The organism is Rhodobacteraceae bacterium M385, from assembly GCA_025141835.1.
Lineage (GTDB): Bacteria > Pseudomonadota > Alphaproteobacteria > Rhodobacterales > Rhodobacteraceae > Gymnodinialimonas.
This window is the reverse complement of record CP081102.1, coordinates 1764421-1876375: the sequence shown is the minus strand read 5'-3', so window position 1 is coordinate 1876375 and position 111955 is coordinate 1764421. Positions and strand designations below refer to the sequence as shown.

Genomic DNA, 111955 nt, shown 5'->3' with positions numbered 1-111955 from the left:
AGGGCGGTTTCCAGCGCATTGGAAAACGCGGATCGGTCCGCTTTGGAAAACGGTTTCTGCCCGCCGATGGCCTGCCCCTCTAGTCCCGCACGCAAATCGGCCATGATCGCACGGGTCGCGACCTGCGCCCCGATGGAGTTGGCGGTAAACGCCTCTCCCTTATGGTTAAGTACCACGGCCCCTTCGCTCAGGCAGCGTTCGGCCAGAAGGATATCAGCCGTTATCACCAGACTGCCCTGCCCCGCGCCTTCGGCGATCACGTCATCGGCGGCGTCAAAGGCATCGCCCGCCATCACCATGGTAATCAGCGGATGCTCGGGGTGGCGCAGGTAGCCGCCCGCCACCAGTTTTACGGGGATATTGTGGCGGTAGGCGCATTTATACACCTCTTCCTTTACCGGGCAGGCATCGCCATCAATCCAGATCATGCGGTCAGTCAAAGTGATCCTCCGGGAACGGAATAGCGAGGGAACTGCCCCCGGCTTCGGTCAATTGCAAATGGCCGCCTTCCAGCGTGACCTTTGTCAGTTCGGACCAGCCGGGAGGGCGCGGCAGAGACACCATGGCGTGGCGGATCACATGGCGCGGCCCCAGGCTCAGGCAGGTGGGAACGCCCATGGCCGTCAGGCGGTTGTCGGTGCAGGCGGCTGCCAGCCCCTCTCCACCCATGGCGCAACCATCCTCGATACCCAGAACACCCGTATGGCGGCTGTTCCAAGGCGGGAAGTCGCGCGCGCCGTTGGAGATCCATAGCATCGTGATCGGTAAGACCTGTGCGTCTTTCAGAACGATCACCATGTCGTCTTCCGCATTGCGCATCACGCAGGTCCAGCCGAGCGTTGCGCCGCGGGCCTCGACCAATGTGCAGAAATCCTCCACCACGTGGCCGGCGGGATAGGTGCCGGGGTTCCACTGGCTGCCATCCTCGGCGTCCAAATCCAGATCGCCACGCAACTGGTTCAGCGCCCAGAGGTTCGCGCCTTCGTGCTGCGCTGTGGGGTCGGTCAGGGCGGCGCGTTTGGGGCTGAAGGACAGCCGCCCGCCCTCCGTCATGCGGGTCATGGGATGATGGGCAAAGGTCACGTCACCGCTGCCGCCGTCCACCACATGGGTGGTCAGCAACGACGCACCGACAAGGCGCACCTCTTTGGTGACATGGGCCCCCAGAACCCCGGTGCTGAGTGCAAACCGGGCCGTTGCCGCATCGTGAGCGACCAATTCCCAAGGGTCGTTGGCGGTGGGGCCGTGGATTGGCCCGCCATGGACGTCGTCACGCCCGAACGGCATACACAGGAAATCGCCCGCCAGTCGTTTATCGACCAGCGCCACGTTGGTGTCGTCTTGGACCTCAGGCTCATCGCGCCAAGGGGCCACATGCAACGGCACCCGGCCCGACACTTGCCAATGGGGGATGTTGCCGACGCGCGGGTCAATCAGCGCCTCGGCATCACCGTGCGCGATGCGGATCATGTCTTGCGCCGTGTTCATTGGGCGGCCAAACCCGCAAGGCCCGTTTGCAACACGCCCGCATCGCCGCCGCAGCCAAGGAAGGTCACGCCCGCTTTGATCACGCGGGCCTCCATCTCGGCACCGCTGACGATGATGCCCGCCGCCTTTCCGCCGCCCCGAATAGTGGCGATGGCGCCCTCGATGGTTTCCCATAGCTCGGGATTGGCCAAATCATCGCGAAAGCCCAGGTCGGCCCCCAAATCGGCAGGGCCGATGAACACGCCGTCAACGCCCTCTACCGCGGTGATCGCCTCTAGATTATCCAGCGCGGCGCGGCTTTCGGCTTGGACGATGATGCAAATCTGGTCATTGGCCGTGGCGGGGTAGCCTGACGTTGCGCCAAAGCGCCCGGCACGGGCCACCATCGCCCCCATGCCGCGCGTCCCCTCGGGCGGGTAGCGGCAGGCGCGGACGACGGCTTGCGCCTCTTCCACTGAGTTCACCATGGGCACCACCAAGGTCTGTACCCCCAGATCAAGTGCCTGTTTGATAATCCATTCCTCAGCCACCGGCACCCTGACAACGGCAGGGGTTGGCGTGGCGGCAAGGGCAATAAGCTGCGCGCGGATGGCCGCAGGGTCCCAGGGGCCGTGCTCTCCATCGATCAGGCACCAGTCAAAGCCTGCGTTCCCTGCCATCTCCGCTGTTACCATGCCGGGCAGGTTCAACCACAGGCCCCGCTGCATTTTGCCTTCAGAAAGGGCAGCTTTGATCGGGTTTGGATCGGCGGGCATAGGCAGAGTTCCTTTCGGGCGAGCGGGCGTGTCGAGCCCCCCAAGGGGGCATTGCGCGCAGTCGATCAAATCCGTCCCCCCGGCGCAAGACCACATGACGAATGCCGATACCTCAACCTGCCCCAAATCACCCGCAGAGCGTTCTAAACCCTAGCGAAACTGGTCCCGATATGGACCCCCGATTACCCCCTTTCCCTTTTAAACAACCGCGGCTAGAGTTCCCGCCATCAAGGGCAAAAATGCCCAGATCAGGGAGTAAAGTAATGAAAAAGTTTTTGCTGGCATCCGCCGCATCCATGGCGCTGACAGGCGTTGCAATTGCTGACGGCCACCAAGGCGACGTGACCCTTGGCGTGATCCTCGGCTTCACCGGTCCGATTGAATCGATCACACCTGCAATGGGCGACGGCGCGGAACTGGCGATGGCCGAAGTCACCGCCTCTGGCGCATTGTTCGGCGGCGCGTCCGTCACGTCTGTACGTGCAGACAGCACCTGCGTTGACAGCTCTGCCGCGCAAGCCGCTGCCGAGCGTCTGATCACATCCGATGGCGTGCACGGCATCGTCGGCGCCGATTGCTCAGGCGTGACCGGCTCCATCCTTGCCAACGTCGCCCTGCCAAACGGCATGGTCATGGTCTCGCCTTCCGCGACATCCCCCGGCCTTTCCACGGCTGAAGACAACGGCTTGTTCTTCCGCACCGCGCCGTCCGACGCCCGCCAAGGTGTTGTGATGGCTGAAATCATCATGGAGCGTGGCATCGACACCGTTGCCCTGACCTACACCAACAACGACTACGGCCAAGGTCTGGCCGACGCGTTCTCGGCCGCGTTTGAAGAAGCGGGCGGCACCGTGACGCTTTCCGCCGCCCACGAAGATGGCCGCGCGGATTACTCCGCTGAAGTTGGCGCTTTGGCGTCCGCCGGCGGCGACGCACTTGTTGTTGCAGGCTATGTGGACCAAGGCGGCTCTGGCGTGATTCAGGCGGCACTGGACACCGGCGCGTTTGATACCTTCGTCTTCCCAGACGGCATGGTTTCGCAAGCACTGGTCGACAACTTCGGCTCTGACATCGACGGCTCTTTCGGTCAGAACCCCGGCACCGACTCTGAAGGCGCTGGCATCTACCAAGCGATGGCTGAAGAAGCGGGCTTTGACGGGTCTTCGCCCTTCTCCGCGGAATCCTATGACGCCGCCGCTTTGATCATGCTCGCCATGGCTGCCGCTGACTCCCGCAACGCCGCCGACTACATGGGCGAGATCATGAACGTCGCCAACGCACCGGGCACCGAGATCCTGCCCGGCCAGCTTGGCATGGCGCTTGAGATGATCGCCAACGGTGAAGACGTGGACTACGTCGGTGCCTCGGCCGTGGACCTCATCGGTGGCGGCGAATCCGCTGGCAACTACCGTGAGATCGAGATCGTTGATGGTGAGCTGACGGTCGCTGGCTACCGTTAATTGATCTACCATTGATATAGGGGCGGCCCGGTTTACACGACCGGGCTGCTCTTTTTCTGATTTAAGGGCTGTCTTGGCTGGCAGCTCGGAAGGACGCCCATGATCGAAGTCCACGACCTTCACAAACATTTCGGCGGTTTCCATGCCGTGGATGGCGCAAGCCTGCGGATCGAAACCGGCTCTATCACCGGACTTATCGGCCCCAACGGCGCGGGTAAGACGACGCTGTTCAACGTCATCGCGGGTGTTCTACCGCCGACCTCGGGGCGCGTCGTGATGGATGGCGAAGACATCACCGGCCTGCCGCCCCATCAGTTGTTTAGCAAAGGGCTGTTGCGCACGTTCCAAATTGCCCACGAATTCTCGACCATGACTTGCCGCGAAAATCTGATGATGGTCCCCGAGGGCCAATCGGGCGAGACGCTTTGGAACACATGGTTTGGCCGCAAACGCATTGCCGATGAAGAACGCGCCCTGCGCGCCAAAGCCGATGAAGTGTTGGAATTTCTGACGGTTGAGCATTTGGCCGAGCAACCAGCGGGCCAGATTTCGGGCGGGCAAAAGAAGCTGCTGGAACTGGGCCGCACCATGATGGTGGACGCCAAGATCGTGTTTCTGGACGAGGTCGGCGCAGGCGTAAACCGCACGCTGCTAAACACCATTGGCGACGCGATCATCCGCCTCAACCAAGAACGCAACTACACCTTCTGCGTGATTGAACACGACATGGATTTCATCGGCCGCCTCTGCGATCCGGTGATCTGTATGGCTGAAGGCAAAGTGCTGGCCGAAGGGACGCTGGACGAGATCAAAGCCAATGACGCCGTGATCGAGGCCTATCTGGGCACCGGCCTGAAGAACAAAGACCAGCTCGAAGGGGCGGACGCATGAGCGCTGATCCATACCAGAACGATCGCGGCAACAAAGACCGCTCCATCACCAAAGCCGCGCCGCCCTCCATGGGCGATCCGATCCGCAAAAGCGGCAAGCCTGTTGCTGTGGACGGGGAACATCCCTTCCTGATTGGTGAAGCAATGACAGGGGGTTACGGCCAAGGGCCCGACATTTTGCACGATTGCACCATCGCCGTGAACCCCGGCGAGATTGCGGTAATCGTGGGGCCAAACGGGGCCGGTAAATCCACCGGAATGAAAGCCGTTTTCGGCATGTTGAACCTGCGCCAAGGCCGCGTTTTGCTGGACGGGCAGGACATCAGCACCCTTAGCCCGCAAGCGCGCGTTGCGGCGGGGATGGGCTTTGTGCCGCAAACCTCGAACATCTTCACCTCGATGACGGTGGAAGAAAACCTTGAGATGGGCGCGTTCATCCGCCGCGACGATTTCCGCCAGACAATGGAGCAGGTCTACGACCTTTTCCCGATCCTGCGTGAAAAGCGCAACCAAGCCGCAGGAGAGCTTTCGGGCGGCCAACGTCAGCAGGTGGCCGTGGGCCGCGCGTTGATGACAAAGCCCAAGGTTCTGATGCTGGATGAGCCGACCGCTGGCGTTTCCCCCATTGTGATGGACGAGTTGTTTGACCGCATTATCGAGGTCTCACGCACCGGCATTCCGATATTGATGGTGGAACAGAACGCCCGCCAAGCCCTTGAGATTGCTGACAAAGGGTATGTTCTTGTGCAGGGCCGCAATGCGTTCACCGGAACGGGTAAGGAACTGCTTGCCGATCCGGAGGTGCGCAAAAGCTTCCTTGGGGGCTAGGGGCATGGGGGCTGGCTTGACCACGGCCATGGCGGCGGCGTTGTGCTGTGCGGCGCCCGCCTTGGCTGCGCTTGAGGATCTGACGCCCGAGGTCTATCGCGGCATCTGTGTCATGACCGAGACTTGCTCCGACACCGGCGCCTGTGGCGCGACGCCCGCTTTGGGGGAATTGCTGGTGGTCATCGACGGGACCGAAACCCACATGGGACGGAACGAGGGCGATCTCCGCCAGATCGACCGTTTCGCGGCACTTCAAGACGCGCTGCCCCTGCCCCAATTGAGCGATTTCCGGCGAGAGTTTCTGGTCGATCTCGCGCCAGACGGTCGCCACCGCCGCTTCGCGGTTCACGTCCAAACTACCAATCCTCAATCCGATGCGCCCGCGCTGCGTCCGCAATATTTCGTTCTGTCGTGTGAGGCCCAATGAGAGCCGCCGCGCTTCTTCTTTTCCTGCTGCCCACCTCGGCCACGGCCAACGGGTTGGATTGCACCTTCACCACCATTTGCAGCCCGCAAACCGATTGCCAAACCCACCCCGGCGTGCCTTTCAGCTTCGAGAACGCCTCGGGAATCTTGAGTTTTTCCGTTCAGGATCAACAGGTAACCGGAACGCCCCTGTCGCACCTAACCGCCCCTGCCATGGGCGCGCTGTTCCAGACCTCGGACACAAGCACCGTTTTGCTGACCATCGCCCCCAACCGCGCGGCGGTGATGACGCAGCAAGACCTCTCTGCCACCGGGGGCGTTCAATCGGTCACTTATTTCGGTACATGTGAGCCCGCCACATGACCCTTCCGCCCCCTGCCTTTCCTCTCAAAAGGAGCCGCCCAATGCGCGTTGCCACCCTCGCCCTTTTCTGCGCCCTGCCCTTCAGCGCTCAGGCACAAGAGGCGCCGGTCAATTGGACCTGCGTGTTAGATATCCTGTGCCCTGACACGGGTGCGTGCCGCGATTGGGACCAACAGATTACGATTGTTGAGGGCGAGGAAAATTGGCAGGTGAACTGGAACGCCGACCTGCCCTCGGATTATGAATTGATCGGGGATTACCTACCCGCTGAGGATGCCGTGGAACAGGTCCGCGTGCGCACACTGTTGTTCCGCAATGACCGTGCCCAATCGACCCAGATCGTAACTTTCGACAGCACCGGCCATGTGGTGGTGACGGGCCATCAGCCGCAAGCGGGCACGCGGGTTGTGACCGGCCTTGGCACCTGTGAGCAGAGCGAGTGAAACAACACCGCCCCTGCCTTTGGCCGCTGGCCTGTGCCCTCGCCCTATTTCCCTTGGGTGCAGCGGCAGAGCCTTGGGCCTGTCAGATGACCGTCCAGTGCGAAAACCTAGATTGTTTCAGCATCAACGACACCTATGAAGTCATCGCCGCCGATCACGCCGGAGAGCTGTTCTTATCCTCGCTCGCCGGGGACCGTCCGGTCGTCCGCCTTGATCCGGGCAATACCACCTCGGCCGACTATGCCAGCGCCGGAGAACACGCTATCGGAGAGCTGCTGACCATCACCCAAGACGGCCTTGCGACCGTTTCCATCCACGGGTCCGAGGGCCCGGCCCGAACCATCACCATTTTTGGCACCTGCGAGGCGCTTTAGCCTCGCTTTTTCTGGCCAACTGCGCCCATGCGCGTTACCAAATACCGATGCAAGCACCACCATAAGGTGCGGCAAACCAAGGGGAGACATTGCGTGGACTATCTCAACGCGCTCGTGGCACTGACGAACTTCGTTATCGTGCCCGCAACCGCCTATGGCGCTCAACTGGCATTGGGGGCGCTTGGCGTTACCTTGATCTATGGCATCTTGCGGTTTTCGAACTTCGCCCATGGCGACACGATGGCCTTCGGCACCATGGTGACCATCTTCGGCACATGGGGTTTGCAGGCGGCGGGGGTGTCCTTTGGGCCGCTTCCCACGGCGCTGTTGGCCCTCCCCCTTGGCATCGCAGTCACCGCCGCGATGATGATCGGCACGGACCGGGTCGTCTATCGCTTCTACCGCGAACAAAAGGCCAAACCGGTCATCTTGGTGATCGCCTCCCTTGGGGTGATGTTCATCATGAACGGCATCGTGCGCTTCTTGATCGGCGTGGACGATCAGCGGTTTTCCGACGGTGAGCGGTTCATCATCCGCGCCCGTGATTTCCGTGACATGACGGGGCTGGACGAGGGCCTTGCCTTCCGAACCACCCAGGGCATTACCATCGTTGTGGCGATCGTCGCGGTTGCGGCGCTGTTCTGGTTCCTAAACCGCACCCGCACCGGTAAATCGATGCGCGCCTTCTCGGATAACGAGGATTTGGCGCTGCTGTCTGGCATCAACCCCGATCGCGTGGTGCTGGTGACTTGGATCATCGTGGCGGCACTGGCGACCACGGCGGGCGTGCTCTATGGGTTGGATAAATCCTTCAAACCTTTCACCTATTTCCAGCTTCTTCTGCCGATCTTCGCCTCGGCCATCGTCGGTGGTTTGGGCAATCCCCTCGGCGCGATCTTGGGCGGCTTCCTGATCGCTTTCTCGGAAGTTGGCGTCACATATGCTTTCCGCAAGGTCGTGGGCTACCTCGGGCCAGAGGGTTGGCAGCCAGAGGGGCTGCTGCAACTGCTCTCCACCGATTATAAATTCGCGGTCTCCTTCGGGATCTTGCTGATCGTGCTGCTGTTCAAGCCTACGGGCATCATGAAGGGGAAATCGGTATGAGCGACGCAACCGCACCCGCCACATCCGCCGCCACTTCGGGCGTGAATACCAAAAACATCCTTCTGTTCGCTTTGGTCGCGGTCCTGTTCCTTGGCACGGGCTTCCTGCAATCCTGGAACACCGCCCTGACAATCTTCAACATGGGCCTGATCAGCTGCATCATGGCCTTGGGCGTGAACATGCAATGGGGCTACGCGGGCCTCTTTAACGTGGGCGTCATGGGTTTCGTGGCCCTGGGCGGCCTTGCCACGGTTCTGATCTCGGTCGATCCGGTGCCCGAGGCCTGGGCCGCAGGCGGCTTGCAAACAATCCTTGGGTTGTTGCTTGGGGCAGGCACGATTGTCGGCGCGATCCTGCTTTGGAGTGCGCTGCCCAAGGGCCGGCTCCGAGGTCTCGTGATCCTTGCCTTCCTGATCATCGGCTACGCGATCTTTCGCCGTGTCTTTGACGCCGGCACCGAAGCGGTAGAGGCGATCAACCCTGCCTCCACCGGCTTCCTCGGTGGCTTGGGCCTGCCTGTGCTTCTGGCATGGCCCGTGGGCGGCCTTCTGGCCGCAGGCGTGGCTTGGATCATCGGCAAAACCGCTCTTGGTCTGCGGTCTGACTACCTTGCTATCGCCACGCTTGGCATCGCCGAAATCATCATCGCCGTGCTCAAGAACGAAGACTGGCTGGCGCGTGGCGTGAAAAACGTCATCGGGATCGAACGCCCTGTCCCCTATGAGGTAGACCTGCAAGCAAGCAACGGCTTCCTTGACTTCGCAGCCAACATTGGCGCCGATCCGGTCACAGCCTCGACCCTGACTGTGAAACTCCTCTACGCGGCCCTGTTCCTTGCGGTCCTCGGCCTGCTGATCTGGCTGTCCGAGAAGGCTTGGAACTCCCCCTGGGGCCGAATGATGCGGGCAATCCGCGATAACGAGGTCTCCGCCTCGGCCATGGGCAAGGACGTGAAGCAACGCCACCTGCAAATCTTCATCCTCGGTTCCGCCGTCTGCGGCATCGCGGGCGCCATGATGACAACGCTCGATAGCCAATTGGTCCCCGGAACCTACCAACCCCTGCGCTTCACCTTCCTGATCTGGGTCATGGTGATCGTCGGCGGATCGGGCAACAACTGGGGCGCGGTCCTCGGCGGTTTTCTGATCTGGTGGCTTTGGGTTCAAGTCGAACCCCTTGGCCTGATGCTGATGCAGGGCATCACCTATGGCATGGAAGACGGCTATTGGCTGCGTGAACACCTGCTCGACAGCGCGGCCCATATGCGCCTTCTGACTATGGGTCTCGTGCTCCTCCTGGTCCTGCGCTTCAGCCCCCGTGGCCTGATCCCCGAGAAATAGGCCCAAACAACACGCAGGGGCCCGATCATGTGCCCCTGCTTCCTCGTTCTTCAAATATCCCGGGGTATGCGCATCTTGATGCGCAAAGGGGCAGCGCCCCTTCCGCCGCCCTAGGGCGGCCAAATATATCGTCGCCTCTGGCGGCAATTCAAAAAAGCGCCGGCGGATCTCTCCGTCGGCGCTTTACTATTTGCGAAGAAGCTTGTGCTTCACCGCCCCTCAAATACCGCCGGGCGCTTCTGCAAGAACGCCATCACGCCTTCTTTGAAATCTCGGGACTTTCCGCATTCGCCCTGCAATTGCCCCTCCAGCAATAGCTGCTCGTCCAGCGAATTCCCGATGCTGGCCCGCATAACCTGCTTGATCCGCTTGAACGCTTCACTCGGGCCCGTTGCCAGATGCATCGCCCGCGCGGTCCACAGGGCCTCAAACTCTGCGTCACTGGCCATTTCCCAGATCATGCCCCACTCAGCCGCCTGTGCCGCGCTGATCTTTTCCGCGAACAAGGCCGCCCCCATGGCCCGTTGCAGGCCGATGGTCCGGGGCAAGGCCCATGTGCCACCTGCATCGGGGATCAGGCCAATGCGCGAGAACGCTTGAATGAACGAGGCCGATTCCGTGGCGATGACCACGTCGCACACCAGCGCAAGGTTCGCCCCGGCCCCCGCGGCGGTGCCGTTCACAGCGGCGATGACCGGAACCGGGCAATCGACGATGGCATTGAGCATGGGGATGTACTCATCGCGCAGGGTGCGCTCCAGGTTCAAGTTGCCCATATTGGCCCGATCGCCCAGATCCTGGCCGGAACAAAACGCAGCGCCGGTGCCGGTCAACACAACCACGCGGGCATCTTGCGCCGCGGCATTGACCGCATGGGTCAGTTCGGCCCGCATCTGCGTGTTCAGGGCATTCATCACCTCTGGACGGTTCATGGTGATAACGGCCATGCCGTCACGGGTTTTTGCGGTGATTGTCTCGTAATTCATCGGCGAGGCCTCCCTAAGGTTGCCCGGACCTTAGCAAAGCAGCGGGGGCAGAAAAGCCTAAACGCCGCGTCAGTTCTGCTTTGGCTCATCCGACAATATAGCCTCCAGCCGCGCCTGCTCCTCCGGGCTCAGCCCGTCCTCGCCGCTTGTCTGAGCACGGGCGCGTCCTCGCACGTAAGTCAGCGACAGGCCCAAGCCCGCCAGAAGCAGCAATGGCCCGGCCAACCACAACGCAATGGTCGAGCCGTCGAATGTCGGGCGCAGCAGCACATATTCGCCGTAGCGGGCCACGATATAGGCCACGGTTTCCGCGTCCGTGTCGCCCGCCACAAGCCGTTCTCGCACCAGCAGGCGCAGGTCTCGGGCCAGATCGGCGTTGCTTTCGTCGATGCTTTCGTTACGGCACACAAGGCACCGGAGCCCTGCGGATATATCGCGGGCGCGTTCCTCTAGCACCGGATCATCGAGCACCTCATCAGGTTGCACCGCGAAAGCGGGGCCTGCCAAAGTGACAACTGCGAGGAGCGTAGCGAGGAGGAGCTGTTTCATTCCGCAGGCATTCCCTTGGCCGCAGGCCGTTGCCGGGCAGCGCCCGCAGCCATGCGATAGCGGCGGTCGCTGAGGCTCAACAAACCGCCCAAAGCCATGACGATCGCCCCGCACCAGATCCAATTGGCAAAGGGTTTGATCCAGACCCGCAGCGCCCACCCGCCGCCCTCTTGGGGATCGCCGAGAGTGATATAGACGTCCCGTGCCACGCCGCCGTCAATACCGGCCTCGGTCGTGGGCATCCCGGCCACCGGATAGATGCGCCGCTCTGGCGACAGCACTGCAATCTCGGCGCCCGTAGAAGGATCGCGAACGATCACCGTGGCGACGGTGCTGAAGTAGTTGGGACCGGGGACGTTATCTTCCACACCCACCAACTCCACCTCATAGGCGCCGACGACGTAGGCCTCTCCCTCATGGGCGACGCGGATATCTTCGATCTGGTAACCGGTCAGCGTGACAACTCCAAAAAGCGTCACGCCCACGCCCGCATGGGCAATGGACTTGCCCCAATCGGCCCTCGGCAAACGCCATAGCCGTTGCATACGGCCGCCAAAAGCACCGCGCCCGGTACGCGACCAAAGGTCCGTTGCCGCGCCCGCCACCAACCAAACAGACAGACCAACCCCCAAAGGCGCAATCGCCGTGCGGCCCGAATACATCGCCCAAGCCAGCAAACCGACCGCAATTGCCAAAACGGCAGCGGGCACAAGCGCCCGCAGGGGCTTGCCGAGCTTTGCGCGTTTCCAAGGCAGCATCGCCGCGACGGGAAGCACAACGGCTAGGCCGAAAACGAAAGGCGTGAAAGCCGCGTCAAAGAACGGCGGGCCAACAGACAGGGTTCTGTCAAAGAACAACTCAGCAATCAGGGGCCAGATCGTGCCGATAAAGACCACGAAGCAAGAGACCGCTAACAGCAGGTTGTTGATCACCAGCCCACTTTCGCGGCTGACGGTGGAGAAGACACCCTTGGCCTCCATCGCGCCGGCACGCAGGGCGAACAACAGCAACGCGCCGCCCATGAAGATTGCCAGAATGATGAGAATAAAGACCCCGCGTTCCGGGTCATTGGCGAAGGCATGGACCGAGGTCAGCACGCCTGAGCGCACGATGAATGTCCCGATCAGCGAGAAGCCGAAGGCGAGGATGGCCAGAAGGATGGTCCAGCTTTTGAGGCTTTCGCGTTTTTCCACCACGATGGCCGAATGCAAAAGCGCCGCCGAGATCAGCCAAGGCATGAAAGAGGCGTTCTCGACCGGGTCCCAGAACCAGAAACCGCCCCAACCAAGTTCATAATACGCCCACCATGAGCCCAAGCCGATGCCAATGGTCAGGAAAATCCAAGCCGCCAAGGTCCAGGGCCGCACCCACCGGCCCCAAGCCGCGTCCACACGGCCCTCGATCAGGGCGGCAACGGCGAAAGAGAAGGCCATCGAGAGGCCCACATAGCCGAGATAGAGAAAGGGTGGGTGAAACGCGAGCCCCGGGTCTTGCAGCAGGGGGTTGAGGTCTTGGCCGTCGAAGGGAGGGGCCGCGAGGCGCAGGAAGGGGTTCGAGGTGAAGAGAATGAAGGCAAAGAATGCCGTGGCAATGGCCGATTGCACCGCAAGCACTCGGGCGCGGAGCGTCGGCGGCAGGCCTTTGCCGAACCAGGCCGCACAAGCGCCAAAGAGGGTCAGGATCAGAACCCAGAGCAGGAGAGAGCCTTCATGATTGCCCCAAACGCCCGAGATTTTATAGAGCAGCGGCTTGGCCGTATGGGAGTTGGCGGCAACGAGGCTGAGGGAGAAATCCGAGGTCACGAAGGCATAGGTCAGCGCCGCGAAAGCAAAGCCCGTGAGCAGGAATTGCGCACTGGCAGCGGGTTCCGCCGTGGCCATCCAAGACTGGTTCCCCCGCGCAGCGCCGAGCATTGGAACGATCGATTGGAAGATCGCCACCGCGAAGGCGAGGATCAGGGCGAAGTGTCCGAGTTCAACTATCATGGGGGTGTTGTAGGCCGCGGGCGGTGGTGACGCCAGAGAGCACCGGGGGGGATGCGACGCTTTGGCGGGGCTTTGGCGGGGCTTTGGCCGGGGGATAACGGGGATGTGAGGGGGCGTGGGTGCGATGGCTTAGGGATATGGCGCGAAGCGACCCTCCGGGGGGAGGTGTATTTGCCAAGGTGAAATGGGGAGGGTTGGCGTGTGACCGCGAGGGCGCGCGCCCGGACCGGGGGGGCGCGCGCCGTTTTGGGGCTGGGTGCTAGCGGCCGCGGAAGAGGCCACCGAGGATGCCCCGGACCACGGCACGGCCCGACTGGGTGCCCATTTGGCGGGCAAAGCTTTTGGCAAAGGCGGTGCCGACGCTATCGGAGCGGCTGGAGCGGCGGCGCGGTTTGGAGGTGGAGCGGCTGACGCCGCCGCCGGTATAGCGGCGACCGGCGCGGTATTCCCGCTCGGCTGGGGGGGCCTCTTCTTCCTTGGCTTCCGCTTGCTCGGCTTCACGGGCCGCGGCGGCCGCGCGTTCCTGGAGGATTTCATAGGCGCTGGTCCGATCTTGGACGGCCTCGTATTTACCTGCAACGGGGGATTGATCCATGACCTGGGAACGGGTCGCGGTGGATATCGGGCCCAATTGCGACGACGGGGGCCGGATCAGCGTGCGCTGCGCGATGCCGGGGATGCCTTTACGTTCCAGAAGCGAGGTCACCGCCTCGCCCACGCCCACTTCACGGATCGCGTCTTCGATATCGAAGGCGGGGTTGTCGCGGTAGTTTTCCGCGGCCTGTTGCAAAGCGCGACGATCTTTGGCGGTGAAGGCGCGCAGGGCGTGTTGGACACGATTGCCAAGTTGGCCGAGGATATCTTCGGGCACGTCCGCGGGGTTTTGGGTGATGAAGTAGACGCCCACGCCCTTGGAACGGATCAGGCGGGCGACTTGCTCTACCTTATCGACCAGCGCCTTTGGGGCATCCTCAAACAGCAAATGCGCCTCATCGAAGAAGAACACCAGTTTGGGTTTATCGGGGTCGCCCACCTCGGGAAGGGTCTCGAACAATTCCGACAGCAGCCAGAGAAGGAAGGTCGCATAGAGGCGCGGCGATTGCATCAGCTTGTCGGCGGCGAGGATGTTGATCCGCCCTGCCCCGGCCTCGTCCGTGAGAAACAGATCATCGAGGTCCAGCGCCGGTTCGCCAAAGAAGCCTGTGCCGCCCTCATTATCGAGCACCAGAAGCCGCCGTTGGATCGCGCCGACAGAGGCGGTCGAGACATTGCCGTAGCGCAGAGACAGCGTTTTGCGGTTTTCACCGACCCACACCAGGAGGGCTTGCAGGTCTTTGAGGTCGAGGATCGGCCATTCCTCTTCATCGGCGACGCGGAAGGCGATGTTCAGCACACCTTCCTGCGCATCGGACAGGTCCAGAAGACGGGCCAGCAGGAGCGGGCCCATTTCGGCGACGGTCGTGCGGATCGGGTGGCCTTGTTCGCCGAAGAGATCCCAGAAGGTGACCGGGAAAGCACGGTAGGCGTAATCGGCGAAATTGATGGTTTGCGCCCGCTCGGTGAACGCACCGTGGAGTTTGAAACCTTCGGACCCTGCTTGAGCCAGACCAGAGAGATCGCCCTTCACATCCGACAGGATCACCGGCACGCCCATGGCCGAGAAGCTTTCGGCGAGGATTTGCAACGTCACCGTTTTGCCGGTTCCCGTGGCGCCAGCAATCAGGCCGTGGCGGTTTGCGTAATCGGGGCGCAGCAATTGCGCCAAGCCATAATCCGGCCCGCCGCCGCCCACGAAAATACCGTTGTTCACCTGCTCTGGCATTGCGATTTGTCCCTGATCTCAGTTTTTCTCCGCTGAACAATACATTTTTAACCTTTCTACGCCAGAGTGAGTTCATCACCACGCCTTTGGCGCGGTGTTGACTTCCTCCCTGTCAACTGGCCGCGCCGCTCTGGCGCGGTTCTTTTATGGGCAAGCGCTTGTATTTAAATAGGAAATGATACTCATCACATTCCTTGAAATGGGCTGTTGACGGGTCGCGACCTGTCCCTTAGGTTGCTGTACACAAGTCGGCCAGTCCGACAGGGAGAGACAAAAGAAAAGGGTCCGTACTACGGACCCTTTCGCCTTTTCAGGGCCGCGCATCAGTGCCGCCTATCTCGACTTTCGCCATATTCCCCACCCGACTGATCCAATCCGCAATCCTTTGCCGATGCCCCCCACCGATCCGCATTTTGCGCCTGACAGACCAGCCCCCTACATGATAGCCACCTTTCTTAACGGCCATTTGTTAACGGGCCGAGTAGACTGACGTTTATAAGGAAGCGCATCGTATGACGTTTTTTAAGCCGATCGTTTTGGGCTTTGTAGCCGCCCTGACCCTGCCGAGCCTTGCCTTGGCACAGGCTGCTGAGCCGCTGGTATTGCCAGACCGCAGCGAAGTGGAGGCCGGAGAGCCTTACGTCGCGGAGATTTTCCGCGACTGGCAGGTGCGGTGTATCCGTTCGGAAGGCGAAGACATCCCAGACCGTTGCGAGATGTTCCAACTGTTGGAAGAGGAAAACGGCAACCCCGTGGCTGAATTCCGCATCGCGGCCGCCTTGATCGACGATGGCGAAACTGTTGCCAACGCAACGATCCTCACACCGCTCGATACACTGCTGAGCCCGGGCCTTCAGATTCGCGTTGATGACGCCGAGCCCGCCGTTGTGCCCTATGCGTTCTGCCGCCCCATTGGGTGCTTTGTGCAACTGTCTCTGACGGCGGAAAACGTGGCCCAGTTTGAGAACGGCGCCGACACGCAGGTGGTTTTGTTTGCCCTCTTGCGCGATGAACTTGGTCAAATGGGCGGCGCGCCTGTCCCCACGACCGCCTCTTTGCGCGGGTTCACCGCCGCGTTCGACTCCCTGCAAGAACGCATTACCGAGGTGCGTGCCTTTATTGCAGCTCAGGAAGAAGCCGCAGCCGCCGAAGGGGATGCGGAACCGACGGAAGAAGCGACGGAGTAAGCTCCCGGAAGTTACGCCCGACACATGCCTCGGCATATGCGGGGCGGCAAGATTGGCCCGCTGGAGCGATCCGGCGGGCTTTTCTTTGGCTCGTTCTCTGAGGTTTCTTAGGGCGCGGCGCGGAGCGCCAGAACTGCGTTCAAGCCCCCGAAGGCGAAGGCGTTCGATAGGCAGGCATCAACTTTGGCATCTCGCGCCTCGTTGGGGACAACGTCCAGAGCGCATTCGGGGTCAGGTTCCTGATAGCCAATGGTCGGCGCAATCACCCCGTCTTTCAGGGCCATGATGCAGGCCAAAAGCTCCACCGCGCCGGTGCCGCCGATCAGGTGGCCATGCATGGATTTGGTAGATGAGATCATCAGATCATCGGCATGGGGGCCGAAGACATGGGCCACGGCGGCGCATTCCACCTTGTCGTTGGCCGCCGTCCCGGTGCCATGGGCGTTGATGTAGCCCACGTCCTCGGGGTTCAGCCCGCCGTCTTGCAGCGCCGCGCCGATGGCCCGCGCCGCGCCCTGTTGCGAAGGCATCACGATATCCGCCGCGTCCGAGGTCATGGCGAAGCCCACGACCTCAGCAAGGACTTCGGCCCCACGGGCACGGGCATGGTTCAACTCCTCGAACACGAAAACCGCCGCACCTTCGCCTTGCACCATGCCGTTGCGGTTTGCCGAGAACGGGCGGCAGGCGTCCTTGGACATGACGCGCAAACCCTCCCACGCTTTGACGCCCCCAAACGACAGCATCGCCTCGGACCCGCCAGTGACCATCACATCGGCCCCGCCGTAACGGATCAGGTTGAAGGCTTGCCCCATCGCGTGGTTGGACGAGGCGCAAGCCGTCGCGACCGAGAAACTCGGCCCCTTCAGGTTCCATTCCATCGACACATGGGACGCGGCCGCGTTGTTCATCAATTTGGGCACCACGAAAGGATGAACGCGGTTCTTCCCTTCCTCGTAGACCGAGCGGTAGTTTTCATCCCAGGTGTTCACCCCGCCCCCGGCAGTGCCCAGAACCACACCGGCGCGCGCCGCTGCCTCACCGGAAAAGCTCATACCATCAAGGGCTTGGCGGGCCGCGATCAGGGTGAATTGGGTGAAGCGGTCATATAGGGCGATCTGCTGGCGGTTGAACAGGCTTTCAGGGTCATAGCCCTTTACTTGACCGCCGATCTTGACGCTGAGCCGGTCCACGTCACGCAATTCCAGCTGAGAAATCCCGCAGCGCCCTTTGCGAAATGCCTCTAGGGTCGAGGGCACATCGGCCCCCAGCGCATTGATCGTGCCCTGCCCGGTAATCACAACGCGGCGCATGGGTTAACCCTTTTGCTCGGCCAGAAGGCCTTCCACCGCCCGTACAATCGCCGCCACCGAGGAGATGTCGAATTCCGACGCCTCAGGCTCATTGGCGTTGAAGGGCACCTGGATGTCGAAAGCTTCTTCAATTGCGAAGATGGATTCGACCAGTCCAAGGCTGTCGATCCCCAGATCGTCCAGCGTCGATGTCTCTGCAACATCGCCCGGTTCAAGCACGGCTTGCTCGGCGATGATCGCGATAATCTTATCTTTGACGGTCGTGGCCATGGCTCTCTTCCCGCTGGTTGGCGCTGGTCTAAGACGTCTTGTCTGGCTTGGAAACGGCTTTTTGCAGATCCGAGACGATGCGGGCCGTACGCGGCAGGCGGCGCAGGGCCTTATACATCTCGACATGGGTGTCCATCTTCACCGCCGGATGCCCCATGACCATGCGGCCCGCAGGCACGTTGGTGAACAGCTTCGAAGATCCCGCCGCCACAACGTCATTGCCAATAGTGATATTGTCGCTGACGCCGCATTTGCCGCCCAGAACCACGCGGTCCCCCATCTGGACCGAACCTGCAAAGCCGGTTTGGCCGCAGATCAGGCAATCTTTGCCGATCACGCAGTTATGGCCGATGTGCACGAGGTTATCGATCTTGGTGCCGTCGCCGATTTCCGAGTTCGCAATCGTGCCGCGGTCAATCGCCGTATTAGCGCCCACTTCGACATCATCGCCAATGATAAGGGAACCGAGGGAATGGATGCGCACCCAAGATTGCTCTGTCGCGGTTTCCGTCGCTGTGCCCAGACTTTCGCGGGCACGTTCGACCTGCGACTTCTGTGGGGTCACGAAGCTGAAGCCATCGCCGCCCAAAACCGCACCGGGTTGGGCAATGAAACGGTGCCCGATCTGGACGTGGTGGCACACACGCACCCCTTCATGAAGCAGCACATCATCGCCGATCTGCGCCCCATCCTGGATGGAGCAATGGGACGCGATCCGCGCCCGGGCGCCAATACGAACCCCCGCGCCGATCACCACAAATGGACCAATCGCGGCCCCTTCCCCGATCTCGGCACTCGGGTCGATCACGGCCATGGGGTGTAGACCGGGCTTAAGCCCGGGACCCGCGTCCATCGCCGCCGTCACACCGGCCATGGCATAACGCGGTCGCGGCGCAATAATCGCGGCTTCCAGCCCCAACGCCTGCCAATCCATATCCGCGCCGATCACCGCAACCCGAGCTCGGCCCGCCCGTAAGCCTTCCGCATATTCGGGTCGCATCGCCAGCGCCAAATGCTCTGGCCCTGCCTGCGCCGGCTCGGCCACGCCCGTCACCAAAAGATCAGCGGCGCCCAAGACCTCTGCCCCAAGCGCCGCTGCAATATCTTTTACGCTGAATTCAGCCATGTCATTCCCCGAAGCTTTCGGGGACAGGATTAGCTGTTCACGCCTCTGATCTCCACCCCAAGGTTCTGGATCGCCTGACGCAATTGCGCGTTCCGCCCGTAGATGTCGTTGCGGAAGTTCAGGCGGCCCTCGGTATCAACCCAAGAGGTCCAGTAAACGATGTGAACCGGAATTGGTGTTTCAAGGTTCACCTGAGTCTCGCGGCCCGAATGCAGGATCGTGTCGAAGAAGGTACGGCTGTCTTCTTCCTGCGCAGCAAGAAGATGGTAGGCCAGCTCATAGGGGTCATCCAAACGGACACAGCCCGCGGAATAGGCCCGAACCTCGTGGGTCATCAGGTGCTGATCGGGGCTGTCGTGCAGATAGATGTTCCACTGGTTCGGGAACATGAACTTCACCAAGCCAAGGGCATTGCGCGGACCGGGGGGCTGGCGCAGGTCGAAGGGGAAGTTCCCCGCCGAAACCCGGCTCCAATCCACGTTGGCACGGCTTACCGGGCGGCCGTTGGACATCAGCTCCAGATGGTTCGCCCCCCCCGCGATGATCGAAGGGATGTACCCCCGCGCAATTGACCGTGGCACGTACCAGCTGGGGTTAATCACCAGATGCTCCATCGTGTCCGAGAACTCGGGCGTACGACGGTCGCTATCGCGCGAGCCGATGACAGAGCGGGTGATAAAGGTCACTTCCCCATCATCAATCACGCGGGTGTGGAAATCCGGCAGGTTGACGAAGACGTGGCGCGGGCCGCGTTCGAAATTCAGCCACCGCTGACGTTCCATCGCAAGGATAACCTCGGACAGATGCTCAGTCGCGGACCGGTTTACGGCGCGGATCGTGTCGCTCCCGGCGATCCCGTCGGCGGTAATCCCGTTATCAACCTGAAACTCCAACACGGCCTGTTGCAGGCGCACGTCGTATGTCGCCGTGGCCGAGCGGTCCAGGTAGCCCATCGCCATCAGACGGTTGCGCAATTGCACAACCGAGCTGCCAGTTGCCCCCGGCGCGAGGGAGCCCGCTTGGACCGTGGGACCATAGCCGCCCTCGTCGATCAGGCCTTCCAGGCGAAGCTTTGCACGCTGCAACCGCGTGTATTCCGGGTGCTGAGGCGGTAGCGACGCGATGTATTCATAGGGGTTTGACGCGGCGAACTCGGTGAAAAGCTCTAGCGGATCACGGCGCGGCAAGGTGTGAACGATGTCCCCCACGATGTCGCCCGGCTCCAGGAAGCCCGAATGAATGTCGCGGGCATACTGCAAGAACAAAAGCGAGGCCTGAACGTCGGCGCGGCCCATCTCGTAGGGATTCGTCGCGCTTTCAAATGCGGCCACCAGATCAGTCGTGTCGTAGCGCTGCGTCGGCAAACCGTGGTTATGGGCGTCTGCCAGCGCGCTAAACAGCGCGTTGCGGCGGTCGGCGGCGTCCGCGGTCGTCCAAATCGGCTGGAAGTCACGCTCGCGGTAGAAAGCGGCAAGCTGCTCTTCCGTGGAAGATGCCTCGGCGATGGCTTGGCGCAAAGCTGAGAACGCCTGCGCTTCGGCTTGGCTTGGGGTCAACATGACCGACACCATCGGCGTCCCGGCCAAGGCCAACGACAAAAGCGAAAGCTTTGCGAATTTCAACATCTTACATATCCCCGCAGCGGTAAACTTTGAGCAGTCATTCAATGGAAATCACCCTCGCGTGATGACGCGTCAGTGTCTATTCACGTTTTTGTAAGATTTTACCGGTAGTTTCAATCCTGCAACGGTGGAAACCCACCCTTGTGACAGTGATTGGCCCCCGAACTGCACCCGGGCGTGATCGTGCTTCTGGCCCATCTTTGCCGGTGTGATTCCGCTAAACCGGCAGAAAATTGCCTAGATTCGGGGGTATGCGTATTCGGGAGCGCAATAAGACTTCCGAAAAAGTTTCGATTGTGTCATTCAGTCCACACTAAGCCTGTGGGGACAGTGCACAATTCTGGTGAGGGTCGTTTTGGACAAACGGCCTGACTGTGCTGACACGGAACGGGCAGTAAAAAGGGGCAATATCCCATGACGACACAATTTTCTCGACGCTCGCTGATGCGCGCGTTCGCGGCCACTACTGTTGCCGCAGCGCCGGTGATGGCGAATGCGACCGGCCTTCTGCGGGGCGCTGGCGATATTCGCCGCCTCAACATGTATAACGGCCGCGCGGGTGAAAGCCTGAACATGATCTACTGGATCGAGGGTGAATATATCGCCCCGGCTCTGGAAGAGGTTAACTACTTCATGCGCGACTGGCGCACCGATGGTGTGATCGACATCAACATTGGCACGGTCGACATTATGGCCGCTGCGCACAACCTGATGGAAACGTCCGAGCCTTACACGCTTCTGTCTGGTTACCGCTCCCCCGAAACGAACGCGATGCTGCGCCGCCGGTCTTCCGGTGTTGCGCGAAACTCGCGCCACATGGTGGGCGAAGCCGCTGATTTGCAACTGCAATCGCGCTCCGTTAACCAAATCTTCAACGCGGCGCGCGCCTGCAATGCAGGCGGTGTTGGGCGCTACTCCAGCTCCAACTTCGTGCACATGGACTGTGGCCCCGTCCGCAGCTGGGGCGGCTAAGATCGGGTTCGGGCTGGTGCGACGCTTCATGCCTGACTAACACCCGACGTCGGCAAAAGTTCCCTGCCCCGTCCAAAAAATTCATTAACGCCCCAGCCGCTGCGCATGGGGCGTTTTTTGTTGCCCATGCCAGACGCGTTATCGTGACCGCAAACCCCGTTGGACAATCGCCCCGCCGCCCCCATATTCTGCCTGACAACAAGCGGAGGCCCCATGACCACCTACACCAAGAACCCCGATGTGATCGCCACTCTGACGCCCGAACAATTCCGCGTCACTCAACAGGACGCGACAGAGCGCCCCGGAACCGGAGAGTTGCTCTATAACAAGGAGCCGGGCATTTACGTTGATATCGTATCGGGCGAGCCGCTGTTCGCCTCTTCCGACAAATACGAATCCGGCTGTGGCTGGCCGAGCTTCACCAAGCCGATTGAACCCGCTCACGTGAACGAACTGCGCGATATGTCCCTTGGCATGGTCCGCACCGAAGTCCGCTCTAGCCACGGCGACAGCCATTTGGGTCACGTGTTCCCCGATGGCCCCCCAGATCGCGGCGGTTTGCGATACTGCATCAACTCCGCCTCCTTGCGTTTCGTGCACCGTGACGACATGGAAGCGGAAGGTTATGGCGCATACATTAACCAAGTGGAGGACGTAGCATGACCGAACGCGCAGTTTTAGCAGGCGGTTGTTTCTGGGGCATGCAGGATTTGATCCGCAAGATGCCGGGCGTCGAAGAGACGCGCGTTGGCTACACCGGCGGAGACGTCGAAAACGCCACCTATCGCAACCACGGAACCCACGCCGAAGGGATCGAGATCCTCTATGATCCGGCAAAGATCAGCTATCGCCAATTGCTGGAGTTTTTCTTCCAGATCCACGATCCCACCACGGAGAACCGCCAAGGCAACGATCGCGGCATGAGCTACCGTAGCGCCATCTACTACGTGGATGACACTCAGAAATCCGTGGCCGAAGACACGATCGCCGATGTGAACGCGTCGGGACTTTGGCCCGGAAAGGTCGTGACCGAGGTGGAACCCGTTGGCCCGTTCTGGGAAGCCGAGCCAGAGCATCAGGATTATCTGGAGCGTATTCCCAACGGCTACACCTGCCATTTCGTGCGCCCCGATTGGGTGCTTCCCAAACGATCCACCGCAGCGGAGTAACGCCATGGCTATCAGACTATTAGCAAGGGCGATCCTGATGGGCGCGGCCTATTTCGCAGGAAAGGCTGCCGCACGGCGCGAGGAAGCAGGCCCGGAAGAGGGTTAACCCTTCGCCAGCCCACAAACCAAAGTCCACAGGGCATCGGGCACATCAACCGGGTCCAAATGCTTGCGCGACGCACCGGGTATACGCCCGGTGCCGCCGTCGCTTGCCACCACATCGGCCACCCGCGCGAGGCGCTCGGCCATGACATCCGCCCCGGCATGCCCCTGCGGATCAATCAGCAGATAAACCTGGCCCAGATCGTGGGGCTTGCCATCTGCCACCTTCAAGCCTTTGACATCTAATGAGTTAACCGACCCCGTCAGCCCGGCTGCCATCACCTCTACCAACAGGCCAAACGCCCACCCTTTCGGCCCCGCCGCGCTGACCAAGGCGCCCTTTATTGCCGCTTCCGGGTCCGTGGTCGGCTGTCCCTCAGCATCTACAGCCCATCCAAGCGGGATCGCCTCGCCCGCCGCTTTGGCCATGGTGATCTTGCCCAAGGCCACCGCCGAGGTAGAGAAATCCGCGTGCATCAGCGGCGCATCGGGGCCCGGCACCGTCATGGCGATGGGGTTGGTCCCAAGGACCGGCGTCTTGCCCCCCGGCGCCGCCACAATGGCAGAGGCATTGGTAAACCCGATGGCGATCAGCCCGTGCGCCGCGATCTGTTCGGTGAAGTAGCCAAGGGACGTGCAGGTATGGGCGTGGGCGACCGTCAAGGTCGCAACGCCCACCTCCTGCGCCGCGGCCACCGCCTGAGGAAGCGCGCGCGTGAACGCCGGTTGTGCAAAGCCGAACCGCGCGTCAACTCGGGTAACGCCTTTTTTGGGTTGCGAAACATCCGGCTCCACTGTGCCGTTCACTCGCCCCGAAGCAAGCTGCGTGCAATAGCTTTCAAGGTAATAGAGCCCGCAGATAATGTTTCCCGTCTCCTCGGCCCGAGCAACGGCTTTGGCCACTTCGGCAGCCTGAAAAGCGCCCGCCCCATGGGCCAGCAACGCCGCTTCAGCCGTGGCGCGGATATCAGCGATGGAGATGTGCATGGGCAGCCCTTCTGTGCAAAACTGTCCCGTTGAGGGAACAGGATAGCAGGTCACGGCGCAAGAGCGGTGGGGTGCCACGGCCCGTTCCGTAGTGCCTGAAAAGCGCCGTTTGCCAAAGGCTTCCATAGATGGAGCAGGTAAAAATGGCGGACCCTAGAGGATTCGAACCTCTGGCCTCTGCCTTCGGAGGGCAGCGCTCTATCCAGCTGAGCTAAGGGTCCGCTGAGGCGCGGTATATCTGCCCCTTTGCGCCCCCGCAATCTCAAATCCGCTTAAGCTGCGCGGGTGGTGACTTCTTCCAGGGCGCGTTCGATCAACTCGGGCCCTGCGCCTTCCAGATGCGCGCCCTCGGACAGAACCCGTTTCCACCCACGGGCGCCGGGGCGGCCTGCAAAAAGGCCAAGGATATGGCGGGTGATTTGGTTCAAACGGCCGCCGCCCGACAGATGCGCCTCGATATAGGGGAGCATTCGGTGGGCCACATCTACGGCACTGCGCGGCGGGTGATCCGCGCCGTATATCAGCTGATCGGCCTGCAAAAGAACCTCGGCCGGGGTGTGATAAGCGGCCCGGCCGATCATCACGCCGTCCAGGCCCGCGTCCAGATGCTTGCGCGCCTCAGCGAGCGTGGCGATGCCACCGTTGATCGAAATATGCAGCTGCGGATAGGCACGTTTCATGGCGTGGACCAGATCGTAGTCCAACGGTGGCACGTCCCGGTTCTGTTTCGGGCTCAACCCCTGCAACCACGCCATGCGCGCGTGGATCGTGACGCGCCGCACCCCTGCCCCGACTATGGCGTCGAGGAAGTGCGGCAAGGCCTTTGCCGGGTCTTGCTCATCCACGCCGATGCGGCACTTCACGGTGACCTCAACTTCGCTGGCGTCCTGCATCGCGGCGACACATTCGGCGACCAAGTCCGGTTGCTTCATCAAGACCGCCCCGAAACAGCCCGATTGGACCCGGTCCGAGGGGCAGCCGACGTTCAGGTTCACCTCATCATAGCCCCAGTCATTGGCGATCCGCGTAGCCTGCGCCAGCTCTGACGGGATCGAGCCGCCCAGTTGCAGCGCGACGGGGTGCTCGGCCCCGTTGAAGTCCAACAACCGCGCCCGATCCCCGTTAATGACCGCGGGGGCTGTCACCATTTCGGTATAGAGCAACGCCTGCTGCGACATCAGCCGATGGAAGAAGCGACAGTGGCGATCGGTCCAATCCATCATCGGGGCGACGGACAAACGCGCGCTGCGATCTAGGTTAATTCGTTTATTGTCAGTCACTTAATCAATCCACGGGCAAGCGGTTGGGCGGTCTTCTAGTTAGGGCAAAACCGGGCCAACAACAATAGGCAGGGGTATTCGTAACAGGGTTCAAAACCCGGCCCGACGGCTTTCCATGCATATTTGCATATGAAATCCGCAAATCCATTCAATTCCATAGAGCTCGGATCGGCGTATGACAAAGGGAGATGTCACACCCACCGCAAAAGGAGCCCTCCCATGCGTGTCTTCGATGATCCCTCCTCTCGGGCCTATGCCCGTGTCACCGGCCTGCTATACCTCGTCATCGCCTTTGCCGGGGGCTTTGCCATTCTTTTCGTGCCGAGCACCCTGAACGTGCCCGGCGATCCGGCGGGAACTTTCGCAAATATCGCGGTGCAACGCGGGCTCTTCCATGCCGGTCTGGTCGGTGATGTCGTGATGATGACGGCCGAGGTTCTGGTCTGCGTCATGCTGTATTTCATCTTCAAACCGGTCAACGCCACCCTATCGCTGGCGGCGGCTTTCGCACGGTTGATGATGGTCGCCGTGATGGCGGCGATGTTGTTCTTTCATGCAGGCGCCATAGCGCTCGCCGATGGCACGGTGCCATTGGGCAGCTTTTCCGAGCTTCAGCGCATCGAGTTGGCCGGGTTGATGCGCCATATCCACGATGCGGGCGTCTGGATCTGGCAGCTGTTTTTCTGCCTGCACCTGCTGCTGCTTGGCAGTTTGGTGATCCGCTCTGACCTGTTTCCCCGGTTGTTAGGGCTGGGGTTGATGGTGGGAGGCGTGGGTTATCTGGTGGATAGCGTGCAGATGTTCGCCCTGCCCCACGCCACCACGTTAGAAGCGGTGAAGCTTGCCTTGCTGGGAATTGTAACCCTGTCCGAGATCGGCTTTGCCCTGTGGCTTCTCATCCGCGGACCAAGGACGACCGTGGCTTAAACCTGCGGGGCTGAGCGCGGGCGGTTTGCCAAAAAGGCATGGCCCGCGATCAGCACCACGGCTGCGATCAAACTGATCCACATCACCATCGCGGTTTTCCAAAGGACCAATACCGCCACAAGAAGGCGTATGGCCACCTCGCCCCGGCTCAACCGCGCTTTGTCGAACCCCGACAGCGCCGAGGCGACCAGATAGAGGGCCAAGACGATCCGCGCTGCCAAGGCGGCCAAGGGGCCAAATTCGATCTGGCCGCTATAGCCCTCAATCAAGGCGCGGCTGCCGCTGTCGTCGGTGATGGTTACGGCCTCTTCGATCAACAGCAATTCAGGATACCACGCGAAGACGAAGGGGATCGTGAACATGACGATCCCCACGCGCACGGCAGCAATTCCAGTACGCATCGGCTCGGTCCTTGTGATGGACGCGGCGGCGAAGGCGGCAATTGCCACAGGTGGTGTGATGGCCGAGGCGACGGCGAAGTAGAACACGAACATGTGTGCTGTGAAGAAGCTGACCCCAAGGTTCGCCAATAGCGGCCCCAGCAAAAGCGCCACGTTCACATAGGCAGGCACTGTGGGCATTCCCATGCCCAAGATGATGGCGCAAAGCATCGCGCAGGTCAGCGCCAACATCAGGTAGACGCCGCCCACGATGGGGATCTGGAAGCCGAAAATCGATAGCATTTGCGCCCTCTCCAACCACGAGGTGACGGCGCGGGTCAGCTCTCCGGTCAAGCCGCTTTCGTTGAGGAACGCAGCGATAATCGACACCGCGAAAAGCAACAGGAACAGCCGGGAGATCAGCACACCCCCTTCGGCCAAGGACACCAACACCTTGGATGGCATCGCCCGCGTCGCCGGATCTAGGAACAGCAAGGGCAGCAACACGATCACCGCCCACCAGCCTGCCGACACGGCGTCGCCCGTCGCATTCACAAGAGTTTGCAACATGAACTCAGGCAAGATGAACGATAGCCATCCCGCGCCCACTTCGTCCTTGTTGCCCAGAAGCAGGAACAAGATGGTCAGGATCGGCACCGCAATGATGATAAGGTTCAGCCAATCCTGCCGCGCCATCACCAGATCTTCAGGGATCTCGCGCATCGCCTCAATCTTGTCGCGGCGGGCTTGGAACATCACCGCAAGGAAGATGGAGAAGAAGAAGAACATCGCGGGCAGGAATGCCGCCTTGATGACGCTGGTGTAGGGCACCGATGTCAGCGCCACGAGGACAAAGGCCGCGACCCCCATCACCGGCGGCATGATCTGCCCGCCAGAGGATGCGGCGGCCTCGACCCCGCCGGCGAACTGCGGAGAGAACCCGTTGCGCTGCATCATCGGGATTGTCAGGCGCCCGGTGGATAGCACGTTGGTCACAGGCCCCCCAGTGATCGTGCCAAACATGGCCGACGAGACAATGGCCGCATGGGCCGGACCGCCGCGAAGGTTGCGCGTCAAGCGCACCGCCAGTTTGATAAGCGAGGTGCCCCCCGCTGATGTCCCAAACAGCGCGCCAAGCACGATATAGGGGAAGACTTGGTTCACGATAATATCCATGAACCGGCCCATGAAGCCATCGGGCGTGATGAAGACGTTGGTAACTTTCTGGATCGCGGCCGCCAGCGGGTCACCGCCGTCGGCCCCCAACTTGGTCAGCAGAAAGTTGTTATCGCTCAGGTCAAAAACCCAGATCAGCGCCGTGCCAACGGTATAGAGGACCACGACGCTGGCCACTGCCACCAAGGGCCAGCCCCAGACACGCACGTTATAAAGGAAAAACAGCGTGATAATCGTGAACAGCAGGGGAATGATCCAGACCCCAAATCGCGCCTGACACGCAGGAACTTCCGCCTCGAACGACATCCCCGGGATCACCCCGGCCGAGCGTTCGGCGGCGTCTTGGATCAGGCGCGCGCGCTCTCCGCTGAGTTGGTCGAAAAGGCAGATCGAGTCGATTTCCACAAGAAACCCAACGGCTGCAAGCACCGCCGCGATGACTAGCCCAAGGTCCAGAAGCAGCCCCAACCACGCGAAATGCGGTTTCTCCTTGCGCCACGCCCGGAAAACGCTGGCATCCAAGGCGACGATAATCATCATCACAACGAACACCGGCGGATAGAAATATTCAGGCGGGAAGCCGGAAATCCGCAGGTAGCGCTGCCCCGTTACCGTACGAACGAAGTCTTGCAGGCCTGAAATCTCGGGCATCGTGTTCAGCATTCCGACGATCACGAGGATCAGGGAAAGCACAAGCGCGATGCGCTGTCCGGTGGCGCGGGCAGTGTCAGGGGCGGTCATCGCATACTCTTAATCTGAGTGGATTAAAGCGACGGGCCACCACAGCGGCCCGTCCGTTGATCCGACTTAGGGCCGAACGCAATCAGCAACCGTGTGGCCCGCATCTTCATAGGCGCGGATAGCACCGGGGTGCATCAGGATCGTAACAGCCCCGCAATTGCCTTGGCTCACCCCATCAACATCGCCGAACGACATGTTGAGGAATGGTCCACGGGGGGAGCTGGTCAGAAAACGCTCTTCCCCCGCCAGCATCGCTGCGGTGATCTGATAGGCCAACTCTTCATCCATCGAAGAAGGCACGATCTGCGCGAAAGCGGTGGCGAAGGTATCAAACGTATCATCGTCGGTGACGATGGTAATGTCGTTACCCGCATAGGCTTCGCGGTAGGCATCTACCGGAATGGAGTACGGCGCGTGGCCCGGGGCCGCAACGATCTGCTGGCCCAACTCGCTTGCCAGAAGGTCCGAGGGAACATCGTAAAGGGTAATTCCCCCTGCCGCCGCGATAGCGATCTGACGGCCGGAAGGCAGACCTTCAGGGATCGTCCACGCATCGACACTACCGCCGGTGATGGCGCCAACGGTATCAGGCCAAGCGTCCTGCACGCCTTCATAGCCCTCACCTTCGCTCAGGCCCGCCAAAAGTTGGATCATCGCCCGGCCCGAGGTCAAAGCCGCTCCGCGCGGGGGACCGTTCCAAATGCGCCGGCCTTCCAGGTTCCGAATGTCATCGATATCGGTGTTGTTGTAGTGGCCGAACACCTGCCCCGAGGCCGCGTTGAAGAACAGGGCGCGCACGTTGCTTGCCAACTCTGCCCCATCTTCCGGCGCGATACCGCTGTAAGGGCCAATGCCACGCGACAAAAGGAACGGCAGGATCATTGGCGCTGGCGCCATGTCCAAGCGGCCCTCAGCGACGGCCTGAACCGAGTTGGTCAGCGTCGCCCCTTCGGTGATCTGCATCGTCGCCACACCGGCGCTGTCCAGGACAGCGGCAAGGGTTGTGTCGATATAATGGGGCGTGGAGCCCGGCGCGGTGGTTTCCGCGGTCAGGGTCACTTGCGCCTGTGCAGCAAAGGGTGCTGCAAGCAGAGCGGCCCCAAATAGGGTCTGTTTAATCATGTCATTCCTCCCAATGATCTTACGCCTTCCTCCAAAGGCGAGTGCCCCACGGATGGGAGCTCTTTAAAGAACGTTACAGATATTATGTGACTTGTCACGTATTATTTTTTGATGCTTTATTGCGGGAAGGGAGAACACCATGACCGACGTGCAAATCACCGACGAGGCCAAAATCGGCGCGCGTAAAATGCGCGAGCACACGAATATATTTGCGCGTCTGTCTCCGCTCTACGCCGCATCGCGCCAGCAGGGACAGCGCCTGTTGCAGATGGGCGGCGGCCTGTCCATTGTCGAATGGCGCACCCTATGGGATCTGGCCGAAGTGGGGCCCATGACGATCCGCGATCTGGCCGAGGTGCAGCGAGCCGACCATTCCCTTCTTAGCCGCGCCCTGCCCGAGATGCGGCGCAAAGGTTACGTTACCATGACCCGTGACTCCCGCGACGGGCGGCAAACCATTGTGACCCTCACCGCCGAGGGCCGTGCCGCCTACGACCGAGCCGCCCCAATCATGGCCAGCCGCCGCGCCGCCCTGCGCGAAGAATTCACCGAAGCCGAGATCCAGACCTTCGTAGACTTTCTGGGCCGGTTCGAAGAATTTTTGCGTAGGCCGATAGAAACGATCATTGAAGATAAGGAAGCCGCGACATGAGCAAGCCCCCCAACGTCCTGTGGATCATGGCTGACCAACTTCGGTTCGATTACCTCAGCTGCTACGGCCACCCGCATCTACATACGCCCCACATTGATGCGCTGGCCGCCCGTGGCGTGCGCTTCACCAACACTTATGTGCAATCCCCCGTTTGCGGCCCATCGCGGATGTCGGCCTATACCGGGCGCTACGTCCGCAGCCACGGCTCTACCTGGAACGGGATGCCCCTGCGTGTGGGAGAGCCGACCTTGGGCGACCACCTGCGCGATGGCGGCGCAAGGGCCGTGCTGGTGGGCAAAACCCATATGGTTGCTGATGCCGAAGGGATGGCTTGGCTTGGCATTCCCGCCGATAGCGAAATCGGCGTGCGCGCCGCCGAATGCGGCTTTGAAGCGTTCGAGCGTGACGACGGCCTGCACCCCGACAGCCCGCGCCAGCACTGGTCGGCTTATGATGATTACCTAGAGGCCCATGGCTACAAATCCGACAATCCTTGGGAGGACTTCGCCAATTCCGGTGTCGATGCCGATGGAGAGCTTCTTTCGGCTTGGCTTCTGGAAAACTCTCGCCTTGCTGCCAACGTCCCGGAAGAACACTCCGAAACGGCCTATATGACTGACCGAGCCATTGCGTTCATGGAAGAGGCCGCCAGCGATGACCGCCCCTGGGTCTGCCACCTGTCCTACATCAAGCCGCACTGGCCCTACATCGTGCCCGCGCCCTACCACGACATGTATGACGAGACCCATATCGTTGACCCTATCCGCTCGGACGCGGAGCACGACACCGATCATCCCTTGGTCAAAGCCTACCAAGACGCCCGCGTATGCCGCAGTTTCTCTCGCGATCATGTGCGCACCCATGTCATCCCCGCCTATATGGGGCTTATCAAGCAGTTAGACGACAACCTTGGCCGGCTGTTCGCTTGGATGGATGCCCAGGGCCTGAGTGAGAACACGATCATCGCTTTCACCTCGGACCACGGGGATTACATGGGCGATCACTGGATGGGCGATAAGGATTTCTACCACGAAATGGCGGTTAAAGTGCCGCTGATTATCGCCGACCCCCGCCCCGAGGCCGAAGCCACGCGCGGCCTTGTGTCGGACGAATTGGTCGAGATGATTGATCTTGCCCCAACCTTCATGAACGCCACCGGATGCGGCGCGAAACCCCATGTGGTGGAGGGGCGCGACTTGACCCCGATCTTGCACGGCAAGGAAGGATTTTCGCGCCGCTATGCGATCAGTGAGCATGATTATCATTGGTCCGAGATGGCCAAGAGCCTTGGGCAAAAGCAACAAGACGCCCACACCAAGATGATCTTTGACGGTCGCTGGAAATTCATTCGCTGCGAAGGGTTCCGCCCGGTGCTGTTCGATCTGGAAACCGACCCCCACGAACTGACCGATCTGGGGGCGTCGGAGGCGCCTGAACATGTCGCCGTCCGCGCGCGGATGGAAGCCGCGCTTCTGGATTGGGCCACCCGTCACCACACCCGTATTACCGCCACGCCCGAGGTGTTGGCCCGCCAAAGCAAGGCGGCGGAATCAGGTATTCTGATCGGTTTCTGGGACGCTGATGAGTATGAGGCCGCCGTTGGGAAACCGTTTTCTTCCCTCACTCCCCAAGGCCGCCCCGCGAGCTAGAAGCTGCCGTAAGGCGGGGCGTCACCTGCCCCGCCCTAAGTCTGAACAATCAGCCGGTTTCGCCCAACAAGCGGAGGGCGTTTTCCTTGAGGATCAATGGGCGCACCTCGTCCTTGAACGGGGCTTTCTCGAAATCAGCCAACCAACGGTCCGGCGTGATGGCAGGCCAATCCGAGCCGAATAGCATCTTCTTTTTCAGGATCGAATTGGCGTAGCGGATGAAGGTTTCGGGGAAATACTTCGGGCTCCAGCCGCTCATGTCGTAGTAGACGTTGGGCTTGTGCTGACAGACCGCCAGCCCCTCTTCCGTCCAGGGGAACGAGGGGTGCGCCAGAATGATTGGCATATCAGGGAAATCCACGGCCACGTCATCCAGATGCATCGGATTGGAATACTTTAACCGCATCCCCATGCCGCCGCGCATCCCCGATCCCACGCCCGTTTGGCCGGTGTGAAACAGGGTTATCACGCCTTCTTCCGCGCAGGCCTCTAGCACCGTGTAGCAGGCGTCGCGGTCATTAGGGAAAAAGCCCTGCATTGTCGGATGGAACTTGAACCCGCGCACGCCGAAATCGCGGACCAACCGGCGGACCTCGCGGGCGCCTGCCTTGCCCTTATGGGGGTCAATGGAGGCGAAGGGGATCAGGATGTCGTCATTCTCGGCGCAAATGCCTGCCACTTCCTCGTTGGAATAGCGGCGAAACCCGGTCTCACGCTCGGCATCGACGGGAAAGATCACGGCGGCAATGTTGCGTTCGCGGTAATAGGCGGCGGTGTCTTGCACCGTGGGCAACATCCCTTCGGCGCCTGCGGGGTTTTTGAAGTAGGCCGCCATCCCGGCCTGAAATTCATTGTACCCATCGTCGCGGCCATGATTGCACGGCTCCTCGGCGTGGGTGTGGAAATCAATCGCTCGGACCTTGCTGAAATCGACCATGACGCTCCTCCTGTTGAAATCGATATACAGAAGAACTGTTATGCCGTAAAACTATTTTGACCAATTTCGAGGAGGGTAGGACAAATGGCTGAGCAAGCAGCACAAATCAAGGTGACGCGGATCGAGATCGAGGGCGATATTGCCACGATCATCTTTAACCGCCCCGAAAAACGCAACGCCATGAACGATCAGCTTATTGCCGAGCTGGACGCCTTCTTCTCGGCCCCGCCCGAGGGCATAAACGCAGTAATCATGCGCGGTGAAGGGGGCCATTTCTGTTCAGGTCTTGATCTGGCTGAACATGAACATCGTGAACCGATTGAGGGTGTTTTCCATTCGCGCAACTGGCACCGCGTGTCGGAATTGATCGAGTTTAGCGGCCTGCCCGTCGTCTCGGTTCTGACCGGCGCAGTAATCGGCGGCGGGCTCGAGATCGCCGCCTCAACCCATGTACGGATCGCCGAACCTGACGTGCGCTTTCAGCTTCCCGAAGGGCGGCGCGGCATCTTTGTGGGCGGCGGTGCCACGGTGCGTGTGGGCCGCCTTCTGGGCGCGGACCGGATGCGCGAGATGATGTTGACCGGCCGCAGCTATGGGGCCGAAGAAGGCTTGGCCCTTGGTCTGGCCCATTACTCGGTTGAGGCGGGCGCAGGCATGGATCTGGCCAAGAAACTGGCCCGCAAGATCGCCGATAACGCCCCCTTCTCGAACTACCTGATGATGCAGGCGCTATCGCGCATCCAAGACATGCCACGTTCGGAGGGGTTGTTCACCGAAAGCCTTGCCGCCGCCATGTCGCAAACATCAGACGGCGCCAAGGAAGGCCTGCGTGCCTTCCTTGAAAAGCGCCCCGCGAAGTTTCGCTAAGGCGGTTTTCGGGGTGGGTTTCGGGGCGCAACGGCCCCGAAACCCCTCCTTGGGCGTTACTTCAGTGCAAGCGCGACAGTATCGGCCATGGGCGTTGTGGGACGCCCGATCAGATCGGACAGCTCGGACCCATCGTGGAACAACGCGCCGGTACTCACTTGGAAATCAATCTCAGCAAACATGGGGGCAATCGCCTCGGGGAAGCCCACCGAGGCTAGAATTTTCGCATATTCCGATGGCGGCAAGTTGTTGAACGGGATGTCTTTTCCGGTCTGACGGCTGACTTCTGCGGCAAGATCCGACAGCGTGAAAGAAGCATCGCCAGCCAGCTCCAGCGTCTTGTTTTCAAATCCTGTGCCCTTCAGCACCGCCACTGCCGCCGCCGCGTAATCGGCCCGCGTAGCCGACGAAATGCGCCCGTCGCCCGCAGACCCTACGACCGCGCCTGCCTGAACCGCGCCCGGAAGGGCGCCTGCATAGTTCTCGGTATACCAACCATTGCGTAGGAACGTATATGCAATGCCCGACGCCTTGATGAGAGCCTCTGTCTCGCGGTGTTCGTCGGCAAGGCTCAGCGGAGATGTGTCGGCCCGCAGCAGGCTGGTGTAGACGATATGTTTCACTGCGTTGTCCTGCGCAGCCTCAACCACAGCACGGTGCTGCGCGGTACGCTGGCCGATCTCGCTGCTCGAGATCAGCAGAACCGTATCCACGCCAGCAAGGGCCTTGGTCAGCGTTTCGGGCTGGCTGTAGTCCGCGATACGCACGGCAACGCCCAGGTCGGCGGCCTTCTCGGGTGAGCGGGCCAAAGCCACGATATTCTCTGCCCCGACGGCAGGAGCGAGGTCTTTGATGACGAGGCGGCCAAGCTGGCCCGTTGCACCGGTAACTGCGATTGTCATGGGAACATCCCTTCAATTTGTTGTTGCAATAGGGAAGGTAGATGAAGCACTAACGAAAAGTTAGTACGCACAAATTTGTAAGTGTCAAAAATGACGATCACCAAGCCAATTGATACCGCCATGAGCCTTAGCGAGCACTTGATGCAAGGCGATCTAATGGCCCATGACTGCCCATCCCGCGAGGTGCTGAAGCACGTTACCAGCAAATGGGGCGTGCTGGTTCTGATGGCCCTTCAGATCGAGACTCAACGCTTCAGCGCCCTGCGCCGCAAGATCGGGGGGGTCAGCGAAAGGATGCTGGCGCAAACATTGCAGAACCTAGAGGAAGACGGCTTCGTGAACCGCGTCTCCTTCGATGTGGTGCCACCCCACGTGGAATATAGCCTGACGCCCCTGGGCGTCGAAGTCGCCGAAAAGGTCGGCGGGCTGGCGGACTGGATCGAACAAAGCATGCCGCGCATCGCCCAGGTCTGGACCGAGCGGAAGCAGCCCTAGGACAAGCCTCTAGCCGTTACCGGGCTGACTGCGGCGTACCTTCTTGAGAAGCTGCAACAGGGTTTGTTTTTCGGCCTCTGACATACCGCTGAACAAGCGATCTTCGTGATCGCGCACGGTTTGCAGCGCAGCCCCGTAAGCGCGGCGTCCAGCATCGGTTGGTACCAGGGCCTGAACCCGCCGATCCCCCGGCACGGGCGCCCGTTGCACGAAGCCGCGGGCTTCGAGATCATCGACAATGGCCACAAGCCCCGAGCGCTCAATCCCCATAACCCGCGCCAGCGCGCTCTGGGTGATCTTGGGCGTTTGCACAACCAATGACAGGGCGGTGAACACACGCGTCGACAAGGCATCAGCCCCGAGAGAGGCCGTGAAATGCGTGCGAACCACAACGTCCGCACGCCGCAAATTGTAGCCAATCAGACCTTCCAGATCCGTAGCTTCCTCTGCGCCATCCGGCACCAATCTGGCGGGTCGTTCGGCCATTGCGATGCTCCTTTTTGACGGGTGCATCCTACGCAGATTTCGTTACACTGGTAAACAATTACTCCAGTGAAAGACCTATTCATGCAGCTCCCCTTGCCGACGCTTGACCCTGTTTGCACGTTAACCGTAGCTCTCGACCCGATCCGAGAAATGGGCAGCGGTCGGGCCGGGCAGCGGCGCATTGTGCCGATCATCGGCGGCACGGTCGAAGGCCGCGAGCTTTCGGGGCGGCTCCTTAATTTAGGGGCGGATTGGCAGACGGTCTTTGCCTCCGGCGTGGCAGAGTTGGACACGCGCTATGCCATGGAAACCCACGACGGTGCGACGATCGAGATCATTAACTACGGCCTGCGCCATGGCCCGCCAGAAACGCTCGACGCCATCGCGCGGGGCGCGGAGGTTGATCCGGCTTCGTACTACATGCGCACCCATGCGCGGCTGGAAACCGGCGATCCTCGATATGAGTGGGTGAACCGCACGTTGTTTGTGGGTGTGGGCGCGCGAATGCAGCAATCCGTCAAGATCGACCTCTACGCGCTGCGCTAGACGGGGCCGGACATGAAAACGCCCCGCCGCAGAAACACGGCGAGGCGTTCGCAAGACGTCGTGCCCTCTGCCCTTTTCCAAACAAGGCAGACGCGGCGGTCCTTATTGAGAACGCTCAATCTCCAACCGCTCCACGGCGCCAGCCCGAAGGCTTTCGATCTGCGTCAAAAGACCATTGGGATCTACCATCACGTTAGGCTCGCCCTCGGCCCGGTCAGCCATGGCCTGGCGATCTTCGTCAAGGTTGTTGGAAAATCCATGGGTCGTCAGATGTACCTCGACACCCATCTCTTGCTCCTGCACCAGCGCGCGCATCCGGTCGAGGCTTTCGATAAAGGCCTCGACTTGGGGTGGCCCCTCAATGGCGTTCAGGCCAAGGCCGCCAATGGTGATTGCACGAAACGTGTCATCGCCATCCACCACGTCATAAAGGTATGACGCTGTTCCCCAAGTATGTCCCGGCGTCTCGATCACCGTGAAGGTATTCCCGCCAAGTTCAATCGACTCGCCGTCCGCCAGCACCATATCCTCAGCGATCATATCCCATGCTCGCGGCCCACCCTGGGACGCTTCAGCCGATTCAATCGCTTCATCCCAACCGCCCTGCGTCATCGCGAAAGTGGCATTCGGCAACAAAGGGGCCAGACCCGCCGCGCCGCCGACGTGGTCAAAATGGCCGTGGGTCATCAGGACATAGCGAATGTCCGCCAAATCCGTGCCCGTGGCGGCAATATTGTCCAATAACGTCTGTTGAAAGGGACCATAGAGCGTATCAATTAGAACCGTGCCTTCATCCGTATGCACCAACCAAGCCGAGACCCAGCAGACCCCAACGTAATCGACGTTGTCGAAGGGCGACCACGGCTCCACGTACTGTGCATCGGGCGTGCTCAACCAACGGCCCAAATCAGGCGGCATCTGACCGGTGCGGCCAAACTCCACAAAGCGCGCCATGATCTCGGCAGACGGGCAGCCATCGAACAGGGCCTGCGCAGAGGCCTCTTCGCCAATACTTGTGCAAGCAATCGCGCCCGCGATAACGCCGCCCAGAAAACCGCCTTTTGCTATGGTCATACTTTCACTCCCTGAATTGTGTTTTTCTGTGACAGACCAAATGCCCCCGCTTCCCGACAGCGTGACTTTCCGTCTATCGGAGTGATCTGTCCATAAATCTATATATCTAGCACTTAGGATTGCCGCAACGGAAACATACGCGTCGCAACAGGGTGCATACGGCCCCATGCCCCAAGTTTGCGGGCGCACGTGCTAACTTGCCGCATCCACAAAAAGCACTTAAGCTATAAACGTAGCTTATTGAATTGCACGAGGCGCAGCAAACGCCTCTTCCGCCCTTGCAGTCCGGGCGAACGTCTATTTTCGCGGAGGTCATTGAGACATGGGAAATAACACGCCGAAGGGTATCTTTGATCCCTTGCCCACAGGTATTCAGCCGAGCGTGCCGGTTGAAGGGTATACCAATACTTGGACCCATACCCCCTCTCAAACGCTGTTCAAACGCCCTGTTACAAGGACCGAGGCCACAGGTCCGGCTGATCTTTGGCGCAAGCTCGAATGCGGAGACCGCAACTTGGCGCAAACCAAGGAAGGCAAGTTTGCTCAGGGCGCATTGATGGAAGTCTCGGGCCGCGTGTTGGACGAAGACGGGCGCCCCGTTGCCAATGCGGTGGTGGAACTGTGGCAGGCCAATGCTGCCGGGCGCTACACCCACGCACTCGACGACCGCGAAGCGCCGCTGGACCCAAATTTTCTAGGCCATGGCCGCGTGCGCTCCGATGAAGATGGGGGCTACTCATTCCTGACGATCAAACCCGGTGCCTATCCGGTACCGGTTAAGGACACGTGGTGGCGTCCGCCCCATATCCACTTCTCGGTTTTGGGGCCAAGCACGCTGTCGCGGCTGGTCACGCAGATGTATTTCCCCGGCGATCCGCTCAACGACTGGGACCGAATTCTGCATTCCGTGGGCGATCCTGCCGCACGCGAACGACTGATTGCCAAGCAGTTGCACCCGGCGGATGTGGGCGTCGATTACCTTGGGTTCCACCATGACATCGTCCTGCGCGGGCGCAACGCAACACCGGAGGCATAATGCAACAGCTTCAAACATCGCGCCGCTTCCCGCTGTCGCAACACACAATCGGGCCGTTCTTTCCGGCAGATTTCTTCCAACCCACTGACAACGACCTGACCCGCATCACCCCTGATGCCGCGCCCTGCACCAACGGCGTGCCATTCACCTTAACCGGTAGCGTCCGGAAAGAGGGTCATGAGCCCGTCGCCAATGCGATCCTAGAGCTGTGGCAAGCCGATCCTGCGGGCCGCTTTCAACATCCCGAAGACCCGGAAGCTGCCCAAGCGGACCCTGATTTCCTGGGTTGGGGCCGTGCGTGGTCCACCGATCAGGGCGTTTATTCGTTCCGCTCCCTTCATCCGGGCAGCTATACTGAAGGCGGCATCGAAAGAGCACCTCACCTGAATATCGTGGTGATGGGCATCGGCCTCATGCGCAACGTGGAAACCACGTTGTTCTTCCCCGACTACCCAGAAGCGAACGCCAAAGACCCCGTTCTGACGCTTCTTCCCGAAGACATGCGTCACCGGCTGGTAATGCGTGACAATGGCATGGTGGATGGCGTGCGGTCTTACGAGTTTGACATTCTTCTGCGCGGCTCAAAAGACGAGGAAACCCCCTTCTTCGAGACGTGAAAGAGAGGGTGGCAGTCGCGGGGTGCCTACCGTGACTGCGCCGCCCTTCCCTTTGCCTTTGCCAGCCCTTAACGCATCAGGGCGGCCCTATGACCGCCCTTTGAAAAGGCAGATCCTATGGACATCGACACCCGCCGTTTGACCCGCGAGGGCACCGAAATTGTTTATCGCACCGCAGGCCAAGGCGCTAGCGTCGTGCTGATCCCTTCCCTTGGCCGCGGGAGCGAGGATTTCGACGGGCTGCTGCCCGATCTGGTGGCTGCGGGCCTGCGCCTGATCCTGCCAGAACCACGCGGGATCGAAGGCTCTGCGCCTCTGCAAGAGGCCGACACCCTGCACGACATGGCCGCCGACGTAGCTGCGATTATCGAGGCTGAGGGCGCAGCCCCTGCCGTCATCGTCGGCCATGCAGCAGGCAATTGGGTCGCGCGAGTACTGGCCTTTGACCGGCCCGACCTGACCCGCGCCGTGGCCCTTGTGGCAGCGATTGTGACTAACACGGTGCCCAAACATGTCAGCGCGTCCATCTCGGCAAGCTTTGACATGTCGCTTTCCGACGCAGAGCGTTTGGGATACCTCAAGGACGTTTACTTCGCTCCCGGCGCCGATGCCTCGGTTTGGCTTGGCGGCTGGTGGCCCGAGGTATCGGCTGCGCAACGCCGGGCGGCCAAACAGACGACGGACAAGGAGTGGGTGCGCGTCGCCGATACACACCCGACACTTTATGTCGGAGCCTCCGATGACGTGATTTCTCCGCCGCCCACCCTTTCGGATCTGCGTGAAAAGATCGGGCCCAAAGCCAATTGCGTCGTCGTGCAAAATGCCGGCCACGCCCTGCTGCCCGAACAACCCGCGGCAACGGCGAAAGCGCTGCAAAGCTGGATTGCTACACTGGACTAGGGGCGTATGGAACTAAAGGGATGTGAGCGCGGGCTATAACTTAATCCCGCGCCGCAACACCCCCGATTCAAAACTCAGGCTTGGCCCGACTTCGTGCGTTCAATCTCCTGCCGCTCGGCCCGCAGGGGTGCCAGCATTTCAGCCACATCGCCGCGAGCAAACACCTTGCCCGCCGCCTTTGCCACGGCGTTTTCCATGGCCTCTACCCGGTCCGCCGACAGGCCCGATGCCCACCAAAGCGGCCCGCCTGTCCAACGGGGAAAGCCATAGCCATGCACCAGTGTCACGTCGATATCTCCGGGCCGCTGCGCGACACCTTCCGAGAGGACCAAGGCGGCCTCGTTCAAGATCGCGCCGAGCAATCGGTCTTGAATATCACGCTCTGAAAGGGACATTGCCGGCGTCCCCTTGGCGGATCGCGCCTGTGTAATGATGGCATCCACCGTGGCCGATGGCAGTGGCTTCGCGCCGTCGTAATCATACCAGCCGCCTTGCGTCTTACGCCCAAAGCGCCCCGCCTCGCACAGCCTGTCAGGGATATCCACGTAACGTGCCGCCGGATCGCGGGTGGCCGCCTGTCGTTTGCGCATGTTCCACGCGATATCGAGGCCAGACATATCGCCAACAGCAAACGGCCCCATAGCAAACCCAAAGGCCTTAGCCGCGCGGTCCACGTCCTGCGGGCTGGCCCCGTCCTCTACCAAAAACTCTGCATGGCGACGGTAAGCGGCGTAAATCCTGTTGCCAATAAAACCCTCGGCCACGCGGGCCACAACGGGCTGTTTGCCAAGCTTTCTGGCGAATGCCAGTGCCGAGGCCATGGTGCGATCCGCGGTATCCTTGGCCTGCACCACTTCCAGCAGTTTCATGATGTCGGCAGGGCTGAAGAAATGCAGCCCAACGACGTCGGCTGCACGCGCTGTCACCGCGGCCATTTCGTCAATGTCGAGGTATGACGTATTGGTTGCAAGGATCGCGCCGGGCTTCAGCAGGGCGTCCAAGGTGGAGAGCAGCTCTTTCTTGACGGCCATATCCTCAAACACCGCCTCGATCACCAGATCACACGGGGCAAGCTCGCCCATCTGGTCGCTCACGGTCAGAAGGTCCTTGCGCATCTGCGCGGCCGCCGCGCTAAGGCGACCTTTGGCGACGCTCGCATCCAATGCTGACGCAATGGCGGCGGCGGCCTTGTTGGCAGCATCCATGTCCCTCTCGATCAGGATTACCGGCAAACCGGCGGCCAGCACCGCGCGGCAAATCCCCTGCCCCATGGTCCCCCCGCCTACAAGGCCCACCTGTGCGATGGGGGCCGGCGCGGTGTCTGCCCCCTCCAGCTTCGTCGCGGTGCGTTCGGCGAAGAACAGATGGCGCAGTGCAAAGGCCTCTTCCTGCAAACGATAGGTTTGGAACGCCGCGCGTTCCGTTTGCAGCGCAGCCTCTGCGGGGGTATCGGCCGCCAGTTTCACAAGCCTGATCGCCTCGGCCACATTCGGGCGACCACGCCCACGCCTAAGCGCCGTGGCCTCGGCCGCTGCAATTTCTTCTTGCGTATTCTCAGGCACCGGAAGATCGCGCAGGCGGCGCTTGGTTGGGGCCGCTTGGATGGCCTGCGAGGCGGCCATAAACAAAGCCTCTGGCGTGGCGGCATCGGCTATCGCGTCGATCATTCCAAGCGTGAGGGCGGCGGGCGCTTTCACCCGTTTGCCCGAGCACACCAGCGCAATGGCTTCGGCCACGCCAGTCAAACGCGGCAACCGTTGCGTGCCGCCCGCACCCGGCACCATACCAAGCGTCACTTCCGGCAAGCCGAGCACCGCCTCGGGTGCTGCAATGCGCAGATCGCACCCCAAGGCCAGCTCGAACCCGCCCCCCAAAGACGCGCCGTGGATCGCGGCGCAGACCACATGGGGGCTGTCTTCAATAGCGGCGATAACCAGCGGCAACTCTGGCGCTGCCAAGGGCGCGCCAAATTCTCGGATGTCGGAACCGGCGATGAAACTGCGCCCTGCCCCCATAATGACGATACCGCGCAGGTCCATCTCTGCGGCCTCTTGCAAGCGGGCCAATACCCCCGCCCGCACCGCGGTAGAGCCCGCATTCACCGGCGGGTTGTGGATGCTGATGACGCCAAAGCCGTCTTGGATTTCAAACCGGACCACGTCCCCGGTCCCCTTGTGCTGAACCATCGTGTTTCTCTTCTTTATTTTGGGAGGTTAAGGCTGGCGCGGGCCAGTACATTGCGCATCACTTCGGTTGAGCCGCCGAAAATCGTCGTGGGACGGGCGGCCAAATATGTGCCCGCCGCGTCAAAGCGACTGTCGCCGCCTTCGGCAAGTTTCACCCCCGCAAGGCTGCCAGCGACCTGCATCAACTCTTCCGAAATGCGTTGATAGAGCTCGCTCTGGAAGATTTTCAGCACCCCGACATCGGCCCCGATGGGCGCACCGGTTCGCAACCGTTGGACGTAGGTTTCAAACAGATCATTGAGATCCGCCAAGTCCATCGCAAGGCGGGCGAAGCGATCCTGAAACGCCGGATCATCCCACAACCCATTGGCGCGCGCCGAGGCTTCCAGCCGCCCCAATGCGTTGGCCGACAGGCGCGGCGCGCCGATGAACACCCGCTCGTGACCCAACAGCGCCTTGGCCATGGTCCAACCTTGGTTCACTTCGCCCACGATGTTGCCCGCAGGGATGCGCACACCATCAAAGAAAATCTCGCAGAACTCGGCATGCCCTTCGAGGTTCTCGATCGGCCGCACCGTAACGCCGGGCGCGTCCATCGGCACCAGCAGAAAGCTGATCCCGGCCTGCTTCTTTACGGTCTTATCCGTACGCGCCAGCACGAAGGCCATATTGGCATCAGCGCCAAGTGTGATCCACGTCTTCTGCCCGTCAATAACCCATTCATCCCCGTCGCGTACTGCCGTTGTGCGCAGGGCGGCAAGGTCCGATCCCGCGCCCGGTTCGCTGTAGCCTTGGGCCCAAATATCCTCCCCGCGCAGAATACGTGGCAGATAGTAGTCCTGCTGCGCTTGGGTGCCGTATTGCATCAACAAAGGCCCCAACATGACGGTACCGATATCGTGGACACGGGCCGCCCCGTAGCGTTCAAATTCCTCTATCAAGATAAGGTGCTTACCTGCCCCAAGCCCCATACCGCCAAGGGTCTGCGGCCAGGTTGGGGCGATCCAGCCCGCGCGGGCCAATGCCGCGTACCATGGCCTTACCTCTGGCCAGCGCAAGCGATGCTGCGCAAAGCGGGGAATATCGGGGTAATTACTTTCCACAAAGTCCCGCGCCAGCGCCCGGAACTCAGCGTCGCTCAGGGCGTTGAAGTCGGGATGGGGGGCGTGATCGGCGATGAAGGGGGGCTGGGTCATGCCGCGTCCTCCCGATGGGTCATAAACCTTTCGCGCAGTCGGAATTCCGGGGCAAACTGCCCGGCCTCGACCACAAGTTTGCGAGCAAATAGCCCGATGTCGGCCTCGTCCGTGTAGCCGATTGCTCCGTGCATCTGAATCGCTTCCCTTGCCACGAGGCGCGCCAGTTCTCCGGCTCGGCTGCGTGCGCGCAAAGCTGCCATGTGGCCCGCATGATCTAGCTGCCCGACGTCCATTGAAGCCGCCGCCGCATCAATCGAGGCGCGGGCCAGTTCCAGTTGCACCTTCATTTCTGTCGCCCGGTGCTGGAGCGCTTGAAAGCTGCCGATCGCGACATCGAACTGTTGTCTCGTTCGCAGGTATTCCAACGTGATATCAAAAGCCTGCTCTGCAGCGCCGTGCAGGTATGCCGCGTGTAGCACCATGGCACGGGCCAGACAGGCCACGGGGTCGGTGCTGGGGTGCACTTCAACCGCCACCTCATCAAACGTCAGGGTCTCGCGGTACGTGCCATCGTGCATGGCAATTGCTTGGACCGTCAGCCCGCCCGCATCCCGTGGGATCAGCGCCAGTCCTTCGGCCGTCGTCACTGCATAAAGATCAGCCCCCGCGATCACGGCGCATTTTGTGCCGCTCAGTCGGCCATTTCGCACCGACACCCCTGCGGCGGGGTCCAGCCCATCCGCCGTGGCCTGCCAAGCGGGTAGAATGATGTCCTGCCCGGTAAGCGCGGAATCTAATGCGGTATGCGGGCCTGCGTCCTCTAGCAAATCAATCGCCAACGTAGCGGCGACATAGGGCTCTGGCACCAGGCCGCTGCCCAACACGCGCACCAGGGCGACCGCCTCTGGCAGACCAAGCGCCATGCCCCCTGCATCCTCGCTGGCCCGCAGTCCAAGCCACCCCATCTCGGCCACGGTTTCCCATCCGTCCCGCGAGAACCCGGGCGCTTGGAACCGAGCAGCACGCACCCGATCAAGCGAGCCATCCGCAGGCACCAACGCGCTGGCGCTGTCGCAGAGCATTCGGATGTTCTCGGTAGTCTCTTCGTCCATAACATGCATCGTTGAGCCCTTCCGCCACTGCCATTAAGGCGTAAACCTAGCTTAAAGCAGAAGTCAACTCAGGCCGCCCCTAGTGGCCGATCAGCAAGATCGCATCAGCGGCAATCGCCACCCGGCCCGCTTCGCCGATCTCGATGGTGGAGGTTAATGAAACCCGAGTGCCAAGCCGATGGGGCGCAGCCGCCGTCACGGTTTGACTAAGCCGGATATTTTCATCCACCGGAACCGGCGCGACAAAGCGCACGCGGTCATAGCCGTAGCTTAGCCCCGCGCCCCGCTCTTCAATCTTGAACAGCTGCCGTTGCCACTTTGGGATCAGCGACAACACAAAGAGCCCATGGGCAATCGTCCGTCCGCCCGGCGCCTCTTCGGCGGCGCGCGCCACGTCCACGTGAATCCAGTGATCGTCCCCCGTGATTTCCGCGAAAGCATTGATTTCAGGTTGAGAAACCTGCCGCCACCCCGTCGGCCCCAGGGTTTCCCCCACATGGTCAAGGAACCCGGCTGGCGTTTGCAGAACAAGCATTCAATATCCCTTTTCGGTGAAATCCCAATTGCATAACCGCAAAAAGGCTATATACCTAGCTTTTAACACGGTCAACGAAGCTGGAGTCATACAGAACCGATGGTAGCGCATAATCCCTCGTCCGAAATGGCGCCCTCAAAGGCGCTTGTGGTGGCCCGCGACGGCTATCACTTGCACGCACAGGTCACGCCGCCCGCTATGGCTGATGCGCCTTGGATCGTGTTTGGCAATTCGCTGGTGACAGACCTGTCTATCTGGGACGCGCAAGCCGATGCGCTTTCGGGTACTTACGGCATATTGCGCTACGATCAGGCCGGTCATGGACGCTCAGGCCAGCCTAACGGTCCAGTCGACTTTGACGCTTTGGGGGCTGATCTTTTGGCCGTCATGGACGCCGCAGGGGTAGAGAGCGGCGTTTATGTTGGCCTTTCCATGGGCGTACCCACGGGTCTTGCGGCCCACATCCAAGCGGCAGATCGATTTTCGGCACTGGTTTTCTCGGACGGACAAGCCAAGACCGCGCCCGGCGGGGCCGCCGGTTGGGCCGAGCGGATTGAGGGCGCGCGCGCCTCTGGCATGGCCGCCTTTGCCGAGGCGACAACGGGGCGTTGGTTGACCGAGGGCACAGGCGACGCCCCGCGCGCACGTCTGACCCAAATGATCGCGGCCACGCCCTTCGAAGGGTTTGAGCTTTGCGCCACGGCATTGAAAGACTACGACTACGCCGATGAACTGGCCCGCATTACCTGCCCGACGCTCTTGATTGCTGGGGCGCAAGACGGCGCGATGCCGGCTGGCATGGCAACCAAGCTGCAACCGGCAATTGCCAACGCGCAGATGCATGTCATCGATGCGGCAGGCCATGTGCCGTGCTTTGAGCAACCTGAAGCCTTCACGGCCCTGCTTTCCGGCTTTCTTGCCACCAACTTCGGAGGATCACGCCCATGAAACTACATTGGTCCCCCCGCTCGCCCTTCGTGCGCAAAGTAAACATCGTGCTCGAGGAACTAGGCCTGACCGATCAGGTTGAACGGGTTCGCTCGGTCGCTGTGTTTGCCGCAGCGCCGAACCCGGACATTCTGGCCGATAACCCCTTGGGAAAGATCCCTGTTCTGATCACGGACGATGGCCAAAACCTGTTCGATTCCCGTGTGATTTGCGAATATCTGATCACGCAAGCGGGACGCGATGATTTACTGCCCTCGAACCCGAAAGCGCGGGTCAAGCAGTTGCGTTGGCAGGCTTTGGGCGACGGGTTAACTGACATCTTGCTTCTGTGGCGCACGGAACGCGCGCGCGGGGAGATGGCCGATCCGGTCATCCTTGGCGCGTTCGAGACCAAAACCCGCGCGGCCCTTGCTGTTCTGGAGGCCGAAAGTGGCGATCTCGCCCGAACAGAGTTCGGGCTTGGTCATATCTCGATCATCTGCACCCTTGGACAGTTGGATTTCCGCTACGCCGATTGCGGTTGGAAAGCCGCCCTGCCCGGACTTGCGGCTTGGTACGCGGACATGAGCACCCGAGCCTCCGTTATAGCCACGGCCATCGTTGACGACGGCGATGGACCTGCGGGCGCTCTCGATACAACACCTTCTTTCACCTACGGGGCGACATCATGACTGGACCATTAAAACACATTCGGGTGCTCGACCTTTCTCGGATCATGGCGGGGCCTTGGGCGGGTCAAATTCTTGCCGACCTTGGCGCTGAGGTGATCAAGGTTGAACGTGCCGGCGTGGGCGATGACACCCGCAAATGGGGCCCTCCGTACTTGAAAGATAGCGACGGCAAGGACACCGCCGAGTCCGGTTACTATCTGTCGGTCAACCGGGGCAAAAAATCGGTGGAAGTCGATATCGCCTCGGCGGAAGGGCAAGCCGCGATCAAAGCACTGGCCGCGACCTCTGACATCGTGCTGGAGAACTTCAAAGTTGGCACGCTGGACCGCTATGGTCTTGGCCCCGACGATCTGAAAGCGGTGAAGCCGGATCTGATATTCTGCTCCATCACCGGGTTTGGCCAAGACGGCCCCCGCGCCAAGGATGTGGCCTATGACTTCATGATCCAAGCTATGGGCGGCTTGATGAGCGTGACCGGCGCCCCCGATGATGAACCCGGCGGCGGCCCGCAGAAAGTGGGTGTGCCGATCGTCGACATCATGACCGGCATGTATGCCACGATCGCGGTGCTCGCCGCGATTGCTGAACGGGACCAAAGCGGCAAGGGCGACACCATCGACATCGCCATGCTAGATGTGGCAACGGCGATGCTGGCGAACCAGGCGATGAACCATCTGGTCTCTGGCGCAACCCCCACAAGGCGCGGCAACAAGCACCCGAATATCCAGCCGCAGGACGTGTTCCCCGTACGCGACGGGCACATCGTTCTGGCTGTCGGCAATGATGAGCAATTCCAACGCTTTGCCACTGCCATTGGCCGCCCTGATCTATCGGACGATGACCGCTATTCCACCAACCGGGAGCGGGTGAAGAACCTGGGCACACTGCATCCGTTGATCTGTCAGCAATTGGCAGAAAAAGACCTGTCCGATTGGATCGCGATCTTTGGCGAGCAGAAGGTGCCTTGCGGTCCGATCAACACCGTCCCGATGGTGTTCGACGAAGCGCAGATCAAACACCGCGAGATGCTGCGCGACCTGCCCCACCCATTATCGGGCAAAGTCCCCTCGGTCGTCAGTCCAATGCGCTTTGATCGCGCCGCCCTGAGCTTTGACAATCCGCCCCCCCTATTGGGGCAGCACACCGATGAAATCCTTGCCCAACTTGGCCTGAACACTGAGGGAGATCACTAATGACACCCCGCATCCCCCTTCCCGGCCCCGAGGATATGAACCCACCCCAGAAGGCCGTCTACGAGAAGATCGTCAGCGGCCCCCGCGGCACCCTTGTCGGCCCGCTCCGCGCCGCCTTGCACAACCCATCTTTGGCGGATCGCTGGCAAGCCTTGGGCCAAGTGCTTCGGTACGAGACATGCTTGCCGCGTGATCTGAACGAGCTGGCCATCCTTGTTTCGGCCCGCCATTGGAATAGCGAGTTGGAATGGACAATCCACGCCCGCGCGGCCCGCGATGCGGGTTTGGCGGAAACCACGGTAGAGGCAATTCGCCTGTGCACAACACCTCAATTCGACCGTGAGGAACAGCGCGAGGTCTATGAATTCAGCCGTGAGTTGGTGGAAAACGGTAAGGTGTCCGATGCTACCTACGCGGCCTTGCTGGAGCGTTGGGGCGCCCTTGGCGCGGTCGAACTAACAGCGCTGGTGGGTTATTATTCAATGGTGGCCATGACCCTGAACGCCCACGGCATCCCCCTGCCCGATCACATCCCGGCCGAGCTCAACAGTGATGCGGCAACCCGCACGACACTGCCCGCCAGCCCGCGTCCCGCCGCCGCAGAATAATCGAGCCCGCGCATGTTCTATGACCCTCGGAGCCAAGACCATGGCCTGGCCCATACCCCTTGGACGGCCCTTGTCGTGCCGCGTCCTATCGGGTGGATTTCCAGCCAATCCTCGGACGGCATCGCCAACTTGGCGCCCTATAGCTTTTTCAACGCGGTGTCCGGCGCACCGCCCTTTGTGATGTTCTCCTCGGCCGGGCGCAAAGACAGCCAGACCAATATCGAGGAGACAGGCGAGTTCGTGGTGAATATGGCAGTGGCCGACCTGAAAGAGGCCTTGAACCAATCCTCCGCATCCTACGCGCCGGGAATTGATGAGTTTGAGCGTGCAGGTCTGGAAAAAGCGCCCTGCCAAAACGTCAACGTGCCACGTGTGGCGGCCTCACCGGTGGCGCTGGAATGCATCTTGAACCGTGTGGTCCCCCTGACCGCCAGCGACGGCACCAAAGTTCGATCCGACGTGATCTTCGGAGAGGTCGTAGGCATCCACATCGCCGACGACGTGATCGTGGACGGCGTTTTGGACATCAAGCGCATACGTCCGCTGGCTCGGTTGGGCTACATGGATTACGCGATCACCGAAGATGTCTTTGCGATGGCCCGCCCGGTCTTGGACGACTAGGCCACCGCCAAAGGGACGTTAGCGTATTATCCCTTTGGCCCGCAGCCCCGCGACCTGTTCAGCCGTCATGGCAAGGTCTTTCATCAACACCGCATCGGTATGTGCGCCCAGTTCCGGTGGCGCCAGATCATAGACGTTTGGCGTTTTCGAGAAAACGATCGGATTGGCGATCACGTCCATCTCGCCCACTTCCGCATGGGTCACACGTCGCTTGAGGTTACGGGCTTTGAACTGCGGATCGTCAAGAACATCATCGAAACCATTGATCGGCCCGGCTGCGATTCCCACGGCCTCGAGCGCGTCTTGCAGAGCGGTCGCCTGCCATTTGGCGATGCGGGTTTGCAGAAGCGGCACCAGGGTATCCTTGTGGTTCACGCGCTCCAGGTTGGTTGCAAAGCGGGGGTCATCGGGCAGATCCGGGCATTCCAAAAGCGCGCAGAGGCGCTGGAACTGAGGGTCGTTCCCGACGGCAATCATGATCGGCTTGTCGGCCGCATCGAAGGCCTGCCATGGGCAGGTGATTTGCGATGCCGTGCCGTTGCGGAATGGCACATCGCCGCTGGAGATGTAGTTCATCGCCACATGGGACGCGGCATGGACCTGCGCATCATACAAAGCGATATCAAGGTGTTGGCCGCTGCCGCCCGCTGCGTCGCGGTGGTTTAGCGCCGCTAGGATGCCGATCACGGCATAGTAGCCCGCGTTGATATCCGAGATGGAGTAGCCCACCAGATTTGGCCCCGCGCCGGGTTCTCCTTCAGGGACGCCGGTAATGCTCATCACGCCGCTCATGGCCTGAAAAATCGGGTCATAGCCCGGCAAATGGCTGCGCGGGCCGGTTTGCCCGAACCCGGTGATAGAGCAATAGACGAGCCGAGAGTTAACCTTCGACAAGGTCTCATAATCAAGGTTGAAGCGGGCCATGTTGCCGACCTTGAAATTCTCGATCAACACGTCCGCTTCTGCGGCCAGTTGGGTGATGATCTCCTGCCCTTCGGGTTTGGACATATCCACCGACAAAGAGCGTTTGCCCCGGTTCATCGCCAGAAAAGAAGAGGTCTGTTTGGTCGCGTTACCCTGTGCATCCACATGAGGGACACCCATGCGCCGCACATCATCGCCACCCTTCACATGCTCGACCTTCAGCACATCGGCCCCAAAATCCGCCAGCATTTGTCCCGCCCACGGCCCCGCAAAAACTCGACTGAGATCAAGCACCTTGAGATGAGACATTGCACCGGCCATGGCGACCTCCTCTGTATTAATGAAGTAGTATATACTACGTAAAACTAGCTGATAGCATTTAACCTGACATAGCTTGCGCATTCAACGCAAAACGCAATAAGCTAGCACAACTGGACGATTAGTCCGTACGTCGGCGCTGCCCGGCCCCTTTTTAAGACGGAGAGTCCGATGCCCGAGACAGGCAAACCATCGCAAGCCGCCACCGCGATCCGCAAAAGCGCCGTCGCCCGCTATCTGCAATTAGCCGCCCTGTTTCGCCGCCGGATCGAGACCAGCGAATGGCCCGTGGATTCGCGCATTCCCACGGTAGAGGAGCTGGCTAAGGAATGTGGCGTCGCCAATATGACGATCCGCCAAGCCCTGAGCCTGCTGGAGCAAGAAGGCCTGATTGAACGCTTCCGCGCCAAGGGCACCTTTGTCCGCAAAAGCAATCGCCGCGACCTCTGGTGTGAGGTGCAGACCGATTGGAACGGTTTGTTGATGTCGCGCGACAATGCGGAATTGGAAGTGCTCAGCGCCCAAACCGGCACCAAGCCTACCGACTATCCGGCCGACGTCGGTAAACTTGCCGATTCCTATCTGCACCTGCGCCGCCGCCACAGCCGCGACGGAGAAAACTTTTTGTTGGCTGATGTGTTCATCGACGAACGGGTCAGCGAAAAGATCGATCCCGCTGATTTCACAGCAAAAACCTCGATGCGGCTCATTGCCGATATCCCCGGCCTCAAGATCGTCGATGCGCGGCAAATCCTGACCATCGGCTCGGCTGATCCAGAAGTCAGCGAACTATTGGGCGTGTCTTTAGGCGACCCGATTGCCTATGTGCAACGGATTGCCGTGGCCGAAGATGGGACCGTCGCACTGATCGCCAACGGCATCTATCGGGGCGATATGGTGCGGGTCGAAATCAAGCTAACCTGAGGTCGACCCGCTGGTTCCCTAGGCTTCACCAGGTGGCACGCCCTGGTCGCGGCGCGCCCGCATTGCACCGCGCACACCGCCGAAGATCGCCCATAGCAGCATCAGCGCAGACATTGCCAAAATCGTGCCCGTCAACGGATCTGACACGACGCGCATGACGTCACCTCTTGCCAGCAACATGGCACGGCGTAGGTTCTCTTCCAGCATGGGCCCCAGAACAAACCCCAGAATAAGCGGCGCGGCGGAATACCCAGTGCGTTGCAACAGGTAGCCGAGGCCCCCGAAGATCACCACAAGCCCCACGTCAAACACGCTGGTCCGCATCGAGAACACGCCAATACAGATCAGGGCGATCACCACCGGGTAGATATACTTGTAGGGGAACTGAAGCACCTTCACCCAAAGCCCGATCAACGGAATGTTGAGCACCAGCAGAAAAAGGTTACCGATCCAGAAGCTGGCAATCAGGCCCCAGAAAATCGTGGGATGGTCTGACACCAATAGCGGCCCCGGCGTAATCCCGTGGATCATCAAAGCCCCCAACATGATCGACATCGTGGCGCTGCCGGGAATGCCGATGGTCAGGGTCGGAATGAAGGCAGTTTGGGCGGCGGCGTTATTGGCGGATTCAGGGGCTGCTACCCCCTCAATCGCGCCTTTGCCAAAGCGGGTTTTATCTTTGGCTAAACGGATTTCCGTCGCATAGGCCAAGAACGCCGCGATGACCGTCCCCGCCCCGGGCAAAGCGCCTAAGAAGCCGCCGATGCTACTGCCGCGCGCCATGGGCCCCACGGTGCGGCGCATGTCGTCGCGGGTAGGCATCATGCTTTTCATTGTCACGGGTTCGGTGATCTTGCGGGTGCCTGCCTCTCGGACCGAACTGACAACTTCCGCGATCCCAAATAACCCCATGGCAATCGCCACAAGGCTGACACCGTCGCGCAGCTCCAGAAAGCCAAAGGTATAGCGGAAATCACCCGAGGTAACATCGGTGCCGACGGTGCCTAGCAACAGGCCAAGCACCACCATAATCAGGCCCTTCACGATTGACCCGCCGCCCACAGTCACAGCTGCAACAAGCCCCAAAAGCATCAAGGCAAAGTAATCGGCCGGACCAAAACTCAGCCCCACTTCTGCAATCGTCGGGCCAAAGCCCATCAGCGCAATCACGCCAACAGAACCGCCGGTGAACGAGGCGATTGCCGTCACAAAAAGCGCCACGCCCGCGCGGCCTTGTTTCGCCATCGGGTTGCCATCAAGGCAAGTGACCGCCGCCGAAGGCGTCCCGGGCAGGTTCAGCAGGATCGAGGCAATAGAGCCACCGTATTCGCCGCCATAGTAGATGCCCGCCAAAAGGATTAGCGCCGTTGTCGGCTCTAGATAGAAGGACATCGGCAGCAGCATGGAAATCGCGGCAAGCGACCCGAGACCGGGCAGGACGCCGATAAAGGTACCCAAAAACACCCCGATGAAGCAGTACATCAGGTTCTCGATCGTCATCGCCGTGGCGAAACCCAGAAGAATATTGTCCCACATAGCGGTTATGGCCAATCAAACAGCGGCATTGTCATGCCAAGGAAGCGGGAAAACAGGAGCCACGCCCCCGTCGAGGTGACTACGGCCAGGATCAGTGCTGCGCCCCAACCAAAGCGTTTCTCAGATAGTGTCGTGATCCCGATCACCACGAAAAAGGCGGGGATCATGCCGAAAAGATACATCGTCACGGCAAAGCCCGCGACGGCGGCAAGAATGGCCAGAAACGGGCGCCAATCCACCGAGATCGGCGGGGATGGCTTCAACGCGGCGGTAATCATTTCGCTGATCGCCAGAAGGGTCAGAAACCCCGACAGAACGACCGGAAAATACCCCGGCCCCATACGGCGGGCCGATCCGAAGTCATAGCCTAGCGCAATGATGAAAGCCGCCGCTCCAAGCACTGCAAGGATGCCGGCGACGATGAAACGCAGCGATAAGATGTTCATGGTCTCTACCTGCCAAAGGTTTCGGATCAACGCCCCTGAAAGGGCAGCGACCCATGGCGAAAGGATTGGGGGCCACCCGCTAAGATGGCCCCGCAACCTAGATTATTCGGCAATGCCCAGTTGCTCAATCACGCCAGACCATTGTTCACGGTTGGCTTGATGGAAGGACGTCGCTTCCTCCGGTGTTGTCTGAGACGGCGACAGGCCTGCTGCGGCGTAGTTTTCCAACACTTCAGGATCACGCATCGCAGCGTTCAGAGCGTCAGAAAGTGTCGCTTGAACATCGGCGGGCGTGCCTTCGGGCGTGACCAGAAGGTTCCACAAAGTTGCGGAATAGCCTTCAAACCCAGATTCGGAAACTGTAGGCACTTCTTCCATCAACGGCGAGCGGTCAGGCGAGGATACGGCGTAGGCCACGATGCCCCCTGCCCGCACTTGTTCCGCCGCGCCCGGCGTTGTCAGAAGCGCCACATCGACGTGGCCGCCAAGGGCGTCGTTCATCAACGGCGTATTGCCCTGATAAGGGATGTGCAGCATCTCGACACCGGCGATATCTAGCAGATATTCCATCGCCAAGTGGCCCGGCGTCCCAACACCCGACGTGCCATAGGCCAGCGCCTCTGGATCAGCGGCAGCTGTCGCGATGAGATCCGAGAGGTTCTCGGCCTCCAGCCCATTGCGGCCTGCGATGACAAGACCAAGGGTGCCCATCACGCCGATCACATCGAGTTCACTGTCGAAATCATAGCCCGGCTCACGGCCCATGGCATCGATCAGGATCGACGCGCCAACACCGCTGACGCCAAGGGTGTAGCCATCAGGCTCGGAGGCGGCGACATGGCCGATGCCCACGGTGCCACCGGCGCCGGGGCGGTTTTCGACAACAACGGGCTGACCCAATGTTTCGGTCATATGCTCGGCCAGAATACGCGCCACAACGTCGGTGGAGCCGCCGGGTGGGAAGCCCACGACCAGCGTTACGGGCTGGTTTGGGAATTCTTGTGCGGCCACGGCGCCCGCGCTGAGGATAGCAAGCCCCCCCACTGCAAGCGCCGCCGCCGTGCGGCCGAGGGTGATTTTGATCTGATTAGACATCTGGTATTCCTCCCGTTTAAGTGGCTTTAGTGCGCATTACCCCGCGCACTCGCCAAAAAGCTATTCATATAGCTTTTACAAGAATGCCGCCCGATGCAAGGAAAAACTTAACGACCTGTCGCTGAGTCAAAGCGATCGACGCACTTTGCCGATTGCCCTATGCGTTACAAGGCGTCTCTTGCGGCCCGCATCTCATCCAAAATAGCCTCTCGCTTCGACAAAGCGGCGTTTGTCGTCTGGTCGTAGATGCTGTTTCCATGGGCATCGATTCCCACGGTCAGAGGCCCCAATCGCTCTACCTCGATACGGGCGATCCGGTAGTGAGAGATCATTTCCGGCCAGCCGATTCCCGTGACCTTCTTGATCCCGGCGGTAATAATCTCGGCCCCTCCTCCCAAGAACGCGAGGTAGACACAGCCCGCTTCCTTCATTGCCGCCGCGCATTCGGCGTTCAGGCCGCCCTTCCCACCAGTGGCCCGCAGGCCAAGGCCGGGGATCAAACGGGGCATATGAGGGTTAAACCGCGTGCTGGTGGTGGGGTTCATATAGACGATCCGTAGCGATCCATCGTCGGCCTCTTCATTCAGGCTACCCAAATGGAACATCGCCGCGCCGTTCAAATCAAACGGCAAAGGCTCCACCCCATCAAGACAGCCCAACAAGCGGTCATGGGTGGGCATGCCTGCGGTCGTGTAAATCTCTCCGGTCAGATAAACGAGATCGCCGACATTGAGGGCACGCACCGCGTCTTCGCTTAGCGGAAGGGTTAGTTCATGCTCAACCATGCTCATTCGCCATACTCCATCCGGCCATCGCCCCAAAGCTTCACACTGGTGCGGCGGTTGATCCAACAATTGAAGGCCACTGCCACGGGGGTAAAGCCGTGACCGCTGGCAAAATCAGCGTGCACACCCAACACGGTGGTATCTCCGCCGGTGCCCATGGGGCCGAAACCCAAGGCGTTGACCGCCTTGAAAATGCGTTCCTCCATCGCCGCGAGGGTCGGGTCTGGGTTGACCTGCCCCAAAGGGCGCAACGTCTGCTTTTTAGCCATGCCAGCGCAGTAGTCAAAAGTGCCACCGATACCGATCCCCATCACCACCGGCGGGCAATGCTGTGCGCCCGCCTTGATTGCGACGTCCAGGATATAGGTTTCGATCTCCTCCAACGTAGGGAAGGTAAACAACTCCATCGCGGCCCACCGCCCGGAGCCGAGCGCCTTGGGTGAGCAGATGATTTCCACGTAGTCCTGACCGCTTTCGAAGTCATAGCTGACAATGGGCATATCCTTGCCGTGATAGCCGCGCTCTAACGTCAGCGGGTTGGTCACATGCTTCAGCAGCGGCGGTTCGATGGTTTCAACGAGGTCTTCGTAGCCTGCCCTGATCGAGGCTTTGAAATCGCAGTCCAAATCCGCTTTCGCGCCCACCTTCACGAAATACACCGGCACCCCGCTGTCAGAGCAGACGAAACGATCTTTCTTTTCGGCCAACTCAGCGCTGCGCAGTTGCAGCTCTAGCGTATGGCGTGCCGTCTCGTGGGTTTCAGTCTTCATCGCCGCAGCCAACGCTGCCTTGGCGTCTTCCGGCACCTTGCGCAGCGCCCGAGAGTAGAGCTCTTTCGTGGCCTGGTGGATCATCTCATCTGTGATTGCCATTTCCGGCTCCTCCCTTTGCTAAATCAAGCACGCATCTGGCTGGCTACAGGCTTTGCGTCAGCAATCGTTTGATTTCTGCTATTAAATCTCGGCGGTTCTCGTGCGTGAACACGGCAGCATGAGGCGACAGAATACAGATGGGCAGGTCCAGAAACCGAGCATCTGGTGTTGGCTCATTCTCGAACACATCCAAAGCCGCCCCTGCAATTTGGCTGCTATCAAGCGCCGCGATCAGCGCAGGCTCCTGCACCACAGATCCACGAGAGACGTTCACAAGATACCCCTGCGGCCCGAGCGCTCCAAGGACATCGGCGTCAATAATCCCGCGTGTCGCGTCTCCTCCGGCACAGGTCAGCACAAGCACATCTACTGATGCCGCCAAAGCGTGAAGGTCGGCCTCGAACGCCCAAGGCACGTCTTTCTTGCTGCGCCCGGTGTAGGAGATCTGGCACCCAAAAGCGGCGAGTTTATCGGCGACCCGCCCGCCGATGCGACCAAGCCCGACGATCCCAATGCGACGCTCTGCCAATCGCCGCCCAAGGGCAGGACGCGCAGCCGCCCACTGACCACTGCGCACAAAACGATCGTTGCTAACGACGTTGCGCAAGAGCGCGAAGGTTAACGCCACAGCGCAATCGGCGGTGTCTTCCGTCATCACATCGGGCGTCGGGTGCAAAGTGATCCCCCGCGCCTTCAGGTCGTCAAAATCAAAAGTGTCAATGCCTGCGCCGACGCTGGCAATCATCCGCAGCCCGGGCAACTGCACCAGCAAGTCGGCCCGCGCCCCTCCCATGGCCGAGGTCAGCCCGATGGCGATCCCAGCACGTTCTGCGTCAGACAGCGCCGCCAATGCCTCTGCGTCCAGCAATGTCACATCAGCCGCCACCCCGGCGCGAAGGTCCGGAGGAACAGAACCCAGCAATGCGACCAAAGGCTTGCGCGTCATACCCGTCCCCCTCAAGGTTTGAACACGGGCGCACGTTTTTCTTGGAAGGCGGCCATGGCCTCGGCGCTATCGGCAGAGGTGGACAACGCCTTGGTCTGACCCTGCTCAAACCGATAGCCCTCATAGACCGATTGGCCTTCGGTCACTTGGAACGAGGCCTTTGCCGCTCGCACCGCAGAGGGGCTGGCCTTGGCAATATCGCGCGCAATGCCCATGGCCGTATCCAGCAACGCCTCAGGCGCAGTACAGGCCGAGGCGACACCCATCCGCAGGAGGTCCGGCCCATACATACGCCGCGCCGACAACAACATGAGGCGCGCATCAGATTCGCCCAAATGGCGCCGCACATGCGCCACCCCGCCCGCAAGACCGACGTTCACTTCGGTCATTTGAAGGTAGCCCTTCTCGGAAAACACAAGGATATCGCAACACAGCGCCGTCACACAGCCCGCGCCAATCGCGGGGCCGTTCACAGCGGCGATCACCGGCTTCGGGCATTCCATAATGCAGTCAAAGCTCGCGCGAACGCGGCGGTTATGGGCGGTGTAATTTCCCGGTTCCTGCGTGGGTCTCTCGGACAGATCAGCCCCTGCGGAGAAGGCTTTCCCCTCGCCGGTCAACACGATGGCACGCACGTCCGCCCGATCCCCAAGACTATCCATAACAAGCTGCATTTCTTCCCGAAGCTTGTTGTTTTGGGCGTTCACTGGGGGGCGATTGATGGTCACGGTTGCGATATACTCATCAACGGTAACCGAGAGCGTTTCTAAGGTCATGGGCGATCTTTCCAGACGGCAAAGGATGGCTGAATACCCCGCTGTTTTCGCACAGAGCTAATATCAGCACAAGCGCAACATCTAATAATATAGCTTTTAGAGTAACTTCACCCGCCATCGCTCGGTCCAACTCCGAAAATTCGTAAAAAATGCTTTGCATGAACCAAAAGGCTATGTTTATAACTTATTGAACATTGGGAGGACGATCATGAACATCATTAAATCACTACTCATCGGCACCGCGATGACCAGCGCCATGGCCACAGCAGCTGTCGCGAACACCTGTCCCGAGGGTTACCCCGGCGGCAATGTGAACTTTCTTGTGGGCTATGGCGCAGGGGGTGGCACCGACACCGTGGCGCGCCGCGTGGCCAGCGATATCGCGACGGCGACCGGTTGGACAATCGTGGTCGATAACCGCCCCGGCGCCAGTGGCGGCGTAATGGCGCGGAGCCTTCTTGACGGCGAAGCCGACGGATTGACCATTGGTGTCGTCAGCAACACTACTGTCGCCATTAACCCCCACGTGAACGCCGATATCGGCTACACCCATGATGATTTCGCCTATCTCGGCACTGGTATGGTGTTGAACTACGGCTTGGTCACCTTGGCCGATAACCCCTACAGCACCCTTGAGGAATTTGTTGAATTTGCTCGGGAAAATGGCCGAGCGACGATTTCCGTTGGGGCGTCTAGCCACACGATCGCAGTCACGACTCTGGCCGAGCACTTCGATATTGATCTGGTTGCCGTCCCTGGCCAAGGCTCTGCCGCAGCGCTGCAAGAGGCCCTGGGCGGCCACGTCAATGCCACCATCCAAGGTGCCGCGCACGTGCCCCAGATTGAGGCAGGCGCCATGACGCAGCTTTCCACCCTTACTGAGAACCGCGCCAGCTACGCCCCAGACACCATGACAGCGATGGAAAGCGGCGTGGATCTGTCCATTGAAGGTCACATCATCTTCATCATGAACAGCGAAACACCGGCCGAGGTCCAATCTTGCCTTGCCGACGCGCTGGCCGAGGTCACCTCGTCCGACGCCTATGTCGAGTTCCTTGCCGGGCGCTCTGCCGTACCGGGCAACATGGGGGCCGAAGGCACTGCTGAATGGGTCGCAGAAGCCTCGGCTTTCTACGGCGCACATTTCGCCCAATGATCTCTAACGATCGCATCCAGGGCATCGTTGTCTTCGGGTTTGGCCTACTGCTGCTGTTGTGGCTTGTGCCAAGCTACGTGACCGCGATGCCCGGTAACCCGCTGGACCCATCGTTGTTCCCGCGGGCCGCGGCCTGGATCATCACCGGGTTAGGGCTTGCACAGATTGTGCTGGCCCGCCCCGGCGGCTCTGCCCCCGATGGGCGAGAGGTCTTTGGCTTTGTCTGTTTCATCGGCGCCCTCGTGGTGGCGGCCCTCCTGCTGCCCATGGTTGGCTTTATTCCGGTGGCCTGTGGGCTGATGATGGCGAGCCTTGTGCTGTTACGGGAACGTCGCCCGCTTTGGGCGGCAACAACGCTGATCGGCGTGCCGGTCTTTGTGTGGTTCCTGTTCACCGTTCTGCTGTCTCGGTCCCTGTCTTAACATTCGCCCTGAGGAGCCTCCATCATGGTCGATTTTTCACTATTGCTTGCCGGGTTCGCGGATGTCTTCACGCCGACCAACATGCTGTTCATTCTGGGCGGCGTGGCCCTTGGCCAAATCGTGGGCGCCATCCCCGGCCTGAGCATCATCATGGCGTTGGCCATCGCGGTGCCGTTGACCTACGGGCTCGATACGCTTGCGGCGATCTCTTTCCTGATTTCGGTTAACAAAGGGGGCACGATTGGCGGCGCGGTTCCGGCGATTTTGCTTAACGTGCCGGGGTCGGCGGAATCTGCGGCCACCACGATGGACGGCCACCCGATGGCCAAAAACGGCAAGCCCATGAAGGCGATGAAATACGCGCTGTACCATTCCGTTTCCGGCGACTTGGCCAGCGATATCATCTTGATCCTTTTGGCCGCCCCCTTGGCCATCGTTGCCCTGAACATGGGCCCGGTCGAGATTACGGCACTTATGATCCTGGCCTTCACCGTCATCAGCGGCCTGGTCGGAGATTCCATGATCAAGGGGCTGATTTCGGCAGCCTTGGGCATCCTTGTGGCCACTGTGGGCCTTGATCCGGGCATGGCCACACCGCGCTTTACCTTCGGTATTCTAGAGCTCTACGACGGCGTCCCTCTGACGGCGGTCAGCATCGGCGCACTCGCCATGAGCGGGGTTCTGGTGGGTTTGTTAGGCATGCGGAGCTCGGACAAGACGCAAACATCTGCCATCTCGATCAAAGGGCGCGCACGCGAAGATAACGTCGTGACCTTCGGGGAGTTCTGGGCCAACCGTTTCGTCGCCATGCGCGCCTTCTTCATTGGCACGGTTATTGGGGCTATTCCGGGCCTCGGCTCTACCACGGCAGGTTTCCTGAGCTATTCGGTGAACAAGCAAGCCGCCAAAGACCCCGAGTCTTTCGGCAAAGGGGACCCACGCGGTATTGCCGCGTCGGAAACAGCCAACAGCGCCGTGGTCGGGGCAAACCTGATCCCGCTACTCACCCTTGGCATCCCCGGCAACATCGCTGCCGCTTTGCTGGTCTCCGCCTTCATCATTCACGGCATTCAACCCGGACCCCTTCTGTTCCAACAGCAGGCGCAATTGGTCTACGGGATGTTTGGAGCCATGCTTGTGGCGAACTTCTGCAACCTTGGCATCGGTCAATTCGGGATGCGGTTCTGGGCCCTGATCGTGTCGGCCCCCGGCACCGTGATTTACCCCGCCGCGATGTTGCTTTGCTTTGCCGGGTCGTTTGTTATCACCGGCGCGACCTTCGGCGTGTTCGTGATGATCACAGCAGCCTTCTTCGGCTACCTGATGCGGTCCTTCGGATATTCCATCGTGGCGTTCATTGTGGCGTTTCTTCTGACGCCGCAACTGGAAAGCGCCGTAGTCCGTGCACGGTTGATTACCAACGACGACCTGACCGAGCTGTTCAGCCACCCCATCGCACTGGTTTTGCTCGCCATGTCGATTGGCTCCATCATCTACTTGGGGCCCCGAAAAAAGAAACCGGAAACGGCGGATATTCCGCCGCCCACCGGTCACTGATACCTCCCTGGAAAAACGCGCCTCGATTGATTTCCTGGCGCGTTTTTCTTGGTATCAGCAAGAGCAACCTAATTGTTTAGGACACCGTCAAAGAACTGGGCGAGTGCGTCGAAACCATCCAACGGCAAAACCTGTGCCACGAAATGATCCGGGCGAATGACGACCAACGCGCCTGCACCGCGATCAATACCGCGCATGTCAAAGATGTCTTGGGCGGGGTCCCCCGTGACCGTAAATATCTTTTCGTAATCCAGTAGCTGAAATCGCCCCTTTCGCGGCAAAAGCAGCGGCGGCATGATTGAGAGGTCAAGCCTCCGGTGAGTTTGCTGAAACACCGCGCGGGTATCAATCACGGCGTCCGCATCCTCGCCCGCAGCCCGGTGCCGCCCGATGGGTGAGCATGGGTCATCTGAGAGGAACTCACACAGCCTCGCCACACCGCCGCCTGCCGCGCCATCATCATCGGCACTTGCAAAAGCAATCAGCCGCCAACGGCCATCGGCCTCCAGACATTCTGCCAATTGCAGGGGCTTGGCATCGGCCAGCCGGATTACCGGCGCCGAGTGGAAGCGCTTGCCGATGCGTTGCCCGCGGGCCAAATGCTGATGCGTCGCCTCCCCCACAATCTGCGACGGCGCATAGGTTGTTTCCACCCCCGCCGTGTAGCGGCCATGGGTCTGGAAATAGCGCTGAAACTGGGCTTCTTCTTCGGGCGTTTTGGGCTTTTCGCTGAACAAACGCGCCATGTCGCGGTCAAAGTCGATTAACTCTTGCGCCTTGGCCTGCCGCTCGGACGAATAGGTGGACAACAACCCGGACCGCGCCTGCCCCTTGAGGACCGAGGCCAGTTTCCACCCAAGGTTAAACGTGTCCGCCATCGACACATTCATCCCCTGCCCCGCTTTTGGGCTATGGGTGTGGCAGGCATCACCGGCAATAAAGATCCGCGGCGGCTGGTCATTACCATCCGGGCCCGTCGCGTCATCAAAACGGTCGCAGACCCGTTGCCCGATCTCGTAAGCGGACCACCACGCCACCTCCTTCACATCGAAGCTGTAAGGGGCCAGAATGGCTTGGGCCTTTTGCGCCAACATCTGCGCCGTGACGTTACGATCGGCGGCGCGCTCATCGCCGTGCAGCGCATCCAACTCGATGTAGAGGCGCACCATATAGCCGCCCTCGCGTGGGATCAGAAGGATGCTGCCCGCCGCCGCCGATTGGATGGCGCATTTCAGGCGAATGTCGGGGAAATCGGTGACAGCCAGAACGTCCATCACTCCCCAAAGTTGCCGCGCCGCTTCGCCCTTCAAGGCATAGCCCAACGAACGGCGCACCGCGCTTCGTGCGCCATCACAGCCAACCACGTATTTCGCTTGGACCGTTTCCGTCTGGCCCGGCGCATCGAGGCAATCAAACACCGCCGTCACCGGGTATTCCGCCCCCTCTTCCCGCGTTAGTGAGGTCAGATCCCGATTGTAATCTGGGGTCAGCCGCGCCGGTGCGGTTTGCATCACTTCAAGGTAGAAATCGTGGATACGCGCTTGGTTCAAGATCACATGGGGTTGGTGGGAAAGGTCATCTTCCACGTCCTGAATACGGTCCGCCCGCCGCAAACCGTCAGCCCCCGCCTTGGGACGCCAAAAGGTTGTTTCATTGACCCAATAGGCTTCGCGCCGCACACGGTCCACAAAGCCGAAGGCCTCAAACATCTCCATCGAGCGGCACGCAATGCCATCGGCTTGGCCAACTTCCAGCGGCCCGGATTTGCGGTCAAAAATCCGCACGGACAACCCGCCAATCACCGCCAATTGTGCCGCCAGCGTCAGGCCCGCAGGGCCACAACCGATGATTGCGACATCGACCTGAGCGGTCTTCGCGTTGGCGGTTGCGTCAGCCTTTGCGACGCTGGGGTCACCGGGGCGAAACCCTTCCAAATGATACTGCATCGCGCGGCACTCCCCCCGTGTTTAGCCAAATATAATACGTATACTTATTAAATTAAACCGTCAAGAGAACCTCCCCTCGGCGGTATTGACACAGATCAAAGCAAGCCCCCGCAGATGCGGCCACAATGAACGCAATCAAACCAACACACAGAGATTTCTTATGTTCTTCAAGAAGATCGACGAAAGCTGCACCCTGATGACGGGCATGGCAGAGCGTTTGGGAACCAATATTCCGGGGACAGAGGCCGTGACCTCCACCGCGAACGCAAACGCCCTGCGATCTGCGGTTTTGCGCTGCGCAGCTTGTAAACAGCACGAAGCTTGCCAATCGCTTCAGGATGAAAACCCACAGCTAGAAGCCGCGCCGGATTACTGCCGAAACTGGTAGCTTGTCCCCTTTAGGCGCGGGGCCGGAAGGGGTGCATCTCGTTGTCTTTGCCAAGGGCGAAACGGCGCAGATAAGGCGAGTTTATCAAGTCATGGGGGAAGCCGAGGCGCGGGGCCGTGGCTTCGGTCAAGCGATCCGCAAGGGCTTGATCCATGGGGCCGTCTGCCGCCTGCAAACTCTCAGACAGTTGTGCCTCATTCCGGGCCCCGATCAGGGGGATCACCGGGGCCGATTGACCGGAACGCAGAAGCCAACGCAGGGCCACCTCGCGCAGGGATAGCCCCGCCTCATCAGCAATCTGGCTGACGGCTTCTACGGTCTTGCGGATGTGGCTTGGCACTTTGTCCGCCGGACGTCGCTGCGGATTGCTGCCACCGCTCAACGCGCCTGCGGCAAGCGCGCCCCAGCCGACAACACCAAGATCGAGGGCGGCGGCCATCGGCAAAAACTCTCGCTCCGCCTCGCGGGCCGCAAGGGAATATTCCACCTGCACCGCCGCCGGGCGGGCCCACCCGCGAAACTCTGACATCGTCAGCGCCCGGCTGACCAACCAGGCTGGCACGTCCGAGAAACCAATGTAGCGAATTTTGCCCGAAGATATCAGCGCGTCAAAGCCCTTCAGGATTTCTTCCAGCGGCGTCGTTCCATCCCAAAAATGCAGCCAAAACAGATCGATATGATCCGTCTTTAGCCTTTTCAGACTACCTTCGACCGAAGCCACCATTGTACGTGCGCTATTGCCCCCCGCCAGCACATGAGGGCTGCTTGAGGCGGTATATTTGGTGGAAACCACGACCTCATCGCGCCGCGGGGCGATGAACTCTCCAATGATCTCTTCGGCGGCCCCCTTGGCATAATTTGGGGCGCTGTCGATCAGGGTTCCGCCCGCCTCGGCAAAGCGCGACAGGACGGCAAGGGATGCCTCCCTGTCCGCGCCCCAGGCCTTGGCCTCGCCGAAATTCAGCGAGCCCAATGCAAGTTCCGAGACCCGCAGGCCGGAATGCCCCAGCAGCCGATGCTTCATGGCGCAGGCGTCGCATCAGCAAGCGCCGTGCCCTCCTTGGCGCATTGCAGCAGAAGCGGCGACACCTTCCAAACAAGCGGGTCTTCCTTGGCATATTCTTCAAGCTGCGCCACAATCGCCTTGGCCCCGAGCGTATCAGCGAAATGCATCAAGCCCCCGCGCCAACGGGGGAAGCCGTAGCCAAAGACCGTGACCACGTCGATATCACGGGCCGATTGGGCGATGCCTTCGTGCAGGATGTCTGCGGCTTCGTTAATCATCGCGTGCAGCAAGCGGTCGCGGATTTCATCCTCGGAATATTCAACGCGGGTGATCCCGGCGAAATGCGCTTCCTCAAGGGCCAGATCGGCCACGATGGGGTCTTCCACCTTGCCGCCCCCACCGGGGTAGCGATACCACCCTGCCCCGGTTTTGCGGCCCAGTTTGCCCAGTTCAACCATCCGGTCCGCAATGGGAATGTAGCGTCGGTTCGGGTCGCGCGTGGCATCCTGACGACGGCGATTGGCGTGGGAAATATCAAGGCCGGACAGGTCTTGGGTTTCATAAAGGCCCATGGCGTAGCCGAAGGCGACCATGGCTTCATCAATCTCCCACGGGGTGGAGCCGTCCATCAACACCGTGTCTGCCGCCTCGCGGTAGCGGGCCAGAATGCGGTTGCCGATGAAGCCATCGCAGACCCCCGCCAATACCGGCACCTTGCGCAGTTTCCTGGCCAGCGCAAAGCCCGTGGCCAGCGCCACATCGCTGGTGGCATCGGCGTTCACGATCTCTAGCAGTTTCATGATATGGGCAGGCGCGAAGAAGTGCAGCCCCACCACACGGGAAGGGTCCGAGACGCAGCCCGCGATTTCATTCACATCAAGGTAGGAGGTGTTGGAGGCAAGGATCGCATCCGCCCCCATGACCGCTTCCAGCTTGGCAAAGACGTCGCGCTTGACCTCCATGGATTCAAACGCGGCCTCGATGGCGAGGGTCGCGCTGGCCGCATCCGCATAATCATGGCTCAGCGTCAGGCGAGCGCGGTGATCGTCGGCGCGCGCCGCGTCAATCATGCCGCGCTTCAGGCTTGCCTCGATGATTTTTTCGACGTTGGCCCTGGCGCGTTCTACCCCATCGGCGTCCGTTTCCAGCAGTGTCACACGCAGGCCCGCGTTCAGCAAAGCGTAGGCGATGCCCGCGCCCATGGTGCCGCCGCCGACAACGGCGATGTGATCGAGCGCGACCGGCGCCGCGTCCAGATCAGCGGGCGCCTTGGCACCGCGTTCGGCAAAGAAGATGTGGCGCAACGCTTTGGCCTGATCGCCGCCTTTCAACTCGATGAAGGCGGCGCGTTCAATGGGCAGCGCCTCGTGGAACGGCAGCGATAGGCCAGCCTCGATCACATCAATGGCGCGCTGCGGGGCGATCTGGCCCGACATCTTCTTGGCCACGCGATCACGGGCCGCCGACAGGACATCGGCATCCGCTTCGGGCGGGTTGAATTCCCACGTCGGCACGATGCAGCCCAATTCTTCCGTGTTTACCATAAAGGCGGCATCAACCGGGTTCTCATCGATCATATGGACCAAGCCCGCGTCCAGCGCCGCTTGCGCACGCATCGGCTTGCCGCTGGTAATCAGGTCGAGCGCCTTTTCCAGCCCCACAAGACGCGGCAAGCGTGCCGTGCCACCGGCACCGGGGATCACACCCAAGGTCACTTCCGGCAGGCCAATCTGTGCGCCCGGCGCCATGATCCGCATCCGGCAGGCCATGGCGATTTCCGCTCCACCCCCAAGGGCCACTCCGTTGATCGCTGCTACCCAAGGGACGAAGCTTTCGTCGATGGCATTCATCACATCGGGCAAATGAGGTTCCACCGGCGCTTTGTCGAACTCCTTGGCGTCGGCCCCGGCAGCAAAGGCGCGGCCCGCGCCGGTCACGATCACGCGGTCCAACATCTCTTTCTCGGCCCACCGCACGGCATCCAGCAAGCCTTGGCGCACCGCTTGGTTAATGGCGTTAACCGGGGCGTTGTTGATCTCGACATAGCCGACGTTTTCTTCGCGGCGGGTGGTCACGCTCATGGGCGCTCTCCTCATGTGTGCTAGGATATTGGGCGCGATCAGCGGCGATCGGGGCCCAGAATTTGATAGGTTTGGATCAGGTCAGACAGCTCCGCTTGGCTTACGTCCACGGACTTTCCACTGGTATCTAACAGGTGGTCTGCTTGGGAGTAATAGACTTCGCGAGTCTTCAATATCTGGCGTAATTGGATCATCGCCTGCGGGTTGCCTTCCATCGGACGCATATCCCCTTGAGCGCGGACCCGTTCCATGTGCTCGTTGGGCGACGTGCGCAGCCAAACCGTGTGGAATCGTGACAGCAACTGCTGAAACGTCGTTTCCTCGGACACGATCCCGCCCGCCACAGCCACGATGGCGCGTTCATGGGCTTTCACAATGCCATCCAGCGTATCGGCCTCTAGCTGGCGGTAGCCCTCCTGACCGTATAGCGCGATGATCTCGGCCACGGGGATGCCTGCGTTGCGCTCGATCTCGTTATTCAGCTCGATAAAGGGCGCGTCAAACGTCACCGCGAGTTTCGCCCCGAGGGTCGATTTCCCGGCGCCGCGCAGACCCACCAAACACAGCCGTTCTGCCTTTTGGGCACGGGTCCGCTCGGGGTCCAGCACCTGCAACACGCGGGCACGGGTCCCGGCATCGGCGCGGCGGTACATTTGCGTCAGGTGCCGGATCTCGGCGCTTTGGTGATCTTCCCGCACCAAAAGCTGCTCAACCGGTGTTTCCAATGCCAAGGCCACCCGCTTGAGCAACCCGATTGAAATGTTGCCATCGCCCGCTTCCAGCTTTGCCAAATACCGTGGCGATACGCCCGAGGTTTCCGACAATTCCCGTCGCGACATTCGCCGCGCCTTGCGAAAGGACAACACCGTGCGGCCGACATGGGCGATCAGGTCGGCAACGTCTTCTTCAAAAGGCATATGTCGGATGTCGTCAGGCATCGTCACCCTTGGGTTGCGCGGCAATCAGCGGCTCAATAATCGCGCGCACCTCTTCTGGCGCGCGTTGCTTCTTGAACTGGTCGGCCACGATGAAAACGCTCACCGTGCGGGTGGAGAAGCACAGCTTTCCGTCCTGCTCACCGTCCACCCGGAACGTGATCGAGCTTTCGCCCAACTTCTCGGGCCAGACGTGGCAAATCAGATCATGGCGCGGCGTGACCGGTGTGCGGAAATCCATTTCCAGCCGCACAAAAGGCGTGCCGAAATTGCGGTCTGTCTCCATCTGGAACCAACCGTCACCGTCCAAATGGGCCTCCCACCAGCTGTTGATAGCATCGAGCGCGAACCACGGAAGACGCCCGGTGTAGACGATCTTTGCAGGGTCGCAATCGCCCCACGTCACGTTGATCTTGTGCTGCAATGCCGTGGCGGGACGGCCCGTGTCGGACAGGGACGTCACTTAGTAGGTCTCCACATGGTAGCGGCCATCTTCGCGCATGGCATCGCGCAGGTTTAGCCATTGCTCGCCCATGGATTCCGCGATGTTGGTAAAGGCTTTCTCCACCCCTTCCTCCATCCCTTTGAGACCACAGATATAAATGTGGGTCTTGGGGTCTTTCAGGTATTCGGCCACCGCGTCTTCTTCCGCGCGCATCCGGTCTTGCACGTATTCCTTTTCCGCGCCGGGCATCCGGCTGAACACGAGGTGCTTGTGCAGCAATTCATCGGGCATTTTCTTGAGCGGCCCGAAGTACGGCAGGCTGTCCGGCGTCCGGGCGCCGAAGAACATCATCATGCCGCCGGGCTTGGTCCCCACGGTGCGTTGCCGCGCCATGGTGAACGCCCGCATCGGAGCCGATCCGGTGCCAGTGCAGATCATCAAGAGCCGCGCATCGGGGTCCGAGGGCAACAGGAACGTCGCGCCGAAGGGCCCGGTGATGTTCACCTTTGCGCCAACCTCCAGATCGCACACGTAGTTGGAGCAAAGCCCCCCCTCTTCCCGCTTCACGGTGAGAGAGACATTGTGATACCCCGGCCGTTCGCCGTCACGCGGGCTGGATACGGAATAAAGGCGCGGCAGATGGGCGTTGCCATCGGCGTCCTTGCCCGGCGCGATAATGCCAAGGGATTGGCCTTCGAGCACCGGGAAAGGCTTGCCTTGGAAATCCAGGATGATGTGGCGCACGTCCGCGTCAGAGTCCTCTGCGGTCAGACGGTAGTTGCCCTGCACCACGGCCTCTACCGGATGGCCCAGATTATGCAGGTTGATGGCGGGCTTGGAGGCCGTGGCCGGGGCCTTTGCCTTGCCGCCCGCGCCCTTATGGGCTTCGGCCAGAAGCGCCGCAACGGGGTCCACTTCGGCGTCGCCCGCCTCAGCACCACTCGCGTCGGGTTGTTCGACCTCGCCCTGTTCGGGCAGCTCGTCAAACTCGTATTGTTCTTCCAGCGTATAGGGCGTGTTCACCACCCGCCATTCGTCGATGGAGCCCGTCGGGCAAACTGGAATGCAATCCATGCAGAAGTTGCAGGCATCGGCATTTACCACGACGTTGTTGTCGTCATGCTCGATCGCGCCCACTGGGCAAGTCATCTCGCACGTATAGCAGCGGATGCAGATTTCGGGGTCGATCAGATGTTGTTTCAAAGGTTGGTTCACAACTTGCCCTCCCGGCGGCGGCGAAGAATTTCAGGCAGCAAGGCCATCTGCATCATCTCCATGCAAGTGCCTTGGCAATCAGCGCAGCCAAGGCAGGCGTCGCGCTGTATCGCTGTGGCTCCCGCGGCCTCGGGCGCATTCGCTAAGCGTTTGATAACCATGTCTGTCCTCCCTGTCGCCGGATGGGAAGGCCTTTGGCGGCCTTCCCGCTTTTCTATCAAGCCATGTGTAGTTTGACATACTCGAAATCGCCGGGCTTGTTATCGATCCCGATCTTGGGCGCGGAAATCCAGCTGGCGTATTTTCCGGGCTCGTAGCAGGGCACCATCAGCGATTGGATGAACGCCCCGTCTTCTTTGGTGGGGATCCACTTGTGCTCGTTCTTGGCCCATTCCTCGGCCGAGATAATATCGCCCTGAGGGTTTGCCTTGATCGCCGAGAAGACGCCGATCTGGCGGTGGAAGGCCTCGTGCGGCATCTCCAGTTGGAAGTCGATGCCCGCCTTTTGCAGTAGCTTGTTCCACCGGCCCACGCCGCCTGCGGCATCGCGAATGTAGTCATCGCGCAGACGCATGTTGATCGCCGTCAGGGCCGGCACTTCTTCGGCCACGATCTTACCATCCACCACGTTGCGCACGATGTAGGTGTCGTTTTGCAGCTTGTGGTCGTCGTCAATCCGCTGCTCCATATAGCGGCCCTTGATGCCCGAGTTGAACGCATTGGCCGCGTTGGTCGAGACTTCTTGCCCAAAAAGATCAAGCGACAAGGAATAGTGCAGGTTCAGCTTTTTCTGGATCGTTGGCAGGTCGATGACGCCCAAGTCACGCACGCGGCCAATGTCATAGGGATCGTTGATGCCCGCCTTGTTCATCGCGTCACAGGTCGCCTGCAACACGCGGCCCACACCGGTTTCGCCCACAAACATGTGGTGCGCTTCTTCGGTCAGCATGAAGCGGCAGGTGCGCGACAGCGGGTCAAAACCCGATTGCGCAAGGCTTTCCAGCTGCATCTTGCCGTCACGGTCGGTGAAATAGGTGAACATGAAGAAGGACAGCCAATCGGGCGTTTCCTCGTTGAACGCGCCAAGCATCCGGGGCGCTTCATCAGAACCAGAGGAGCGGCGCAACAGGTCATCGGCCTCTTCGCGGCCATCTTTGCCGAAGTACTTTTGTAGCAGATAGACCATCGCCCAAAGGTGGCGGCCTTCTTCCACGTTCACCTGGAACAGGTTGCGCATGTCGTAGAGCGATGGCGCGGTCAGCCCGAGGAACTTTTGCTGCTCGACCGAGCCCGGCTCGGTATCGCCCTGGATCACGATCAACCGCTTGAGCATATTGCGGTATTCGCCGGGCACCTCCTGCCAAGCAGGCTTGCCCGCGTGTTCGCCCATGGGGATCGTGCGGCCCTCGACTTGCGGCGCGAGCAGAACGCCCCAACGGTATTCGGGCATCTTCACGTAATCGAATTTCGCCCAACCCTTGGGGTCCACGCTGACGGCTGTGCGCAGGTAGACCATGCTTTCCTGGAAGTTCTGCGGGATCAGGTCATTCCACCAGTTGATATAACCGGGGTGCCACTTTTCCAGCGCCTTCAGAACCTTACGGTCCTCGGACAGGCCCACGTTGTTGGGGATCATTGTGTCGTAGGATACGTCGATTGCAGTCATCTTGCTTCTCCTCCTGAACCCGGGCCGAGGCCCGGTCTACATCTGTCGGTGTCTCGTAGACCGGGCCTTGGCCCGGGGCCGCGCGGGCCTAGCGCCGCGCCGCGTCAGACCCTTGGGTTACACCCGTTCCATGTTGTAATCGCCACGAACGCCGGTGCCATAGCGCTGAAGCGCGCCGTCTTGGCCTACCGCGTTGGGGCGGTTGAAAATCCAGTTCTGCCACGCCGTCAGACGCCCGAAGATCCGCGTCTCCATGGTTTCTGGTCCGGCAAAGCGCAGGTTGGCTTCCATTCCTGTCATCGCATCGGGCGAGAAGCTGGCGCGTTCTTCCATGAAGATACGCACTTCGTCTTCCCAGTCGATATCGTCGAGGATCATCGTCACAAGGCCCAATTCCTCGGCCGCATCGGCATCGAGGTCTTCGCCGATGCTTTCCTTCGCCTTTTCAACCGCTTCCGGCGTGCCGAGGAAGCGGGTTTGCAGGCGGGTCAGATCGTTGCCCATCGGATAGGCGCCAAAGTTGGATTCCGATAGTTTGATCGTGGCTTCAGGCCGGTTGTCGCCCTCAAATTCGCCTTCCATCATGTAGGTCCGGTCCACCGCAAACAGGATTTCCGCAAGGATACCCGCAAAACAGGACCCGTTCTCCACAAATGCCGCGAGCGAGCGCGATGTCACATCGATCCGCTTCAATGTGCGCTTCCAGAACTGGCGCACTTCGTTGGCCAGCCAGTGGTCCGAGCCCGCAATCACCGCCTCATGTGCCAAGAACGCATCGGCGTCGCCTACGGTTTTGAAGATCCACAGACCTGCTTCCATCTCGTTCAGGCGCAGATGCAAAATAGCGTCTTCCAGCTCTCGGGCCAGTTTCAGCAAATAGGCCTGGTCGCCCTGGGCGTGGAACGCATCCATATCCGCAGGTGCGGCCTCGACCGGGGCTTTCAAGGTAATCGTGGCGCGACGGGCGTCACGCTCCAACTCGACCTCAACGAAATCATAGGTAATCGCCGTATCGGTGATCGTCCGGTTGAGCGCCCCAAGGGTGATGCCCTGTGCGCCATCGGCCTTTTCCGAGGCGGCGGCGAATTCGCGGGCGCGGTCCTGCACCGTTTCGTCGAACTTGGAGTTGGCAATAACCTCATCCACCAGCCGCCAATCCTTCGCACGCTTGCCTTTAACGCCCTCTTCGATGGAGCAGAAGATATCCGCCAGATCGCGGCGCACTTTGCGCTTGTCGGTCACACGGGTCAGGCCGCCGGTGCCCGGCAGAACCGCCAGCAGCGGCACCTCAGGCAGACCTACGGAAGAGGTGCTGTCGTCGGTCAGCATGATGTGGTTACACGCGAGGGCCAGCTCGTAGCCGCCGCCCGCACATGCGCCCTTCACGGCGGCGATGTACTTCTGGCCGCTTTCGGCCTCGGCCGCCTCAAAGGCGTTGCGGGTCTCATTGGTGAACTTACAGAAGTTGACCTTATGGCTGTGGGCCGCCCCGCCCAACATGCGAATATTTGCGCCCGCGCAGAAGACCTTGTCCTTGCCCGACTGCATGACAACGACTTTCACCTCAGGGTGTTCAAACCGCATCCGCTGGACGATGTCGCTCAACTCAATATCAACACCCAGATCATAGGAGTTCAGCTTAAGCTGGTAGCCATCGAACAACCCGCCATCCTCGTCCACATCCATGTAGAGGTTCGCCACAGGCCCCTCATACTCCACACGCCAATGACGGTAGCTGGATGGATCTGTTTGAAAATCAATCACCTTGCCCATGATAGGGTTCCTCCCTGAAAACTGTTGCCCTCAGTCTAGGGTGAGGGAAATGATAAGTAAACGTATTATTGCACGATAGAGCCGATATAAATCCGTTAAAATACAGTGCATTAATGAAACAAGGTCCACATTTTGCACTTTAATGCATCACTAAGGGCTCTGCACTTCCGCCGCCAAGGAATCGACCCGCGCCAGCAGCTCTGCCACGTCGAAGGTCATGATCGCCCCGCCCCCCGTCTGACCGAGCAGCCCCCGCACGATGTCACATAGGCGCAGCGCCGCCTTTGGGCGGTCCATCCGTTGCTTGAGGTGGGCGTTGGCCAATTGGATCAAGGCCTGCACCATCAGGCGGGCATCGCTGTCTTCAGGCAGTACCATCCAGACCGGCTCCAGAAGCTCATGAGCCTCCCAGAAATAACCGTGCTCCAGATAGGCCACCCCGGTTTGGAACGCGGCGCTTTCGGCCAGTTCCCGTTCGGTCATACCGGGCTGAGCGGTGTCGCGGATGGAGTCAAAACACCCCTCCGGATGGCGGGGTGTTTTGCCGGGGATGTAGGCGTGGGTTGGCGTCAGAGCCTTGGGAAACTTCACCGCGCCACAGGGGCCGCTTCGATCTGCTCCAACCGGGCGCAGAAACCTGTCAGCCCCGCGAGCACCGCCTTGGGTTGCTCCAGAAACGGAGCATGGCGGCAATCATCCAGCAGCAGCGTATCCGCCGGAGCGTAGCTGCGATTTTCGACCTCTTCGATCTGCGCGAGGGTGCCGTATTGGTCCTGCCTGCCTTGAATGGCCAGGATCGGCACGCGGATGTAATCAAGGACCTCGGACACGTTCCAGGCCTTGAAATCAGGGTGCAGCCAACTGTCGTTCCAGCCACGAAACGCATTGTCAGGGTTGGCATGGTACTTCGCCATCTTGTCGCGGAGATTGGTTGTCTCATAGGCCACCTTGGCGGCCGCAATCTCGGTCAGGCCCATGTCTTCGGTGAAGAAATGCGGGGCCATCAAGGCCAGCCCGCGCACCCGGTGATCTTGCACACTGCCCCCATAGATCGCGGCGATGGTGGCCCCGTCACTATGGCCCACCAACACCGCGCGGCGGATGCCTGCGGCGTCCAGCACCTCAGGCAACACGTGGGTCGCCTCGCGGGTCATGTAATCCAACGGGCGCGGCAGATCAGCGGGGTCCGAGCCGCCGTATCCGGCCCGCGAATAGGCCAACACCCCAAGACCCGTTGCCTCTGACAGTTTTTGCGGAAAGTCCCGCCAAAGGGCAGTGCACCCCAAGCCTTCGTGCAGCAACACAAGCGTCAGCGCGTCCGAGGGCGCAGGCCCCCAACAGGCATACTCTAACCCCTTGCCAGCCGCCTGAAGCCTGCCCTCTGCTGCCCAAGGCGCACTCATGCGACGGAGCGCAGCTTGAAGCGCTGGATTTTGCCCGTGGCGGTCTTGGGTAGATCATCGACGATTTCGACCCAGCGGGGGTACTTCCACTTGCCGATCTTCTCTTTGATGAACTCCTTTAGTTCGTCCATCTCGAACGCCGCCTGCGCATCTTTCAACACAATGAACGCTTTGGGTTTTTCCAAATCGTCTGCGTCCTTATGGGCGACCACTGCGGCCTCCAGAATGCTGGGAAATTCCACCAGCGCTTGCTCGATCTCGAAAGGGCTGACCCAGATGCCCGAGACCTTGAACATGTCGTCGGTGCGCCCGCAGTAAATGTAGCGGCCTGTCTCGGTCAGCTCATACTTATCGCCGGTGCGCGTCCATTGCCCTTCGAACGTTGTTTGGGACTTTCCGCGCTGGTTCCAGTAGTCAGCCGCTGATGATGCACCGCGCACCAGTAATTCACCCACGCCGCCCGGTGCGACGTCGCTGCCGTCGTCTTCGACCAAGCGCACCTCATACCCCGGCACTGCCGTGCCCGAGGTGCCGTATTCCACATCGCCGGGACGGTTCGATAGGAAGATGTGCAACATCTCGGTGGAGCCTACGCCATCAATGATGTCGACACCCCAAAGCGCCTTCCACTTGCGCCCGATGTCGGCGGGCAAGGCTTCCCCCGCCGAGGTGCAAATCCGCAGTGGCGCGTGGGGCGATGCGCCCTCGGCCTCCCACTTATGCAGCATCGCAGCAAAAAGCGTGGGGACGCCGTAGTAGACGGTGGGTTGGTAGGTTCCAAGGATGTGGCTGACGCTGTCGGGCGTCGGCCTGCCGTTAAACAGCAGACTTGTAGCGCCGACGGACATGGGGAAGGACATGCCGTTGCCAAGACCATAGGCGAAGAACAGTTTCGCCGCCGAAAAGGTCACATCGTCTTCGCGGATATCCAGCACGTCACAGCCAAATGTATCGCAGGTAACCTGCAACGAGCCGTGGACATGGCGCACGCCCTTGGGCGCCCCGGTAGAGCCCGAGGAATAGAGCCAGAATGCGATTTCATCGGCGCAGCAGGTGACGGCCTCTTGCACGGGCGCGTCCTGCATGAAGGCGTCCCAAGAGATCGTGCCTTCAGGCGCCACTCCGCCGATCACCACGATCTGGCGCAGGTCGGGGGCGTCTTTGGCGGCGGGCAGAACCACGTCCAGCAGCTCTGCCGAGACAAAGGCAATCGCCGCGCGGCTGTCATTCAGGATGGTGCGGTAAACGTCCGTGGCCAAAAGCGTGTTGAGCGGCACAGGCAAGACACCCGCCTTCAACGCGCCCCAGAAGATCTGGGGAAATTCGATCTGATCCAGCACGAACATGGCCGCGCGGGCCTCTCGGTGGATGCCAGCGCGGGTCAATGCGCCCGCCACGCGGCCCGTGCTTTGCGCCAATGCGCCGTAGGAAAGCTCTCTCCCGCCGTCCCAAGCCTCGCGGAACGCGATCTTGTCGGCGCGTCCCTCGTTCAAATGTCGCTCTACAAACCAGTTAGCTGCATTTCCCGTCATAATGTGGCTTCCTCCCTGCCGATTATGTGGTGCCTATTTTCCGGTGAATTCAATCGCCCCGTCCGGCAGAAGGTAGAGCACATAGGCGTCCCCTTCCGTGACCGTCGGATTGTGGTCCGATCCCGGTGGGTAGACGTACCACCCCGGCGCAAACCCATCGAATTTGGGGGTGCCCGAGATGGGCATGATCGCCCCGATTTCCCCTTTGGTATGAACGTGATGCGGCCCCTTCACGTCCTTCATGCGGACCACATCGACGCTGAATCCACCGGCCTCTTCCCCCGGCTTGATTGCGCGACCAAACTTGATCCCGCCATGTTCGCGCGACATCAGCCAGCCCTCTGCCTCGCCCTCCGCGCAAAGCGTGGTGAGGCGCTCAAAGTTCTCTCCGTTCACCGGAAACGTGCTGTTGAGATGGGCTTCCATCTCGGCGTCTACGGCCCGCCCCTCCAAGCTATCCGCGACTTGCGCCATCAGGCGCTGGAATTCCTGTTTCGACATTGGTCACCTCCCAACCAAGAATCAACTTTAGTAAGCGTACGTTCTATTTTAATGATTTGCAATTTATTGCGTGAGAAGCCTATTTCGCGCAATATTGTGCAACATAATGCCTACTTGCCAATCCCGGCCCCGCCCGTATGTTCCCGCCATGAGCGCCATCTACACCATGCCCGGACATTTGATCCGCCGTCTGCAACAGATTTCGGTCTCGATCTTTTCCGAGCGAATGCGATCCGAGGGCATCGACATGACCTCTCCTCAGTTCGCGGCGCTGGCGATCCTTGAAGAACATCCCGGCATTGACCAGGCGACCCTGGCGGGCCTGATCGCGTTGGACCGCCCTACCATTGGCGGCGTGATTGACCGTCTGGCCGCCAAGGGCCTTGTGGCCCGCAAGGTAAGCGAGACCGACCGCCGCGCAAAGCAATTGGCGCTGACGCCTGAGGGCAAAGCTATGGTCGCGCGGATGCGTCCCTTGGTCGAGGCCACGCAATCTAAAGTGCTCGACGGACTAACGGCCGACGAACAGGCGCAATTCACAGCCTTGGCCGAGAAGATAACCCGCCTGCACAACGGCCAAAGCCGCGCGCCTTTGGTGATGCCCAAGAAGAAATCCGCCCCGCCCGCTTAAGGGGCAGCGTCCCTTGAACTTGGGGCGCGACCATGCAAGCGATAAGTATACAAATCATTCATGAAAGAGATCCCATGGCAGATCCCATTTTGGTCACCGACCATGATACATGGTGTGAGATTACCCTGAACCGGCCCGAACGGCTCAACAGTTTCACGACCGAAATGCACCTCGCCCTGCGCGAGGCTTTGGATGCTGCAGCGGGCAAACGCGCGGTCCTTTTGACGGGCGCGGGCCGTGGCTTTTGCGCGGGCCAGGACCTCGGCGACCGCGATCCGCGCAAGATGGACGGGCCACCGGATTTGGGCGCGACAGTGCGCAATTTCTGGGCCCCCTTGGTGCGCCAGATCCAAGCCTTGGAGATGCCGGTGATCTGCGCCGTGAACGGCGTGGCGGCGGGGGCCGGGTCCAGCGTGGCGCTGGCGTGCGATATCGTCTTCGCGGGCGAAAGCGCGAAGTTTATCCAATCATTCTCGAAGGTTGGGTTGATCCCCGACACGGGCGGAAGCTGGCATTTGACCTCGATCTTAGGGCGGGCGCGGGCCATGGGGCTGGCCCTGACGGCCGAGCCCCTGAGCGCCACTCAAGCCGCCGATTGGGGCTTGATCTGGAAAGCGGTGCCCGACGACACGTTGATGGATGAGGCCCGCGCCTTGGCCGAAAAACTGTCCCATGGGCCTACATTTGGCTACGCCCGCACAAAGGACGCGATCTCGGCGGCGGCGACGAACACGCTGGACGCGCATTTGGATTTTGAGGCAGAGCTGATGAAGCTATGCGGCGAACATCCCGACTATGCCGAAGGGGTGTCTTCCTTCCTGGATAAGCGTGCCCCGAAGTTCTCGGGGCAACGCTAACGATAGCGCCTAGGACGTGCCGCGCAGGTCAAGGATATTGGCCATCAAGCGGTACGCGCCCGGCACCAGATGCTCTAACTGGTGGTGCAGGTTAAGGGCCACATGGGCATGACACCCCCGCCCGATCTGCCCTACCAGCAGGCCGCCATCCAGCGGCTGCTCCTCAGGGTCCGCCATGCGTAACAGCGGCGTGTAGCTGTCGGACCAGGATTTCGCGAAATAGAGCCCGCGTTCCTTCTTCCAGCCTGCCCAATCATCGGGGCCGATCGGATTGGGGCCCGTGAAGACGGGGTGATCGGGGTGCAGCACCGTGACCGCCGCTGCCGCATCGGTGATGCGCCACCGCAGGGACGGCTGCCCAATTTCAATCGGAGCGGGCGGCGTGTTGGCAGGGTCCCAATTGTCCCAAGGCCGGTGATAGAGCGTGACCAACGTACCGCCGGCATCACGCACCCAAGCGTTCAGACGCGCCACAACCGGGGCCAGCGCCGGGCGGAAGCGATAGGCGAACACGCCCACCAGAACGGTGTCAAAGCCCTCAAAGGGGTCTGTCCGCGCCAGATCGGCGTCAGACAGATCGGTGATATCGACGCCAATGGCCCGCAACGCTTCCGCGATACGGTCATTACCCGCTCCGATATAGGCAATGCGCCCCCTTGGTAGCGCGATCTCGGCCAGCCGAAGGGTCAAGACAGCCGGGCTATGACTGACCACAGAGGCGATGTGTTCGTGGTCGAGCACCCGCACCGAATGGGCCGGTGCGCCGTTAATCATCACCGGCAACTCATGCAGGCCCGATGCGGCGTTGTCGGGCACTGTGATGCTCACCCCATCGGTGTCCCAGACCTGCTGAAAGCCATCAGGCAAATCGAAGGCTCCTTCAGGCCCATCGACGAAAAGCTGCACCGTTCGGCCCGGTTGCGAAAGGTTCACAAAGGCACGGGTGCGCGACAGGCTGGCCAGCGGATCAGGCAACACGAGGATCGGTTGTTCCAGCGCGACCCGCCTCGGAATCTCAACGCCCAGAACATGAGCCGACACCTGCAACGCGGGGGCGCGTGGCGATAGCGGATCATAGGTATCGGGGTAAGGATCACTTGAGGCGGCGTCGGCCTTCACATGTACCCCACCGGGCGTCTCGCTCATCCCTTCGGGAAGCAAAAGCGCGGTTTCAACAGCCTCGGCACGGCCCTTGGCAACCTCGGTCACGATCGCCACATCGCTGCCCGGCGCGACGGCTGACTGCGCAGGGATTGCACGCACGCTGACGCCCGCCACAAGCTGCACCAGCCGCCCAAGTTGTTTGCGCTTGCGCGTGACGCGGTGGCGATGCACTTCGGCAACCTCGGCAGCGGTCAGCATGGCGTAAGCTTCGGCCCCCAAACGCGCCATGGCGGCGAAATCAGGGAAGGCCGCAAGCGTCGCATCAATCCGTTCCTGCGCCGCGCTCAACCCGATATCTGCCAGCGTCTGCGGCAGGTTATCCGTCACCGCGCCAGCATCATCGCCGACTGAGCTGTAGGCCAAATGCAGGGGCCAGTCGCGTTCTTGTCCGGCGGCAATCCAACGGCCCATGCCTTGGGTGCGGTGGAACTGGCGCGACCATTGGCCGATCCGCTCATAGCTCATGCCCAAGACAGGATCACTGCCCTTCGCCGCGACCGTCAACGTGGCAGGCGGAGGCGGCACCTCGTCGTCATAGGCCCCGCCCGCGCCGGACCAAGCCGGAAGATAGAGCTTGGAGACCTGCCACACCGGCAAATCGCAAGGAAACGCCGGATCAGCGGCTAGCGCGATCACCGCGTGGGCGGCCTCGGTCATGGCGCGGTGGTGCCCGTGTTGGCCGGGAATATCCAGAAAGGTGGGGCACAAGATATCGGGGCGCTCCGTCCGCACAATCTCTACAAAACGGGTCATGAGCCTTTCGCGACCCCAAATGCCCATGGTTTCTGTGCCGGACTTCGAGAACCGAAAATCGGTGATCGTGTCGTCGGGCGTCTGCCCATGCCAATACATGACCATGTCCAGCACATCGCAGGCCCGCTCCATCTCGGCCGTACGCAACGCGCCGAGGTCCGGCCCCGCCTCGGTGCCGATGTCGTTCTGCCCGCCTTCGCCACGGGTTGAGCAGGCATAGGATAGGTTAACCCCGTCACGCAGCCACAACGCCGCCAACATGGCGCTGGTCTCATCATCGGGATGGGCGCCCGTGTTCATGAACCCCACGACAGAACGCAGCCCCGCCATCGCCTGCCAAACGCGGGCAATAAGGGGGGCGCTGGCCTCGGCCAGAATGCGGGATTGCGTGGTGTTGGGCATGGGAAGAAGGTCCTATTGGGCGTCCACAAGACGCGGGGAAAGAGCAGAATTCACAACCAAAGCCGCCGCCCCAAGGGTCGCGGCCATCCGCCCCGCCTGCCCCGCCACAAGGCGCGGTCCTGCACGGTCGGCACGGTTTGAGACGGATAGATCCGGCAGCACCACACGCGCCACCAGCTCCTCCAGCAGTGCGGCGGGCAAGGCGCCGGTAATCACGATCGTTTCAGGGTCCAGCATGTTTTCCAGCAAATGCACCGCTTGACCCAAACCCGCCACGGCGGTGTCTAACCAAGCCTCCAACGCCTTGGGACGGCGTTCGAATTGCGCTGCCAGATCATCAACGGTGGTGGCGCGAATACCATCGCTCGCCAAGGCCCGCACAAGGGAAACGCGGCTGACGAGCGCTTCCAGCGGAAAGCGGCCTCCGTCGGAAAAAACCGGAATGTGGCCAATCTCTCCGGCGTTGCCGAAGGTGCCTTCATAGACCTTGCCGCCATCCACAATCCCAAGGCCAAGGCCGGTCCCAAAGTAGAGACAAGCGAATGTGTTGAACCCTTGCGCTGCGCCTAAAATACGCTCGGCCATCGCCGCGGCATTAGCGTCGTTTTCCAGCTTGATCGCCACCCCAAGGGCATCGGCCAGCACCGGGCCTGCCGCGATCTCTCCCCAGCCGGGCAATTGGGTGGCGCGGTCTGACAGGCCGGTTTGTCCCACCGGACCGGGCATCACAACGCCCGCGCCAATCACCGTCTTGTGGTCCACTCCGGCCGCTTCCCCCAATGACGGCAGGCCGGCGATTACGGGCAGCACATCTTCGGGCCGTGCCGATGGCAACGCGATGCGTTCCTTGTGCAAAACCGGCCCGCCCAGATCGATCCATGCGGCCAAGACGGCGTCGGGGCGAATCTCTACCCCCAGGGCCGTGTGGGCCCCGCAACGGATCGCATAGGTGACCGCAGGAAGGCCGCGTTGCCCCGCGCGTTTGCCGGTTTCCGCGACCCAGCCTTCGTCGAGCAAATCGGCAATGATATTGCTTACAGCCTGAATGCTTAACCCCGACGCACGGGCAATTTCTGCCCGCCCTGCCTCACCTTCGCGGTGCAAATGGCCAAGCACGAGCCCGCGATTGTAGGTCCTGCTGCGTTCGGCATTAGAGCCGGGAGGTGAAAGACGGGAAGCCATGAGAATCGAATAACTCAACTCACTTGATAACTCAACGCCCCTGCGCTAGCGTTCCCTCAAGGGCACCGTCCGCAGATGTCGGGCCTCTGACCAGACCAGCCACTCAGGGAGAGTTTCCAATGCTTCGCAAAACCCGGAACACGCTTGCCGTTCTTGCCACCTCCGCCGCCGCATTGACGGCCGCAGGGGCCGCATCGGCACAAGAACAAGTCACCATCGAATACTGGCAGTATTTCTTTGAAGCCCGCGTCACTGCGATGGATCAACTGATCGAGAACTTTGAAGCGGCGAACCCCAACATTAACGTCGAGATGACCCATTTCCCCTATGCCGATTACCGCACGCGCACCGCCGTAGCGGTGCCATCGGGCGAAGGCCCTGACGTGGTGCAGCTCTTCTACGGCTGGCTCAACGACTATATTGATGCGGGCCTGATCCAACCGCTTCCCACCGATACATTCTCGCCCGAAACGATCGAGGCCGAGTTCTTCCCCATGGTCCAAGCGATGGAGCGTGACGGTCAATATTTCGCCCTGCCCACCGCCGTACGCTCGCTGGCGTTGTTCTATAACGAACGCCTTCTGGAAGCCGCCGGTGTCGAAGTCCCCACCACGCTGGAAGAACTCGTCGCTGCCGCTGCTGCCACCACCGAGCGCGATGGCGCAGGCAACATCACACAGGTGGGTTTCACCTCCGGCATGACCGCCCAGGACCACCATTGGTTCCGCGAGGTTCTGATCCGCCAAATGGGCGGTGAACCCTACACCGACGGCTACCGCAACGTGAACTACGACACTGAGGCCGGGCGCGCCGCGCTTGATTTCTACCTTGGGCTGGAGGAGCAGGGCGTCACCCAGTCGGGCTTCATGGACGAGCCTCAGGCCGCCTTCCGCTCGGGCCGCGCGGCGTTCCACATCGACGGGTCTTTCCGCATCGGTGCGCTGGAAGGCGAACGCGGTCTTCGGTGGGGTGTGACAGAGCTGCCCGCCAATGAAGAAGGTGTTCGGTCGAACTATTCTTCCTATTGGGTGAACGCGATCACCTCTTCGGCGGAAGGTCCGGAATACGACGCCTCTGTGTTGTTCATGGAATACATCACGTCGCCCGAAGCGATGGAGATCTGGCTGGAAACGGTTGGCGAATTGCCTGCCCGCTCGGCCGTGGGCATGACCGAAGAAAACGCCAATGATCCGGTGTTTGGTCCCTTCATCCGCGGTTTGGAATACGCCCATACCACGATTTTCGCCGACGAATCCGCACAGCGCCAAGTGCTCGTGGACATGGTCGAGCGGGTGCAGCTGCAAGACATGGACCCCGGCGAAAGCCTGACCATTGCCGCAGAGGCCGAACAAGCGATCCTGGATGACTTCCACGGAGAGTAATCCGCCCAATTAACCATTGCACCGGGCGCGCCTTTCGCCCGGTGCCACGCACGACCCTCTCCTTCAAAACTCTTCTTCCCGAGGCCCCTATATGGCGCGAAATCCGTCCTCCGACGCCCCAAACAGCGCGACTGCCACCGCGGCCCCTGCGCCAGCATTTAGCGGGCTGACCATTACCCAAAAACGCACGATCTGGGCGTGGGGGTTTCTGGCGATCCCGGTCCTTTTCTACGTGGTGATACGCTTCTACCCGACGGCCAACGCGATGGTCTTGTCGTTTCAGGAATGGAACCTTCTGGGCGAGCGTACGTGGGCAGGGCTAGATAACTACCAGGTGCTGTTTAGCGACCCGGTGTTTTGGCAGGTCTTCCGCAACACCTTTATGTATCTGCTATTGGGCACGCCTATCAGCCTCGTGCTGGCCTTTATCGTGGCCTATCATCTGGACCAGGTGCGTTTCATGCACGGCACCATTAGGGCGCTGTATTTTGTGCCTTTCATGACCTCGGCCGTGGCCATGGCTTGGGTCTGGCGCTGGTTCTACCAAGACGTGCCTATCGGGCTGTTCAACAACGCTTTGGCGACCGTCGGCATCCCGCAGATCGACTTCCTGGACAGCACCACGAACGCCCTGCCCTCGATCCTTGCGCCTGCTATCTGGGCTGGACTTGGGTTTCAGATCATCATCTTCATGGCCGGCCTTCGCGCCATTCCGCGATCTTTCTACGAAGCGGCCAAGATCGACGGTGTCTCTACCTGGACCGTGCTTTGGGAAATTACCCTGCCGCTGCTGCGCCCCACGATTGTGTTTGTGGTGGTCCTGTCTTCCATCGGTTTCCTGCGCATCTTCGATCATGTGTTCAACATGACCACGCAAAACCCCGGCGGGCCGCTGAACGCCACCAAGCCGCTGGTGTTGATGATCTATCAAACCGCCTTTGACAGCTTCGACATGGGCTATGCGGCGGCACAAACCGTTGTCCTCTTCGTGATCTTGCTGGTGGTCAGCCTGATCCAACTGCGCCTTCTGAAAGATCGTTAATCCATGACTACCACCACCGACGACCTGACAATCCGCGCCTCCTCCGAGGCTCTGCTGAAGGCGCCCACGCCGCCCAAACGGCGCAACACAGCGCAATTCATCCGTTGGATTCTGCTATTTGGTGGCGGCATCCTGATGGTGATGCCCTTGGCATACATGATCTCGACCTCGATGAAATGGCCGTGGGAGGTCTATGAGATCGGCCTGATCCCCGAGGAACCTACGCTCGAGAACTACACCTACGTGCTAGAAGACGGTCGCTTTTTCGGGTGGTTCATCAACTCCACCATCATCGCGGCAATCACCACGATCTCGGCGCTCTTTTTCGATAGCCTTGTGGGCTACACCCTATGCAAATTCAAATTCCGGGGCCGCTATATTGTGTTCATCGCGATCCTTTCGACCCTGATGATCCCGACCGAAATGCTGGTGATCCCCTGGTACATGATGAGCCAATCCCTGGGCTGGCTGGATACCTACTGGGGCATCATGTTCCCCGGCCTGATGACGGCCTTCGGTGTATTCTTGATGAAGCAGTTCTTTGAAACCGTCCCCGATGACTTCCTGGAGGCCGCTCGCATCGACGGGCTGAACGAGTTCCAGATCTGGTGGCAGGTCGCCATGCCCATGGTACGCCCGGCATTGGCGGCACTGGCGATCTTCATCTTCCTTGGCAATTGGACCGCCTTCCTTTGGCCCCTGATCGTCACCACCTCGCCCGACCTCTATACGCTCCCCGTGGGCCTGTCGTCCTTCGGGGATGAGGCCGACGTGGCGTGGGAGTTAATCATGACCGGTGCCGCAATCTCGACCCTGCCCACGCTGGTCTTCTTCCTGATCTTCCAACGCTTCATCATTCGCGGCGTCGTCATGGCGGGGTTGAAAGGATGACCGACACCACAACTTTCCCCGATCCCACCTATCGCGACACCGTCCTTGCGCCGCTGTTTGAAGGGGTGAAAACCCACTTCGACTCCTCCATGGATGCGATCAACCAAGCGCATTTGGTGATGCTGGTGGAGACGGGGATTTTGCTGCGAGAAGATGGCGAAGCCATCGCCGAGGCGCTGGCCGATATTGAGATGAACGTAGACCGGCAAGCCGTTGAATACACCGGAGAACATGAGGATTGGTTCTTCCTCGTGGAATCGGAACTGCGCGCACGCCTTGGCGATTTGGGCGGCGCATTGCACACGGCGCGGTCACGCAACGACATGGATCACACCATGTTCAAAATGGTCCTGCGAGACCGCGCGGAAGATGCCCTTTCGCGCATGAACACCCTCGCACAAGCCCTTCTGGACAAAGCAAAATCCGAGCGTGACACGCTGATTGTAGCCTATACCCATGGCCAACCGGCACAACCTTCCACCTTTGGCCATTACCTTTCAGCCGTGATCGAGGTTCTTCTGGCCGACGCAAAACGGTTAGAGGCCGCAATTCTCCATGTCGACCACAGCCCCATGGGGGCCGCCGCAATCACCACATCCGGCTTCCCGATTCACCGAGAGCGCATGGCGGAATTGCTTGGGTTTCAGTCGGTTAGAGTGAACTCTTACGGTTGCATCGCGGGGGTGGATTACGTCACCGGGCTCTACTCTGCGTTGAAGTTGCCGATGATCCATCTGGGCCGTGTGGTGCAGGATATGGCGTTCTGGACGGCGTTTGAGGTCGGGCAATTGCACGTGCCGCGTAGCCTTGTGCAGATCAGCTCGATCATGCCGCAAAAACGCAATCCCGTGCCGATTGAACATATGCGCCACCTTGCCTCCGTCGCCGCAGGCCGGTGCGACACCATCGTAAATACGATGCACAACACCCCGTTCACCGACATGAATGATAGCGAAGGTGAGGTGCAGCAAGCTGGATACAGCGCCTTCGATCACGCGGGCCGCGTGTTGGACCTGTTGACGGCATTCCTGCCTGCCTGCTCGATCAATGCCGACCGCGTGGCCCGCACCACCGATGCGGCCTGTATCACCATCACCGAACTGGCCGATACCTTGGTGCGCGAGGAAGGACTGACCTTCCGCCAGGCCCATGACATCGCCGCAAAAACGGCTAAGGCGGTCATCGCTGCAGACCAGCCCCTCGGCGGCGGTTACACCGCCTTCTCGCAGGCTTACGAGAACGCCATCGGCTCTGCCACGACCTTGGACGAGGCCGCGTTCCGCGCCGCCGTGGACGCCCGGAGCTTTGTCGCGCGACGCGATAGAACTGGCGGGCCCGCGCCCGCCGCCCTGGACGCAGCCTTCGCGATCTACCGAAACAATATCAATGAGATAAAAAGCGACCTTCACGCACGGCTTGAACGTCGCGCCGCCGCTTCCGCCTCCCTTTCCACCGCCTTCAACGCCCTTCTGAAAGACCCGCAATGACTGAACTGATCCTTACCGACCTTGTTAAAAAATACGGCGACACCGAGGTCCTTCATGCGATCAATCTGACCGTTGAACCCGGTGAGTTTCTGGTCCTTGTCGGGCCATCGGGCTGTGGTAAATCCACGACCCTACGGATGATCGCGGGGCTGGAAGAAGTCTCCTCCGGGACCATCGAAATTGCCGGGCGCGTAGTGAACAATCTTGAACCCAAAGAGCGTAACATCGCCATGGTGTTCCAAAACTACGCGATCTATCCGCATATGTCCGTGCGCCGGAACATTGGCTTTGGCCTGAAAACCTCCAAACTGTCCAAGTCCGAGAAAGCCAAGCGTATTGAAGAGGTTGCCGACATTTTGGGCATGACAGATCTGCTGGAGCGCAAGCCCGCGCAGCTTTCGGGGGGGCAGCGCCAGCGTGTGGCGATTGGGCGGGCCATGGTGCGCGACCCCGCGGTCTTCCTTTTCGACGAGCCTTTGTCCAACCTCGATGCGCAGTTGCGTACCCAAATGCGGTTGGAGATCAAAAAGCTCCACGCTCAGATGGGGCGGATGATGGTGTTCGTGACCCACGACCAAGTGGAAGCCATGACCATGGCCGACCGGATCGTGATCATGAAGGATGGCCATATCCAACAAATCGGTACCCCAGCCGAAGTCTATCACGCGCCCGCCAACACCTTTGTCGCGCAGTTCATCGGTGCCCCCGCAATGAACCTGTTAACCGTGACCAGCACGGGCGATGGCGTGACCCTGAGCAACGGCCACACAATCCCCATGCCCGGCCTGTCGGTGCCCGCGGGCGAAACCCTGAAACTCGGCGTCCGGCCCGAGGATTTGACCGCCGAGGGAGAGACATTCCTGTCCGGCACCGTCACCGTGGCCGAGCCGTTGGGCTCGGAAACGCTGGTATATGTGAACGTGGACGGGGTTGAATTGACCGCCACGGCATCGGGCCGCAATCCGCCCCGACCCGGCGATGCGATCCAACTGGGGTTCAGCGCGGACACCGCGCATCCCTTTGACGCAAACACCGGGACGCGCCTTTCGCTCAGCTAGGGCCCATCTTCCATCTGGAAATCCGATGTCTCGCATCAGAAATCTTCGGTTTTCCTGATGCCCCTTTGTGATCCACCCTTGTGGCGACACGAGAAGGCCGAGGGGGGCCGCCGCGCATACCAGCCGCGCGCGCTCCTCCCATCGCCAAACAAGGGAAGACACATCATGGACACCGCGCAGGACGAGACGCAGATCAACCCAAAGGCCTTCCGCCGCGCTCTGGGCAACTTTGCCACTGGGGTCACAATCATCACCGCACGCGGGCCCGATGGCACGATCGTGGGGGCCACGGCGAGCAGCTTTAACTCACTGTCCATGGACCCGCCGCTGATCTTGTGGAGCAGCATCAAAGGGACCCCAAGCTGCGCGATTTTCGAGCAGGCCGAGCATTTCGCCGTGAACATCCTGGCCTCGGACCAGATGGACATGTCAAACCACTTTGCCCGCCAGCAAGAGGACAAGTTTGCCGGGGTGGAGTGGGAGCCGGGCCTTGGCGGCGCCCCGATCTTTCCCAATTGCGCAGGACGCTTCCAGTGCGAAACCTATGCCAAGCTGGATGGCGGAGATCACTGGATTTTCGTGGGCCGTGTCCGTGCGTTTGACGACTTTGGCCGCCCGCCCCTGTGCTTCCACCGCGGCTCTTACGCGATGGTATTTGACCACCCGTCCGCCTTCCCGCAGATGGACGCAGCGCCACTGCCCGAGGACAACGACGGGCGCATGGGCAACCACACGTTCTTCATGATGATGCGCGCGAGCCGCGCCTATCAGGACCGCTATCAACCGAAATTGGAGACCCTTGGCCTTAGCCTGATCGAGTCGCGCAGCATTCTGGCCCTGAACGATATGCCGGGGCTGACGCCGGAAGACATTGTCCCTCATGTTCACGCGCCGATTAACGAAACCAGAGCCGCACTGGTGAACCTTACAGATCGCGCCTTGGTGACCACGCAGGATGGCGGCTACGTCCTGACGCCCGAGGGGCACGCGAAAGCCGACGCCTGTTGGGACATCGTCAAAGCCCACGAGAAAGAGTCTTTCGAAGGCGTCAGCGATGCGGAATTAGAGACCTTTAACAAGGTGCTACGGCAGTTGATCGCGCCTTAGGCGACCAAAAAAGGAGGGGAGGCAGCGGTTTTGCCTTCCCTCAAATAGTTAAAATGCGGCCTTCACTTCTGCGGATATTAACCCCTATTCTGCATCAGAAAAACGGATAGGGCGATGAAGCTTCAACAACTAAAATACTTTGCCGCCGTGTATGAAAACGGCTCTTTTTCTGCTGCGGCGGAAAAGGTAAATGCGACCCAATCGGGGCTGTCGATGCATGTCAGCCAGATTGAAAAGCGCTACGATATCAATCTGTTCACCCGGACATCCTCAGGGGTGACACCGACGGAGGCGGGCCGCGCCTTCTATGAGGACGCGGTGAAGGTTCTGGCCGCCGCGCGCCGCGCCGAAGACCGCCTGTTGACCTTGTCAAAGACCGTTGTGGGCCACGTTCACGTGGGTCTGATGCCAACCTTCACCCGCGCCGTATTAACCGCCGTGGTGCTGAGGTTTGCGCAAGAATACCCCAATGTGCGCGTGTCGGTGTCCGAGGCCTATTCCAACGCCCTTAGCAAAGAGGTGGCCGAGGGGCGTTTGGACTTTGCCGTTGTGCCGACCTCCTTTGAACTGAGCGATGTGCTCCGCACCCAACTGATGGGGCAGGATCGGGAATGTCTGGTTTGTCGCGCTGATCGGAAGCTGCCGATGAAAAACGGCGAGGTGCAGCTTCGCGAGATGGCACCGCTCAAACTGGTTCTGCCGGGGCGCAGCAACGCCCGCCGCCAGAACATTGAGCACTACATGAAGGTTAATGAGATCGAGGTAGCCGAGATTCTGGAGCTCGACACCATGCACGGCACCCTTGGAATTGTCGCCCATTCAGAATGGGTTACGATCTTGCCCGGCATTATGTGTCTGCCCGATCTCGACGGCGATCGCCGCCAGGTCACGCCACTGGCTGACCCGCCGCTGACGGTGGACTATGCCCGGATTGAGCCGGTCAAAAACCCGCTCAGCACGGCTGCGCAGGCCTTCGCGGACATCTTGCAGGAAGAACTGAATTCCGCCCTAGAGATCGACCTGACCTAAGCCGCGATCATCGGGCAGTAGCGGAACCCGCGCGTAGGGTTCCGCCACGCGCGGGCTCTGGGCTTAGACGTCGGAGAGATCAACCGCCTTGCCCGTCTCGGATGACCGCGCGATGGCTTCGAGAACCTGAATATTATGGATCATTTCTTGCGGCGTGAACGGATACTCGGCCCGGCCCAAAGCGGCGTTTGCAAAGGCCTCCAGGTTGGTGGTCACGGCGTCCGCCCAATCGTAGTTCTGTTGTGTCACCGGCTGCCCCGATGTGCCGGTCAGCACGCGCACGATCCCGTCGGGCGTATCGGGGTGGCTGTCGTTCAGGACTTCGACCCATTTTTGCGTGCCAAACACATGCATCCGAATGAAATGCGGCGTGTGAAGGACGGCGCTGAACGTGGCGGTCATGCCCGCTTCAAACTTCATCTGCACCGTCACCACGTCCCCGGTTTCCCACCCAAGGGACCGATCGGCGGTAAAGGCGTGCAATGTTTGAACCGGCCCGAAGAACGAGATCATCAGATCGCTCAGGTGGATACCCATCGCCGTCATCCCCGCCGCTGGTGAAACCTCTTTCCTTGTGCGCCAATCATCCGCTTTCACTCCGATCAGCTTATCGTGGCTAAAGGCCGCTTCGGCGTGCATGATCGTGCCTAGATCCTTCGCATTCAGGGCATCACGCAGGGCCAGCATCGCAGGCTCAAACCGGCGCTCATGGCCGATGCCCAATTGCACGCCCGCATCCAGACAGGCCTGAACAGAGCGCCGCGCGCTATCGGCAGTCAGGCCAAGGGGCTTTTCGCAGAATACATGTTTTCCCGCTGCCGCCACCTGGCACACCTGCGCTTCATGCAGAGGGTTGGGCGTCGTCAGGATCACCGCGTCGATGTCATCAAGGGCCAAAGGGGTTTCGAAATCCTCCCACACGCGAAGGCCCATTTCGGTGATGGCGCTATGGTTCTGCGCCGCAGGCTCGATCACGCCCGCGACCCGTAGCCAAGGGTGGTCGTGCAGTCGGGTGGCGATATGTTTGCCCCACCAGCCGAATCCAGCAATGGCGACGGTGAAGGTCTGCGGCGCGTCGGTCATATAATCCTCCCGTGGATGATGCGTCTTGCGGGCGGGTAGGTTTCACGAATGCGAACCGCCCCAGCCTGCGCGCGTGTCCGAGATTAGCGACATGAAAATAGCCACGCCAAATCATGTAATCTGATGCCGGCCCACACGTTCTCTGATGCCCTGAGACGCCAACAAAACAAGGCCAAACAGGGTATCAACTTTCCTGAAGTCAGATAGGCAGAAACACAATTTCCTTTGCTGCGACAGGTTGTGCAAGATTTTTTGGACAACGTGCCAAGCTTTGGGAGGAGCGGTGCATGATTGGGAGGAAACAGGGCCGTAAACGCGGCCCCCATCCCGACATTACCCCCCCTCTCCGATCCTTGCCGATATCCATTGAGGGAGAACCAGATGTCGACTGTCAAAGAGAAACCTATCTGGAAGTTCACAGTTAACGGACGCCAAAACACCAACACACAATCGGTGGCCGAGGCCCGTGGCAAAAGCGTCGTAATCGACGAGCCCGTGCTGCGCGGCGGCACCGATGAAGGCCCGATGCCCGTCGAATACGTCTTCATGGGTCTGGTGGGATGTACCCACGTGATCGCCAACAAACTGGCCGCCGCCAACGGCATCACCTTCACCTCGATGGATATCAAGATCGACGTGACGATGGACAGCCACGGCACCCGCTTGATCCACCCCATTGATGTGCCATTCCCGTCCTGCATTCTACACATCACCGCCGAATTTGACGGCCCGCGCGAAGGCGCGATCAAGGTGACCGAGATGCTGCGCGACCATTGCGCCGTGTCCAAGATGCTTCAGGAATCGGGCACCATCGTGACCGAGAACTGGATGCTCAACGGGATCGCGATCTGAGCCGTGCCCGTGTCGCTGCGCCCCCCATGCCTCCAATGGCTCAATCCCTCTCTGATCGGAGCGCGACGCCATGCTAAGCCAGATGACCGAGGTTTTGGCCCCGATCTGCATCATCGTGCTGATTGGGTTTGCAATGGGCCGCTCCAAGGCGGGGCTGGAGACGCGGGCGCTCAGCTCTCTCATCATTCTGGTGGCGACGCCTGCGTTGATCTTTCACACGCTGGCTTCGCTTCAGGTGCCCACCGACACGATCCAAGTGATGTCAGTGGCCGCCCTTCTGTGCCTTGTGGTGGCAGGCGGTATGGGCTTGGCGCTGCTGCTTCTGTTCAAGGGCGCCGTGCGCAGTTACCTGCCGCCCCTGATGTTGCCGAACTCGGGCAACCTCGGCTTGCCGCTGGTGTTTCTGGCCTTCGGGCAAGAGGGGCTGGAACTGGGCATCGCCTACTTCTTCGTGGTCGCCTTGGTGCAGCATTCCTTCGGGATGTCGATCTATGCCGGGTCGCTGAAACTGGGCGTGTTGATGCGCCAGCCGCTGTTCTACGCGGTGGCGGCCGTTTTGGTGGTGACCTGGACGGGCATCGAGGTGCCGACAATCATTCTGACCACGACCGAGATGTTGGGCGGCATGATGATCCCCGCCATGCTGGTCCTTCTGGGCGCGTCGCTATCGCGTCTGCAAATCACCGATCTGCGCCCTGCCCTCGCAATCGCTTTCGGGCGGCTCGCCATCGGGATAGCCTCGGCCGCCTTAGTGATCTGGCTACTGGATTTCAGCGGCGCCATGGCGGGAACGGTGTTCCTTCTCGCCTCCATGCCCACGGCGATCGTGAACTACATCTACGCCGAGCGCTATCAACACAATCCGCGTCAGGTGGCGGGATCTATCGTGGTCTCTACGGTGCTAACCTTTCTGTGCTTGCCGGCCATCGTTTGGGCGGCGCTGGCGATCGCGGGGCCACAATGACGGAGGGCCGGTCCCAATGACGGCGCCGTGGCGCATAACGCTTGCGGGCTACCAAGGCCCCGGCTCGGTCCATACCCGGGGGCTAGAGGTGTTTCGCGATGCGATGACACGTCAGTTGGGCGACCGTGTAGAAGTTGTGTTGCGCACCAATGTCGGCCCTGAAGGGATCAAGACCGAGGATCTTCCCGGCTTGGTCGAGGCGGGCGATTTTGACGGCTGCTACATCGCCTCCAGCTATCTTGCGGGCCGCGTGCCCGCGTTGTCCCTGTTTGACATGCCGTTTAGCGCCCCGGATCGGGCGCAGGGATTGGCACTGGTGGACGGCCCCCTAGGCGCAAGGTTCGCCCAAGACATCGGCGCGGCCACGGAATTGGCGCTGCTTGGGGTCTGGGACAATGGGTTGCGCCACATGGCAACGGCGCAAACGCCCCTACGTGCGCCCGATGACTGCAAGGGTCTGGTGCTGCGCACCCTGCCCAACGATGACCACCAGCGCGTGTTCCGCGCCCTAGGTTTCAACCCACAGGTGATCGACGCCAAAGACCTGACCGAGGCCGTGACCAGCGGCCAAGTTGACGCTCAGGAAAACCCGCTGACCAATACCTATAACTTCAACCTTCACGGGCCTTTGCCGATCATCACGCTCACGGCGCACCTGATGGGCATCGCTTTGTTGGTGTTCAACAAGGCCCGTCTCGCCGCCCTACCCGGCGACATCCGCACCGCAATCACCCTTGCCGCGTCCGAGGCCACCGCTTCCCAACGCGCCCTTGCCCAAAGCGATGACGCTGAGTGTGCAAAGGCGCTGGCTGCATCCGGTGCCACGCTTATTGAATTGACCGCGGCAGAGCAGGCCGCCTGGCAAGCTGCCGCCGCCCCCCACACCGCGCGCGCCCGCGCCCAACACGACGCCGCGCTCCTGGCGCTCTGGGATGACGCGGCGCCGGCATCGCAAATGGCCGATACTGCGCCTTCGGCGCAAGGGTCCAATTCTGCGCCTTCGGCGCAAGGCGGAGAAGCCGTTTGACCCATCCAATCCCCACAACAAGAGGTGCGACGTGACCTTCAAATCCCTCCTCCGAACACCCGAGACGCAAGTGACGCTCGCCCTACTGGTGGCCTCTGTCCTGTCGCTTGTGTTCATGGGTTCCCTCATCGCGGCACCTCGGGCGCTTTTTGGACGGTCGCTTTCCGCGATCCCGCCAAGCATGTTCCCCGCCATCACGATCACCCTTCTGGCGGTGCTTTGCGTGATCGCCCTGGTGCTGATCGCACGCGGCCAAGGGGCAATGCAGGACACGCCGATGAAACGCGCCGAATGGGTCCGATCCTTCATCCTGTTCGGCATCCTTACCCTATACGCGCTGACCATGGCCCCCTTTGGCTTCCTAATCTCTTCCGCCGTGACCATCGCATTGCTGTCGCTGGTGATGGAGGCGCGCAACCCGATCCAGATCGTGCTGGTCAGCCTGATCGGCCCCATCGCCCTATACCTTGCCGCCACGCGCCTTCTGGCCGTGTCGCTTCCCGAACTGATCGCGATCGAGCTCTTTTACGCCCGCGTTCTGCCGTTTTGACCCATCCCGTGACCCTGACTGTAGAGGCTTAAATGATAGACCAATTTATCGAAGGGTTTGGCATGGCCATGCGACTGGACACAGTCACCATGGTTGCCATTGGCCTGTTTGCCGGGATGCTTGTCGGCTCTTTGCCCGGATTCACTACCCTGATGGCAATGGCGATCCTGTTGCCGATTTCTTTCTTCATGGACCCTCTCGTGGGCATCCCCTTCCTGCTTGGCATCTATAAGGGAGGCATCTTCGGCGGCAGCGTTCCGGCGATCTTGCTGTCGATGCCCGGTACAGGCGCGGCGGTGGCAACGTCGAGGGATGGCTACAAGCTGACCCAACAGGGCAAATCGCGCAAAGCCCTTGATATGGCGCTGTTTGCCTCGGCCTCGGGCGATACGTTCTCCGACATCTTCACCATCATGATGATCTTCCCCATCGCCTTTTTGGTCATGCAATTTGGCCCGCCCGAGCTGTTTGCCGTGCTGCTGATGAGCCTTGTGATTATCGCCGCCACCTCTGCTGCGAACCCGGTCAAGGGCTTGGTGATGATGATGCTTGGTCTTTGGCTGTCGTTCATCGGCACGGACCCTTTGGGCGGCGTGGAGCGCTTTACCTTCGGGCTGTTTGACCTGCGTTCGGGCATTCCGCTTCTGCCCATGCTGATCGGCGTCTTCGCAATTCCTGAGGTCGCCTCCATTGTGATCCGCAACGAGAAGGGCCGCAAACTTGCCGCCCTGATGGGAGAGCGCCTGAAACTGCACGAGTTCCGCCGTTGTGCCCGTACCATTGGCCGCTCTACCCTGATCGGGACGGGCATCGGGATCATCCCCGGTCTGGGCCAAATCGTGGCCGCGATGATGGGTTATTCGGCGGCCAAGAATGCTTCCGACCACCCAGAGACCTTTGGCGAGGGCGAGCTTGAAGGCGTCGCCGCCGCAGAGGCCGCCAACAACGCCGTGAACGGCCCGACGCTGGTGCCTTTGCTGACCCTCGGCATCCCCGGCGACAACGTCACGGCCATTCTGCTGGGTGCCTTCGTGGCTCAGGGCCTGCGCCCGGGACCAGAGTTGTTTGAACAACAAGGTGCCACGGTTTTCGCGATCCTTGTCGCAATGGTGATGGCGAACATCTTGTTCGTGGTGATTGGCTACCTCGCCATTCCGTTTTTCTCGCGGCTGGTGACGATCAAGACCTCGATCCTGATCCCGGTCGTTATCATGTTCGCTTTCGCGGGCACCTATGTGTTCCGCTCCGACTCCACCGACCTGTTGATCCTCGTGGCCTTTGGCGCCTTCGGGATCATCGCCAAGGCCGCGAAGTTCGACGTGATGCCGATGGTGATGGGCTTCATCCTTGGACCCTCGATGGAATACGCCTTTGGCCAGACCGTCGCTATGTCCAACGGGGATGCGCTTGGCTTCTTCGTGACCGAACGCATCGGGGCGATGTTGATCCTGCTGGCCACGCCCTTTGCCGGATATCTTTTGTGGAAGCGCCTCTACGGCAAACCCAAAACAAAAACCACAACGACACCAACAACATAAGACGGAAGGCGGCGCAGGAGGGCGCCGCTTTCCACCATTCAATCTAGGGAGAAAAGACATGATGAAGAACTTTGCAGCCGCCTTGGCCGTGACCGGGGCCGCCGTTGCCGCCACTGGCGCGATGGCCCAATCCGAATACCCAGAACGCCCCATCACGATGGTCATCCCATTGGGTGCTGGCGGATCCCATGACTTGAACGCGCGGGTCATCACTTCGATCATTCCGACCTATCTGGAACAGGCCGTGATCGTGCGCCTGACACCCGGCGCGGGCGGTCAGCTTGGCACCCAAGAGGTCGCCAACGCCCCCGCCGATGGCTACACGCTTTTGTTCACGCACAATTATATCGACATGCTGCAACAGCACGTCGAGAACCTGCCCTACAACCCGGCCGAGGATTTCGTGACCGTGGCGCGTGTCAACTACGCCCCCATCGCCGTGGCCGTGAACGCCGACAGCCCTTATGAGACGATGGACGACCTGATCGCCGCTTCCCGCGAAAATCCCGGCGGCATCCAGATGGCCCATTCGGGCAACTGGGGGGCGCTGTTCGTGCCTGCCGCACAGTTCATGCAGTCGCTCGATATGCAGTGGAACCTTGTTCCCTACCAAGGTGGCGGGCCCGCTTTGCAGGCGCTTCTGGCAGGTGACGCCGACGTGACCATGGGCTTCCCCTCGTCCCTCGGCAGCCACCTAGAGGCTGGCACGATCCGCATTCTGGCCACCGCCGGGCCGGAGCGTATCTATGACGACGTGCCGACCTTCGAGGAAGTCGGTGTCGAGGGCGACGTGGGCTTCATGCACCGCGTCGTTCTGGCCCCAGCCGGCACGCCAGAAGATGCCTTGGCAACCTTGCGCGAGGCGTTCGAGGCTCTCGGCGAAGACACCACCTTCACCCGCATGATGGGCCGTCTGGGTGAGAACATCGACATCATCACCGGTGATGAATACGAGGCCATGCGTGCTGATCAAAGCGTCGCGTACGAGGCGCTGGTGAACCAACTGACATCGCAATAATGCGGTGACATCGGGCGGGGGCAGCCATCTGGTTGCCCTCGCCCTTTCTACCCTCCCCCCCAAAAAGCAGACCGGAGATCACACCCATGCCCGATAGATATGGACCCCTTGGCGTTCTGGCACTGATGATCCCGCAGCAGAATTCAAACATGCAGCCCGAGCATGAAATGCTCCGCCCCGACGGGGTCAGCAATCAGACCTATCGGTTTGATATCTCGGTCCAGGATAAGGTGCCCGAGGCGATGGTCTCGATCATGGGACAAGCGCGGGGTAGCTGGCCCGACATGGTTCTTTGCGCCAACTCCGTTGAAATGCGCAACTGGTCCCTTGATCGCCAAATCGCCTACCGCGCCGACCTTGCAGCCGCCCTGCCCGACACCCCCATCGTGACCGCTGGCGATGCCTGTGTCGCCGCGCTGAACACCGTGGGGGCCAAGCGGATTGGCCTGATTTCCCCCATGTCGGAGGAATATTCTGAAAGCGCGCGCGGCTTTTACCGCGCCCATGGGTTCGCAGTGCCCGAGACCGCTTGGCTCCACGTCAAAACCTCGGACCGGATCATCGACGTGCCGATGGACGCAATCCATGCCGCCTTTGACAAGGTGAACACGGACCAGGTTGATACCATCCTTCATGTGGGCGGTGCCCTTGGGATCGCCGACATCGTCGATGATCTAGAGGACCGCTTGGGCAAACCTGTGATCTCGTCCACCTCGGTCGGCTATTGGTACGCTTTGCGAATGATGGGCCTCGATATGCCGTTGAACTTTGGCGGGCAGATCACGCGGCAGCCCCTGCCCGCCCAATTCCGTGACCCGACGCGCCTTGTCTCTTAGGTGCGGGCGCTGCGCATCAAAGCGCCGCCACCCCCAATTCCCCGGCCAGCGCCGCCAGCTGCGCGCGCAAGGCGTCAGAGAGCGGAATGCCCTTGGTGGATCGTTCCAACCGCACCCGGTCCATCCGCTCCCCGGGCAGGCGGATCTCATCGACGCCGGGCATCTTGGCCGAGGATTTCATCTGCCGCCACACGTCATCTATTTCGGCTCGGAAGGCATCGGGGTCGGCAAAGGCCGCGATATCAAGGGCAAGGATCATTTGCCCGGTGTTCGTGACGCTAGTGGCGTCAGCGTTGAAATCCACCACATCACGGCCAAAAGCGGCCCCGTTCAAAACGCCCGCAAGGATGCCGAACACCAGCGACAGCCCGTAGCCCTTGGGCCCGCCGATGGGCAACAAGAACCCTTCGCTCGCGCGGGTGGGGTCGGTCAGCGGATCGCCGTTGCGATCCACCATCCAGCCTTCGGGCATCTGCTCGCCCCGTTGCGCGGCGGTCTTGACCTTGCCGTATGCTGCAACCGTCGTGGCCATATCCAGCACGATCGGCGGGTGATCCTTGGAGGGCAGCGCCACGGCAATCGGATTGGTGGACAGCAACATATCCGTCCCACCCCAAGGCGGCATATGATTGGCCGAACCCACCGCCAGATAGAGGCCGATCATGTTCTCTTTCGCGGGCATCATCGCATAGAGCGAGGCCGGACCCGCGTGGTTGGACATCCGCGCGCCTACCCAGGCCACGCCGGTAGTGCGCGCTTTCTCCATCGCCAATTCAGTAGCGTGGTGCATCACCAGATGCCCCATGGCGTTATCACCATCAATCAACGCTGTGGCGGGCCGATCCGACAGGCGCTTAAACGCGGGCGTCATGTTCATCCCCCCCGCCCGAATGCGCTTGATATACATCGGCAGACGGAACACGCCGTGACCTTCCTGGCCATTCACATCGGCCTGCGCCATCAGCGCGCCCACCTTGTCGGCATCGGCGGCAGGCATCCCGCAAGACACCAGACACCGGGCGATGAAGGCCACAAGATCGCTTTGGGAAACAAGATCAGACATTGAAAACCTCTTTAAAGGAAAGGAACGGGATATGGGACATTCTCAGGAAACCGGCACGATCATCAGCTACGCGGACATCACGCCGTTCGCCCGAGGTGACGGGGTACAAACGCGCTTGATGGTGGGTAAATCCGTGGCCGACGCCGCCCCTTTCACCACCGGCACGACCGTGTTTCCGGCGGGCGCCGCCGCGCCGCTGCATACGCACAACTGTGCCGAGCAGGTAACAATCTTGGCGGGCCAAGCCGAGGCGATGGTCGGCGGCGCCGTAACCGAACTGGGGCCGATGGACACCAGCTTTGTGCCCGCAGACGTGCCCCATTACTTTCGCAACATCGGCGACGGCCCCCTGACAATCCTGTGGATCTATGCCGCCCGCGACGTCACCCGGACCTTCGTTGAGACCGGGGAAACCGTCGCCCACATGTCGCCCCGCGATCAGGTCTAGAGAAGCGCGGGGCTTCGGTAGATTTGGTTGACCAATTAACGTCATTTGTGACACCCTCCCCGATAGGTAATGACTATAAACATTAATGTTGCGACCGGAAGCCTGATGATGGCAATGAGTCCGGGAAACTAAATTGGACAACCAATGCAAGACAGAAACCTGACACGCTTGCGACGCTGGATCGCAACTACGGAAATGGCGCGGGGCGCGCGCCTGCCGCCGGAAAGGAGCCTGTCGGAAACCTTGGGCCTAAGCCGGGCCGAACTGCGCAACGCCCTGCTGGTTCTGGAATCCGAAGGGATGCTGGAGCGCCACGTCGGGCGCGGCACGTTCCTTGCCAGAACCCCGCCACCGCCGCGCAGCGCCATGGGAATTGACGCCACCATCGGGGCACTGTCGGAAACGACGGGCCCCGTAGATGCGATGGACGCCCGCCTTGTGCTAGAACCCGCCCTCGCCCGCTTGGCCGCCCTTCACGCGACACCTAAGCAACTGCGTTCCTTGCAGGAAATGTCCGATGCCATGCGGAATGCCCCCACTTGGGCCGCCTATGAAACGCTTGACCACGACTTTCACAGCCTGATTGCCGCCGCCTCGGGCAACACGATGCTGCTGGCGCTGTTCGATATCCTCAATGGGGTGCGCCAAGTGGTGGTTTGGCGCAGGCTCGCCCCTGCCGACCAGCAGCCCGAGCGGGATTACCATTCGTTTGACGAACACGATGCCATCGTCGCCGCGTTAACCACGCGCGACGGGGCCGCCGCCGCGAAGGCCATGGCCGCCCACCTGAATGCAACACGCGCGGCCCTGACCCAAAGCTACGATGACTAGCTGCGGGATCAGAACTTCACATACCCCCTATCAGGAGTTGTTGTTTGGCTGATTGCACTCCAGTTCTGTAAAATCTTTCAATAACTTGGACAGGGTGGATTGTGCATGAGACAGGTAGAAGTGGCGGTAATCGGAACGGGCTGGTGTGGCGGAATGCGCGCCGAATCCTTGGCGAAATCCGCTTTGGTAGACAAGCTGCACATCTGTGAGATCAAGCCCGAGCGTTTGGCCGAAGTACGCGCGTTAACCAACCCTGCGACGGCCACCGATGACTACCAAGACATCGTGCGCAACCCCGCGATTGCGGTGGTCTATATCTCCACCACGCCCGAACCCACGCATTACCCCATCGCCCGCGATTGCCTGAAGGCGGGCAAGCATGTTCTGCTGGAAAAGCCCATCGCGATGGAGCTGGCCGAGGCGGACGACCTGATTAACATCGCCGCCGAGCAAGGGGTGAAGTTCACCATCGGTTATTCGCAGCGCTTTAATCCCAAGATCGCTTGGGCCAAGAAGAATATCGCGGAAGGCAAGCTTGGCAAAATCGTCAACGTCATGGTCAGCCGACATCTGTCGCGCAGCTTGGGCTCTCGGATTGCGGGGCGGGTGAAACTGTCACCCGCGGCGATGGAATCCACCCACGATCTGGACTTCGTCTACTGGCTGCTCGATGCGAAACCCACCAAGGTCTACAGCCAAGGCGCCTACGGCTATATGGAAAAGCTCAACGGGTCCTTTGATTGCATGTGGAACACCGTGAACATGGATAACGGCACGCTGGTGGTGATCGGCGGCGGCTGGAATCTGCCCCCCGCCTACCCCAATTACTGCGGCACATGGATCGAGATTACGGGCACCGAAGGCGCGCTAATCCTCGACGATACGTCGCGCGATAACTGGTATTCGACCGTGGAAGGCCACACGCAATTCCCCTTGTCCACAATGCCGGGCGAACACGTAGACCACATGTATGCGGGGCAAATGGGCCCGGAAACGCTGCATTTTCTGGAGTCGGTTCTGCTCGATCGTGACCCCTTGGTCTCGCCCGCCCACGCGCGGATGGTGATGGAAAGCTATCTGGCCGCCGATATCTCGGCCGCGACGGGTGACCCTGTGGAATTGCCCCTGTCTAACCACGCGCTGGCGACCCTCGCCGATATGCTCGCAGCGCAGAATGAGGGCTCCTCATGACCCGGATTGGCGTCGTTGGCATCGGCCAGATGGGCGGCGGCATTGCTCGCTGTCTGGACCGTGCAGGACAGCTTTATGCGGCCCGCGATAGCAAGGCAGAACAGCGACAGGTGGCCGGACTTTCTGAAGCGGTTAGCGATGATGTGGCCGCTTGTGATGTGATCCTATTCGTCGTGCCAAGCACTGCGCAAGTAGCTGAATGTATGGCAGATTTACCGACACGGGCGGGGCAAGTGATTGTCGATCTAACGACCTCTCACCCTGACGACAGCGTGGCGCTGGCGGCCGAGTTGAAGACCCGCGGCGTGAACTTTGTGGACGCTGCCATGACCGGCGGCGCGGCGGGGGCCGATGCGGGAAAGCTAACGCTGATGATGGGCGGCGACACCGAAGTGATCGCGCAAATCGCGCCGGTGCTTGATATCATCTCGGCGCAACGGTTTCATCTGGGCGCGGTCGGTGCGGGCCACGCCATGAAACTGGTCCACAACCTCATTTTGCACAGCGCGTTCCTGGCGACCTGCGAGGGGCTGACCTTGGCGGAAAAGGCCGGGTTAGACGTGGCGCAAGCCGTCGATGTGCTCAACGCTGGCAACGCGCGCAGCTTCGTGACCGAGGTGCGCTTTCCCCGCGATATCTTGGGCGGGGTGATGAACGGGCGCTCGGTCATCTCGAACCTCGAGAAGGATTTGGGCCTTGCCCGCCGCTTCGCCGACGCCCTTGGCGGGCCGTCGATCTACACCGACATGACCCACGATGTGCTGCACCAAGCCATTAAAAATGGCGACGCTGACACTGATTTTTCCTATCTTTTTCCGATGTTTGCCGACCTGGCCAAGGCCGCACGGTGAGCCGTACCCTGCCCCGTGTCGGCGTCTTTGGACTTGGCCTGATCGGACGCGCATTGGCGGAGCGCCTGATCGCAGCCGGTTACAGGGTCACAGGCACCGACGTGGCCGCGGACGCCCGCGACTGGCTTACAGAAACGGGCGGCAGCTTTGGCTCGGCAGCCGAAGTTTGGGCCGCCGATGTCGTGTTTTCCTGCGTCTATGACACGGACCAATTGGCCGAATTGATCGCTCAGGCCCCGGCCTCGCCCACGATCCTGATCTCTCTCAGCACCTGTGACCCGGACCGCATGGGGGCCCTTGCCAACAACGCGGGGGCGAAAAGGATCACTCTGTTGGAGGCCCCGATTTCCGGCACCAGCAAGGCCCTGGCACAGGGCGATGTCTTGCTCCTTGTGGCCGGAGACATTGCCGCCGCCGAAACGGTCGCCCCGCTATTGGACGACATCGCAAGGCAACACATCCATGTGGGCGAAGTCGGCAATGGTAACCGGGCCAAGCTGGCGATTAACCTTGTGCTTGGCCTCCACCGCGCGGCTTTGGCGGAAGGGATGATCTTTGCGGAAAGCATTGGATTGGCGGGCAGCGATTTTCTGCAACTCGCCAAGGCTTCTGCCGCCTATTCTGCGGTGATGGACGCGAAGGGCGCGTTAATGGTTAACCGCGACTTCGCTCCGCAAGGTCGCATCGTGCAATCGGCCAAGGATTTCGCCTTGATCCAGGCCCAAGCGCAGGCCGCCGGTCAAGGGTTGCCGTTCACCCGGACCTATCTGGAAATGATGGAAGACGCCCTACGTCACGATGAGGGGGACTTGGACAATTCCGCTGTCATGCTCCCCATCTCTCGTAGCCGCGCCTGACTAAGGCTTAGTTCGGCTTTTTCAACCGCAAGTCATCCGGCACAGCAAGGGGCGTGTTGGGGCCGTCAATGAATTCTACCGTGGTGAACAACAAATCCGTTTCGCCAATGTTTTCAACGGAATGCACCATGTGATCCCCATCGCCATAGTCGAAATGCTTGGTCTCTCCGGCATAGTGTTCCACGTCGCGGATTTCCCCCGACGAGAAGTAGCCCCGCGCTTTTCCATCCACCAAAGCGGACCAGAAATAGCGGTTTACATGGCGGTGGAAACGGCACCGTCCCCCGGCGGGAATATGCAGGTGCCAGATCCGCATCGTTTCCGTCTCGGACACCAAGACCGACCCCACACACCCGTTATCCAGATCGCCCAACATCTCTTGATAAAGGCCATCAGGCCAATGGGCGAAAGCTGCGGGATCTTGGTTAATCACAACATGGTCGGGGCCATGGGTCTGGGGGGTGGTCATGGTGTCCTCCGGGGTTAAATGGCTGTTATCGCGTCCAGATCTTTCTTGAACGCTGCTTTCTGTTCTTCTGGCATCGGGCGCAGAGGGGGCTGCATCGTTAACCAAGTGTCATCGCCGCTGCGCCAGCTTTCTGCGGTCTTCATCGACGCCATCAGCGGGTATTTCGACGCCGTAGCGCGGGCCGTGCGCACGATGTCCATCGCGGCATCTCGGGCCGGCCCCTCGGGCGCGGATTTTGCCACCTGCACCGCGCGCGCCGTGAGGTTGGTAGAGCCCGAAATGATGCCCGCAGAGCCGATTGACAGACCGTCCCACAAGAACGCCTCGGACGAGGGGTACACGTCGAAGTCTTCGGCCACACCGCCCGTTGCCTCGATAAAACCGCGCGACTGCTCAAAGTCGCCGCTGCTGTCCTTCAGCCCCGCGATGATCGGGCCAAATTCAGCCTTCAAGCGTAGGACCAGATCGGTGCTGAAGGGCACCATCGACATCTGCGGAAAATGATACAAGAAGATGCGCAGATCATCGCGGCCCACCTGCTCGATCACTGAGGCATAAAAGGCGAACAATCCGTCATCGGAGGCATTCTTATAGTAGTATGGCGGCAGGATCAGCGCGTTAACATAGCCCGACGCACAGGCCGCAGAGGTCAGTTCGACGCAATCGGGAAGCGAGGGCGCACCGGTGCCGAAAATCACCCGGTCCGCTTCAATTCCGGCCTCCGCGAAGGCAGCAGGCAGGGCCAACCGGTCTGCCATCGCGGTCGAGGTTCCCTCACCGGTGGTGCCGATGGGGGCAACACCGTCGCAGCCGCCATCGCTAAGCAAGTGCTGGCAATAGCCAACGAGTTTTCCCTGCTGCACCCGTCCGTTTTGGTCAAAAGGCGTCACGGCGGCGGCGTAGATGCCGCGTCTTGCTTTGGTCATGTCTGTGGTCCTTTGGATTTCGCGCCGCCAACGACGCCCGGCCTGTTGGATACGACAACTTTGATGGCATCGTCGATCCGCTCTTTCGCATACTTGAGTGCTGTGGGCAGGTCGTCCATCGGAAACGTGTGGGTATGGATCAAGCTAGCGTCGAAGGTGCCCGCCTCCATGAAGGCCATCGCGCGGTGGGTGGCGGATCGCCCCTCGCCCCGGATGCCGTAAAGGTAAATGTTGTTAACCGCCAACGCACCAAGGTTAAATTCCACCGCGTTTTTCGGGAAGGCCGCAAGGCAGATCTTGCCGCCCCGGTTGGTCATGGCGACGGCTTGGTTCACCGTCGTCTCATTGCCCGCACAATCCACGACGTAATCCGCGCCCTTGCCCGTCAGTTCCTTCACCCGCGGCACGACATCTTCGGTCCGGGCATCAATCACGTGATCCGCCCCCAATTGCAGGCCAATGGCATTGCGGCTTTCGCGCGTGCCGACCAACACCACCGGCGATGCGCCAAGCGCCTTGGCCACGGCCACCGCCAGCAACCCAATAGGCCCCGGTCCGATCACCACGACGCTTTCGCCAGCCACCAAGCCGCCCAATTCCGTCAGCCCGTACATGGAGGTGCCCGCCGTCACTACCAACGTCGCCTCCTCATCTGACATCTCGTCGGGGACCCGGATCAACGTGTTAACGTTGTTAACCGCGTATTCCGCAAAGCCCCCATCGGTGGTGAACCCATTGGCGCGGTGTCCTTTATTCTTGTCCCCGTAGTTGAGCCCGTAGTTGTGGCACGAGGTATACATCCCCATGCGGCACCGTTTGCATTGGCCGCAGCCCGCGTGGATTTCTACCGTCACCCGGTCACCCACGGCGAATTCATCCACCCCCGGCCCAAGCGCCGCGACAGTGCCCATATACTCATGGCCCGGCGTGTAGTTTTTGTTGAACGGAGGTCCGCCCTCGATCAGCGCGGGGGTGCCGTAGGTCAGGATCTCCAGATCGGTGGCGCAGATGGCAACGGCGTCGATGCGTACCAAAACCTCAGCCCGGCCCGGTGTGGGCATTGGCTTGTCCGTTAGGGTCAACTCCTCTGGGTCGCCAAGCACCCACGCCCGCATGGTGTCTGGAAGATCATCCCCTAGACCACGGCTTTTACCTGCTGTGCTACCCATTGCTGAAACCTTCCATATTGGTTTACCAATTTCCCACGAAAGGAAGAGGCATCCAAAAGGTATGGACGCACTTTATTTATATTTCAAACAGAATATTCCCGTTCCTATCAGAATATTGGTTTACCAATTTTCGCATCATAACCAATCAACGCCCCTCCCCCCCATATATCGGATAGGTCGCGCAAAGCTCTGCCGTTATCTTCCGGGCCGAGGCCAACCGCTGTTCCCGCGTGCCTTCATCTGCCGTCAAAACGGCCCCAATCTCTGTGCCTAATCGGTCGAAATCCGCCGCCGTGAAGCCGCGGGTGGTGGCCGCTGCCACCCCAAGGCGCAGGCCCACCCATTTGTTCGGGTTCGCCACATCATAGGGCACCGGGTTCTTGTTGCTGGTGATATTGGCCTGATCCAAGTACGCCTCTGCATCGCGACCCAAGAGGCCTTGGCGGCTCAGGTCCAACAGGACAATATGGGTGTCCGTCCCGCCTGACACGATGTCGATCCCGCCCGCCTGCAAGGCCCGCGACAAGACGGCGGCGTTGTCCACCACGCGGGCGGCGTAGTCCTTGAACGAAGGGTCCAGTGCTTCGCCCAAGCACACCGCTTTGGCGGCCAGAACCTGCGTGTGAAGGCTGCCTTGGACGCCCGGAAACACCGAAGATTGCAGCTTCTTGCGCCATGCCTCATCACGCGACAGGATCAACCCGCCCCGAGGGCCCCGCAGGGTTTTGGTAGTGGTGCAGGTCACGATATCCGCATGGGGAATGGGCGACGGATGCACACCGCCAGCGACCAAACCGGCGATATGGGCCATATCGACCATAAAATACGCCCCCACCTTTTCGGCAATCTGCGCCAGTCGTGCAAAGTCGAGCCTGCGGGGGTAGGCAGAACCGCCCGCGATGAGCAGTTTGGGCTGCACCTCCTGGGCGCGGGCCTCGACCGTGTCATAGTTAATGGTGCCGGTATCACGATCCACACCGTAATGATGCGCCTCAAACCAGCGGCCCGACAGATTAGCCCCCAAACCATGGCTCAGATGCCCGCCAGCGGCCAGATCAAGGCTCAACACCCGGTCGCCGGGTTTGAGAAGCGCGAAGAACACCGCAAGATTGGCTTGGCTGCCAGAGTGGGGCTGCACATTGGCATAGGCGCAATCAAACAGGTCGCAGGCCCGGTCAATCGCGACCTGCTCCACCACATCCACATTCTGCCCGCCGCCATGAAACCGCGCGCCGGGGTAGCCTTCCAACGTCTTGTTGGTCATCTCATGGCCGAGGGCATCCAACACGGCGCGGCTGACGATATTCTCGGACGCGATCAGCTCGATCTGGGTCTGTTGCCGGGTAAGCTCGGCCTTTAGGGCATCGGCAATCAGCGGATCTGTTTGGGCAATCGGGGCTGAGAAATATTGCGTCATCTTGGGGCTCTGCTTGTTTTGAGGGGGCTGCGCGGGTGCGCGACACTTGCACCACACGACCACGCCGCCGCCCCTTGGCGCAAACGAGATTTACTTCGCCTTAGGCGTAGAATATCTATGCCTAGCATGAGCATACCTTCCAAACGCCCGAACCTGCCCCCCCTCAACGGTCTGCGCGTGTTCGAGGCCGTCGCCCGCCTTGGCAGTTTTGTCGCCGCCGCCGATGAGCTTTGCGTGACCCCCGCCGCCGTGTCGCAACAGATCAAAGCGGTAGAGGCGTGGTTGGGCATGGGGCTGTTTGACCGCCACGCCCAAGGGGTCAGCTTGAATGACGCGGGCCGCAATGCGGCGGCAGATTTGACGCAAGCCTTTGATATCATGGGCGGCGCGGTGGTGGGACTGTTGCGCAAGGCCAGCCCCCTGACGATCCGCATCGCGGCATTGCCAAGCGTTGCGCACCTCTGGCTTGCGCCGCGCCTCGGGGCTTTGCGGGCGGCGGTTCCCGACCTGCGGGTCTCTGTCACCGCCCGAGAAACGCCGCCGAACCTGAAGCGAGAGCCGTTTGACCTGAGCCTTTTCGTGCTGGATCACAGTGGCGCGGAGGACGCGCTTGCCATCGCACGGGATGAGATTTTTCCCGTCTGCGCCCCAGATATCGCCGCGCGACTAACCGCCCCGGCGGACCTGTCGGCCGAGACATTGCTGAGCGATGTGAATTGGCACAGCGATTGGCAGACTTGGAATATGGGCGTGAGCGCTGGTTTGGACCTGCGCACACCGGGGCCGACTTTCTCGCTTTACGGTCTGGCATTGGAAGAAGCCAAGAACAGCGCGGGCGTGTTGATGGGGCACGGCTTTTTGGTGGAGGAGCCGCTTCGGCGCGGGCGTTTGGTGGCACCGTTTGCCGACAAGATCGCCCTCGACCGGAGCCTCTGCCTCCAGATTGGTGAGACCCGCGGGCAGGACTCGGTGATCGACAAGATCGTTGCCGTGCTGCTTGCGGGCTAGGTCCGCGCTACAACCCGTTCACGGGCACCTTCAGCACCGGGTTACCGTCAGCATCCTTGGGGATTTCACCCGCCCGCATGTTCACTTGTAGCGATGGGATAATCAGCCTTGGCATCGCCAGTTGCGCGTCCCGTTCCGTGCGGAACGCGATGAAATCCTCCCGGGTTTTGCCCCCGCCCACGTGAATATTGCTGGCCTTTTCCTCGGCCACCGTGGTTTCCCACGCAATCGCACGCCCCCCCGGCCCGTAGTCGTGACACATGAACAGGCGCATTTCGTCGGGCAAAGACAGGACTTTCTGGATGCTGTCATATAGCTCGCCCGCGTCCCCGCCGGGAAAATCCGCGCGCGCTGATCCGCCATCGGGCATGAACAGCGTATCTCCCGCAAAGGCCGCGTTGCCCATGACATGCACCATGCAGGCGGGCGTATGACCCGGCGTGGCCATCACGAACACGGGCATTGTGCCGATCATATAGGTGTCGCCATCGTTAAACAGCGCATCAAACTGGCTGCCATCGCGTTGGAAGTCCGTGCCCTCGTTGAACACCTTCCCGAAAGTGTCCTGGATCACCATGATCTTCGCCCCGACACCGATTTTGCCGCCCAACTTCTCCTGAATATAAGGGGCGGCAGATAGGTGGTCGGCGTGGACGTGGGTCTCGATAATCCATTCCAGCGTCAGGCCTTGTTCTTCAATCCGGGCAATCAGCGCGTCGGCATGGGATGAGGTGATCCGCCCCGCCGCATAATCGATATCCATGACCGTATCGACCACCGCGCAAGCGTCAGAGGCCGGATCCTGCACGATATAGCTGATCGTATTGGTGCCTTCGTCGAAGAAGCCTTCAACCAGCGGCTCAACATCCATGTTGACGGGGTAGTTGGGCATAGCAATCTCCTGTCGTTGTGGATGTCAGGCCTTTGCAGCCATGGCGATCTGAACGCGTCGCGCCACGATAATGCCAAGGCCGAGGGCACCTGTGAAGGCAAATACCTCCCACCTGCCGGTGCCGAGGGCGGGCAATGCGCCACCGGGGCAGAAGCCCGCGATGCCCCAGCCGATCCCAAAGACCGCAGAGCCGCCAACCAACGGCAGATCAATGTCACGCCGTTCGGGCAAAAGAAACGCCGAGCCAAACAGCGGCGCAGAGCGGCCAAACACCAGTTTGTAACCGATGAAGGTCGTGACCAGAGCGCCGCCCATCACGAAGATCAACGACGGGTCCCAAGTGCCTGCGACATCGAAGAAATTCAGCACCTTGGCCGGGTTCGCCATGCCAGAAATCGAAATTCCGACACCGAAGATGATCCCGATCGCGTAAGCAATGATTAAACGCATAACTCAGGCCCCCAAAACGTGACGCACGATGAACACCGTGACCAAAGTGGCAATCATGAACGTGGCTGTGGCCACGATAGACCGCGGCGAAAGCCGGGCAATACCGCAGACCCCGTGGCCGGATGTGCACCCGCCCCCAAAGGTCACCCCAATGCCGACGATAAAGCCGCCCACCAGCAACATCGGCAGGCTGATTGGCACCTGAACCTCGGGCATGTTGCCGCTGACCAGCCAGACAACCAATGGCCCCGTCACCATCCCCGCCACCACAGCGGCGCGCCAAGCGAAGTCTGCGCGCGATGCCGGAAAGATGAAGCCCGCAAGAACCCCTGTCGCCCCCATGATCCGTCCCAAAAACAACATCAGCAAGGTCGCAGAAAGGCCAATAAGCCCCCCACCAAGTAACGATATCCATGGGGTAAATTCAGTTTCCATCAAGCCTCTCCGGTTTGGTTCTTGGGGCCGCACGCTGCGTCCAGTGGCGGCAGGTCCACTTAGTTTAAGCACTGCGCGGCGGGAGTTCTGTGACGAAGTCACCAAACGGCGCAAAAAAGTGACGCTCAGCCCGTCGCCAAGTCAGATAGAGCATTTTGGTCCAATATCCGCACCCTGCCCCGTTGCTGCTCTAACCAACCGCGGCGCTGGAATTCGTGCAACTGACGAGAGATCACCTCTCTCGCTGTACCTAGTTCGCTGGCCAGCGCCTGATGGGTGGCGGTGACCTCGGACGCACCGTCAGACAGCTCCAACAATCGCGCCGCAAGCCGAACATCAATGCGACCGAAGGCGACATCTTCGATGATCTTGAACATCCCGGTCAAGCGGTGAGCATAGGCGGCAAGAATAAAATCTCGAAACACCGGCGCATCGGAGACAAGGGCGTCGAACGTGGCCTTGGGCAGCGCCATGGCGGTTACGTCGGTTTCCGCGATACCCTCGGCCAAATACGCTTCATGGGCCAGCATACAGGCCGTGGTCATGACGCAGCTTTGCCCCGCCTCGACCCGGTACAAGACAATCTCTCGCCCGACGTCCGAACTTTGGGAAACCCGCACCGTGCCATCAAGCAAAAACAACAGGCTATCAGGCACATGACCGGGGCCGAATATCTGTGCCCCCTCAGCCACCCGTATCAATTTGCCATCGGATTGCAATTTCCGGCGCACATGGTCAGGCAAACGGGCCAGCCCGGGAAATTGTTGCGTCCAGTCTTTTGGTCCACCCATGTGCAGCTCTCGCCCAAAGAAAACAGCCTGCTATCAGCGTAAAGATAAGCTCATGAAGGTGAAGTTACCACCGCCGCCAAGCCGACCTTTCAAGCCGGTCAGTGCCCGGATCGCGACCCCTCACTTTCCTTGCAGTCGCGCAGCAACGCGCCTAGTAATTCGTGAAACCCCTCACAACCGGAGACAGTCCATGGACGCCGCCACCGCGATCAATGTCACCCCCCAATCCGCCCGGGCCAAGCCTGCGAGCTTGGTTTGGGACGACCCGTTTCTGCTGGAGAACCAGCTGACGGAGGAGGAGCGGATGATCCGCGACAGCGCCCATGCCTATTGCCAGGAAGCGTTGGGGTCGCGCGTCGTCATGGCCAACCGCCACGAGACATTCGACCGCGATATCATGACCGAGATGGGCGATATGGGCCTTCTGGGCGCGACCATCCCCGAGGAATACGGCGGCATCGGTGCCAACTACGTCTCCTACGGTTTGGTTGCCCGCGAGGTGGAGCGGATCGACAGCGGCTATCGCTCGGCCATGTCGGTGCAAAGCTCTCTGGTGATGCACCCGATCTTCGCCTATGGGACCGAGGCGCAGCGCCAGAAATTCCTGCCAGAGCTGGCCTCGGGCCGCATGGTCGGCTGTTTCGGGTTAACCGAACCGGACCACGGATCGGACCCCGGGTCGATGGTCACCCGCGCCAAAGCGGTGGACGGCGGCTACAGCCTTTCCGGCGCGAAGAACTGGATCACCAACTCCCCCATCGCCGATGTCTTCATCATCTGGGCCAAGTCCGACGCCCATGACGGCAAGATCAAAGGCTTCATTCTTGAGAAGGGAATGAAGGGTCTGAACGCCCCGAAGATCGAGGGGAAATTCTCGCTCCGCGCCTCGATCACGGGCATGATCCAGATGGATGAAGTCTTTGTGCCCGAGGAAAATTTACTGCCTGAAGTCAGTGGCTTGGCTGGTCCTTTCGGCTGCCTGAACCGGGCGCGTTTCGGCATCGCATGGGGCGCCATGGGCGCGGCCGAGGCCTGCTTCCACGCGGCCCGCAGCTACACCATGGACCGCAAGCAATTTGGCCGCCCACTGGCGCAAACGCAGCTGATCCAGAAGAAGCTGGCCGACATGCAGGCCGAGATCGCCCTGGGCCTGCAAGGGGCCCTGCAACTGGGCCGGATGTTCGACGATCACACCGCCCCTGCCGAGCTGATCAGCCTGATGAAGCGTAACAATTGCGGCAAAGCGTTAACCATTGCGCGGGAGGCCCGCGACATGCACGGCGGCAATGGCGTCAGCGACGAATACGGCGTGATCCGCCACGTGATGAACCTTGAGGCCGTTAACACTTACGAGGGCACCCACGACGTCCACGCCCTCATCATGGGCCGCGGCATCACCGGTTTGCAGGCCTTCGCCTAACGCCATCCGCGGGGTCCGGGGCCGCTGAAAAGCACCTCGGGTCACGCATCTTTCGGCACGTCCGGCATCTGTGCCGCCGTGCCGCCAGCGTCCTTGGCCTCGGAGCTTCCATGACCGCAACCAATGCCCAAAGCCCGCTAATGACGGCGATCCGAACCCGTCAGCCCAAGGCCGTTCTCTTCGACCTCGACGGGACGCTAACCAACAGCGATTCCGAGAATTTCCTTAGCCTGAAAGCCGCTTGGAGCCTCCAAAGCGCGGAACTGAAACAAGATTGGCTGTCTTCCCGTACGGGGCTGTCTGCTTTTGACATGGCGCAAGCTTGGAACGCCGATCACGGTGGCTCTTTGGACGGCCACAAGATTGTCGCCGATTTCATCCAAGAAAGCGTGCAACAGGCCCCCACCATGCGCCTATTCCCCGATACCTTCGCCGCCCTGAAGGACCTGTTACCGCTTATGCCCATCGGGATTGTCACGAATAACTTTCGCCCAATTGTGACGGCCTTGTCGGCACAGCACCCGGCCCTGCAACGGGCCAGCGTCGTCGTCACGGCAGACGACGCCGGAATGCGTCCGAAACCCTTCCCCGACCTTTACAGCGCCGCCCAACTGGCCTTGGATATTCCGGCCCAACAATGCCTTGCGGTAGAGGATAGCGATCAGGGGCTTGAGGCGGCGGACCGGGCGGGAATGCTCACCCTTGATATCCGCAAGTTCCGATAGACCCAACACCCCCGCCCCGTTGCAAGAAAGCGCTCAGATGACCCCAGCCTTGCCCCCGCGACGATACCGCCAATGTTAGTCCTTGCGCGCACCTATGTGATTGCCGCTTTGGGCGTCGCGGCCTTCTATGGGGCGGGCCTGCCCTTGCCGTTCCTGCTTGGGCCCATAGCCTCTTGCCTCGTCGCGGCGTTGCTCGGCATCGTGATGAGCGGGAACGCCACGATTAACCATGCCATGCGCGCCATTCTGGGCGTCGCCGTGGGCGCAACCCTGAGCATGAGCGTCGTGCTCGGCTTGGGCGCAATGTGGCCCACGTTGCTGATGATGCTGGTAATGACCGCGCTCATCGGGGCGGTCGGCATCCCTTATTTTCAACGCCTGTGGGGGTTCGATTTCCCCACCAGCTACTACTCGGCCATGCCCGGTGGCCTGCAAGATATGCTTGCATTTGGCGAGGAGGCCGGCGGCGACGTGCGGGCTTTGTCGTTAATCCATGCCACGCGGGTTCTGGTGATCGTCACGATCCTGCCGTTTATTCTGGTCGGCGCTTGGGAGGTGGACCTGAGCAACCCACCCGGCGCCCCTGCGACCTCGCTCCCTTGGGACGAAATGTTGTGGATGATCGCGGCAGGGCTTGTGGGCTGGCAGGTCGCAAAAGCCGTCGGCCTGTTCGGGGCGTCGATCCTGGGGCCCTTGATCGCAGCGGCAATCCTAGCCATGGCGGGCATTTTGAACCACCGCCCGCCCGCCGAGGCGATCTTCGTGGCGCAGTTCTTCATCGGCATGACCATTGGCACCAAATACGGCGGCGTCACGGGGGCCGAGGTGCGGCGGGACGTTCTGGCAGCGCTCGGCTATTGCGTCGTGATCCTGTTGATTTCAGGCGTTTTTGCAGAAGTTGTGGTGGCCTTAGGGCTGGCACCACATATGGAGTCTCTCCTTGCCTTCGCCCCCGGCGGGCAGGCCGAAATGACAGTGCTGGCGCTGATCGCGGGGGCAGATGTTGCCTTTGTGGTGGCCCACCATTTGCTGCGCATCTTGGCCGTTATCATCGGCGCGCCCATCGCCGCACGTCTCTTTGGTCGTTAACGACGTTAACCTTGCGCCAACGACGTCAAGATCGGGCAATCGGGTTTCGCATCGCCCGCGC

At 60.7% G+C, this 111955-nt stretch carries 114 protein-coding genes and 1 tRNA gene (2 of these 115 running past the window's edge); 57 read left to right on the top strand and 58 right to left on the bottom strand.

All coding sequences use genetic code 11. The features are described from left to right. The 3 genes in view from K3728_09200 to K3728_09190 are tightly spaced (at most 4 nt apart) and all read right to left on the bottom strand, a layout consistent with a single transcriptional unit that may run on beyond the window. A protein-coding gene (locus K3728_09200; protein UWQ97367.1) for a YaiI/YqxD family protein crosses the window boundary here: on the bottom strand, nucleotides 1-428 show its 5' portion. The gene continues 13 nt to the left of window position 1, outside the view; the window shows 428 of its 441 coding nt (coding positions 1-428); it begins with the start codon at nucleotides 426-428; its stop codon lies off the left edge, out of view. A gap of 4 nt (nucleotides 429-432) precedes the next feature. Next, nucleotides 433-1488, bottom strand: coding sequence for a hypothetical protein (locus K3728_09195; GenBank protein ID UWQ97366.1), 1056 nt, complete (start codon nucleotides 1486-1488; stop codon nucleotides 433-435). Next, nucleotides 1485-2243: an HpcH/HpaI aldolase/citrate lyase family protein gene (locus K3728_09190; protein ID UWQ97365.1), complete on the bottom strand. Its 759-nt coding sequence runs from the start codon at nucleotides 2241-2243 to the stop codon at nucleotides 1485-1487. Before K3728_09190 ends, K3728_09195 begins: the two co-directional genes overlap by 4 nt. 263 nt (nucleotides 2244-2506) lie before the next feature. Here K3728_09190 and K3728_09185 point away from each other — a divergent pair, with 263 nt between their 5' ends. The 9 genes from K3728_09185 (at nucleotide 2507) to K3728_09145 (ending at nucleotide 9471) form a co-directional block, all read left to right on the top strand. Beyond that, entirely contained in the window at nucleotides 2507-3703 is a 1197-nt protein-coding gene (locus K3728_09185) for an ABC transporter substrate-binding protein (protein ID UWQ97364.1), read from the top strand. A gap of 99 nt (nucleotides 3704-3802) precedes the next feature. After that, complete coding sequence (locus tag K3728_09180; GenBank protein ID UWQ97363.1) at nucleotides 3803-4594, top strand: ABC transporter ATP-binding protein; 792 nt, start codon at nucleotides 3803-3805, stop codon at nucleotides 4592-4594. Next, nucleotides 4591-5421 carry an ABC transporter ATP-binding protein gene (locus K3728_09175; protein ID UWQ97362.1) on the top strand — a complete coding sequence of 277 codons (831 nt, stop codon included), beginning with the start codon at nucleotides 4591-4593 and terminating at the stop codon, nucleotides 5419-5421. The genes K3728_09180 and K3728_09175 overlap by 4 nt, the downstream gene beginning before the upstream one ends. A gap of 4 nt (nucleotides 5422-5425) precedes the next feature. Further along, nucleotides 5426-5848, top strand: coding sequence for a hypothetical protein (locus K3728_09170; protein UWQ97361.1), 423 nt, complete (start codon nucleotides 5426-5428; stop codon nucleotides 5846-5848). Continuing rightward, nucleotides 5845-6210, top strand: a complete 366-nt coding sequence (locus K3728_09165) for a hypothetical protein (GenBank protein ID UWQ97360.1) — start codon at nucleotides 5845-5847, stop codon at nucleotides 6208-6210. The genes K3728_09170 and K3728_09165 overlap by 4 nt, the downstream gene beginning before the upstream one ends. A gap of 41 nt (nucleotides 6211-6251) precedes the next feature. Next, entirely contained in the window at nucleotides 6252-6653 is a 402-nt protein-coding gene (locus tag K3728_09160) for a hypothetical protein (protein UWQ97359.1), read from the top strand. After that, nucleotides 6650-7027 carry a hypothetical protein gene (locus tag K3728_09155; protein UWQ97358.1) on the top strand — a complete coding sequence of 126 codons (378 nt, stop codon included), beginning with the start codon at nucleotides 6650-6652 and terminating at the stop codon, nucleotides 7025-7027. The genes K3728_09160 and K3728_09155 overlap by 4 nt, the downstream gene beginning before the upstream one ends. Before the next feature lie 93 nt (nucleotides 7028-7120). Continuing rightward, entirely contained in the window at nucleotides 7121-8131 is a 1011-nt protein-coding gene (locus K3728_09150; GenBank protein ID UWQ97357.1) for a branched-chain amino acid ABC transporter permease, read from the top strand. Continuing rightward, on the top strand, nucleotides 8128-9471 hold the full coding sequence (locus K3728_09145; protein ID UWQ97356.1) for a branched-chain amino acid ABC transporter permease: 1344 nt from the start codon (nucleotides 8128-8130) through the stop codon (nucleotides 9469-9471). The genes K3728_09150 and K3728_09145 overlap by 4 nt, the downstream gene beginning before the upstream one ends. 209 nt (nucleotides 9472-9680) lie before the next feature. Here K3728_09145 and K3728_09140 read toward each other — a convergent pair whose 3' ends face one another. The 4 genes from K3728_09140 to K3728_09125 form a co-directional block, all read right to left on the bottom strand. Continuing rightward, nucleotides 9681-10457: an enoyl-CoA hydratase/isomerase family protein gene (locus K3728_09140; GenBank protein UWQ97355.1), complete on the bottom strand. Its 777-nt coding sequence runs from the start codon at nucleotides 10455-10457 to the stop codon at nucleotides 9681-9683. Between the two features lie 69 nt (nucleotides 10458-10526). Further along, nucleotides 10527-11006, bottom strand: coding sequence for a cytochrome c-type biogenesis protein CcmH (locus K3728_09135; protein ID UWQ97354.1), 480 nt, complete (start codon nucleotides 11004-11006; stop codon nucleotides 10527-10529). Beyond that, entirely contained in the window at nucleotides 11003-12991 is a 1989-nt protein-coding gene (locus K3728_09130) for a heme lyase CcmF/NrfE family subunit (protein ID UWQ97353.1), read from the bottom strand. Before K3728_09130 ends, K3728_09135 begins: the two co-directional genes overlap by 4 nt. Before the next feature lie 259 nt (nucleotides 12992-13250). Next, nucleotides 13251-14801 (bottom strand): DUF853 domain-containing protein, encoded by a 1551-nt coding sequence (locus K3728_09125; GenBank protein ID UWQ97503.1) that lies wholly within the window; start codon nucleotides 14799-14801, stop codon nucleotides 13251-13253. A gap of 524 nt (nucleotides 14802-15325) precedes the next feature. On the opposite strand from K3728_09125, the gene K3728_09120 reads away from it, so the two are divergent. Then, nucleotides 15326-16000 (top strand): invasion associated locus B family protein, encoded by a 675-nt coding sequence (locus K3728_09120; GenBank protein UWQ97352.1) that lies wholly within the window; start codon nucleotides 15326-15328, stop codon nucleotides 15998-16000. A gap of 107 nt (nucleotides 16001-16107) precedes the next feature. On the opposite strand, the gene K3728_09115 is transcribed toward K3728_09120, so the two are convergent. The 4 genes from K3728_09115 to K3728_09100 are packed head-to-tail and all read right to left on the bottom strand — an operon-like array spanning nucleotide 16108 to nucleotide 20334. Next, nucleotides 16108-17313: a beta-ketoacyl-[acyl-carrier-protein] synthase family protein gene (locus tag K3728_09115; protein ID UWQ97351.1), complete on the bottom strand. Its 1206-nt coding sequence runs from the start codon at nucleotides 17311-17313 to the stop codon at nucleotides 16108-16110. Nucleotides 17314-17316: 3 nt separating this feature from the next. Further along, nucleotides 17317-17583, bottom strand: a complete 267-nt coding sequence (locus tag K3728_09110; GenBank protein ID UWQ97350.1) for an acyl carrier protein — start codon at nucleotides 17581-17583, stop codon at nucleotides 17317-17319. A gap of 28 nt (nucleotides 17584-17611) precedes the next feature. Next, nucleotides 17612-18709, bottom strand: a complete 1098-nt coding sequence (lpxD, locus tag K3728_09105) for a UDP-3-O-(3-hydroxymyristoyl)glucosamine N-acyltransferase (protein ID UWQ97349.1) — start codon at nucleotides 18707-18709, stop codon at nucleotides 17612-17614. Between the two features lie 29 nt (nucleotides 18710-18738). Continuing rightward, nucleotides 18739-20334, bottom strand: a complete 1596-nt coding sequence (locus K3728_09100; protein UWQ97348.1) for a L,D-transpeptidase family protein — start codon at nucleotides 20332-20334, stop codon at nucleotides 18739-18741. A 411-nt stretch (nucleotides 20335-20745) separates the two neighbouring features. Here K3728_09100 and K3728_09095 point away from each other — a divergent pair, with 411 nt between their 5' ends. The 3 genes from K3728_09095 to msrA all read left to right on the top strand — a co-directional run bounded on the left by K3728_09095 (nucleotide 20746) and on the right by msrA (nucleotide 22472). Then, entirely contained in the window at nucleotides 20746-21303 is a 558-nt protein-coding gene (locus K3728_09095; protein ID UWQ97347.1) for a DUF882 domain-containing protein, read from the top strand. A 213-nt stretch (nucleotides 21304-21516) separates the two neighbouring features. Further along, on the top strand, nucleotides 21517-21966 hold the full coding sequence (gene msrB, locus K3728_09090; GenBank protein ID UWQ97346.1) for a peptide-methionine (R)-S-oxide reductase MsrB: 450 nt from the start codon (nucleotides 21517-21519) through the stop codon (nucleotides 21964-21966). Next, nucleotides 21963-22472, top strand: coding sequence for a peptide-methionine (S)-S-oxide reductase MsrA (msrA, locus tag K3728_09085; protein UWQ97345.1), 510 nt, complete (start codon nucleotides 21963-21965; stop codon nucleotides 22470-22472). Before msrB ends, msrA begins: the two co-directional genes overlap by 4 nt. Before the next feature lie 102 nt (nucleotides 22473-22574). Here the strand turns inward: msrA and K3728_09080 are convergent, their stop codons facing one another. The 3 genes from K3728_09080 to dusA all read right to left on the bottom strand — a co-directional run bounded on the left by K3728_09080 (nucleotide 22575) and on the right by dusA (nucleotide 24823). After that, nucleotides 22575-23561 carry an Ldh family oxidoreductase gene (locus tag K3728_09080; protein ID UWQ97344.1) on the bottom strand — a complete coding sequence of 329 codons (987 nt, stop codon included), beginning with the start codon at nucleotides 23559-23561 and terminating at the stop codon, nucleotides 22575-22577. A gap of 144 nt (nucleotides 23562-23705) precedes the next feature. Next, nucleotides 23706-23782, bottom strand: a tRNA-Arg gene (locus K3728_09075). Nucleotides 23783-23833: 51 nt separating this feature from the next. Next, the gene (dusA, locus tag K3728_09070) at nucleotides 23834-24823 is read right to left on the bottom strand and encodes a tRNA dihydrouridine(20/20a) synthase DusA (protein ID UWQ97502.1); all 990 of its coding nucleotides are present in this window, start codon (nucleotides 24821-24823) and stop codon (nucleotides 23834-23836) included. A 237-nt stretch (nucleotides 24824-25060) separates the two neighbouring features. On the opposite strand from dusA, the gene K3728_09065 reads away from it, so the two are divergent. Then, nucleotides 25061-25768, top strand: coding sequence for a DUF4386 domain-containing protein (locus K3728_09065; GenBank protein UWQ97343.1), 708 nt, complete (start codon nucleotides 25061-25063; stop codon nucleotides 25766-25768). Here K3728_09065 and K3728_09060 read toward each other — a convergent pair. Both K3728_09060 and K3728_09055 read right to left on the bottom strand, forming a co-directional pair. Next, a complete protein-coding gene (locus K3728_09060; protein ID UWQ97342.1) occupies nucleotides 25765-28065 on the bottom strand; it encodes a TRAP transporter fused permease subunit in 2301 nt (766 codons plus the stop codon). The two genes, K3728_09065 and K3728_09060, sit on opposite strands and share 4 nt — an antisense overlap. A gap of 66 nt (nucleotides 28066-28131) precedes the next feature. Further along, entirely contained in the window at nucleotides 28132-29187 is a 1056-nt protein-coding gene (locus tag K3728_09055) for a C4-dicarboxylate ABC transporter substrate-binding protein (protein ID UWQ97341.1), read from the bottom strand. A 139-nt stretch (nucleotides 29188-29326) separates the two neighbouring features. Here K3728_09055 and K3728_09050 point away from each other — a divergent pair, with 139 nt between their 5' ends. Further along, nucleotides 29327-29839, top strand: coding sequence for a winged helix DNA-binding protein (locus K3728_09050; GenBank protein UWQ97340.1), 513 nt, complete (start codon nucleotides 29327-29329; stop codon nucleotides 29837-29839). After that, nucleotides 29836-31488 (top strand): sulfatase-like hydrolase/transferase, encoded by a 1653-nt coding sequence (locus K3728_09045; GenBank protein UWQ97339.1) that lies wholly within the window; start codon nucleotides 29836-29838, stop codon nucleotides 31486-31488. The genes K3728_09050 and K3728_09045 overlap by 4 nt, the downstream gene beginning before the upstream one ends. A gap of 49 nt (nucleotides 31489-31537) precedes the next feature. On the opposite strand, the gene K3728_09040 is transcribed toward K3728_09045, so the two are convergent. Beyond that, nucleotides 31538-32425 (bottom strand): amidohydrolase family protein, encoded by an 888-nt coding sequence (locus tag K3728_09040; protein ID UWQ97338.1) that lies wholly within the window; start codon nucleotides 32423-32425, stop codon nucleotides 31538-31540. Nucleotides 32426-32509: 84 nt separating this feature from the next. Here K3728_09040 and K3728_09035 point away from each other — a divergent pair, with 84 nt between their 5' ends. Further along, a complete protein-coding gene (locus K3728_09035) occupies nucleotides 32510-33292 on the top strand; it encodes a crotonase/enoyl-CoA hydratase family protein (protein UWQ97337.1) in 783 nt (260 codons plus the stop codon). A 56-nt stretch (nucleotides 33293-33348) separates the two neighbouring features. On the opposite strand, the gene K3728_09030 is transcribed toward K3728_09035, so the two are convergent. After that, complete coding sequence (locus K3728_09030; protein UWQ97336.1) at nucleotides 33349-34194, bottom strand: SDR family oxidoreductase; 846 nt, start codon at nucleotides 34192-34194, stop codon at nucleotides 33349-33351. A 90-nt stretch (nucleotides 34195-34284) separates the two neighbouring features. Between K3728_09030 and K3728_09025 the strand changes: the two genes are divergently transcribed. Continuing rightward, nucleotides 34285-34689 carry a helix-turn-helix transcriptional regulator gene (locus tag K3728_09025; GenBank protein UWQ97335.1) on the top strand — a complete coding sequence of 135 codons (405 nt, stop codon included), beginning with the start codon at nucleotides 34285-34287 and terminating at the stop codon, nucleotides 34687-34689. A gap of 9 nt (nucleotides 34690-34698) precedes the next feature. Here the strand turns inward: K3728_09025 and K3728_09020 are convergent, their stop codons facing one another. After that, on the bottom strand, nucleotides 34699-35175 hold the full coding sequence (locus K3728_09020) for a MarR family winged helix-turn-helix transcriptional regulator (GenBank protein ID UWQ97334.1): 477 nt from the start codon (nucleotides 35173-35175) through the stop codon (nucleotides 34699-34701). A gap of 81 nt (nucleotides 35176-35256) precedes the next feature. Here K3728_09020 and K3728_09015 point away from each other — a divergent pair, with 81 nt between their 5' ends. Beyond that, nucleotides 35257-35721, top strand: a complete 465-nt coding sequence (locus K3728_09015) for a DUF3237 domain-containing protein (GenBank protein UWQ97333.1) — start codon at nucleotides 35257-35259, stop codon at nucleotides 35719-35721. Nucleotides 35722-35823: 102 nt separating this feature from the next. Here K3728_09015 and K3728_09010 read toward each other — a convergent pair whose 3' ends face one another. Then, nucleotides 35824-36795 (bottom strand): MBL fold metallo-hydrolase, encoded by a 972-nt coding sequence (locus tag K3728_09010; GenBank protein UWQ97332.1) that lies wholly within the window; start codon nucleotides 36793-36795, stop codon nucleotides 35824-35826. A 322-nt stretch (nucleotides 36796-37117) separates the two neighbouring features. On the opposite strand from K3728_09010, the gene K3728_09005 reads away from it, so the two are divergent. The 3 genes from K3728_09005 to K3728_08995 all read left to right on the top strand — a co-directional run bounded on the left by K3728_09005 (nucleotide 37118) and on the right by K3728_08995 (nucleotide 39348). Further along, nucleotides 37118-37831, top strand: a complete 714-nt coding sequence (locus tag K3728_09005; GenBank protein ID UWQ97331.1) for a protocatechuate 3,4-dioxygenase subunit beta — start codon at nucleotides 37118-37120, stop codon at nucleotides 37829-37831. Further along, nucleotides 37831-38448 carry a protocatechuate 3,4-dioxygenase subunit alpha gene (gene pcaG, locus K3728_09000; GenBank protein UWQ97330.1) on the top strand — a complete coding sequence of 206 codons (618 nt, stop codon included), beginning with the start codon at nucleotides 37831-37833 and terminating at the stop codon, nucleotides 38446-38448. Before K3728_09005 ends, pcaG begins: the two co-directional genes overlap by 1 nt. A 117-nt stretch (nucleotides 38449-38565) precedes the next feature. Beyond that, entirely contained in the window at nucleotides 38566-39348 is a 783-nt protein-coding gene (locus K3728_08995) for an alpha/beta hydrolase (GenBank protein UWQ97329.1), read from the top strand. Nucleotides 39349-39422: 74 nt separating this feature from the next. Here the strand turns inward: K3728_08995 and K3728_08990 are convergent, their stop codons facing one another. The 4 genes from K3728_08990 to K3728_08975 form a co-directional block, all read right to left on the bottom strand. Further along, a complete protein-coding gene (locus tag K3728_08990) occupies nucleotides 39423-41534 on the bottom strand; it encodes an enoyl-CoA hydratase/isomerase family protein (GenBank protein UWQ97328.1) in 2112 nt (703 codons plus the stop codon). Between the two features lie 14 nt (nucleotides 41535-41548). Beyond that, entirely contained in the window at nucleotides 41549-42730 is a 1182-nt protein-coding gene (locus K3728_08985; GenBank protein UWQ97327.1) for an acyl-CoA dehydrogenase family protein, read from the bottom strand. Next, the gene (locus K3728_08980) at nucleotides 42727-43794 is read right to left on the bottom strand and encodes an acyl-CoA/acyl-ACP dehydrogenase (GenBank protein UWQ97326.1); all 1068 of its coding nucleotides are present in this window, start codon (nucleotides 43792-43794) and stop codon (nucleotides 42727-42729) included. The genes K3728_08985 and K3728_08980 overlap by 4 nt, the downstream gene beginning before the upstream one ends. A 70-nt stretch (nucleotides 43795-43864) precedes the next feature. Next, nucleotides 43865-44320, bottom strand: coding sequence for a MaoC family dehydratase (locus tag K3728_08975; protein ID UWQ97325.1), 456 nt, complete (start codon nucleotides 44318-44320; stop codon nucleotides 43865-43867). A 126-nt stretch (nucleotides 44321-44446) separates the two neighbouring features. On the opposite strand from K3728_08975, the gene K3728_08970 reads away from it, so the two are divergent. From K3728_08970 to K3728_08950, 5 genes are read left to right on the top strand one after another with little or no spacing between them, the layout of a single operon-like run. Further along, complete coding sequence (locus K3728_08970) at nucleotides 44447-45268, top strand: alpha/beta fold hydrolase (GenBank protein ID UWQ97501.1); 822 nt, start codon at nucleotides 44447-44449, stop codon at nucleotides 45266-45268. Then, entirely contained in the window at nucleotides 45265-45939 is a 675-nt protein-coding gene (locus tag K3728_08965) for a glutathione S-transferase (protein ID UWQ97324.1), read from the top strand. The genes K3728_08970 and K3728_08965 overlap by 4 nt, the downstream gene beginning before the upstream one ends. After that, nucleotides 45936-47132, top strand: coding sequence for a CoA transferase (locus tag K3728_08960; GenBank protein ID UWQ97323.1), 1197 nt, complete (start codon nucleotides 45936-45938; stop codon nucleotides 47130-47132). The genes K3728_08965 and K3728_08960 overlap by 4 nt, the downstream gene beginning before the upstream one ends. Beyond that, a complete protein-coding gene (locus tag K3728_08955) occupies nucleotides 47132-47740 on the top strand; it encodes a carboxymuconolactone decarboxylase family protein (protein UWQ97322.1) in 609 nt (202 codons plus the stop codon). The genes K3728_08960 and K3728_08955 overlap by 1 nt, the downstream gene beginning before the upstream one ends. A 12-nt stretch (nucleotides 47741-47752) precedes the next feature. Further along, complete coding sequence (locus tag K3728_08950; GenBank protein UWQ97321.1) at nucleotides 47753-48361, top strand: flavin reductase family protein; 609 nt, start codon at nucleotides 47753-47755, stop codon at nucleotides 48359-48361. Between the two features lie 18 nt (nucleotides 48362-48379). On the opposite strand, the gene K3728_08945 is transcribed toward K3728_08950, so the two are convergent. Next, entirely contained in the window at nucleotides 48380-49606 is a 1227-nt protein-coding gene (locus K3728_08945) for a CoA transferase (protein UWQ97320.1), read from the bottom strand. Nucleotides 49607-49774: 168 nt separating this feature from the next. Between K3728_08945 and K3728_08940 the strand changes: the two genes are divergently transcribed. Beyond that, complete coding sequence (locus K3728_08940) at nucleotides 49775-50527, top strand: GntR family transcriptional regulator (GenBank protein UWQ97319.1); 753 nt, start codon at nucleotides 49775-49777, stop codon at nucleotides 50525-50527. 18 nt (nucleotides 50528-50545) lie between these two features. On the opposite strand, the gene K3728_08935 is transcribed toward K3728_08940, so the two are convergent. The 7 genes from K3728_08935 to K3728_08905 form a co-directional block, all read right to left on the bottom strand. Then, the gene (locus K3728_08935; protein ID UWQ97318.1) at nucleotides 50546-52063 is read right to left on the bottom strand and encodes a tripartite tricarboxylate transporter permease; all 1518 of its coding nucleotides are present in this window, start codon (nucleotides 52061-52063) and stop codon (nucleotides 50546-50548) included. A 5-nt stretch (nucleotides 52064-52068) separates the two neighbouring features. After that, on the bottom strand, nucleotides 52069-52509 hold the full coding sequence (locus K3728_08930) for a tripartite tricarboxylate transporter TctB family protein (protein UWQ97317.1): 441 nt from the start codon (nucleotides 52507-52509) through the stop codon (nucleotides 52069-52071). Between the two features lie 102 nt (nucleotides 52510-52611). Further along, nucleotides 52612-53604, bottom strand: coding sequence for a tripartite tricarboxylate transporter substrate binding protein (locus K3728_08925; protein UWQ97316.1), 993 nt, complete (start codon nucleotides 53602-53604; stop codon nucleotides 52612-52614). A gap of 164 nt (nucleotides 53605-53768) precedes the next feature. Further along, a complete protein-coding gene (locus K3728_08920) occupies nucleotides 53769-54395 on the bottom strand; it encodes a fumarate hydratase C-terminal domain-containing protein (GenBank protein ID UWQ97315.1) in 627 nt (208 codons plus the stop codon). After that, nucleotides 54392-55261, bottom strand: coding sequence for a fumarate hydratase (locus tag K3728_08915; protein ID UWQ97314.1), 870 nt, complete (start codon nucleotides 55259-55261; stop codon nucleotides 54392-54394). Before K3728_08915 ends, K3728_08920 begins: the two co-directional genes overlap by 4 nt. Nucleotides 55262-55304: 43 nt before the next feature. Beyond that, nucleotides 55305-56207: a 2-hydroxyacid dehydrogenase gene (locus K3728_08910; GenBank protein UWQ97313.1), complete on the bottom strand. Its 903-nt coding sequence runs from the start codon at nucleotides 56205-56207 to the stop codon at nucleotides 55305-55307. Between the two features lie 11 nt (nucleotides 56208-56218). Beyond that, on the bottom strand, nucleotides 56219-56983 hold the full coding sequence (locus tag K3728_08905; GenBank protein UWQ97312.1) for an enoyl-CoA hydratase/isomerase family protein: 765 nt from the start codon (nucleotides 56981-56983) through the stop codon (nucleotides 56219-56221). Nucleotides 56984-57191: 208 nt separating this feature from the next. On the opposite strand from K3728_08905, the gene K3728_08900 reads away from it, so the two are divergent. Genes K3728_08900 through K3728_08890 form a run of 3 tightly spaced genes read left to right on the top strand, consistent with a single transcriptional unit; the run spans nucleotide 57192 to nucleotide 60118 of the window. Continuing rightward, nucleotides 57192-58139 carry a tripartite tricarboxylate transporter substrate binding protein gene (locus K3728_08900; protein UWQ97311.1) on the top strand — a complete coding sequence of 316 codons (948 nt, stop codon included), beginning with the start codon at nucleotides 57192-57194 and terminating at the stop codon, nucleotides 58137-58139. Then, on the top strand, nucleotides 58136-58561 hold the full coding sequence (locus K3728_08895) for a tripartite tricarboxylate transporter TctB family protein (protein ID UWQ97310.1): 426 nt from the start codon (nucleotides 58136-58138) through the stop codon (nucleotides 58559-58561). The genes K3728_08900 and K3728_08895 overlap by 4 nt, the downstream gene beginning before the upstream one ends. Nucleotides 58562-58585: 24 nt before the next feature. After that, nucleotides 58586-60118 carry a tripartite tricarboxylate transporter permease gene (locus tag K3728_08890; protein ID UWQ97309.1) on the top strand — a complete coding sequence of 511 codons (1533 nt, stop codon included), beginning with the start codon at nucleotides 58586-58588 and terminating at the stop codon, nucleotides 60116-60118. Nucleotides 60119-60186: 68 nt separating this feature from the next. On the opposite strand, the gene K3728_08885 is transcribed toward K3728_08890, so the two are convergent. Further along, complete coding sequence (locus K3728_08885) at nucleotides 60187-62064, bottom strand: FAD-dependent monooxygenase (protein ID UWQ97308.1); 1878 nt, start codon at nucleotides 62062-62064, stop codon at nucleotides 60187-60189. A 160-nt stretch (nucleotides 62065-62224) separates the two neighbouring features. On the opposite strand from K3728_08885, the gene K3728_08880 reads away from it, so the two are divergent. Continuing rightward, nucleotides 62225-62452 (top strand): adenylosuccinate lyase, encoded by a 228-nt coding sequence (locus K3728_08880; protein UWQ97307.1) that lies wholly within the window; start codon nucleotides 62225-62227, stop codon nucleotides 62450-62452. A 10-nt stretch (nucleotides 62453-62462) separates the two neighbouring features. On the opposite strand, the gene K3728_08875 is transcribed toward K3728_08880, so the two are convergent. The 12 genes from K3728_08875 to K3728_08820 all read right to left on the bottom strand — a co-directional run bounded on the left by K3728_08875 (nucleotide 62463) and on the right by K3728_08820 (nucleotide 75009). Then, nucleotides 62463-63476: an aldo/keto reductase gene (locus K3728_08875; protein ID UWQ97306.1), complete on the bottom strand. Its 1014-nt coding sequence runs from the start codon at nucleotides 63474-63476 to the stop codon at nucleotides 62463-62465. Continuing rightward, nucleotides 63473-65539, bottom strand: coding sequence for an enoyl-CoA hydratase/isomerase family protein (locus K3728_08870; protein UWQ97305.1), 2067 nt, complete (start codon nucleotides 65537-65539; stop codon nucleotides 63473-63475). Before K3728_08870 ends, K3728_08875 begins: the two co-directional genes overlap by 4 nt. 38 nt (nucleotides 65540-65577) lie before the next feature. Further along, entirely contained in the window at nucleotides 65578-66477 is a 900-nt protein-coding gene (locus tag K3728_08865; protein UWQ97304.1) for a helix-turn-helix transcriptional regulator, read from the bottom strand. Continuing rightward, on the bottom strand, nucleotides 66470-66886 hold the full coding sequence (locus tag K3728_08860) for an acyl-CoA thioesterase (protein UWQ97500.1): 417 nt from the start codon (nucleotides 66884-66886) through the stop codon (nucleotides 66470-66472). Before K3728_08860 ends, K3728_08865 begins: the two co-directional genes overlap by 8 nt. A 51-nt stretch (nucleotides 66887-66937) precedes the next feature. Continuing rightward, entirely contained in the window at nucleotides 66938-68134 is a 1197-nt protein-coding gene (boxA, locus tag K3728_08855; protein ID UWQ97303.1) for a benzoyl-CoA 2,3-epoxidase subunit BoxA, read from the bottom strand. After that, nucleotides 68131-68295, bottom strand: coding sequence for a hypothetical protein (locus tag K3728_08850; protein UWQ97302.1), 165 nt, complete (start codon nucleotides 68293-68295; stop codon nucleotides 68131-68133). Before K3728_08850 ends, boxA begins: the two co-directional genes overlap by 4 nt. Nucleotides 68296-68351: 56 nt before the next feature. Further along, nucleotides 68352-69800, bottom strand: a complete 1449-nt coding sequence (boxB, locus tag K3728_08845; GenBank protein ID UWQ97301.1) for a benzoyl-CoA 2,3-epoxidase subunit BoxB — start codon at nucleotides 69798-69800, stop codon at nucleotides 68352-68354. Nucleotides 69801-69917: 117 nt separating this feature from the next. Continuing rightward, nucleotides 69918-71573 (bottom strand): 2,3-epoxybenzoyl-CoA dihydrolase, encoded by a 1656-nt coding sequence (gene boxC, locus K3728_08840; GenBank protein ID UWQ97300.1) that lies wholly within the window; start codon nucleotides 71571-71573, stop codon nucleotides 69918-69920. Nucleotides 71574-71723: 150 nt separating this feature from the next. Continuing rightward, nucleotides 71724-72164 carry a DUF309 domain-containing protein gene (locus K3728_08835; protein UWQ97299.1) on the bottom strand — a complete coding sequence of 147 codons (441 nt, stop codon included), beginning with the start codon at nucleotides 72162-72164 and terminating at the stop codon, nucleotides 71724-71726. Further along, nucleotides 72161-72976, bottom strand: coding sequence for an alpha/beta hydrolase (locus K3728_08830; protein ID UWQ97298.1), 816 nt, complete (start codon nucleotides 72974-72976; stop codon nucleotides 72161-72163). Before K3728_08830 ends, K3728_08835 begins: the two co-directional genes overlap by 4 nt. Next, nucleotides 72973-74508, bottom strand: coding sequence for a benzoate-CoA ligase family protein (locus K3728_08825; GenBank protein ID UWQ97297.1), 1536 nt, complete (start codon nucleotides 74506-74508; stop codon nucleotides 72973-72975). The genes K3728_08830 and K3728_08825 overlap by 4 nt, the downstream gene beginning before the upstream one ends. Nucleotides 74509-74541: 33 nt before the next feature. Next, the gene (locus K3728_08820; protein ID UWQ97296.1) at nucleotides 74542-75009 is read right to left on the bottom strand and encodes a DUF4863 family protein; all 468 of its coding nucleotides are present in this window, start codon (nucleotides 75007-75009) and stop codon (nucleotides 74542-74544) included. Between the two features lie 166 nt (nucleotides 75010-75175). Here K3728_08820 and K3728_08815 point away from each other — a divergent pair, with 166 nt between their 5' ends. Both K3728_08815 and paaG read left to right on the top strand, forming a co-directional pair. After that, nucleotides 75176-75640 (top strand): MarR family transcriptional regulator, encoded by a 465-nt coding sequence (locus tag K3728_08815; GenBank protein UWQ97499.1) that lies wholly within the window; start codon nucleotides 75176-75178, stop codon nucleotides 75638-75640. A gap of 74 nt (nucleotides 75641-75714) precedes the next feature. Next, on the top strand, nucleotides 75715-76497 hold the full coding sequence (gene paaG, locus K3728_08810; protein UWQ97295.1) for a 2-(1,2-epoxy-1,2-dihydrophenyl)acetyl-CoA isomerase PaaG: 783 nt from the start codon (nucleotides 75715-75717) through the stop codon (nucleotides 76495-76497). 9 nt (nucleotides 76498-76506) lie between these two features. On the opposite strand, the gene K3728_08805 is transcribed toward paaG, so the two are convergent. Together K3728_08805 and K3728_08800 are read right to left on the bottom strand one after the other, a co-directional pair. Beyond that, nucleotides 76507-78816 (bottom strand): PIG-L family deacetylase, encoded by a 2310-nt coding sequence (locus tag K3728_08805; GenBank protein UWQ97294.1) that lies wholly within the window; start codon nucleotides 78814-78816, stop codon nucleotides 76507-76509. A 12-nt stretch (nucleotides 78817-78828) separates the two neighbouring features. Further along, nucleotides 78829-79932, bottom strand: coding sequence for an ROK family transcriptional regulator (locus tag K3728_08800; protein ID UWQ97293.1), 1104 nt, complete (start codon nucleotides 79930-79932; stop codon nucleotides 78829-78831). A 185-nt stretch (nucleotides 79933-80117) separates the two neighbouring features. Between K3728_08800 and K3728_08795 the strand changes: the two genes are divergently transcribed. The 7 genes from K3728_08795 (at nucleotide 80118) to K3728_08765 (ending at nucleotide 87994) form a co-directional block, all read left to right on the top strand. Next, nucleotides 80118-81380 carry an extracellular solute-binding protein gene (locus tag K3728_08795; protein ID UWQ97292.1) on the top strand — a complete coding sequence of 421 codons (1263 nt, stop codon included), beginning with the start codon at nucleotides 80118-80120 and terminating at the stop codon, nucleotides 81378-81380. A 91-nt stretch (nucleotides 81381-81471) separates the two neighbouring features. Beyond that, the gene (locus tag K3728_08790; protein UWQ97291.1) at nucleotides 81472-82422 is read left to right on the top strand and encodes a sugar ABC transporter permease; all 951 of its coding nucleotides are present in this window, start codon (nucleotides 81472-81474) and stop codon (nucleotides 82420-82422) included. Between the two features lie 51 nt (nucleotides 82423-82473). Then, a complete protein-coding gene (locus K3728_08785; GenBank protein UWQ97498.1) occupies nucleotides 82474-83313 on the top strand; it encodes a carbohydrate ABC transporter permease in 840 nt (279 codons plus the stop codon). Further along, the gene (argH, locus tag K3728_08780; GenBank protein ID UWQ97290.1) at nucleotides 83310-84800 is read left to right on the top strand and encodes an argininosuccinate lyase; all 1491 of its coding nucleotides are present in this window, start codon (nucleotides 83310-83312) and stop codon (nucleotides 84798-84800) included. The genes K3728_08785 and argH overlap by 4 nt, the downstream gene beginning before the upstream one ends. Further along, on the top strand, nucleotides 84797-85858 hold the full coding sequence (ugpC, locus tag K3728_08775) for a sn-glycerol-3-phosphate ABC transporter ATP-binding protein UgpC (protein ID UWQ97289.1): 1062 nt from the start codon (nucleotides 84797-84799) through the stop codon (nucleotides 85856-85858). The genes argH and ugpC overlap by 4 nt, the downstream gene beginning before the upstream one ends. A 165-nt stretch (nucleotides 85859-86023) precedes the next feature. Further along, nucleotides 86024-86965, top strand: coding sequence for a flavin reductase (locus K3728_08770; protein ID UWQ97288.1), 942 nt, complete (start codon nucleotides 86024-86026; stop codon nucleotides 86963-86965). A 114-nt stretch (nucleotides 86966-87079) separates the two neighbouring features. Next, nucleotides 87080-87994, top strand: a complete 915-nt coding sequence (locus tag K3728_08765) for a LysR family transcriptional regulator (GenBank protein ID UWQ97287.1) — start codon at nucleotides 87080-87082, stop codon at nucleotides 87992-87994. A gap of 63 nt (nucleotides 87995-88057) precedes the next feature. On the opposite strand, the gene K3728_08760 is transcribed toward K3728_08765, so the two are convergent. Beyond that, nucleotides 88058-89077, bottom strand: coding sequence for a Gfo/Idh/MocA family oxidoreductase (locus tag K3728_08760; GenBank protein UWQ97286.1), 1020 nt, complete (start codon nucleotides 89075-89077; stop codon nucleotides 88058-88060). A 381-nt stretch (nucleotides 89078-89458) separates the two neighbouring features. Between K3728_08760 and K3728_08755 the strand changes: the two genes are divergently transcribed. The 7 genes from K3728_08755 (at nucleotide 89459) to K3728_08725 (ending at nucleotide 95862) form a co-directional block, all read left to right on the top strand. Continuing rightward, nucleotides 89459-89929, top strand: a complete 471-nt coding sequence (locus tag K3728_08755) for an OsmC family protein (protein UWQ97285.1) — start codon at nucleotides 89459-89461, stop codon at nucleotides 89927-89929. Between the two features lie 70 nt (nucleotides 89930-89999). After that, the gene (locus K3728_08750) at nucleotides 90000-90893 is read left to right on the top strand and encodes an AEC family transporter (GenBank protein UWQ97284.1); all 894 of its coding nucleotides are present in this window, start codon (nucleotides 90000-90002) and stop codon (nucleotides 90891-90893) included. A gap of 16 nt (nucleotides 90894-90909) precedes the next feature. Then, complete coding sequence (locus K3728_08745; protein ID UWQ97283.1) at nucleotides 90910-91920, top strand: TRAP transporter substrate-binding protein; 1011 nt, start codon at nucleotides 90910-90912, stop codon at nucleotides 91918-91920. Nucleotides 91921-91951: 31 nt separating this feature from the next. Next, the gene (locus K3728_08740) at nucleotides 91952-92470 is read left to right on the top strand and encodes a tripartite tricarboxylate transporter TctB family protein (protein ID UWQ97282.1); all 519 of its coding nucleotides are present in this window, start codon (nucleotides 91952-91954) and stop codon (nucleotides 92468-92470) included. A gap of 32 nt (nucleotides 92471-92502) precedes the next feature. Further along, nucleotides 92503-94008 (top strand): tripartite tricarboxylate transporter permease, encoded by a 1506-nt coding sequence (locus K3728_08735; GenBank protein UWQ97281.1) that lies wholly within the window; start codon nucleotides 92503-92505, stop codon nucleotides 94006-94008. 58 nt (nucleotides 94009-94066) lie between these two features. Next, a complete protein-coding gene (locus K3728_08730; GenBank protein UWQ97280.1) occupies nucleotides 94067-95026 on the top strand; it encodes a tripartite tricarboxylate transporter substrate binding protein in 960 nt (319 codons plus the stop codon). 86 nt (nucleotides 95027-95112) lie between these two features. Then, nucleotides 95113-95862 carry a hypothetical protein gene (locus K3728_08725; GenBank protein ID UWQ97279.1) on the top strand — a complete coding sequence of 250 codons (750 nt, stop codon included), beginning with the start codon at nucleotides 95113-95115 and terminating at the stop codon, nucleotides 95860-95862. A gap of 16 nt (nucleotides 95863-95878) precedes the next feature. Here K3728_08725 and K3728_08720 read toward each other — a convergent pair whose 3' ends face one another. After that, on the bottom strand, nucleotides 95879-96925 hold the full coding sequence (locus K3728_08720) for an Ldh family oxidoreductase (GenBank protein ID UWQ97278.1): 1047 nt from the start codon (nucleotides 96923-96925) through the stop codon (nucleotides 95879-95881). Between the two features lie 31 nt (nucleotides 96926-96956). Here K3728_08720 and K3728_08715 point away from each other — a divergent pair, with 31 nt between their 5' ends. The 5 genes from K3728_08715 to K3728_08695 all read left to right on the top strand — a co-directional run bounded on the left by K3728_08715 (nucleotide 96957) and on the right by K3728_08695 (nucleotide 101103). Then, nucleotides 96957-97373, top strand: coding sequence for a cupin domain-containing protein (locus K3728_08715; GenBank protein UWQ97277.1), 417 nt, complete (start codon nucleotides 96957-96959; stop codon nucleotides 97371-97373). 144 nt (nucleotides 97374-97517) lie between these two features. Then, a complete protein-coding gene (locus tag K3728_08710; protein UWQ97276.1) occupies nucleotides 97518-98204 on the top strand; it encodes an FCD domain-containing protein in 687 nt (228 codons plus the stop codon). 105 nt (nucleotides 98205-98309) lie between these two features. Further along, complete coding sequence (locus K3728_08705; protein UWQ97275.1) at nucleotides 98310-99395, top strand: Gfo/Idh/MocA family oxidoreductase; 1086 nt, start codon at nucleotides 98310-98312, stop codon at nucleotides 99393-99395. Then, entirely contained in the window at nucleotides 99392-100246 is an 855-nt protein-coding gene (locus tag K3728_08700; protein ID UWQ97274.1) for an NAD(P)-dependent oxidoreductase, read from the top strand. Before K3728_08705 ends, K3728_08700 begins: the two co-directional genes overlap by 4 nt. Continuing rightward, nucleotides 100243-101103 carry an NAD(P)-dependent oxidoreductase gene (locus tag K3728_08695; GenBank protein UWQ97273.1) on the top strand — a complete coding sequence of 287 codons (861 nt, stop codon included), beginning with the start codon at nucleotides 100243-100245 and terminating at the stop codon, nucleotides 101101-101103. Before K3728_08700 ends, K3728_08695 begins: the two co-directional genes overlap by 4 nt. Before the next feature lie 7 nt (nucleotides 101104-101110). On the opposite strand, the gene K3728_08690 is transcribed toward K3728_08695, so the two are convergent. The 4 genes from K3728_08690 to K3728_08675 form a co-directional block, all read right to left on the bottom strand. After that, nucleotides 101111-101572 carry a cupin domain-containing protein gene (locus K3728_08690; GenBank protein UWQ97272.1) on the bottom strand — a complete coding sequence of 154 codons (462 nt, stop codon included), beginning with the start codon at nucleotides 101570-101572 and terminating at the stop codon, nucleotides 101111-101113. Between the two features lie 14 nt (nucleotides 101573-101586). After that, on the bottom strand, nucleotides 101587-102498 hold the full coding sequence (locus K3728_08685; GenBank protein UWQ97271.1) for a dihydrodipicolinate synthase family protein: 912 nt from the start codon (nucleotides 102496-102498) through the stop codon (nucleotides 101587-101589). Further along, complete coding sequence (locus K3728_08680; GenBank protein UWQ97270.1) at nucleotides 102495-103667, bottom strand: zinc-binding dehydrogenase; 1173 nt, start codon at nucleotides 103665-103667, stop codon at nucleotides 102495-102497. Before K3728_08680 ends, K3728_08685 begins: the two co-directional genes overlap by 4 nt. A gap of 145 nt (nucleotides 103668-103812) precedes the next feature. Continuing rightward, nucleotides 103813-105084, bottom strand: coding sequence for a serine hydroxymethyltransferase (locus K3728_08675; GenBank protein UWQ97269.1), 1272 nt, complete (start codon nucleotides 105082-105084; stop codon nucleotides 103813-103815). Between the two features lie 126 nt (nucleotides 105085-105210). On the opposite strand from K3728_08675, the gene K3728_08670 reads away from it, so the two are divergent. After that, the gene (locus K3728_08670) at nucleotides 105211-106092 is read left to right on the top strand and encodes a LysR family transcriptional regulator (protein ID UWQ97268.1); all 882 of its coding nucleotides are present in this window, start codon (nucleotides 105211-105213) and stop codon (nucleotides 106090-106092) included. A 7-nt stretch (nucleotides 106093-106099) separates the two neighbouring features. On the opposite strand, the gene K3728_08665 is transcribed toward K3728_08670, so the two are convergent. The 4 genes from K3728_08665 to K3728_08650 all read right to left on the bottom strand — a co-directional run bounded on the left by K3728_08665 (nucleotide 106100) and on the right by K3728_08650 (nucleotide 108660). Then, nucleotides 106100-106984, bottom strand: coding sequence for an MBL fold metallo-hydrolase (locus K3728_08665; protein UWQ97267.1), 885 nt, complete (start codon nucleotides 106982-106984; stop codon nucleotides 106100-106102). Between the two features lie 24 nt (nucleotides 106985-107008). Beyond that, entirely contained in the window at nucleotides 107009-107434 is a 426-nt protein-coding gene (locus tag K3728_08660) for a YeeE/YedE family protein (protein UWQ97266.1), read from the bottom strand. Nucleotides 107435-107437: 3 nt separating this feature from the next. Further along, nucleotides 107438-107869: a YeeE/YedE family protein gene (locus K3728_08655; GenBank protein ID UWQ97265.1), complete on the bottom strand. Its 432-nt coding sequence runs from the start codon at nucleotides 107867-107869 to the stop codon at nucleotides 107438-107440. 125 nt (nucleotides 107870-107994) lie between these two features. Further along, nucleotides 107995-108660: a Crp/Fnr family transcriptional regulator gene (locus K3728_08650; GenBank protein UWQ97264.1), complete on the bottom strand. Its 666-nt coding sequence runs from the start codon at nucleotides 108658-108660 to the stop codon at nucleotides 107995-107997. 190 nt (nucleotides 108661-108850) lie between these two features. On the opposite strand from K3728_08650, the gene K3728_08645 reads away from it, so the two are divergent. The 3 genes from K3728_08645 (at nucleotide 108851) to K3728_08635 (ending at nucleotide 111894) form a co-directional block, all read left to right on the top strand. Further along, the gene (locus K3728_08645) at nucleotides 108851-110080 is read left to right on the top strand and encodes an acyl-CoA dehydrogenase (GenBank protein ID UWQ97263.1); all 1230 of its coding nucleotides are present in this window, start codon (nucleotides 108851-108853) and stop codon (nucleotides 110078-110080) included. 110 nt (nucleotides 110081-110190) lie between these two features. After that, complete coding sequence (locus K3728_08640) at nucleotides 110191-110805, top strand: HAD-IA family hydrolase (protein ID UWQ97262.1); 615 nt, start codon at nucleotides 110191-110193, stop codon at nucleotides 110803-110805. Nucleotides 110806-110877: 72 nt separating this feature from the next. After that, nucleotides 110878-111894, top strand: a complete 1017-nt coding sequence (locus K3728_08635) for an AbrB family transcriptional regulator (protein UWQ97261.1) — start codon at nucleotides 110878-110880, stop codon at nucleotides 111892-111894. A 5-nt stretch (nucleotides 111895-111899) separates the two neighbouring features. Here the strand turns inward: K3728_08635 and cueR are convergent, their stop codons facing one another. Continuing rightward, nucleotides 111900-111955, bottom strand: partial view of a Cu(I)-responsive transcriptional regulator gene (cueR, locus tag K3728_08630; protein ID UWQ97260.1) — the end only. 331 nt of this gene lie beyond the right edge of the window; the window shows 56 of its 387 coding nt (coding positions 332-387); its start codon lies beyond the right edge, outside the window — the gene reads right to left on this strand; its stop codon occupies nucleotides 111900-111902.

Excerpts from the sequence above, each read along its gene's own strand:
- K3728_09195 (UWQ97366.1), bottom strand. The coding sequence starts at position 1,488 with ATGAACACGGCGCAAGACATGATCCGCATCGCGCACGGTGATGCCGAG.
- K3728_09190 (UWQ97365.1), bottom strand. The coding sequence starts at position 2,243 with ATGCCCGCCGATCCAAACCCGATCAAAGCTGCCCTTTCTGAAGGCAAA.
- K3728_09185 (UWQ97364.1), top strand. The coding sequence starts at position 2,507 with ATGAAAAAGTTTTTGCTGGCATCCGCCGCATCCATGGCGCTGACAGGC.
- K3728_09180 (UWQ97363.1), top strand. The coding sequence starts at position 3,803 with ATGATCGAAGTCCACGACCTTCACAAACATTTCGGCGGTTTCCATGCC.
- K3728_09175 (UWQ97362.1), top strand. The coding sequence starts at position 4,591 with ATGAGCGCTGATCCATACCAGAACGATCGCGGCAACAAAGACCGCTCC.
- K3728_09170 (UWQ97361.1), top strand. The coding sequence starts at position 5,426 with ATGGGGGCTGGCTTGACCACGGCCATGGCGGCGGCGTTGTGCTGTGCG.
- K3728_09165 (UWQ97360.1), top strand. The coding sequence starts at position 5,845 with ATGAGAGCCGCCGCGCTTCTTCTTTTCCTGCTGCCCACCTCGGCCACG.
- K3728_09160 (UWQ97359.1), top strand. The coding sequence starts at position 6,252 with ATGCGCGTTGCCACCCTCGCCCTTTTCTGCGCCCTGCCCTTCAGCGCT.
- K3728_09145 (UWQ97356.1), top strand. The coding sequence starts at position 8,128 with ATGAGCGACGCAACCGCACCCGCCACATCCGCCGCCACTTCGGGCGTG.
- K3728_09140 (UWQ97355.1), bottom strand. The coding sequence starts at position 10,457 with ATGAATTACGAGACAATCACCGCAAAAACCCGTGACGGCATGGCCGTT.
- K3728_09135 (UWQ97354.1), bottom strand. The coding sequence starts at position 11,006 with ATGAAACAGCTCCTCCTCGCTACGCTCCTCGCAGTTGTCACTTTGGCA.
- K3728_09130 (UWQ97353.1), bottom strand. The coding sequence starts at position 12,991 with ATGATAGTTGAACTCGGACACTTCGCCCTGATCCTCGCCTTCGCGGTG.
- K3728_09120 (UWQ97352.1), top strand. The coding sequence starts at position 15,326 with ATGACGTTTTTTAAGCCGATCGTTTTGGGCTTTGTAGCCGCCCTGACC.
- K3728_09115 (UWQ97351.1), bottom strand. The coding sequence starts at position 17,313 with ATGCGCCGCGTTGTGATTACCGGGCAGGGCACGATCAATGCGCTGGGG.
- K3728_09110 (UWQ97350.1), bottom strand. The coding sequence starts at position 17,583 with ATGGCCACGACCGTCAAAGATAAGATTATCGCGATCATCGCCGAGCAA.
- lpxD (UWQ97349.1), bottom strand. The coding sequence starts at position 18,709 with ATGGCTGAATTCAGCGTAAAAGATATTGCAGCGGCGCTTGGGGCAGAG.
- K3728_09100 (UWQ97348.1), bottom strand. The coding sequence starts at position 20,334 with ATGTTGAAATTCGCAAAGCTTTCGCTTTTGTCGTTGGCCTTGGCCGGG.
- K3728_09095 (UWQ97347.1), top strand. The coding sequence starts at position 20,746 with ATGACGACACAATTTTCTCGACGCTCGCTGATGCGCGCGTTCGCGGCC.
- msrB (UWQ97346.1), top strand. The coding sequence starts at position 21,517 with ATGACCACCTACACCAAGAACCCCGATGTGATCGCCACTCTGACGCCC.
- msrA (UWQ97345.1), top strand. The coding sequence starts at position 21,963 with ATGACCGAACGCGCAGTTTTAGCAGGCGGTTGTTTCTGGGGCATGCAG.
- K3728_09080 (UWQ97344.1), bottom strand. The coding sequence starts at position 23,561 with ATGCACATCTCCATCGCTGATATCCGCGCCACGGCTGAAGCGGCGTTG.
- K3728_09065 (UWQ97343.1), top strand. The coding sequence starts at position 25,061 with ATGCGTGTCTTCGATGATCCCTCCTCTCGGGCCTATGCCCGTGTCACC.
- K3728_09060 (UWQ97342.1), bottom strand. The coding sequence starts at position 28,065 with ATGACCGCCCCTGACACTGCCCGCGCCACCGGACAGCGCATCGCGCTT.
- K3728_09055 (UWQ97341.1), bottom strand. The coding sequence starts at position 29,187 with ATGATTAAACAGACCCTATTTGGGGCCGCTCTGCTTGCAGCACCCTTT.
- K3728_09050 (UWQ97340.1), top strand. The coding sequence starts at position 29,327 with ATGACCGACGTGCAAATCACCGACGAGGCCAAAATCGGCGCGCGTAAA.
- K3728_09045 (UWQ97339.1), top strand. The coding sequence starts at position 29,836 with ATGAGCAAGCCCCCCAACGTCCTGTGGATCATGGCTGACCAACTTCGG.
- K3728_09040 (UWQ97338.1), bottom strand. The coding sequence starts at position 32,425 with ATGGTCGATTTCAGCAAGGTCCGAGCGATTGATTTCCACACCCACGCC.
- K3728_09035 (UWQ97337.1), top strand. The coding sequence starts at position 32,510 with ATGGCTGAGCAAGCAGCACAAATCAAGGTGACGCGGATCGAGATCGAG.
- K3728_09030 (UWQ97336.1), bottom strand. The coding sequence starts at position 34,194 with ATGACAATCGCAGTTACCGGTGCAACGGGCCAGCTTGGCCGCCTCGTC.
- K3728_09025 (UWQ97335.1), top strand. The coding sequence starts at position 34,285 with ATGACGATCACCAAGCCAATTGATACCGCCATGAGCCTTAGCGAGCAC.
- K3728_09020 (UWQ97334.1), bottom strand. The coding sequence starts at position 35,175 with ATGGCCGAACGACCCGCCAGATTGGTGCCGGATGGCGCAGAGGAAGCT.
- K3728_09015 (UWQ97333.1), top strand. The coding sequence starts at position 35,257 with ATGCAGCTCCCCTTGCCGACGCTTGACCCTGTTTGCACGTTAACCGTA.
- K3728_09010 (UWQ97332.1), bottom strand. The coding sequence starts at position 36,795 with ATGACCATAGCAAAAGGCGGTTTTCTGGGCGGCGTTATCGCGGGCGCG.
- K3728_09005 (UWQ97331.1), top strand. The coding sequence starts at position 37,118 with ATGGGAAATAACACGCCGAAGGGTATCTTTGATCCCTTGCCCACAGGT.
- pcaG (UWQ97330.1), top strand. The coding sequence starts at position 37,831 with ATGCAACAGCTTCAAACATCGCGCCGCTTCCCGCTGTCGCAACACACA.
- K3728_08995 (UWQ97329.1), top strand. The coding sequence starts at position 38,566 with ATGGACATCGACACCCGCCGTTTGACCCGCGAGGGCACCGAAATTGTT.
- K3728_08990 (UWQ97328.1), bottom strand. The coding sequence starts at position 41,534 with ATGGTTCAGCACAAGGGGACCGGGGACGTGGTCCGGTTTGAAATCCAA.
- K3728_08985 (UWQ97327.1), bottom strand. The coding sequence starts at position 42,730 with ATGACCCAGCCCCCCTTCATCGCCGATCACGCCCCCCATCCCGACTTC.
- K3728_08980 (UWQ97326.1), bottom strand. The coding sequence starts at position 43,794 with ATGCATGTTATGGACGAAGAGACTACCGAGAACATCCGAATGCTCTGC.
- K3728_08975 (UWQ97325.1), bottom strand. The coding sequence starts at position 44,320 with ATGCTTGTTCTGCAAACGCCAGCCGGGTTCCTTGACCATGTGGGGGAA.
- K3728_08970 (UWQ97501.1), top strand. The coding sequence starts at position 44,447 with ATGGCGCCCTCAAAGGCGCTTGTGGTGGCCCGCGACGGCTATCACTTG.
- K3728_08965 (UWQ97324.1), top strand. The coding sequence starts at position 45,265 with ATGAAACTACATTGGTCCCCCCGCTCGCCCTTCGTGCGCAAAGTAAAC.
- K3728_08960 (UWQ97323.1), top strand. The coding sequence starts at position 45,936 with ATGACTGGACCATTAAAACACATTCGGGTGCTCGACCTTTCTCGGATC.
- K3728_08955 (UWQ97322.1), top strand. The coding sequence starts at position 47,132 with ATGACACCCCGCATCCCCCTTCCCGGCCCCGAGGATATGAACCCACCC.
- K3728_08950 (UWQ97321.1), top strand. The coding sequence starts at position 47,753 with ATGTTCTATGACCCTCGGAGCCAAGACCATGGCCTGGCCCATACCCCT.
- K3728_08945 (UWQ97320.1), bottom strand. The coding sequence starts at position 49,606 with ATGGCCGGTGCAATGTCTCATCTCAAGGTGCTTGATCTCAGTCGAGTT.
- K3728_08940 (UWQ97319.1), top strand. The coding sequence starts at position 49,775 with ATGCCCGAGACAGGCAAACCATCGCAAGCCGCCACCGCGATCCGCAAA.
- K3728_08935 (UWQ97318.1), bottom strand. The coding sequence starts at position 52,063 with ATGTGGGACAATATTCTTCTGGGTTTCGCCACGGCGATGACGATCGAG.
- K3728_08930 (UWQ97317.1), bottom strand. The coding sequence starts at position 52,509 with ATGAACATCTTATCGCTGCGTTTCATCGTCGCCGGCATCCTTGCAGTG.
- K3728_08925 (UWQ97316.1), bottom strand. The coding sequence starts at position 53,604 with ATGTCTAATCAGATCAAAATCACCCTCGGCCGCACGGCGGCGGCGCTT.
- K3728_08920 (UWQ97315.1), bottom strand. The coding sequence starts at position 54,395 with ATGAGCATGGTTGAGCATGAACTAACCCTTCCGCTAAGCGAAGACGCG.
- K3728_08915 (UWQ97314.1), bottom strand. The coding sequence starts at position 55,261 with ATGGCAATCACAGATGAGATGATCCACCAGGCCACGAAAGAGCTCTAC.
- K3728_08910 (UWQ97313.1), bottom strand. The coding sequence starts at position 56,207 with ATGACGCGCAAGCCTTTGGTCGCATTGCTGGGTTCTGTTCCTCCGGAC.
- K3728_08905 (UWQ97312.1), bottom strand. The coding sequence starts at position 56,983 with ATGACCTTAGAAACGCTCTCGGTTACCGTTGATGAGTATATCGCAACC.
- K3728_08900 (UWQ97311.1), top strand. The coding sequence starts at position 57,192 with ATGAACATCATTAAATCACTACTCATCGGCACCGCGATGACCAGCGCC.
- K3728_08895 (UWQ97310.1), top strand. The coding sequence starts at position 58,136 with ATGATCTCTAACGATCGCATCCAGGGCATCGTTGTCTTCGGGTTTGGC.
- K3728_08890 (UWQ97309.1), top strand. The coding sequence starts at position 58,586 with ATGGTCGATTTTTCACTATTGCTTGCCGGGTTCGCGGATGTCTTCACG.
- K3728_08885 (UWQ97308.1), bottom strand. The coding sequence starts at position 62,064 with ATGCAGTATCATTTGGAAGGGTTTCGCCCCGGTGACCCCAGCGTCGCA.
- K3728_08880 (UWQ97307.1), top strand. The coding sequence starts at position 62,225 with ATGTTCTTCAAGAAGATCGACGAAAGCTGCACCCTGATGACGGGCATG.
- K3728_08875 (UWQ97306.1), bottom strand. The coding sequence starts at position 63,476 with ATGAAGCATCGGCTGCTGGGGCATTCCGGCCTGCGGGTCTCGGAACTT.
- K3728_08870 (UWQ97305.1), bottom strand. The coding sequence starts at position 65,539 with ATGAGCGTGACCACCCGCCGCGAAGAAAACGTCGGCTATGTCGAGATC.
- K3728_08865 (UWQ97304.1), bottom strand. The coding sequence starts at position 66,477 with ATGCCTGACGACATCCGACATATGCCTTTTGAAGAAGACGTTGCCGAC.
- K3728_08850 (UWQ97302.1), bottom strand. The coding sequence starts at position 68,295 with ATGGTTATCAAACGCTTAGCGAATGCGCCCGAGGCCGCGGGAGCCACA.
- boxB (UWQ97301.1), bottom strand. The coding sequence starts at position 69,800 with ATGACTGCAATCGACGTATCCTACGACACAATGATCCCCAACAACGTG.
- boxC (UWQ97300.1), bottom strand. The coding sequence starts at position 71,573 with ATGGGCAAGGTGATTGATTTTCAAACAGATCCATCCAGCTACCGTCAT.
- K3728_08830 (UWQ97298.1), bottom strand. The coding sequence starts at position 72,976 with ATGAGTGCGCCTTGGGCAGCAGAGGGCAGGCTTCAGGCGGCTGGCAAG.
- K3728_08825 (UWQ97297.1), bottom strand. The coding sequence starts at position 74,508 with ATGACGGGAAATGCAGCTAACTGGTTTGTAGAGCGACATTTGAACGAG.
- K3728_08820 (UWQ97296.1), bottom strand. The coding sequence starts at position 75,009 with ATGTCGAAACAGGAATTCCAGCGCCTGATGGCGCAAGTCGCGGATAGC.
- K3728_08815 (UWQ97499.1), top strand. The coding sequence starts at position 75,176 with ATGCCCGGACATTTGATCCGCCGTCTGCAACAGATTTCGGTCTCGATC.
- paaG (UWQ97295.1), top strand. The coding sequence starts at position 75,715 with ATGGCAGATCCCATTTTGGTCACCGACCATGATACATGGTGTGAGATT.
- K3728_08805 (UWQ97294.1), bottom strand. The coding sequence starts at position 78,816 with ATGCCCAACACCACGCAATCCCGCATTCTGGCCGAGGCCAGCGCCCCC.
- K3728_08795 (UWQ97292.1), top strand. The coding sequence starts at position 80,118 with ATGCTTCGCAAAACCCGGAACACGCTTGCCGTTCTTGCCACCTCCGCC.
- K3728_08790 (UWQ97291.1), top strand. The coding sequence starts at position 81,472 with ATGGCGCGAAATCCGTCCTCCGACGCCCCAAACAGCGCGACTGCCACC.
- argH (UWQ97290.1), top strand. The coding sequence starts at position 83,310 with ATGACCGACACCACAACTTTCCCCGATCCCACCTATCGCGACACCGTC.
- ugpC (UWQ97289.1), top strand. The coding sequence starts at position 84,797 with ATGACTGAACTGATCCTTACCGACCTTGTTAAAAAATACGGCGACACC.
- K3728_08770 (UWQ97288.1), top strand. The coding sequence starts at position 86,024 with ATGGACACCGCGCAGGACGAGACGCAGATCAACCCAAAGGCCTTCCGC.
- K3728_08765 (UWQ97287.1), top strand. The coding sequence starts at position 87,080 with ATGAAGCTTCAACAACTAAAATACTTTGCCGCCGTGTATGAAAACGGC.
- K3728_08760 (UWQ97286.1), bottom strand. The coding sequence starts at position 89,077 with ATGACCGACGCGCCGCAGACCTTCACCGTCGCCATTGCTGGATTCGGC.
- K3728_08755 (UWQ97285.1), top strand. The coding sequence starts at position 89,459 with ATGTCGACTGTCAAAGAGAAACCTATCTGGAAGTTCACAGTTAACGGA.
- K3728_08750 (UWQ97284.1), top strand. The coding sequence starts at position 90,000 with ATGCTAAGCCAGATGACCGAGGTTTTGGCCCCGATCTGCATCATCGTG.
- K3728_08745 (UWQ97283.1), top strand. The coding sequence starts at position 90,910 with ATGACGGCGCCGTGGCGCATAACGCTTGCGGGCTACCAAGGCCCCGGC.
- K3728_08735 (UWQ97281.1), top strand. The coding sequence starts at position 92,503 with ATGATAGACCAATTTATCGAAGGGTTTGGCATGGCCATGCGACTGGAC.
- K3728_08730 (UWQ97280.1), top strand. The coding sequence starts at position 94,067 with ATGATGAAGAACTTTGCAGCCGCCTTGGCCGTGACCGGGGCCGCCGTT.
- K3728_08725 (UWQ97279.1), top strand. The coding sequence starts at position 95,113 with ATGCCCGATAGATATGGACCCCTTGGCGTTCTGGCACTGATGATCCCG.
- K3728_08720 (UWQ97278.1), bottom strand. The coding sequence starts at position 96,925 with ATGTCTGATCTTGTTTCCCAAAGCGATCTTGTGGCCTTCATCGCCCGG.
- K3728_08715 (UWQ97277.1), top strand. The coding sequence starts at position 96,957 with ATGGGACATTCTCAGGAAACCGGCACGATCATCAGCTACGCGGACATC.
- K3728_08710 (UWQ97276.1), top strand. The coding sequence starts at position 97,518 with ATGCAAGACAGAAACCTGACACGCTTGCGACGCTGGATCGCAACTACG.
- K3728_08705 (UWQ97275.1), top strand. The coding sequence starts at position 98,310 with ATGAGACAGGTAGAAGTGGCGGTAATCGGAACGGGCTGGTGTGGCGGA.
- K3728_08700 (UWQ97274.1), top strand. The coding sequence starts at position 99,392 with ATGACCCGGATTGGCGTCGTTGGCATCGGCCAGATGGGCGGCGGCATT.
- K3728_08690 (UWQ97272.1), bottom strand. The coding sequence starts at position 101,572 with ATGACCACCCCCCAGACCCATGGCCCCGACCATGTTGTGATTAACCAA.
- K3728_08685 (UWQ97271.1), bottom strand. The coding sequence starts at position 102,498 with ATGACCAAAGCAAGACGCGGCATCTACGCCGCCGCCGTGACGCCTTTT.
- K3728_08680 (UWQ97270.1), bottom strand. The coding sequence starts at position 103,667 with ATGGGTAGCACAGCAGGTAAAAGCCGTGGTCTAGGGGATGATCTTCCA.
- K3728_08675 (UWQ97269.1), bottom strand. The coding sequence starts at position 105,084 with ATGACGCAATATTTCTCAGCCCCGATTGCCCAAACAGATCCGCTGATT.
- K3728_08670 (UWQ97268.1), top strand. The coding sequence starts at position 105,211 with ATGAGCATACCTTCCAAACGCCCGAACCTGCCCCCCCTCAACGGTCTG.
- K3728_08665 (UWQ97267.1), bottom strand. The coding sequence starts at position 106,984 with ATGCCCAACTACCCCGTCAACATGGATGTTGAGCCGCTGGTTGAAGGC.
- K3728_08660 (UWQ97266.1), bottom strand. The coding sequence starts at position 107,434 with ATGCGTTTAATCATTGCTTACGCGATCGGGATCATCTTCGGTGTCGGA.
- K3728_08655 (UWQ97265.1), bottom strand. The coding sequence starts at position 107,869 with ATGGAAACTGAATTTACCCCATGGATATCGTTACTTGGTGGGGGGCTT.
- K3728_08650 (UWQ97264.1), bottom strand. The coding sequence starts at position 108,660 with ATGGGTGGACCAAAAGACTGGACGCAACAATTTCCCGGGCTGGCCCGT.
- K3728_08645 (UWQ97263.1), top strand. The coding sequence starts at position 108,851 with ATGGACGCCGCCACCGCGATCAATGTCACCCCCCAATCCGCCCGGGCC.
- K3728_08640 (UWQ97262.1), top strand. The coding sequence starts at position 110,191 with ATGACCGCAACCAATGCCCAAAGCCCGCTAATGACGGCGATCCGAACC.
- K3728_08635 (UWQ97261.1), top strand. The coding sequence starts at position 110,878 with ATGTTAGTCCTTGCGCGCACCTATGTGATTGCCGCTTTGGGCGTCGCG.